Annotated in this window: 109 protein-coding genes, 1 tRNA gene and 2 pseudogenes (1 of these 112 cut by a window edge); 56 read left to right on the top strand and 56 right to left on the bottom strand. The window is 60.9% G+C overall.

Annotation, left to right across the window (positions count from 1 at the left end):
* A protein-coding gene (locus FZZ88_RS03755; protein WP_166016401.1) for an MBL fold metallo-hydrolase crosses the window boundary here: on the top strand, positions 1-241 show its final stretch. 482 nt of this gene lie to the left of the window's left edge; only the last 241 of its 723 coding nucleotides appear in the window; its start codon lies beyond the left edge, outside the window; it ends in the stop codon at positions 239-241.
* Here FZZ88_RS03755 and FZZ88_RS03750 read toward each other — a convergent pair.
* Genes FZZ88_RS03750 through mnmE form a run of 5 tightly spaced genes read right to left on the bottom strand, consistent with a single transcriptional unit; the run spans position 225 to position 6,351 of the window.
* Positions 225-1,208: an asparaginase gene (locus FZZ88_RS03750; protein WP_166016399.1), complete on the bottom strand. Its 984-nt coding sequence runs from the start codon at positions 1,206-1,208 to the stop codon at positions 225-227. The two genes, FZZ88_RS03755 and FZZ88_RS03750, sit on opposite strands and share 17 nt — an antisense overlap.
* Entirely contained in the window at positions 1,205-2,323 is a 1,119-nt protein-coding gene (locus FZZ88_RS03745) for a histidinol-phosphate transaminase (RefSeq protein WP_166016397.1), read from the bottom strand. Before FZZ88_RS03745 ends, FZZ88_RS03750 begins: the two co-directional genes overlap by 4 nt.
* Positions 2,320-4,092, bottom strand: coding sequence for an arginine--tRNA ligase (argS, locus tag FZZ88_RS03740; RefSeq protein ID WP_166016395.1), 1,773 nt, complete (start codon positions 4,090-4,092; stop codon positions 2,320-2,322). Before argS ends, FZZ88_RS03745 begins: the two co-directional genes overlap by 4 nt.
* A gap of 43 nt (positions 4,093-4,135) precedes the next feature.
* Positions 4,136-4,975 (bottom strand): carboxylating nicotinate-nucleotide diphosphorylase, encoded by an 840-nt coding sequence (nadC, locus tag FZZ88_RS03735; RefSeq protein WP_166016393.1) that lies wholly within the window; start codon positions 4,973-4,975, stop codon positions 4,136-4,138.
* 23 nt (positions 4,976-4,998) lie between these two features.
* Complete coding sequence (mnmE, locus tag FZZ88_RS03730; RefSeq protein ID WP_166016391.1) at positions 4,999-6,351, bottom strand: tRNA uridine-5-carboxymethylaminomethyl(34) synthesis GTPase MnmE; 1,353 nt, start codon at positions 6,349-6,351, stop codon at positions 4,999-5,001.
* A 54-nt stretch (positions 6,352-6,405) separates the two neighbouring features.
* Here mnmE and FZZ88_RS03725 point away from each other — a divergent pair, with 54 nt between their 5' ends.
* Entirely contained in the window at positions 6,406-6,879 is a 474-nt protein-coding gene (locus tag FZZ88_RS03725) for a DUF2062 domain-containing protein (protein ID WP_166016390.1), read from the top strand.
* Here the strand turns inward: FZZ88_RS03725 and FZZ88_RS03720 are convergent.
* Positions 6,876-9,209 carry a bifunctional (p)ppGpp synthetase/guanosine-3',5'-bis(diphosphate) 3'-pyrophosphohydrolase gene (locus FZZ88_RS03720; RefSeq protein WP_166016388.1) on the bottom strand — a complete coding sequence of 778 codons (2,334 nt, stop codon included), beginning with the start codon at positions 9,207-9,209 and terminating at the stop codon, positions 6,876-6,878. The two genes, FZZ88_RS03725 and FZZ88_RS03720, sit on opposite strands and share 4 nt — an antisense overlap.
* Before the next feature lie 66 nt (positions 9,210-9,275).
* Here FZZ88_RS03720 and FZZ88_RS03715 point away from each other — a divergent pair, with 66 nt between their 5' ends.
* Positions 9,276-10,871, top strand: coding sequence for an ABC transporter ATP-binding protein (locus FZZ88_RS03715; RefSeq protein WP_166016386.1), 1,596 nt, complete (start codon positions 9,276-9,278; stop codon positions 10,869-10,871).
* 209 nt (positions 10,872-11,080) lie between these two features.
* On the opposite strand, the gene FZZ88_RS03710 is transcribed toward FZZ88_RS03715, so the two are convergent.
* Both FZZ88_RS03710 and ylqF read right to left on the bottom strand, forming a co-directional pair.
* A complete protein-coding gene (locus FZZ88_RS03710; protein ID WP_166016384.1) occupies positions 11,081-12,082 on the bottom strand; it encodes an RluA family pseudouridine synthase in 1,002 nt (333 codons plus the stop codon).
* The gene (gene ylqF, locus FZZ88_RS03705; RefSeq protein WP_166016382.1) at positions 12,079-12,945 is read right to left on the bottom strand and encodes a ribosome biogenesis GTPase YlqF; all 867 of its coding nucleotides are present in this window, start codon (positions 12,943-12,945) and stop codon (positions 12,079-12,081) included. Before ylqF ends, FZZ88_RS03710 begins: the two co-directional genes overlap by 4 nt.
* 118 nt (positions 12,946-13,063) lie before the next feature.
* Here ylqF and pgk point away from each other — a divergent pair, with 118 nt between their 5' ends.
* The gene (gene pgk / locus FZZ88_RS03700; RefSeq protein ID WP_166016380.1) at positions 13,064-14,269 is read left to right on the top strand and encodes a phosphoglycerate kinase; all 1,206 of its coding nucleotides are present in this window, start codon (positions 13,064-13,066) and stop codon (positions 14,267-14,269) included.
* An 8-nt stretch (positions 14,270-14,277) separates the two neighbouring features.
* Here pgk and FZZ88_RS03695 read toward each other — a convergent pair whose 3' ends face one another.
* The gene (locus FZZ88_RS03695; RefSeq protein ID WP_166016379.1) at positions 14,278-14,646 is read right to left on the bottom strand and encodes a hypothetical protein; all 369 of its coding nucleotides are present in this window, start codon (positions 14,644-14,646) and stop codon (positions 14,278-14,280) included.
* 72 nt (positions 14,647-14,718) lie between these two features.
* Here FZZ88_RS03695 and FZZ88_RS03690 point away from each other — a divergent pair, with 72 nt between their 5' ends.
* Positions 14,719-15,606 (top strand): NAD(P)-dependent oxidoreductase, encoded by an 888-nt coding sequence (locus FZZ88_RS03690; RefSeq protein ID WP_166016377.1) that lies wholly within the window; start codon positions 14,719-14,721, stop codon positions 15,604-15,606.
* On the opposite strand, the gene FZZ88_RS03685 is transcribed toward FZZ88_RS03690, so the two are convergent.
* Positions 15,603-16,355, bottom strand: a complete 753-nt coding sequence (locus FZZ88_RS03685; RefSeq protein WP_226423605.1) for a hypothetical protein — start codon at positions 16,353-16,355, stop codon at positions 15,603-15,605. The two genes, FZZ88_RS03690 and FZZ88_RS03685, sit on opposite strands and share 4 nt — an antisense overlap.
* A 58-nt stretch (positions 16,356-16,413) precedes the next feature.
* Here FZZ88_RS03685 and murG point away from each other — a divergent pair, with 58 nt between their 5' ends.
* Positions 16,414-17,490: an undecaprenyldiphospho-muramoylpentapeptide beta-N-acetylglucosaminyltransferase gene (gene murG, locus FZZ88_RS03680; protein WP_166016376.1), complete on the top strand. Its 1,077-nt coding sequence runs from the start codon at positions 16,414-16,416 to the stop codon at positions 17,488-17,490.
* 1 nt (position 17,491) lies between these two features.
* On the opposite strand, the gene FZZ88_RS03675 is transcribed toward murG, so the two are convergent.
* Complete coding sequence (locus FZZ88_RS03675; protein ID WP_166016374.1) at positions 17,492-18,568, bottom strand: aminotransferase class I/II-fold pyridoxal phosphate-dependent enzyme; 1,077 nt, start codon at positions 18,566-18,568, stop codon at positions 17,492-17,494.
* Positions 18,569-18,617: 49 nt separating this feature from the next.
* On the opposite strand from FZZ88_RS03675, the gene FZZ88_RS03670 reads away from it, so the two are divergent.
* Complete coding sequence (locus FZZ88_RS03670; protein WP_166016372.1) at positions 18,618-19,403, top strand: pentapeptide repeat-containing protein; 786 nt, start codon at positions 18,618-18,620, stop codon at positions 19,401-19,403.
* A 1-nt stretch (position 19,404) separates the two neighbouring features.
* Here the strand turns inward: FZZ88_RS03670 and FZZ88_RS03665 are convergent, their stop codons facing one another.
* From FZZ88_RS03665 to rnhA, 6 genes are all read right to left on the bottom strand, one after another.
* Complete coding sequence (locus tag FZZ88_RS03665; RefSeq protein WP_226423604.1) at positions 19,405-21,579, bottom strand: type II secretion system protein GspD; 2,175 nt, start codon at positions 21,577-21,579, stop codon at positions 19,405-19,407.
* A gap of 187 nt (positions 21,580-21,766) precedes the next feature.
* The gene (locus FZZ88_RS03660) at positions 21,767-22,489 is read right to left on the bottom strand and encodes a hypothetical protein (RefSeq protein WP_166016368.1); all 723 of its coding nucleotides are present in this window, start codon (positions 22,487-22,489) and stop codon (positions 21,767-21,769) included.
* A complete protein-coding gene (locus tag FZZ88_RS03655) occupies positions 22,486-23,166 on the bottom strand; it encodes a PilN domain-containing protein (RefSeq protein ID WP_166016367.1) in 681 nt (226 codons plus the stop codon). Before FZZ88_RS03655 ends, FZZ88_RS03660 begins: the two co-directional genes overlap by 4 nt.
* Complete coding sequence (locus tag FZZ88_RS03650) at positions 23,163-24,089, bottom strand: hypothetical protein (RefSeq protein ID WP_166016365.1); 927 nt, start codon at positions 24,087-24,089, stop codon at positions 23,163-23,165. The genes FZZ88_RS03655 and FZZ88_RS03650 overlap by 4 nt, the downstream gene beginning before the upstream one ends.
* Positions 24,090-24,203: 114 nt before the next feature.
* The gene (locus FZZ88_RS03645; RefSeq protein ID WP_166016363.1) at positions 24,204-25,385 is read right to left on the bottom strand and encodes a quinone-dependent dihydroorotate dehydrogenase; all 1,182 of its coding nucleotides are present in this window, start codon (positions 25,383-25,385) and stop codon (positions 24,204-24,206) included.
* Between the two features lie 8 nt (positions 25,386-25,393).
* Positions 25,394-26,152 carry a ribonuclease HI gene (gene rnhA / locus FZZ88_RS03640; RefSeq protein ID WP_166016361.1) on the bottom strand — a complete coding sequence of 253 codons (759 nt, stop codon included), beginning with the start codon at positions 26,150-26,152 and terminating at the stop codon, positions 25,394-25,396.
* A gap of 51 nt (positions 26,153-26,203) precedes the next feature.
* On the opposite strand from rnhA, the gene FZZ88_RS03635 reads away from it, so the two are divergent.
* A complete protein-coding gene (locus FZZ88_RS03635; RefSeq protein ID WP_166016359.1) occupies positions 26,204-26,944 on the top strand; it encodes a DUF3747 domain-containing protein in 741 nt (246 codons plus the stop codon).
* 274 nt (positions 26,945-27,218) lie between these two features.
* On the opposite strand, the gene rplL is transcribed toward FZZ88_RS03635, so the two are convergent.
* The 8 genes from rplL to gloA form a co-directional block, all read right to left on the bottom strand.
* Entirely contained in the window at positions 27,219-27,611 is a 393-nt protein-coding gene (gene rplL, locus FZZ88_RS03630) for a 50S ribosomal protein L7/L12 (protein WP_115024546.1), read from the bottom strand.
* 54 nt (positions 27,612-27,665) lie between these two features.
* The gene (gene rplJ, locus FZZ88_RS03625) at positions 27,666-28,193 is read right to left on the bottom strand and encodes a 50S ribosomal protein L10 (RefSeq protein WP_006851480.1); all 528 of its coding nucleotides are present in this window, start codon (positions 28,191-28,193) and stop codon (positions 27,666-27,668) included.
* Between the two features lie 238 nt (positions 28,194-28,431).
* On the bottom strand, positions 28,432-29,139 hold the full coding sequence (gene rplA, locus FZZ88_RS03620) for a 50S ribosomal protein L1 (protein ID WP_166016357.1): 708 nt from the start codon (positions 29,137-29,139) through the stop codon (positions 28,432-28,434).
* Between the two features lie 71 nt (positions 29,140-29,210).
* A complete protein-coding gene (gene rplK, locus FZZ88_RS03615) occupies positions 29,211-29,636 on the bottom strand; it encodes a 50S ribosomal protein L11 (RefSeq protein ID WP_011365398.1) in 426 nt (141 codons plus the stop codon).
* A gap of 110 nt (positions 29,637-29,746) precedes the next feature.
* Positions 29,747-30,415: a transcription termination/antitermination protein NusG gene (gene nusG / locus FZZ88_RS03610; protein WP_226426210.1), complete on the bottom strand. Its 669-nt coding sequence runs from the start codon at positions 30,413-30,415 to the stop codon at positions 29,747-29,749.
* 21 nt (positions 30,416-30,436) lie between these two features.
* Positions 30,437-30,679, bottom strand: coding sequence for a preprotein translocase subunit SecE (gene secE, locus FZZ88_RS03605; RefSeq protein WP_115024552.1), 243 nt, complete (start codon positions 30,677-30,679; stop codon positions 30,437-30,439).
* A 70-nt stretch (positions 30,680-30,749) separates the two neighbouring features.
* Positions 30,750-33,530, bottom strand: coding sequence for an ATP-dependent Clp protease ATP-binding subunit (locus tag FZZ88_RS03600; protein WP_166016353.1), 2,781 nt, complete (start codon positions 33,528-33,530; stop codon positions 30,750-30,752).
* 5 nt (positions 33,531-33,535) lie between these two features.
* Complete coding sequence (gene gloA, locus FZZ88_RS03595; protein ID WP_166016350.1) at positions 33,536-33,934, bottom strand: lactoylglutathione lyase; 399 nt, start codon at positions 33,932-33,934, stop codon at positions 33,536-33,538.
* A 112-nt stretch (positions 33,935-34,046) separates the two neighbouring features.
* Between gloA and eno the strand changes: the two genes are divergently transcribed.
* Positions 34,047-35,339, top strand: coding sequence for a phosphopyruvate hydratase (eno, locus tag FZZ88_RS03590; RefSeq protein WP_166016477.1), 1,293 nt, complete (start codon positions 34,047-34,049; stop codon positions 35,337-35,339).
* A gap of 18 nt (positions 35,340-35,357) precedes the next feature.
* Here the strand turns inward: eno and FZZ88_RS03585 are convergent, their stop codons facing one another.
* Genes FZZ88_RS03585 through argJ form a run of 4 tightly spaced genes read right to left on the bottom strand, consistent with a single transcriptional unit; the run spans position 35,358 to position 39,262 of the window.
* Positions 35,358-37,010: an AarF/ABC1/UbiB kinase family protein gene (locus tag FZZ88_RS03585; RefSeq protein ID WP_166016348.1), complete on the bottom strand. Its 1,653-nt coding sequence runs from the start codon at positions 37,008-37,010 to the stop codon at positions 35,358-35,360.
* The gene (locus FZZ88_RS03580; RefSeq protein WP_166016346.1) at positions 37,010-37,321 is read right to left on the bottom strand and encodes a DUF6825 family protein; all 312 of its coding nucleotides are present in this window, start codon (positions 37,319-37,321) and stop codon (positions 37,010-37,012) included. The genes FZZ88_RS03585 and FZZ88_RS03580 overlap by 1 nt, the downstream gene beginning before the upstream one ends.
* A gap of 45 nt (positions 37,322-37,366) precedes the next feature.
* Positions 37,367-38,008, bottom strand: a complete 642-nt coding sequence (locus tag FZZ88_RS03575; protein ID WP_166016344.1) for a hypothetical protein — start codon at positions 38,006-38,008, stop codon at positions 37,367-37,369.
* A gap of 51 nt (positions 38,009-38,059) precedes the next feature.
* Entirely contained in the window at positions 38,060-39,262 is a 1,203-nt protein-coding gene (argJ, locus tag FZZ88_RS03570) for a bifunctional glutamate N-acetyltransferase/amino-acid acetyltransferase ArgJ (protein ID WP_166016342.1), read from the bottom strand.
* A gap of 50 nt (positions 39,263-39,312) precedes the next feature.
* Between argJ and coaE the strand changes: the two genes are divergently transcribed.
* Positions 39,313-39,942 (top strand): dephospho-CoA kinase, encoded by a 630-nt coding sequence (coaE, locus tag FZZ88_RS03565; protein ID WP_166016340.1) that lies wholly within the window; start codon positions 39,313-39,315, stop codon positions 39,940-39,942.
* Here the strand turns inward: coaE and FZZ88_RS03560 are convergent.
* Both FZZ88_RS03560 and gatB read right to left on the bottom strand, forming a co-directional pair.
* Complete coding sequence (locus FZZ88_RS03560; protein WP_166016338.1) at positions 39,939-40,730, bottom strand: 2OG-Fe(II) oxygenase; 792 nt, start codon at positions 40,728-40,730, stop codon at positions 39,939-39,941. The genes coaE and FZZ88_RS03560 overlap by 4 nt on opposite strands.
* Positions 40,730-42,211 (bottom strand): Asp-tRNA(Asn)/Glu-tRNA(Gln) amidotransferase subunit GatB, encoded by a 1,482-nt coding sequence (gene gatB, locus FZZ88_RS03555; RefSeq protein WP_166016336.1) that lies wholly within the window; start codon positions 42,209-42,211, stop codon positions 40,730-40,732. Before gatB ends, FZZ88_RS03560 begins: the two co-directional genes overlap by 1 nt.
* Positions 42,212-42,302: 91 nt before the next feature.
* Here gatB and FZZ88_RS03550 point away from each other — a divergent pair, with 91 nt between their 5' ends.
* Entirely contained in the window at positions 42,303-43,415 is a 1,113-nt protein-coding gene (locus FZZ88_RS03550; protein ID WP_166016334.1) for an FAD-binding oxidoreductase, read from the top strand.
* A gap of 4 nt (positions 43,416-43,419) precedes the next feature.
* Here FZZ88_RS03550 and ndk read toward each other — a convergent pair whose 3' ends face one another.
* Complete coding sequence (gene ndk / locus FZZ88_RS03545) at positions 43,420-43,875, bottom strand: nucleoside-diphosphate kinase (protein WP_166016332.1); 456 nt, start codon at positions 43,873-43,875, stop codon at positions 43,420-43,422.
* Positions 43,876-43,956: 81 nt separating this feature from the next.
* Here ndk and speA point away from each other — a divergent pair, with 81 nt between their 5' ends.
* Positions 43,957-45,924: a biosynthetic arginine decarboxylase gene (speA, locus tag FZZ88_RS03540; RefSeq protein WP_166016330.1), complete on the top strand. Its 1,968-nt coding sequence runs from the start codon at positions 43,957-43,959 to the stop codon at positions 45,922-45,924.
* Between the two features lie 121 nt (positions 45,925-46,045).
* Positions 46,046-46,939 (top strand): methylglyoxal synthase, encoded by an 894-nt coding sequence (locus tag FZZ88_RS03535; protein ID WP_166016328.1) that lies wholly within the window; start codon positions 46,046-46,048, stop codon positions 46,937-46,939.
* Positions 46,940-46,958: 19 nt separating this feature from the next.
* Here FZZ88_RS03535 and FZZ88_RS03530 read toward each other — a convergent pair whose 3' ends face one another.
* Together FZZ88_RS03530 and FZZ88_RS03525 are read right to left on the bottom strand one after the other, a co-directional pair.
* Complete coding sequence (locus tag FZZ88_RS03530; protein ID WP_370629765.1) at positions 46,959-48,674, bottom strand: CHASE2 domain-containing protein; 1,716 nt, start codon at positions 48,672-48,674, stop codon at positions 46,959-46,961.
* 53 nt (positions 48,675-48,727) lie between these two features.
* On the bottom strand, positions 48,728-49,537 hold the full coding sequence (locus tag FZZ88_RS03525; protein ID WP_166016327.1) for a FecR family protein: 810 nt from the start codon (positions 49,535-49,537) through the stop codon (positions 48,728-48,730).
* Between the two features lie 140 nt (positions 49,538-49,677).
* Between FZZ88_RS03525 and FZZ88_RS03520 the strand changes: the two genes are divergently transcribed.
* Both FZZ88_RS03520 and FZZ88_RS03515 read left to right on the top strand, forming a co-directional pair.
* Positions 49,678-50,997 (top strand): ATP-dependent 6-phosphofructokinase, encoded by a 1,320-nt coding sequence (locus tag FZZ88_RS03520; RefSeq protein WP_166016325.1) that lies wholly within the window; start codon positions 49,678-49,680, stop codon positions 50,995-50,997.
* 131 nt (positions 50,998-51,128) lie between these two features.
* Positions 51,129-52,607: a mechanosensitive ion channel family protein gene (locus tag FZZ88_RS03515; protein ID WP_166016323.1), complete on the top strand. Its 1,479-nt coding sequence runs from the start codon at positions 51,129-51,131 to the stop codon at positions 52,605-52,607.
* 15 nt (positions 52,608-52,622) lie between these two features.
* Here the strand turns inward: FZZ88_RS03515 and alaS are convergent, their stop codons facing one another.
* On the bottom strand, positions 52,623-55,292 hold the full coding sequence (gene alaS / locus FZZ88_RS03510; protein WP_166016475.1) for an alanine--tRNA ligase: 2,670 nt from the start codon (positions 55,290-55,292) through the stop codon (positions 52,623-52,625).
* Between the two features lie 25 nt (positions 55,293-55,317).
* On the opposite strand from alaS, the gene FZZ88_RS03505 reads away from it, so the two are divergent.
* The 5 genes from FZZ88_RS03505 to FZZ88_RS03485 all read left to right on the top strand — a co-directional run bounded on the left by FZZ88_RS03505 (position 55,318) and on the right by FZZ88_RS03485 (position 60,871).
* Entirely contained in the window at positions 55,318-55,734 is a 417-nt protein-coding gene (locus FZZ88_RS03505; RefSeq protein ID WP_166016321.1) for a hypothetical protein, read from the top strand.
* On the top strand, positions 55,731-58,928 hold the full coding sequence (locus FZZ88_RS03500) for a DEAD/DEAH box helicase (protein ID WP_166016319.1): 3,198 nt from the start codon (positions 55,731-55,733) through the stop codon (positions 58,926-58,928). The genes FZZ88_RS03505 and FZZ88_RS03500 overlap by 4 nt, the downstream gene beginning before the upstream one ends.
* A gap of 2 nt (positions 58,929-58,930) precedes the next feature.
* A complete protein-coding gene (locus FZZ88_RS03495; protein ID WP_166016317.1) occupies positions 58,931-59,818 on the top strand; it encodes an SWIM zinc finger family protein in 888 nt (295 codons plus the stop codon).
* A gap of 14 nt (positions 59,819-59,832) precedes the next feature.
* A complete protein-coding gene (locus FZZ88_RS03490; protein WP_166016315.1) occupies positions 59,833-60,312 on the top strand; it encodes an MEKHLA domain-containing protein in 480 nt (159 codons plus the stop codon).
* Between the two features lie 166 nt (positions 60,313-60,478).
* Positions 60,479-60,871 (top strand): Hsp20/alpha crystallin family protein, encoded by a 393-nt coding sequence (locus FZZ88_RS03485; RefSeq protein WP_166016313.1) that lies wholly within the window; start codon positions 60,479-60,481, stop codon positions 60,869-60,871.
* A 116-nt stretch (positions 60,872-60,987) separates the two neighbouring features.
* Here FZZ88_RS03485 and FZZ88_RS03480 read toward each other — a convergent pair.
* A pseudogene (locus FZZ88_RS03480) lies at positions 60,988-62,285 on the bottom strand (NRAMP family divalent metal transporter).
* Between the two features lie 82 nt (positions 62,286-62,367).
* Here FZZ88_RS03480 and FZZ88_RS03475 point away from each other — a divergent pair.
* Entirely contained in the window at positions 62,368-64,116 is a 1,749-nt protein-coding gene (locus FZZ88_RS03475; protein WP_166016311.1) for a diflavin flavoprotein, read from the top strand.
* On the opposite strand, the gene FZZ88_RS03470 is transcribed toward FZZ88_RS03475, so the two are convergent.
* Positions 64,110-65,246: a hypothetical protein gene (locus FZZ88_RS03470; protein ID WP_166016308.1), complete on the bottom strand. Its 1,137-nt coding sequence runs from the start codon at positions 65,244-65,246 to the stop codon at positions 64,110-64,112. The genes FZZ88_RS03475 and FZZ88_RS03470 overlap by 7 nt on opposite strands.
* Before the next feature lie 50 nt (positions 65,247-65,296).
* Here FZZ88_RS03470 and FZZ88_RS03465 point away from each other — a divergent pair, with 50 nt between their 5' ends.
* From FZZ88_RS03465 to FZZ88_RS03445, 5 genes and pseudogenes are all read left to right on the top strand, one after another.
* A complete protein-coding gene (locus FZZ88_RS03465) occupies positions 65,297-67,099 on the top strand; it encodes a diflavin flavoprotein (RefSeq protein ID WP_166016306.1) in 1,803 nt (600 codons plus the stop codon).
* A gap of 78 nt (positions 67,100-67,177) precedes the next feature.
* The gene (locus FZZ88_RS03460; RefSeq protein WP_166016304.1) at positions 67,178-67,891 is read left to right on the top strand and encodes a rubrerythrin family protein; all 714 of its coding nucleotides are present in this window, start codon (positions 67,178-67,180) and stop codon (positions 67,889-67,891) included.
* A 100-nt stretch (positions 67,892-67,991) separates the two neighbouring features.
* A complete protein-coding gene (locus FZZ88_RS03455) occupies positions 67,992-68,507 on the top strand; it encodes an NADPH-dependent FMN reductase (protein WP_166016303.1) in 516 nt (171 codons plus the stop codon).
* Between the two features lie 64 nt (positions 68,508-68,571).
* Positions 68,572-68,739: pseudogene (locus tag FZZ88_RS03450) on the top strand (pirin family protein); the annotation flags it as partial.
* Between the two features lie 156 nt (positions 68,740-68,895).
* The gene (locus FZZ88_RS03445) at positions 68,896-69,102 is read left to right on the top strand and encodes a hypothetical protein (RefSeq protein ID WP_166016301.1); all 207 of its coding nucleotides are present in this window, start codon (positions 68,896-68,898) and stop codon (positions 69,100-69,102) included.
* Between the two features lie 2 nt (positions 69,103-69,104).
* On the opposite strand, the gene FZZ88_RS03440 is transcribed toward FZZ88_RS03445, so the two are convergent.
* From FZZ88_RS03440 to FZZ88_RS03425, 4 genes are all read right to left on the bottom strand, one after another.
* On the bottom strand, positions 69,105-69,359 hold the full coding sequence (locus FZZ88_RS03440; protein ID WP_115024581.1) for a hypothetical protein: 255 nt from the start codon (positions 69,357-69,359) through the stop codon (positions 69,105-69,107).
* Positions 69,360-69,488: 129 nt separating this feature from the next.
* A complete protein-coding gene (gene gcvP, locus FZZ88_RS03435; RefSeq protein ID WP_230332815.1) occupies positions 69,489-72,302 on the bottom strand; it encodes an aminomethyl-transferring glycine dehydrogenase in 2,814 nt (937 codons plus the stop codon).
* 112 nt (positions 72,303-72,414) lie between these two features.
* The gene (gene gcvH / locus FZZ88_RS03430) at positions 72,415-72,804 is read right to left on the bottom strand and encodes a glycine cleavage system protein GcvH (protein WP_115024583.1); all 390 of its coding nucleotides are present in this window, start codon (positions 72,802-72,804) and stop codon (positions 72,415-72,417) included.
* 10 nt (positions 72,805-72,814) lie between these two features.
* Positions 72,815-74,086, bottom strand: a complete 1,272-nt coding sequence (locus tag FZZ88_RS03425; RefSeq protein WP_166016297.1) for a methionine gamma-lyase family protein — start codon at positions 74,084-74,086, stop codon at positions 72,815-72,817.
* Positions 74,087-74,253: 167 nt separating this feature from the next.
* Between FZZ88_RS03425 and FZZ88_RS03420 the strand changes: the two genes are divergently transcribed.
* The 9 genes from FZZ88_RS03420 (at position 74,254) to FZZ88_RS03380 (ending at position 86,319) form a co-directional block, all read left to right on the top strand.
* Entirely contained in the window at positions 74,254-75,165 is a 912-nt protein-coding gene (locus FZZ88_RS03420; RefSeq protein WP_166016295.1) for a fatty acid desaturase, read from the top strand.
* Between the two features lie 77 nt (positions 75,166-75,242).
* Positions 75,243-75,701 (top strand): 50S ribosomal protein L9, encoded by a 459-nt coding sequence (rplI, locus tag FZZ88_RS03415; RefSeq protein WP_115024586.1) that lies wholly within the window; start codon positions 75,243-75,245, stop codon positions 75,699-75,701.
* Positions 75,702-75,771: 70 nt separating this feature from the next.
* Positions 75,772-77,178, top strand: a complete 1,407-nt coding sequence (dnaB, locus tag FZZ88_RS03410; RefSeq protein WP_166016292.1) for a replicative DNA helicase — start codon at positions 75,772-75,774, stop codon at positions 77,176-77,178.
* Between the two features lie 85 nt (positions 77,179-77,263).
* Positions 77,264-78,229, top strand: a complete 966-nt coding sequence (locus FZZ88_RS03405) for a helix-turn-helix domain-containing protein (protein WP_230332814.1) — start codon at positions 77,264-77,266, stop codon at positions 78,227-78,229.
* Positions 78,230-78,322: 93 nt separating this feature from the next.
* Positions 78,323-82,531: an Ig-like domain-containing protein gene (locus FZZ88_RS03400; RefSeq protein WP_166016288.1), complete on the top strand. Its 4,209-nt coding sequence runs from the start codon at positions 78,323-78,325 to the stop codon at positions 82,529-82,531.
* Between the two features lie 39 nt (positions 82,532-82,570).
* Positions 82,571-84,502 carry a tRNA uridine-5-carboxymethylaminomethyl(34) synthesis enzyme MnmG gene (mnmG, locus tag FZZ88_RS03395; protein WP_166016286.1) on the top strand — a complete coding sequence of 644 codons (1,932 nt, stop codon included), beginning with the start codon at positions 82,571-82,573 and terminating at the stop codon, positions 84,500-84,502.
* 24 nt (positions 84,503-84,526) lie between these two features.
* Complete coding sequence (locus tag FZZ88_RS03390) at positions 84,527-85,195, top strand: pilus assembly protein PilZ (protein WP_226423602.1); 669 nt, start codon at positions 84,527-84,529, stop codon at positions 85,193-85,195.
* Complete coding sequence (locus tag FZZ88_RS03385) at positions 85,192-85,791, top strand: chorismate lyase (protein WP_206339067.1); 600 nt, start codon at positions 85,192-85,194, stop codon at positions 85,789-85,791. Before FZZ88_RS03390 ends, FZZ88_RS03385 begins: the two co-directional genes overlap by 4 nt.
* 90 nt (positions 85,792-85,881) lie before the next feature.
* Positions 85,882-86,319, top strand: coding sequence for a hypothetical protein (locus FZZ88_RS03380; RefSeq protein WP_166016282.1), 438 nt, complete (start codon positions 85,882-85,884; stop codon positions 86,317-86,319).
* Here the strand turns inward: FZZ88_RS03380 and FZZ88_RS03375 are convergent.
* Both FZZ88_RS03375 and FZZ88_RS03370 read right to left on the bottom strand, forming a co-directional pair.
* Positions 86,316-86,843 carry a hypothetical protein gene (locus FZZ88_RS03375; protein ID WP_166016280.1) on the bottom strand — a complete coding sequence of 176 codons (528 nt, stop codon included), beginning with the start codon at positions 86,841-86,843 and terminating at the stop codon, positions 86,316-86,318. The genes FZZ88_RS03380 and FZZ88_RS03375 overlap by 4 nt on opposite strands.
* A 105-nt stretch (positions 86,844-86,948) precedes the next feature.
* Positions 86,949-87,524 (bottom strand): SprT family zinc-dependent metalloprotease, encoded by a 576-nt coding sequence (locus tag FZZ88_RS03370; RefSeq protein ID WP_166016278.1) that lies wholly within the window; start codon positions 87,522-87,524, stop codon positions 86,949-86,951.
* Between the two features lie 43 nt (positions 87,525-87,567).
* On the opposite strand from FZZ88_RS03370, the gene FZZ88_RS03365 reads away from it, so the two are divergent.
* From FZZ88_RS03365 to FZZ88_RS03355, 3 genes are read left to right on the top strand one after another with little or no spacing between them, the layout of a single operon-like run.
* Positions 87,568-87,987: a hypothetical protein gene (locus FZZ88_RS03365; protein ID WP_230332813.1), complete on the top strand. Its 420-nt coding sequence runs from the start codon at positions 87,568-87,570 to the stop codon at positions 87,985-87,987.
* Positions 87,980-90,022 carry an NAD-dependent DNA ligase LigA gene (ligA, locus tag FZZ88_RS03360; protein WP_230332812.1) on the top strand — a complete coding sequence of 681 codons (2,043 nt, stop codon included), beginning with the start codon at positions 87,980-87,982 and terminating at the stop codon, positions 90,020-90,022. Before FZZ88_RS03365 ends, ligA begins: the two co-directional genes overlap by 8 nt.
* Entirely contained in the window at positions 90,019-90,204 is a 186-nt protein-coding gene (locus FZZ88_RS03355) for a hypothetical protein (protein WP_166016274.1), read from the top strand. The genes ligA and FZZ88_RS03355 overlap by 4 nt, the downstream gene beginning before the upstream one ends.
* Here the strand turns inward: FZZ88_RS03355 and FZZ88_RS03350 are convergent.
* From FZZ88_RS03350 to FZZ88_RS03330, 5 genes are read right to left on the bottom strand one after another with little or no spacing between them, the layout of a single operon-like run.
* Positions 90,180-90,803 carry a TVP38/TMEM64 family protein gene (locus FZZ88_RS03350; RefSeq protein ID WP_115024596.1) on the bottom strand — a complete coding sequence of 208 codons (624 nt, stop codon included), beginning with the start codon at positions 90,801-90,803 and terminating at the stop codon, positions 90,180-90,182. The genes FZZ88_RS03355 and FZZ88_RS03350 overlap by 25 nt on opposite strands.
* Before the next feature lie 35 nt (positions 90,804-90,838).
* Positions 90,839-91,627: an ABC transporter permease gene (locus FZZ88_RS03345; RefSeq protein ID WP_166016272.1), complete on the bottom strand. Its 789-nt coding sequence runs from the start codon at positions 91,625-91,627 to the stop codon at positions 90,839-90,841.
* Positions 91,627-92,424, bottom strand: coding sequence for an ABC-2 family transporter protein (locus tag FZZ88_RS03340; protein WP_166016270.1), 798 nt, complete (start codon positions 92,422-92,424; stop codon positions 91,627-91,629). Before FZZ88_RS03340 ends, FZZ88_RS03345 begins: the two co-directional genes overlap by 1 nt.
* Positions 92,424-93,398 carry an ATP-binding cassette domain-containing protein gene (locus FZZ88_RS03335; protein ID WP_166016268.1) on the bottom strand — a complete coding sequence of 325 codons (975 nt, stop codon included), beginning with the start codon at positions 93,396-93,398 and terminating at the stop codon, positions 92,424-92,426. Before FZZ88_RS03335 ends, FZZ88_RS03340 begins: the two co-directional genes overlap by 1 nt.
* A 4-nt stretch (positions 93,399-93,402) precedes the next feature.
* Complete coding sequence (locus tag FZZ88_RS03330) at positions 93,403-96,147, bottom strand: valine--tRNA ligase (RefSeq protein WP_230332811.1); 2,745 nt, start codon at positions 96,145-96,147, stop codon at positions 93,403-93,405.
* A gap of 88 nt (positions 96,148-96,235) precedes the next feature.
* Between FZZ88_RS03330 and FZZ88_RS03325 the strand changes: the two genes are divergently transcribed.
* Both FZZ88_RS03325 and FZZ88_RS03320 read left to right on the top strand, forming a co-directional pair.
* Positions 96,236-97,486 (top strand): extracellular solute-binding protein, encoded by a 1,251-nt coding sequence (locus tag FZZ88_RS03325; RefSeq protein ID WP_166016264.1) that lies wholly within the window; start codon positions 96,236-96,238, stop codon positions 97,484-97,486.
* Complete coding sequence (locus tag FZZ88_RS03320; RefSeq protein WP_166016262.1) at positions 97,483-98,808, top strand: mechanosensitive ion channel family protein; 1,326 nt, start codon at positions 97,483-97,485, stop codon at positions 98,806-98,808. Before FZZ88_RS03325 ends, FZZ88_RS03320 begins: the two co-directional genes overlap by 4 nt.
* Here FZZ88_RS03320 and FZZ88_RS03315 read toward each other — a convergent pair.
* Positions 98,788-99,411 (bottom strand): 2OG-Fe(II) oxygenase, encoded by a 624-nt coding sequence (locus tag FZZ88_RS03315; RefSeq protein ID WP_166016260.1) that lies wholly within the window; start codon positions 99,409-99,411, stop codon positions 98,788-98,790. The two genes, FZZ88_RS03320 and FZZ88_RS03315, sit on opposite strands and share 21 nt — an antisense overlap.
* Entirely contained in the window at positions 99,408-99,860 is a 453-nt protein-coding gene (locus FZZ88_RS03310; RefSeq protein ID WP_166016258.1) for a protein phosphatase, read from the bottom strand. Before FZZ88_RS03310 ends, FZZ88_RS03315 begins: the two co-directional genes overlap by 4 nt.
* A 54-nt stretch (positions 99,861-99,914) precedes the next feature.
* On the opposite strand from FZZ88_RS03310, the gene FZZ88_RS03305 reads away from it, so the two are divergent.
* From FZZ88_RS03305 to FZZ88_RS03265, 9 genes are all read left to right on the top strand, one after another.
* Positions 99,915-100,172, top strand: a complete 258-nt coding sequence (locus tag FZZ88_RS03305) for a hypothetical protein (protein ID WP_115094798.1) — start codon at positions 99,915-99,917, stop codon at positions 100,170-100,172.
* A 41-nt stretch (positions 100,173-100,213) separates the two neighbouring features.
* Complete coding sequence (locus FZZ88_RS03300) at positions 100,214-101,005, top strand: methyltransferase domain-containing protein (RefSeq protein WP_226423601.1); 792 nt, start codon at positions 100,214-100,216, stop codon at positions 101,003-101,005.
* A gap of 39 nt (positions 101,006-101,044) precedes the next feature.
* On the top strand, positions 101,045-101,953 hold the full coding sequence (locus tag FZZ88_RS03295; protein WP_166016256.1) for an oxidoreductase: 909 nt from the start codon (positions 101,045-101,047) through the stop codon (positions 101,951-101,953).
* The gene (locus tag FZZ88_RS03290; protein ID WP_166016255.1) at positions 101,946-103,919 is read left to right on the top strand and encodes a 4Fe-4S binding protein; all 1,974 of its coding nucleotides are present in this window, start codon (positions 101,946-101,948) and stop codon (positions 103,917-103,919) included. Before FZZ88_RS03295 ends, FZZ88_RS03290 begins: the two co-directional genes overlap by 8 nt.
* A 4-nt stretch (positions 103,920-103,923) precedes the next feature.
* On the top strand, positions 103,924-104,334 hold the full coding sequence (locus tag FZZ88_RS03285) for a transcriptional repressor (RefSeq protein ID WP_166016253.1): 411 nt from the start codon (positions 103,924-103,926) through the stop codon (positions 104,332-104,334).
* The gene (locus FZZ88_RS03280) at positions 104,331-105,068 is read left to right on the top strand and encodes an MBL fold metallo-hydrolase (protein WP_166016252.1); all 738 of its coding nucleotides are present in this window, start codon (positions 104,331-104,333) and stop codon (positions 105,066-105,068) included. The genes FZZ88_RS03285 and FZZ88_RS03280 overlap by 4 nt, the downstream gene beginning before the upstream one ends.
* A 38-nt stretch (positions 105,069-105,106) precedes the next feature.
* Positions 105,107-105,343, top strand: a complete 237-nt coding sequence (locus FZZ88_RS03275; protein ID WP_166016250.1) for a chlorophyll a/b-binding protein — start codon at positions 105,107-105,109, stop codon at positions 105,341-105,343.
* 95 nt (positions 105,344-105,438) lie between these two features.
* The gene (locus FZZ88_RS03270; RefSeq protein ID WP_166016248.1) at positions 105,439-105,741 is read left to right on the top strand and encodes a TIGR03894 family protein; all 303 of its coding nucleotides are present in this window, start codon (positions 105,439-105,441) and stop codon (positions 105,739-105,741) included.
* A gap of 103 nt (positions 105,742-105,844) precedes the next feature.
* Positions 105,845-106,162, top strand: coding sequence for a hypothetical protein (locus FZZ88_RS03265; RefSeq protein ID WP_166016246.1), 318 nt, complete (start codon positions 105,845-105,847; stop codon positions 106,160-106,162).
* A gap of 39 nt (positions 106,163-106,201) precedes the next feature.
* Here FZZ88_RS03265 and FZZ88_RS03260 read toward each other — a convergent pair whose 3' ends face one another.
* Together FZZ88_RS03260 and FZZ88_RS03255 are read right to left on the bottom strand one after the other, a co-directional pair.
* Positions 106,202-106,444 (bottom strand): hypothetical protein, encoded by a 243-nt coding sequence (locus FZZ88_RS03260; protein WP_226426211.1) that lies wholly within the window; start codon positions 106,442-106,444, stop codon positions 106,202-106,204.
* Positions 106,445-106,451: 7 nt separating this feature from the next.
* Positions 106,452-106,637: a hypothetical protein gene (locus FZZ88_RS03255; RefSeq protein ID WP_166016243.1), complete on the bottom strand. Its 186-nt coding sequence runs from the start codon at positions 106,635-106,637 to the stop codon at positions 106,452-106,454.
* Positions 106,638-107,119: 482 nt separating this feature from the next.
* Here FZZ88_RS03255 and FZZ88_RS03250 point away from each other — a divergent pair, with 482 nt between their 5' ends.
* Both FZZ88_RS03250 and FZZ88_RS03245 read left to right on the top strand, forming a co-directional pair.
* Positions 107,120-107,509 carry a putative quinol monooxygenase gene (locus FZZ88_RS03250; RefSeq protein ID WP_166016241.1) on the top strand — a complete coding sequence of 130 codons (390 nt, stop codon included), beginning with the start codon at positions 107,120-107,122 and terminating at the stop codon, positions 107,507-107,509.
* Between the two features lie 585 nt (positions 107,510-108,094).
* Positions 108,095-108,316, top strand: coding sequence for a hypothetical protein (locus FZZ88_RS03245; RefSeq protein ID WP_166016239.1), 222 nt, complete (start codon positions 108,095-108,097; stop codon positions 108,314-108,316).
* A 414-nt stretch (positions 108,317-108,730) separates the two neighbouring features.
* On the opposite strand, the gene FZZ88_RS03240 is transcribed toward FZZ88_RS03245, so the two are convergent.
* Positions 108,731-108,802 (bottom strand) — tRNA-Val (locus FZZ88_RS03240).
* A 58-nt stretch (positions 108,803-108,860) separates the two neighbouring features.
* Between FZZ88_RS03240 and FZZ88_RS03235 the strand changes: the two genes are divergently transcribed.
* Both FZZ88_RS03235 and mazG read left to right on the top strand, forming a co-directional pair.
* The gene (locus FZZ88_RS03235) at positions 108,861-109,343 is read left to right on the top strand and encodes a metal-binding protein (RefSeq protein ID WP_166016237.1); all 483 of its coding nucleotides are present in this window, start codon (positions 108,861-108,863) and stop codon (positions 109,341-109,343) included.
* 33 nt (positions 109,344-109,376) lie between these two features.
* Positions 109,377-110,201 carry a nucleoside triphosphate pyrophosphohydrolase gene (gene mazG, locus FZZ88_RS03230; RefSeq protein WP_166016234.1) on the top strand — a complete coding sequence of 275 codons (825 nt, stop codon included), beginning with the start codon at positions 109,377-109,379 and terminating at the stop codon, positions 110,199-110,201.
* A 5-nt stretch (positions 110,202-110,206) separates the two neighbouring features.
* On the opposite strand, the gene arfB is transcribed toward mazG, so the two are convergent.
* Entirely contained in the window at positions 110,207-110,641 is a 435-nt protein-coding gene (gene arfB, locus FZZ88_RS03225; protein WP_166016232.1) for an alternative ribosome rescue aminoacyl-tRNA hydrolase ArfB, read from the bottom strand.
* Between the two features lie 302 nt (positions 110,642-110,943).
* Here arfB and speE point away from each other — a divergent pair, with 302 nt between their 5' ends.
* Together speE and speB are read left to right on the top strand one after the other, a co-directional pair.
* Positions 110,944-111,786: a polyamine aminopropyltransferase gene (gene speE, locus FZZ88_RS03220; RefSeq protein ID WP_166016230.1), complete on the top strand. Its 843-nt coding sequence runs from the start codon at positions 110,944-110,946 to the stop codon at positions 111,784-111,786.
* A complete protein-coding gene (gene speB / locus FZZ88_RS03215; protein ID WP_166016228.1) occupies positions 111,783-112,673 on the top strand; it encodes an agmatinase in 891 nt (296 codons plus the stop codon). Before speE ends, speB begins: the two co-directional genes overlap by 4 nt.
* On the opposite strand, the gene FZZ88_RS03210 is transcribed toward speB, so the two are convergent.
* On the bottom strand, positions 112,667-113,062 hold the full coding sequence (locus FZZ88_RS03210) for a cyclic nucleotide-binding domain-containing protein (protein WP_166016226.1): 396 nt from the start codon (positions 113,060-113,062) through the stop codon (positions 112,667-112,669). The two genes, speB and FZZ88_RS03210, sit on opposite strands and share 7 nt — an antisense overlap.
* Before the next feature lie 86 nt (positions 113,063-113,148).
* Positions 113,149-113,361: a hypothetical protein gene (locus FZZ88_RS03205; RefSeq protein WP_166016224.1), complete on the bottom strand. Its 213-nt coding sequence runs from the start codon at positions 113,359-113,361 to the stop codon at positions 113,149-113,151.
* Between the two features lie 128 nt (positions 113,362-113,489).
* On the opposite strand from FZZ88_RS03205, the gene gcvT reads away from it, so the two are divergent.
* On the top strand, positions 113,490-114,334 hold an 845-nt coding region (gene gcvT / locus FZZ88_RS03200; RefSeq protein WP_230332810.1), incomplete at its 3' end, for a glycine cleavage system aminomethyltransferase GcvT.

The raw sequence follows: 114,334 nt of genomic DNA, 5'->3' as shown, positions 1-114,334 counted from the left end.
CGTAGGCGGCGGCAGCAAGGTCTTCAACGCCGAGGAAGCCGCGGCAGTGGTGAAACAGTTGAACCCCAAGCGCGTCATCCCGGTGCAGTACGTCAACGGCGACGCGCCGGAAGGATGTGATCAAGAGGGTGTGCAGCCCTTCCTCGAGGCCATGGGCGGAACCGCCGTGCGCCGATTGGGTCGCTCGCAAACCCTGCCGGGCAGCCTCGAGGACACCACCGTGATCACGGTGATGCAGTAATCAGCGCAGCCAGCTGAAGACGGTTCCAGCCGGCCAGCAAAGCCAACAACACCAACACCCGAGCTTTCTGGGGATTAAGGCTTCCTGCTGGCAGCAACCCAAGCTGTTCGTCTTCAGGATGGCGGTGCACGGGTCCAGACCCGCAGCGGTTGGCCCGCAGCATCAACGGCCGCTTCCCTGGCCAAGCCTGAAGAGCTGAACGCTCAGCCTCCGACAATTGACCCGCTCCAGTGCCAGTGAAAACGAGACCCTCAACACCGGCGTTGAGGCATGCGGTGAGCATGAGGGGCTCGGGCTCCACACACCCGTAAACGATCGGCACCTGAGGCCATCGCTCGGGTAATGCGAGTCCAGCGAAGGGCACCTGCCGAGGTCCACGCGCTGTTGGCAGATGAATGCCAACGTCGTCCACCCAACCCAAGGGCCCGCTAAGGGGGCTGGCAAAGGCCCCCACCCCCTGGGTGGCCAGCTTGGTGACCCGCTCGGCGGCATGGATCTGTCCATCCATCACCACCAAAACGCCGTGACCGCGTGCTTCGGGGCTTAAGGCCACCTGGACAGCCTGCCAAAGATTCAACGGTCCATCGGCACTGAGGGCCGTGGCCGGCCGCATCGCACCCACCAGCACCACCGGACGGGGATCGTCGATCAACAGCTGCAGCAACCAGGCGGTTTCCTCCAGCGTGTTGGTGCCATGGGTGATCACCACCCCGGCCAGCCCTGGGTCCGCCGCGAAGGCATCACGGATGCGCCCCACCAGCGCTCTCCAATGCGCAAACAACAGATCGGCACTGTCGACATTGGCCACCTGCTCAACGCTGATCGTTGCCAGGTTTTGCAGCTGCGGCACCGCCGCCAGCAGGGCATCACCCCCCAGCACGCCCGCGGTGTAGTCGTTCAGCGTTGCACTGTCGTCCGCACAGCCGGCAATGGTGCCGCCGGTGGCCAGCAGCAGCAGGCGCTTCATTGCTCCAGGGGGAGGAACGCCTCCATGAAGCGCTGCATCTGACTGGTGGTGCCGATGCTCACCCGGAAGCAGCCATCGATCAGGGGCTTGCCCGCCATCGAACGCACCAGGATTCCCGCCTCGCGCAACGTTGTATCCACCTCCGCCACCGGGCGCTGGGGCCAGATCAGCAGATAGTTGCCGCCATCGCAGTGATGCCGCACCCCCGCATCCCGCAACGCCTGCAGGGTCCAGTCGCGAGCCCGCAGCACCTCGGCCACATACGCATCCACATACGACTGATCCGCCAAAGCGGCGAACGCCGCGGCCACGGCCACACTGTTCACGTCGTAAGGCCCCGTGACGCGGCTGACCCGATCGACCACATCGGCGTGGCCAATGGCAAAGCCAATCCGCAAACCCGCCAGACCGGCCGTTTTGGCGAGGGAACGGAACACCAGCAGATTTGGTGTGGCCTTGAAATCTGCGCTCGGCAGCACGCTGTCTCCGGTGAAGGCCTCATAAAGCTCATCCACCACCACTAAGGCGCCCGGGGCTGAGGCCGCCAAAGCGATCACCTGATCCGCTGGCAAGCGCGTGCCGGTGGGGTTGTTGGGGTTGCAGATCAACAGCAACCGCGGCGCGCGAGCCGCCAACGCCTCCTGAATAGCCGCCAGGGGGAAGTCAAACCTCTCGCCTTGGTAGGGGATCGCCTCGATCGTCATACCCTGCATCCCGGCGCAGGGGCTGTAGTAGCCAAAGGTGGGCGCTGTGGTCAGCAACGTCTCACCCGCATCGCCATAGGCCTGAAACACCGCATGGATGGCGGCATCCACGCCGTTGAACAGGCCCACCTGATCAGGCGTCAAGCCCGGCCGGCAGCCGGTTTCCATTAGGTTTTGGAGCAGTGCTTCCCGCAGGCCGTCGTACTCCGGATAAACGGCAATTTCTTCGGTGCTGAAGTTGCGCAGCGCCTGGGCCACCAGGGGGCTGGGGCCAATCGTGTTCTCGTTGAAATCCAGCCGCAGCATCTGGCGGCGGCCCTCCAGCGGTGCGCTGTAGGCCTTGAGTTGCTCGACAGCGGCGCGAGCCGCCGGAGCACCACCAGCTGTGAACGGTTGGATGTTGTCGCTCACATGCGGTCCAGGGTGGCAATACCCAGCAGTCCGAGCCCCAGTCTGAGGGTGTCGGCCGTCAAACGACAGAGGGCGAGGCGAGATGCCAGCGCTTCAGGATCGGCCTTGAGCACCGGTACCTGGTCGTAAAAACGGTTGAACACCTGGCTGAGCTCGAACAGGTAGCTGCACAACCGGTTGGGCAGCAGCTCTTCCTCCACCTCAGCGATCACCGCATCGAACTTGAGCAGCTCCCGCACCAGGGCCCACTCCTGGGGCTCGCTGAAATGCAGTTGGGCATCAGTGGCCGCAAGATCGCCCCCCTTACGGGCGATGCCGGCGATGCGCACCACGGCATAGAGCAGATAGGGCGCCGTGTTGCCCTGCAACGCCAGCATTCGGTCAAAGGAGAACTGGTAGTTGGTGATCCGGTTCTGGCTGAGGTCGGCATATTTCACCGCCGCCAAACCCACGGTGCCCGCCACATGCTGGATGAACTGCTCCGACTCGCTGCGCTCCTCCTCCTTCAGGCGTGAACGCAGATCGGTTTCGGCGCGCTCGACGGCTTCATCGAGCAAATCCCGCAGACGCACGGTGTCACCCGCGCGGGTCTTGAGTTTCTTGCCGTCCTCCCCCTGCACCAGGCCAAAGGGCACGTGCTCGAGGCGCGCACCGTCCGGGATCCAGCCGGCCCGTTCGGCCACCTGGAACACCCCGGCGAAATGGTTCGCTTGGCCGGCATCGGTGACGTAAACAACGCGACGGGCACCGTCCCCCTCCGGAGCTGCCCCAAAGCGGTAGCGGATCGCAGCCAGATCGGTAGTGGCATAGTTGAAGCCACCATCACTCTTCTGCACGATCACCGGCAGGGGCTTGCCGTCCTTGCCCTGCACACCCTCGAGGAACACGCACTGGGCACCGTCATCGGTGACCAGCAGTTCAGCGGCCTTCAAGCCATCAATCACCGCCGGCAGGAAGGGGTTGTAAAACGACTCGCCGCGTTCGCTCAGGCGGATGTCGAGCCGGTCGTAGATCTTCTGAAACTCCCGCCGCGACTGATCGCAGAGCAGGCCCCAGGCCTTGAGCGATACCGGATCGCCCCCCTGCAGCTTCACCACCTCATCGCGGGAGGTGGATTGGAAGGCTTCATCGTCATCGAAGCGCTTCTTGGCCTCGCGGTAGAAGGCCACCAGGTCTCCGAGATCCACCGCATCGGCGGTCTCCAGTGCTTCCGGCGCCACCTGCTTGAGATGGGTAATCAACATGCCGAACTGGGTGCCCCAGTCGCCCACATGATTGAGGCGCAGCACGGGATGGCCTCGGAACTCCAGCACCCGTGCCAATGAATCGCCAATGATCGTGGAGCGCAGATGCCCCACATGCATCTCCTTGGCGATGTTGGGGCTCGAGAAGTCGACCACCACCGGCGCCATGTTCGTCACCGCAGGCACGCCGAGGCGCTGGTCTCCAAGCCGAGCCGACACCTCGGCCGCCAACCGCTCCGGGCGAATCGTGAGGTTGATGAAACCAGGCCCGGCGATCTGGGGTTCCAGGCACAGTTCCGTGAAGGCCGTATCAGCCTGCAGCTGCTCCACAATCGCCGTGGCGATCTGCCGTGGAGCCTGCTTCAGCGGCTTGGCTAGGGGCAGAGCACCGTTGGCTTGAAAGTCGCCAAATTCCGGCTTGCTCGCCGGTGCCAGGTGGGGATCCAGCACCGCTTCCGCCTCAGGGAAGGCCCGTTGCATCGCCGCCCGCAGCTGGGCATGCAGGGTCTGGGACAGGCTGAGCATGGGCAGTGCGTGGCCGGAGGAATCCGGCTCTGATCATCCCTCTTCAGGTGAAACGCATGCTCAGATCAAGCCAGCGGCTGCGGGTGACCGGCGCACTGGTGGAGATCAAATCAATACCGGTAGCGGCGTAGGCCTGCAGCTGTTCGGGCTGGATGCCGGAGGCCTCCAGCACCACCCCGCGGGTACTGCACTCCCGCAGGCGCGGCACCAGGGCACTGAGCTGCTGGGGGGTGAACTCATCCAGCAGCACCCCATTGGCGCCCGCCTGAACTGCTTCCAGCGCCTGGGCGTCGGTCTCTGCTTCCACAATCACCGACGTGGGCCAGGGCGCCTGCTCGCGCACGGCCGCAATCGCCGCCGTGATGCCCCCCGCCCAGGCGATGTGGTTCTCCTTGAGCATGGCCGCGTCATCGAGCCCCATGCGGTGGTTGATGCCACCACCGCAGCGCACGGCGTATTTCTCAAGCAGGCGAAGCCCAGGCGTGGTCTTGCGGGTGTCGGCAAGACGCACACCCGTGCCCTGGAGTTGGGCCACCAGCTCGGCGGTGGCTGTGGCAATGCCGGACAGCCGCATGGCCAGATTCAAGGCAGTGCGTTCTCCTGCCACCAAAGCCGTTGCAGGCCCCTGCAACTCCAACAAACATTCGCCCTCCTCGATCGGGGCGCCGTCCTCCCGCAGCAAACTCACGCTCACCCCAGGATCAAGGCGCTGGAACAAGCGCTGCACCAACGGGCCACCACAGAACCTCCCCGGCTGTTTGGCAACCCAATGGGCCTGCCCCTGCTGGCCCTTCAACGCAGCAGCCGTCAGATCACCGCGCCCGATGTCTTCCTCCAGCCAGGTCTCCAACGCAGCGGTGAGTGCCGGGGATTGCCAGTCCAAACGGTTCCTGAAGTCCGATGCATTTATTTTCCGATGCAGAAGCGCGAAAACACCCGATCCAGCACCGCTTCGGTGAGCTCTTCCCCGGTGATCTCTCCCAGGGAGCGGATCGCCTCCCGCAGATCGATGGTCCAAAAGTCCCAGGGCAGCTGCTGCGCTGCCACCTCTTGGCTGCGGGCCAGGGCCTCAGCCGCCTGGGCGGCGAGATCACGCTGACGTTGGTTCAGCGCCACCAACATGCCGTCGGTTCCTGCAGCACCACAACGCTCCAACAGGGCCTGCACCAGGGCCGCTTCTCCCGTGCCCTCCAACGCAGACAGCTGAACATCCACCGGCTGGGGGAACGACCCCGCAGGGAGATCCGCCTTGTTGGCGACAAGGATCCTGGGGATCTGCTCCGGGATGCGCGCCAGCAAGGCAGCGTCTTCTGCAGTCCAGCCCGCATGACCGTCGAGCACCAACAGCACCACATCAGCTGTGGCGAGGGCTTCCTCGCTGCGGGCAATCCCAAGCTGCTCCACCGCATCGTCGGTGCTGCGAATGCCGGCGGTGTCGAGCAGGGTGATCGGCACCCCCTCCAGAACGATCTCACTCTCCAGCAGATCCCTGGTGGTACCCGGCAGATCGGTCACGATCGCCCGCTCGCGGCGGCTCAGACGGTTGAGGAGGGAACTCTTGCCGACATTGGGGCGACCCACCAGCGCCACGCGGAGGCCCTGGCGCAGGGCATCTCCCCGCTCTCCATCCCGCACCAGCTGCTCAAGCTCGACGCGCACAGCTTGCAGCTGCTGCAGCAATGCATCGCCATCCAATGGTGGTAGATCCTCCTCGAAATCCACCCGAGCCTCTAGCTCGGTGAGCTGGTCCAACAGCCGTTCCCGTAGATCTGTGATCTGGGCCTGGATCCCGCCATCAAGGCCAGCCATCGCCAACTCGGCCGCCCGGCGGCTGCGAGCCGCCACCAGTTCACTCACCGCCTCAGCACGGGTGAGGTCGAGCCGACCGTTGAGCACCGCCCGCTGGCTGAACTCGCCAGGCAGGGCCCGACGGACTCCCGGCTGCCCCAGCACCTGTTCGAGCACCCGCTGAACAGCGATCACCCCGCCGTGGCAATGGATCTCCACCACGTCTTCGCCGGTGAAACTGCGGGGCCCGCGCATCAGCAACAGCAGCACTTCATCGAGACGCCGGCCCTCTCCATCGATCACGTGGCCATACACCACCCGGTGCGATCCCCACTCCTGACGGCCCGGGCAGTACACAACAGTGCGCCCCGCCGCTTCCGCATCAGGCCCAGAAAGACGAATCACAGCGATCCCGCCCTGACCTGGAGCCACTGCAGTGGCCACCGCCGCAATCGTGTCGGTGCTCGGCACAGCAGTCGCCGCTGGTGATCCATACCTAGGATCCTGCCGATTTCCGCACGGTTCATGCGCCGGTTGCTGCGCCTCAGTCGCCTCCGGATGCGCCGCGGGGCCCTCTGGTTATGGAGACAGGAAGGGACACCTGGGCAGCGTGCCCGCGGCCTTGCCGCAGGCGTGTTCTGCGGCTGCTACCCCTTCTTTGGGCTGCAGATCTTTCTCAGCGTGGGCGTCGCCACCGTGGTGCGTGGCAACCACCTGCTCGCCGCCGCCGGCACCCTGGTGAGCAACCCCCTCACCTATCTGCCCCTCTACTGGTTCAACTACCTGTTGGGCTGTCAGCTGCTGGGCCCCGGCCGAGGCGGGATCAACCTGGCGGAGCTCAATCGCAGCACCCTTTGGACCCAGGGATGGGACTTCACCCAACGCATCCTGCTGGGCTCCACCGTTGTGGGGATGGTGCTGGCCATCGCCAGCGGCTGGATGGCCTATCGCCTGTTTCTGCTGCGAGGGACCCATCCTGTTGTGAACCGGAGTCGCTAGCCCGTTCCCACCCGGGCAATCCCGATCACATCCGCCATCGAGCGGATCTGGTGCATGGTGCGGCTGAGCTGATCCGCCCCATCCAACTCAACCCGCAGATCAATGCGGGCCGGCCGGCCCGCTGCGGTGGTCACCCGGGCATCACTGACGTTGATGGCGCCATCGGAGAGACGCAGCAGGATGTCCTTAAGGATGCCAACGCGATCGATCACTTCGATCCGCAACTGCACTGGGAAGCGTTGCTTCTCCCGTTCGGCATGGGTGGTGTTCCAGCGCACGGGCAGACGCCGTTCCCGCGGAATCGTCTCCACGTTGGAGCAGTCCTGCCGGTGAATGGTGATGCCGTGATTGCCAAGGGCAACAGTGCCCACAATCAACTCGCCCGGCAGCGGGCTGCAGCAGCCACCGAGGCGGTAGTCCAATCCCTCCAGCCCCAGGATCGCCCCTTCGCCTCCAGAACGATCCGGCGCCACATCCCGCGATGGCACCAGAGCCATCGCCACCTCTTCGTTGCTGGGCGGGGCCTGCTGCTGTTCCGCCAGCAGACGCATCTCCTCCCGCAGACGATTGAGCGCCTGTTGCAGCGTGACATCACCAAAGCCAAGTGACGCCAGCAGGTCTTCGGTGGTGGGCACATTGCAGCGTTGCGCCACCCGCTGCATCGCCTCACTGTTCAGCAGGGCATCGAAGCCATCACGCCCAAGCTCCCGCTCCAGCAGATCCTTGCCCCGTTCGATCGTTTCATCGCGGTGGCTGCGCTTGTACCACTGGCGAATGCGGTTACGCGCCGTCGGCGTGGCCACAAAGTTCAACCAATCCAGACTGGGGTGAGCCGTCTTGCTGGTGAGCACCTGAACGAAATCGCCGTTTTGCAGCGGTGTGGCCAGGGGGCAGAGCCGATCATTGATGCGGACGCCATGGCAGTGGTCGCCGACCTCGGAGTGGATGCGATAGGCGAAGTCGACAGCGGTTGCCCCCTTGCGCAAACCGAGCAGATCACCCTTCGGTGTGAACACAAACACCTCTTCGTCAAACAGGTCTTCCTTGATCGACGAGAGGTAGTCGTTGTGATCGTCATTTCCTCCTTCCTGTTGCCAATCCACCAGCTGACGCAGCCAGTTGAACCGCTCCGCATCACTGCTGCTGCTGGCCGGCGAGCCACCTTCCTTGTATTTCCAGTGGGCCGCAATCCCGAATTCGGCCACATGGTGCATCTCAATGGTGCGGATCTGCACTTCGATCGGGCGATGCCGACCGATTACCGCCGTATGGAGGGATTGATACCCATTGGGTTTCGGCAACCCGATGTAGTCCTTAAACCGACCAGGAATCGGACGAAAGGTGTCGTGAACCACCGCCAGCGCGCGGTAACAGCTTTCGACATTGGTGGTGAGAATCCGCAACGCCGCCACGTCGTAGATCTCGTTGAACTCCTTCTGCTGACGCTGCATCTTGCTCCAAATGCCATAGAGATGCTTGGGACGACCCGTCACCTCGCAGTGCTCTAAGCCAGCTCGTTCCAGCCGCTCATTCAGCAGCCCCACCGTGACACCGAGCCGTTCCTCCCGCTCGCTGCGCTTGGTCGCCACCTCCTCTTGAATCTCACGGAAGGCCTCCGGTTCCAACAATTTGAACGCCAGATCCTCCAGCTCCCACTTGAAGCGGCCGATGCCGAGCCGGTTGGCGAGGGGTGCATAGATCTCGCGCGTTTCGCGGGCGATCCGCTGGCGCTTCTCCTCCTTCAGAGCACCAAGGGTGCGCATGTTGTGCAACCGGTCCGCCAGCTTCACCAACACCACGCGGATGTCGCTGGCCATCGCCAGGAACATCCGCCGCAGGTTCTCCGCCTGAGCTTCCGTGCGGTCGTTGAAGTGAATTCCGCCGAGCTTGGTGACACCCTCCACCAGTTCACGCACCTCTGAACCGAAGTACTGCTCGATCTGATCGGGGGTGACGTCGGTGTCCTCGACCACGTCATGGAGGAACCCAGCAGCAATCACGGGGGCACTGGCGCCGATATCCCGCAACAGATCCGCCACCGCCACCGGATGGACGATGTAGGGGTCTCCACTGGCCCGGAACTGTCCCTCGTGGAGCTGAAAACCGAAATCGAAGGCCGACACCAGCAGCGCCTCGGAATCCGTAGGGCAGCTCTGGCCGATACCGGGCGGCACATTGGCGATGCACTCCCTCAACCAGTCCGGCAGAGAGACGTCGTAGTCATCCGGATGGCGGATGGGATGGCGCCGTACTTCTGGCAACACACACGCCACCGCAGCCGAACCAGTGTTGGTTCGGGGCTCGTTGGGTGTTGAGGCGGCGTTGAGCATCCGACCCAGCGGATCAATCCATGGTATTCAGTGCAGGACCCCCCCGTCTTTCCTGCCGCACTGTTCATGGGCCGGCCTGTCCTGGAACTCGAACAGCTGCGACTGCGCTACCCCAGCAGTGAGTGCTGGACGCTGGATGGGCTGAATTTGAGCCTCGAGCCCGGGGAGACCCTGGCCTTGGTGGGATCTTCCGGATGCGGCAAAAGCACCGTGGCCCGCGCTGTGATGCAGCTGCTGCCACGGGGAACAGCCTGTGAAGGACGGCTGGACTTAACCGGCCAAGATCCACGCCAGCTGAGGCGACCGCAGTTGCGACAGCTGCGCGGTGAGGCCGTGGGCCTGGTGTTCCAGGACCCGATGACGCGGATGAATCCGCTGATGAGCGTGGGGGGACATCTGATCGACACCCTCAAGGCCCACCGCCCTGACACCAGCAACACGGCCCACCAAGAACGGGCCCGAGAGCTGCTGGAACGGGTGGGCATCGGTGCCAACCGCTTCCGCGCCTACCCCCATGAGCTCAGCGGTGGCATGCGACAACGCCTGGCCATTGCCCTGGCGATTGCCCTGGAACCACCGCTGCTGATCGCCGATGAACCCACCACCAGCCTGGATGTGGCTGTAGCAGGGCAGGTGATGGCCGAGCTCAGCGGTCTCTGCAAAGAACTGGGCAGTGCCTTGCTGCTGATCAGCCATGACCTGGCCATGGCCGCCCGCTGGTGCGACCGCATGGCGATGCTCGATAACGGACGCAAGGTGGAGGACGGCCCCAGCCATCAGCTGCTCACCAGGCCGAAGTCGTCCGTGGGGCAACGCCTGGTCGCCGCAGCACAGGCCCGGGAAGGTGGGAGGTCGCCGGCCCGTCCCGACAACAGCAACGTGCTGAAGGTGGAGGAACTGCGCTGCTGGCATGCCGTGGGTGGCACGCCTTGGTCTCCTGTCTGGCTTAAGGCAGTGGATGGGGTGAGTTTCGAGCTCAGGGCCGGGGAAAGTCTGGGAGTTGTCGGAGCATCCGGCTGTGGCAAAAGCACCCTCTGCAGAGCATTGATGGGGCTCAATCCCATCCGCGGCGGACGGGTCGACCTGCTCGGCCAGGCTCTGCTGAGCCTGCGCGGAGAAGCGCTGCGGACAGCCCGTCGGGCCCTTCAGATGGTGTTTCAGGACCCTCTGGCCTGCCTGAACCCCGCCCTGCAGGTGGCTGATGCCATCGCCGATCCATTGCTGATCCATGGGATCTGCTCCAAAGCAGCAGCCCGGGAGGAAGCGCGACGCCTGCTGGAACGGGTCGGACTCAGCCCGGCAGAGCAGTTTCAGGAGCGCCTGCCCAAGCAGCTCTCCGGCGGCCAGCAGCAGCGGGTGGCGATCGCCCGAGCCCTGGCCCTGAAACCCAAGGTGCTGATCTGCGACGAGAGCGTCAGCATGCTTGATGCCGAAGTGCAGGCGGATGTTCTGGGCCTACTGAGGGAGCTGCAGCAGGAGCTGGGCCTCGCGATCGTGTTCATCACCCACGACCTCTCGGTGGCCAGTGGCTTCTGTCACCGGGTGATGGTGCTGGACAAGGGGAAGGTGATTGAGGAGGGCCCAGGGGACCGGATCTTCAGTGCACCTCAGGCGCCGATCAGCCGGACCCTCGTTGAGGCTTGCCCAAGGCTGCCGCGCTGAACTCAGGCAGTCTTTGAAAGGTCAACCACGATCAGGTGCCGGCGCAAGGAAGCAGGAAGCACCTCACGGCGCACGGAACGGATCAAAGCCGAGAACCAAGTTCTGTTGCAACGAACCCGTATGACCATCGATCGGCCTGTGGATTATTCACCATCAAAAAGCGGATTCAGCACTTGTCCAGTGCGCCCCTGAACCTGCAACTCTCACCATCAAGCCGACGCGGCGCGCCGCCGCAACACCCCCAATAACTTCTCCATCACAGGCGGGAGGGGTGCCTCAAACACCATCCGTTCACCATTGATTGGATGGTCCAGCCCCAACTGCACGGCATGCAGGGCTTGGCCGGGCAGCTCGATCGGCAACTTTCGGCAGCGGCTGTAGGTGGGATCCCCCACCACAGGGTGATTGATGTGGGCGCAGTGGACGCGAATCTGATGGGTCCGTCCGGTGTCGAGCTTGAACCGCAGGAGGGAGTAGTCCCCGAGACGCTCCACCAGGGTCCAGTGGGTGCAAGCGTAACGACCGTTTTCAGTGCTCACCACCGCATACTTCTTGCGATCCACCGGATGACGACCGATGGCGCCGACGATCGAGCCGGACTCGCCGTCGGGCACACCGTGGACAACGGCAAAGTACTCACGGGAAGCGATCCGTTTCTGGATCTGAACCTGCAGCCGCACCAGGGCCTCCTGGCTCTTGGCGATCACGATGCAGCCGGTGGTGTCTTTGTCGAGACGGTGGACAATCCCCGGGCGCAGCTTGCCGCTGATCCCAGGCAGATCCGGGCAGTGATGCAGCAGACCGTTGACCAAGGTGCCGTCCTTGTTGCCCGGTGCCGGGTGCACCGTCAGACCTGCGGGCTTGTTGAGCACGATCAGATGGTCGTCTTCAAACAGCACATCCAGATCCATCGGCTCCGGCTTGAGGTAGGGCAACGGTTCCGGGGGCGGCATCCACAGCTGCACTTCGTCGCCCTGACGCAACGGTGTTTTGGCCTTGCCGGTCTTGCCGTTGACACGCACATAGCCCGCGTCGATGAACTTCTGAATCCGGGCTCTGCTCTGCTCCGTGCGCTGACTGACCAGCCAACGGTCCAGCCGCATCGGCAGCGGTTTGGGATACGTCAACGTGAGCAGCTCTCCCTCACCCTCCCCAAAGCGATCGGTGAAGGTCTCTTCCGGCAGCGGAGGACGCTTCCACTGCGGACTCATGCCGGCAACTCCAAGGAGATGCTGCCGAGGGCGGACTTACGGAAATCATCCAGCAGCCGCTGGGCCATGCGCGCTGTTTCCCCAGAGGTGTGGCGGGACGCTGCGGCCTCCAGCCAAAGGGCGGGGTCAGCCGTTTCACCGCTCAGGGGAATGCCATAACGCTCCTGCAGGAGCGGGAGCGTCACTCCGGCTGCGTGCTGCGATTCGGCATCAATCAACAGCTGCAGGAAGGCCTGAGCTACCAGTTCACCGTCGTAGGCGGCCTGGCCGATGTCGTCACATAGGGCGAGCCGCAGGGCCGCCTGCTGGTCATCGAGGCGAGGGGGCAAGACCCCTGGTGCATCAAGGAGATCCAGGTCTTGCCCCAGACGCACCCAACGCAGGGTTCGCGTCACCCCAGCCCGACGAGCACTGGCCACCACCTTCTGCCTCACCAAGCGGTTGATCAGGGCGGACTTACCCACGTTGGGAAATCCGAGCGTGAGGGCCCGCACCGGCCTGGGCCGCATGCCCCGGTTGCGACGGCGTTCGTTGAGCTGATCTCCGGCACGGATCGCGGCCTGCTGAACCTGCTTCACCCCAGTACCGGCCTTGGCATCACACCAAACGGTGCGCTGACCTTGGGACTTAAACCAGGCCTCCCAGGCCTCCTTGGCGGCCGCTGTGACCATGTCACGCCGATTGATCACCAAGAGGTGCTGCTTGCCCTTCAGCCAGCGATTGAGATGGGGGTGACCTGTGGCGAGAGGAATGCGGGCATCTCGGACCTCGATCACCAGATCCACCTTGTCGAGATGGCGTTTGAGCTGCTGCTCCGCCTTCGCGATGTGGCCGGGATACCACTGAATCGTTGGGGTGCTCACAAACGCAAACGCACAGAACAGGTGGCCCGCTGAAACACATTCACATTGAACTCGCCGGCGCTATCGCCGTTCACACGGGTTAATCTCACCCCGTTTTCTTACCGCACGAGACAACCCTATGGCGAAGCGTTCCCTGGCCAGCCTCCAAGCCGGCGACCTGAGCGGCAAACGCGTTCTCGTGCGGGTTGACTTCAACGTGCCCCTGAACGATGCCGGTGCGATCACCGACGACACCCGCATCCGTGCCGCCCTGCCCACGATCAACGACCTGATCAGCAAGGGCTCCAAGGTGATCCTTTCTGCTCATTTCGGACGTCCCAAGGGCCAGGTCAACGACGCCATGCGCCTGACCCCCGTGGCGGCTCGCCTGAGCGAACTGCTGGGCAAGCCCGTGACCAAGACCGACAGCTGCATCGGTCCTGATGCCGAAGCAAAGGTGGGCGCCATGGCCAACGGTGATGTGGTGCTGCTGGAAAACGTTCGCTTCTTCGCTGAGGAAGAGAAGAACGAAGCAGGCTTCGCCGAGAAACTGGCTGGCCTGGCTGATGTGTATGTGAACGACGCCTTCGGTGCCGCCCACCGTGCCCATGCCTCCACCGAAGGCGTGACCAAGTTCCTCAAGCCCTCCGTCGCCGGCTTCCTGATGGAGAAGGAGCTTCAGTACCTGCAGGGTGCTGTCGACGAGCCGAAGCGCCCCCTGGCCGCCATCGTCGGTGGCTCCAAGGTGAGCTCCAAGATTGGCGTGCTCGAGGCCCTGATCGACAAGTGCGACAAGGTGCTGATCGGCGGCGGCATGATCTTCACCTTCTACAAGGCCCGCGGCCTCGCAGTGGGCAAGAGCCTGGTGGAAGAGGACAAGCTGGAACTGGCCAAAGAGCTGGAAGCCAAGGCCAAGGCGAAGGGCGTGCAGCTGCTGCTCCCCACCGATGTGATGCTGGCCGACAACTTCGCCCCCGACGCCAACAGTCAGATCTCTGACATCAACGCCATTCCTGATGGCTGGATGGGACTCGACATCGGCCCCGACTCAATCAAGGTGTTCCAGGACGCCCTGGCCGACTGTCAAACCGTGATCTGGAACGGCCCCATGGGCGTGTTCGAGTTCGACAAGTTCGCCGCCGGCACCAACGCGATCGCCACCACCCTGGCGGACCTGAGCGGCAAAGGCTGCTGCACGATCATCGGCGGCGGTGATTCCGTTGCAGCCGTTGAGAAAGCTGGCCTGGCCGAGAAGATGTCCCACATCTCCACCGGTGGCGGCGCCAGCCTTGAACTGCTGGAAGGCAAGGTGCTGCCCGGTGTGGCTGCCCTCGACGCCGCCTGATTGGACGTTCAGGCCTGGAGCTTCCGGCCTTTGGCATCGCGCTTCTTGCCGGTGCGCGCCGGAAGCCCCAGCTGATTCCGAACCTTGTTCACGTACGCCCGGTAGTCCTGCTTGAGGGACTTCTGGGCTTTTTTCTTCTGCTGGCGACACGTCTTCAGCTCTTCCGCGGATGCTGCCGCATCAATACAGAGCTGGTGGCTCTGCAGCAAATCCAGTCGACGCTGGTAGTTGTCTTTGAACCAAGTCTTACGGGCCTGGAACAGAACCTTGTTCTGCTCGGGTGACTGGTCACGCCCAGCCACTGCCGCTGGGACCAGCGTGATTACCGGTGCTGCCATCAGTGCAGCCAGAGCCAGGGAGGCGGTGGAGATGCGCATGGATGAAGCCGTCGCAATGCATCCATTCTGGTGACACACGTCAATCGGGCACTAAATGGCCCGCCATGAGTCATGACCAGATGTGACTTAAGCCTGGGCTTCGTGGGGCTAGGAGCTCTCGGCTTGCCGATGGCGATCAACCTGCACCGCGCCGGCTTGCGGCTGCAGGTGCACACCCGTAGCCGCAGGGCCGAAAGCAGGCCGGAGCTCGAGGGTGCAACTCGATGTTCCAGCCCAGCCGAGGCCAGCGCCGGCGTTGACGTTCTGCTGCTGTGCGTCAGCGACGATGCAGCCGTTGAAGAGGTTCTGTTCGGAGGCCACGGCGCCGCATCACAACTGAGCTCCGGCAGCGTGGTGCTGGATTGCTCCACCATTGCTCCCGCCACAGCCCAACGTTGTGCCGAGCGCCTGGCACGCCAGAACGTCCATTACCTGGATGCCCCGGTCACCGGCGGCACGGAGGGCGCCAAACGCAGCAGCCTCACCGTGTTGGTTGGAGGAGCCACCGAACCGCTCGAGCGCGTTCGACCAATTCTCGAGGTGATCGGCTCCTCCATCCACCACTTCGGCGGCGTGGGGCGAGGGCAGCAGGTGAAGGCGGTGAACCAGGTGCTGGTGGCCGGCAGCTATGCCGCCGTGGCGGAGGCAGTGGCTCTGGGCCAGCACCTGGATCTACCCATGCCAATGGTGATCAACGCCCTCAAAAACGGAGCAGCCGGGTCCTGGGCTCTGGAGCATCGCAGCACCGCCATGCTTGAAGGCAGGTATCCCCTCGGCTTCCGGCTCAGCCTGCATCGCAAGGATCTCGGTATTGCCCTCGACACAGCCAGAGCAGTCGAACTGGATCTACCCGTGACGACGCTGGTGGAACAGCTGGAACTCGATCTGATCAACGGCGGCCATGGCGATGAAGACGTGTCAGCCCTTCATCGCTGGAACCCTGCGATGGGAGAGAGCTAATTGCTGCTGACCACCCGCACCCGCTTGGTGGCCGTCACCACGCCATCGGGATGCACCAGCATCACAGCCCAGGTCTGCGAACCGGGTTGTTGGGGTGCCTGGACGCTCTTGAACAATCCACCACCACCCTGGGGTGCCAGCGGCAGGTTGGGGCGCATCTGAGCCGACAGCTGCTCATCGGTGAGGTCGATCAAACCTCCAGCCACCAGTGCTTGGCCCAGAGGCTCTTCAACAATTAAATCGATGTCGTAACGACTGCCGGTGAGCACCACATCGGGGATAGCAACGTTGACCGCCAAGGGGCGTTCACCGCTGCGCAGCAACGACTGCTGGGCCAACAGTTCCTGCTCCACAAGCTGGCCGTCTTCAAGCCGAATCGCGATCTGTTCCGAGGCTTCCAAGGCGTAGTTCAGCCCCTCGGATTCGGCGGCACCACGCACCCGCAGGCTGAGGGTCTGACGGCCATCCGGTGTGGGCGCTGCGGGCTCCACCTGCCAGGTGACCTCAGGGAAATCCTGACGGAATCGCTGATAGCGCTGTGCCAACACTGGCTGCAGCTCAACGCTGGCCACCGTGTCGAACGCCGTAGCTCCGCCACTCGAAGAACCACCGCTGTTCAACACCGTTTGCAGGCGGGAACTGAAGCTCTCCACCGCACTGGCCTCACGACCGGGCTGCTCGAGGGCATGGACCGGAGATAACACCAGCGCTATGGCCGACACCAGCGTGGCTCCCAGGAAACGACGCACGGGCCGGAACGCAACAACCCAATTAAGTTAGGCATGGTGAGCGGAGACGGCCGACGCGATGACCCGGCTTCTGATCGCTGCCAGCGGCACCGGCGGCCATCTCTTCCCAGCTCTGGCTGTTGCAGAAGCCGTTGAGGAGCAGTGGCCCGTGCGCTGGCTGGGGGTACCCGACCGACTCGAAACGCGTCTTGTGCCCGAACGCTTTCGCTTGGTGTGCGTGAACGCCGGCGGCCTGCAGGGGCGTGGGCTGACCAAGTTGCTGCAGCTACTGCGTCTATTGCTGGCCAGCGTCAGCGTGAGGCGGGTGCTCCGCCAGAACGCGATCGATGTGGTGTTCACCACCGGCGGCTACATCGCCGCCCCGGCAATCCTCGCGGCGCGCTGGTGCGGCATTCCCGTGGTGCTGCATGAATCCAATGCCATCCCGGGGCGCGTCACCCGCTTACTGGGAAGCTTCTGCAACGCCGTGGCCATTGGCCTCCCCGCTGCCGCCAAGCGCATCCCCGGCTGCAAGCCAGTGCTGACCGGCACGCCAGTGCGTTCCAGCTTTCTGGCCCCACAACCCCTACCGGCATGGGTCCCCTCCGGCGAGGGCCCGCTGTTGGTGGTGATGGGCGGGAGTCAAGGCGCGGTAGGGCTGAACCGCATGGTGCGTGCTGCGGTGCCAGCCCTATTGGAGCAGGGCTGCCGCGTGGTGCACCTGACAGGCGACAACGATCCCGACATCGAGCAGCTACGACACCCACAGCTGATGGAACGCCGCTTCAGCGATGAGATTCCAGGGCTGCTGCAACACGCCGACCTGGCCATCAGCCGCGCAGGGGCCGGCAGCCTGAGTGAACTAGCGGTCTGCGGGACTCCCAGCGTGCTGGTGCCGTTCCCGCAGGCGGCAGACCAGCATCAGGAGGCCAATGCCGCCTGCGCCGCATCTCTGGGTGCTGCCGTGATCGTGCATCAACAAGAGCCCGATCAGCCGGTGTTGCTGAACACTGTTCAACGCCTCCTGGCAGCACGGCTGGGGCAGCCCACGGCCGCACCCGATCCCCTCGCACATATGCGTGAAGGCATGCAGGCCTTGGCGGAACGAGATGCCGAGCGGCAACTGGCTGCCTTGCTTCAGACGCTGGTGGACTGAGTCAAGACAGAGGGGTGCGCTTCAACTCCTCACGCAACGCCCACACGATGCGGCGGTTGTTGCGGCGAGATTGCAACCCGATCCGTAGCCAGGTTTCTCCCAAGCCCTCGAAGGAGCGACAATCGCGCAGAAGGATGCGATGCCGCTGCTCCATCGCTTCCCGCAATGGCACCAGGGAGCTATTCGCCCGAATCAGCAGGTAATTCACCGCCGACGGCATGGGGGTAATCCCCGGCAAAGCAGCAAGCTGCTGCTGCATCCAGGCGCCTTCTATGGCCACCCAACGCTGAACGCGCTCACACCAGCGGCGGTAACGCCGAGGCGATGCCAACAGCCGTTCGCCAACAGCCAAAGCGATGCCATTCACAGGCCAGGGATCACGCCACTCCGCCCAGCGATGCAGCCGCTTCGGCTGCGAAATGGCGTATCCCAAGCGAAGCCCAGCGATTCCGTACAGCTTGGTGAGGCTGCGGATCACCACCAGGTTGGAATGCTCTGCCACCAACGGAATCAATGACTGCTGTTCGCCATTAGGCACCAAGGGCAGGAAGGCTTCATCGCAGATCACCAGTGCATACCGCTCCAACAGCGGCTGCAACGAGGCAAGGCTCCAGAGCTGACCGGTGGGGTTGTGGGGATTGCAAATCCACAACACAGCCCCAGGGCCCGGCTCGGGGAACGGTTGCGGGAACGGCTCACCCCAAACGCAAGGCAGCCGCTGCTGACGGGAGCAGGCTGACCAACAGCGGAGGGCACGCCCGTAATCAGCAAAACCGGGTGCGAGCAGCACACTTTCACCCGGGCCCGAGGCATCGCGCGCCGCCCAGGTGAACAGCTCGGCAGCTCCATTCCCTGGCAGTACAAAGGAAGATTCAACGCCATGAAGAGCGGCCAGGTGCTGGCGAAGCAACGCCTGACTCCGGTCGGGGTAATCGCGACAAACACTTCGGCCCAGACGCTGCCACCGAGGAGTCCATGGCACCAGGGAAGCACTGGCATCCAGCAACTGCGATGGCCTGCAGTTCAATCTTGAGGCGGCTGCTTCGCGGTTGCCGCCATGGCGCAGGTCGACGCCCATCCCGACTCCCGATAAAACGCAGAGACATCACCAGAGTGGCCCACTGCCGATGCCAGCACGAGTGCTGCTGTTCACACTGCTGTTCGCCGCGCCACTGGTGGCACGAGCGGACGATCTGATCGTGTTGCTGCAGCAACGGAATTGCCCGGACTGTCGCCTGGCAGATGTGGATCTGGTGCATGCCGACCTGCGGGATGCAGATCTTCAGGGAGCACAACTGCAACGCGCAAACCTCGGACAGGCACTCCTCGATGGGGCAGATCTACGGCAGAGCAACCTGCAGTTCACCAACCTGCGGGGGGCGTCCCTGCGGGGAGCAGATCTGCGCGGCAGCACGCTCTACGGCACGGATCTACGCCAAGCCGACCTCAGTGGAGCCCAGCTCGATCAGGGGGCACTCGAACAGGCTTACTGGCAAGGGGCCCAGGGCATTAGCGCTGGCGTGCGAAGCCATGCCGCACTTCACAACGCTGGAGTAACGGCTGCAGAGAACGGCCAATGGAAACGGGCCGAAACCTTGTTCAGCGCCGCAATCACGGTTGAACCTGAAGAGCCACTGAGCTGGGTAGCGCGGGGGTTATCCCGCGGCGAACTGGGGAACACCAAGGGCGCCTCCAGAGATCTGGCCTATGCCGGTGAACTGTTCGGCGAACAAGGCGACCAAAAGAAAGCCCAACAACTACTGGAAGCCAGCCAAAAAGCCACAGCAGCCATGGCCGACCCGTCGTCGAAACGGGGCAATGGCATTGGCTCGCAGCTACTTGGTGGAGCACTCTCCACCGCTCAGGCCTTGGCACCCATCGTCCTCCGGGCTTTGTCCCCAATGCTGCCCTGACTTAAAAAGCGTTCTGCATTAACTCAGTGGCTTGTTGAGTGGCCGGTCGGTAGCCGTAACCGAAAACACCCCCCTGGTCATCATCGAGAACACGTGGGGTCACCAGAATCACGAGTTCGTCCTTAAATCGTGTTGACTGCCTCTTGCGGAACAAGCTGCCAAGCAAAGGGAGATCACCCAAAAAAGGCCACTTGCGAACTACCTCGAGCTGTGATTCAGACACCACACCGGTGAGAATTAATGTCTGGCCATCCCTCAGACGAATGGATCCAGACTCCAATTCACGTCTATTAAAATTGTAGATCTGCACACCACCCGTATCTGATAAAGAAGATTGAACTGCAGGAATAGGAATAGAAATCGAGGGATTCAAGTTCATGGTGATAAATCCATTGTCATCAATCTTGTCAACATTCACCTCAAACGTGAGCCCAGCATTTTCCTTTTCATAGGTGTATGAAGTTGTACCCGTGTCACCATTTTCATCCCGATCGACATTCACAACGTAATCTTGACCTGTTTCCACAGTCGCCTTCTGCCCTTCCTGGACCAACAATGTCGGCTGAGCGAGTATTTTTGTATTTCGCGCTAAAATCTGGGCTTCCAGGTAGGCATAGAAAGAATTATCTGGCTGCCGATACTGATTCGAATCGGGCACGTATATCCTGCGTCCCTTTTTATCATAAACAGGCTTCAAAACCTGTGGAGATGTGGGGTTCGTATCAGGAGCATAACGAGGCCTGCCGTCTGAATCAAAAGCTTCAATCGGTTCACCTTCCGCATCAGTAACCGGAACATAAACGTCCTCTCCCGACACACCACCATATGGAGCAACCAGCTGTTGCTCCACAACCGGATTCACAACACTCTGCCGAGGAACCTGCCCATTATTTTCATACGTACCAGGAACGCCAGAAACGCCCTCGCCATAAGTTCCTGAGCCAGCGGTACCACCCGGCTTGGCCTGGCCAAAGTTGAGATGTCCCGTGCCGCTGTCGCTGACAATAAAAGTGTCCCCCATACGGGCAGAGAAACTGGAATCAAGAAGCTCATCATTATTGAGGTTCACGTTCAAAATCTGTACCTTCACTGCCACTTGGCGACGGCGCAAATCAAGCTGCTTAAGATAATTCTCAGCAGAAGTAATTAATTGAGGGTCACCAACCAGCGTGACCGTACCAAGTCGTGTATCTGTTGTCCCCGTCAAACCAAGCAATGGTCCAACAGAAGCGCCATAGGTTTCAACTTTGGTCGTTGTCTGATTGATGCGACTGGCCTGATTGCTCAGCTGACTGGTTCCGGCAGATGAGGGTTCACCGGTTGTCGTGGTGATCGTATTAATAACATTCATTGATGCCCCAAGGCTGGCCAAATAATCTGCAGCCTTATCAACCTTGACCTGATTGAGTCGAAAAACTTTCGACATCTGTGGGCCAAATGTCTTTGATGAAACGGAGGTGCCAACCATCAAGGTTCGACCGTCCAACTTGGCCTGGAGACCAGAAGCCAACAGCACACTGTTCAAGGCCCGGTCAAATCGCTCTTCCCGGAATGCCATCGTCACGCCAACAGGCTTCGCCTTGTCGGGATCTGGGTCAGACTCGCCTACATAAACGAAGCCATACCCACCCAAACGGGCTAACGACATCAAGGCATCCTTTGCTGGCGCATTGTTCAAGGTCAGGGAGACAGAAGGGCCCGGTGCCTGCACGTAGCTGCGGTTATTGAGCAGCATGGAGCCGACGGCGATGTCTCCCAGAGGAGGTGCCGAGGCACGGGCTCGCATCGGCGGAACCACCACAGGCTGCTGAACCCGTCCAGGCCGGCTCAGATCCAGTCGCCCGCTTTGCAGCGCTGTCGATGAAATCGGCAACTGACGAAACGACACGATCAAGCTGGAACCATCCACACGGATCAAGGGTTCAGGCAAAGCCATTCCTTCCATGGCTCTGACCGACAATTCGAAGTCCGCATCCGCTCCAGCTTTGAGTCCGATAGTTGCCAAGCCAACGGATGGCATCTCAACGTCCTGAGGAGCGGCTAATTCAGAGGACGAGCTGCCGCGCAAACGGCCAAACCAGCGCGATGACGAACTGCGCTGGTTGATCAAGCGTGGATTACTACCAAGACCCGAAACGACAAGATCGACGCGATCCCCGAAACGACGCAACTTCATGGCGACCATCGTTTGAGCCACGGCGGGTGCAGGAGCCAACACAGCGGCCATCTCTGCAATCGAACCACTGAAACCAATCAGAATGGCGAGGGGAAGCGAACGTCGAAACAATGAGCTCCCCACTTCCGTTGTCGCTCTCAGAAGACGTCAGGCCGATCGTATCGATCAGAACCCGCGATCACCAGACTTAACTGGGCGGCATTTCCTGGGAGTTTCCTGAATCGAGATCGATCTCCTGCCGTGGGTCATAAAAGCTCAGTTGGATGGTCAACTCAGTTCGTGACTCAACGGGAGCTGTTGCCCCCTGATCGTCGTTGCTCATCGCTGCTGCCTTGATCTCAAGGTCACTGCTTTCCACCAACAGTTCAAGCGACTCCATTTGTTGGAGGAACGCCTGCAAACCGGAATAGGGACCACGAACCGCCAAAGCAACCGAGGACTTCTGGTAGCCCAATGACAACAAGGGATCCCCTGAGTCGACCGGATCATCCCCCGTCCTCGACTCCGACCTTGATGGTTGGGATTCCGATAATGACGTCGACGCCTTGATCGGCTCGTAGCGCTGTATCTCCACGCCAGAGAGGAGAGCTTGTTGATTCAGAAGTGCCAGAAAGGTCTGCACCTTGTCTCTTCCGGCGAGCAGGTCGATCAATAACGCCTGCTGCTGTTCAGCCTCTTCGAGGGCAACGCTCGCCTTCTCAAGATTCTTCACCAAAGCTGGGAGGTTGCGCTGCGACAGCAGCAAGGAATCGCGGCGTCGCTCCAGCTCCTGCGTGTCCTGCCAGGCAGAAGGCAGGAATACAAGAAGCAAGGGCATGCTCAGCAGGAGAGCAAAGGCAATGGGCAGACCCACCAACACCCGACCACGGGTGATCCATGGGCGACGCTTGGAGGGGATGAGATTGGTCACGGCGAAATCCCCTGGGCTCGCAACAACTCATAACGACGAGCCAAACCTTCAGAACCCAGTTCCCGAAGGCGTTTAGGCGTAGCGCGGACTGAAGAGTCAATCACTGCTTCCAAGCTGAAATCAATCAGGCCGTTGTTGTTCGCCGTTGCTTTCAAAATCGATGTTCCATCCACGAGCTGCTCCTCCTGCGACTCGAGATTGAGAGCCAAGGCATTGATGCGCTCGAAGGCATCCGAACCTTCTGCTTCTCCCTTGATCACCAGCTTTGACGGAAGCGCTGCAACCGAGAGCAAGCGAACTCCCTGCGGTGTGACTCGTCGCATCTGTTCCAACAACGCTGATCCGGAGCGCAAGGCCACCAGTTGAGCAGCGATCCGATTGGTTTGTTGATTCAGAGCAGCACGCTCCGTCGCCATTGTCTTCAGCCTGGCCTGAGCATCCCCCACCCGCTTCTCCACTGGAGAAAGCTTGAGGATCTCAGCCTCAAGGCGACCCTTCTGATTCTCTGAGAAGAGCAACAAAGCAAAGGGAGTAAAGAGCAAAACAACTCCCAAAACTGCGCCTTTAAGCAGTAGTTGGGGTAAAGCTTCGTGAGAAACGGGCTCTGGCGGAAAGCCAAGCTCAACCCGGCGTTGCTGCAATAAATCCGGCTTGGGCCAATCCCGACGCGCCGTCATCGCTCCTCCTCTTGCAGAGCCAACAGCGCCAAATGCTGAAAGGGTGAAAGCGCATCAACAGCATCGGCTTCATCCCACGATTCGGCCAAAGCGGGCAAGGGCTGGTTCAAGCAGCACTCTCCTTCCGCACCGTCAACCAGAGGCAACCATTCATCGACCTGTTCCGGCTTCACCGAAAACCACCATCCAAGTGGTGGTGGCGTGCCCACATGGGCCTGCCAAGCAGCAACACAGGCCCGAATCTCGCGTTGACAGGCAACAGGCTCATCCGCTTCAAGGAGATGGTCAACCTCAGGAACCCTCTGGCGGAGCAACACCAAACGAATGCTCTGCTCCTCCACCACGAGCCAAGCCAGATCGCCCTGCCACGACTGCGTGAGTTGCTGTAAGGACCGCTGGGCTGTCGTCAGTGACCAATCAACGCGGCGCAGGGGCAAATCAGCGAGTTCAGCAACCTCACTCCAGCCTTGAATCAACGAACGGGGCACACCCACCACTGCCAAAGCGTCCTGCATCGGCGAGGACGTGACGTAACTCTCAGCAAGATCAAACGGCAGGTCGACAGACTGCAAGGACGAGAGCAACACGCCAGGCGCCCCATCCAATCCGTAGCCGTCGACCACGCACCAGGCAGCAGCGCGCAGGGGGAGACAAAGAACAAGTTCTGCCCCGGGAAGATCGCAGTCAAAGATCAAATCAGCGATGAACTCACCAACTGCTTCCCGTTGCAGCGGCACACCATCACGACAAACACCATCGGGCCAGTCGACAACGCGTTGCCACCAACGCCCCCCTTTGTCCCAACAACACACCAAGCGCGTGTTGTTCACCGTGATCAACACCGGCTTGATCTCGACAAGCCGCCGCCAAGCCAAGCTCAATGCTGTGAGTTGAGGCAGCTCAGCGAGAGCAGGCAGTGGCACACAACTCTTTCCACTGTCTACATGCTATCGACGATCAACCGCTTGAATCACTCTCCCAAAGAGACATTCCAAGGCGCAACATCAAGCAGGTGAGGTGACTTAGATACATCAAATTCAGTCCTGCCAGGGCAAACCGCTGCCGGATGCCTCCGCAATGTTGCGGAGGCCATGACGATCCAACTGCAACAGCAGACCCTCCAGAATCCGCGGCACCAGATCCGGCCCCTGAAAGATCCAACCGGTGTAGAGCTGCACCAGGGAGGCACCTGCGGTGATGCGCTCCCAGGCGGCTTGCGCGGAGTCAATCCCACCCACGCCGATCAACGGCAACGCAGGGCCGGCACTGGCCCGTAACCGGCGAACCACCTCCTGAGCCCGGTGACGCAGGGGGGCACCGCTGAGGCCACCGGCCTCCTCCGCCAGGGTGCGTCCCGTCTGAGGCAGACGCCGTTGCTCCAGGCCAAGCCGATTGAGACTGGTGTTGACAGCGATCACACCAGCCAGGCCTTCCTCAAAGGCCAGGCGAGCAATGGCATCAATCGACTCATCGTCCAAATCCGGCGCGATTTTCACCAGCAGCGGAGGGCAGGCCGCCAGGCGTCGCAGCCGCTCCACAAGCCGTCGCAGCTGGGTGGTGTCTTGCAGATCCCGTAGCCCGGGGGTGTTTGGAGAGCTGACGTTGATCACTGCGTAGTCCGCCAAAGGAGACAACAACTCCAGGGAGGCCGCGTAGTCATCCGGAGCCTGCTCCAGGTCGGTGATCTTGGATTTGCCGACATTGATCCCCAGAACAGATGGACGACGACCCGGCGGGTCCAACCGTTGTCGCTCCAGGGTTTTCAACAGCGCCTTGGCACCATCGTTGTTGAATCCCATCCGGTTCAACGCTGCCTGTTCTTCCGCCAAACGAAACAGGCGTGGTTTGGGGTTGCCCGGCTGGCCATGCCAGGTCACCGTGCCCACTTCGGCGCAACCAAAGCCGAAGCGATCCCAGATGCCAGCCGCTACACCGTTTTTGTCGAATCCCGCTGCCAATCCCACCGGGTTGGGGAAACGGCAGCCAAACAACATCTGCTCCAAACGCAGATCACGCCGTTGCAGATCAGCCGCCACGCCATCGAGCACCGTGGACACCCCTGGCCAACGACGCCGCAGGCTGGCCTGAGCCAGCGCCGTGAGCGCTGTACGCGATAGCTGTTCAGCATCCAGACCATCGTCTCGCGCCAAGACCGGGCCAAGCCAACGTTGATAGAAGGCACCGCTGCTGAGCGGTCCGGCCGAAGAGGACGGCGACATGCTCTGCCTCAGGACTGTCCTGATCCTGCCTCGCGGCGTTGCAGGGTCCAGCGGCCATCCTCCTGGGGATGCACAGTCCAGTCCCTCCAGATCCAGCTCTCCCGCTTGGTTTCCAGCTGTTTGAACGGCTGTTCCACCAGCTGCGCCAGCTCCAGCAACGACAGGCTGTATCCGCCCTGCGCCAAGCGATCCGCCAACTCCAATCGTGACAACAACTGCAGCAGAGGCTTGGAAGCGGCCTCTGGGGCAGCCTCTAGAGCAGCCTCCGCAGACGGCGGCTCGGATGATCCCTGCTGCAGGGCTAAATCCGGCTGGACGGCATGGGAGAACGCCACAGCGATGCGATCCACCCGTTCATTGTCTGGATCGCCGCTATGTCCTTTGACGTACCGCAGCGGGACGTCATCCAAGCGAGCGGCATCCAGGGCCTTCCAGAGATCCTGATTGAGCACTGGCTTGCCGGCAGCCGTCTTCCAGCCTTTGCGCTTCCAGCCTTTGATCCAGGAGCCCAGCCCATCAATCAGGTATTTGCTGTCGGTGCGCAGGGTGAGGTCCGGATGACGGGGCAGCTGCTCAAGACGTTGCAACACCTCCAAAGCCGCCTGCAATTCCATGCGGTTGTTGGTGGTGTCGGGCGCATGGCCTCCGAATTCCTCAACACTGCCGTCTTCGAAACGCAACAACGCGCCCCAACCTCCAGGACCTGGGTTGCCGCTGCAGGCGCCGTCCGTCGCTGCAGCCACGACACGTCCCCGTCCTTCGGCCATTGATCTGTCCCAACACTGTTCGGTACAACACGGTTTCTGGCGTCACCGTGCATGAGCCGAACCTACCTGCGGGCTGCCGGCCTGACTGCCGTAGGGCTGATGAGCGCTGGCCTACCGCAGGAGGGCGCGGCGCGGCCCCTATTTGAGAGCACAGCAGTTCCACAGGAGCGCTTCGCTGTACTCGCACAACCCGTCGGAACAACCCAGTGGAAATTGCTGGTTCTGGAACAAATGAAGCCCCAACCACGCTGCTGGACGCCACGCCAAGACGGACTGGTGGAGCCCAGCCTGAATCGCTTCGACTTCACCAGAATCTGCAAGCGCTACCTGGACAGCAATGGCTACTCGCTACGCAGTGGTGACAAGGATCTCGGAATCCGCTTCCGCTTCCGTCTCAAACAATCCGGCGCATCCCTGAAACTCGAGGCCCTCGACCCCCAGCAACGGGCACCACTCCTGATCGGGCAGGCCCCTGTCCACCGTCGTGATCCCAACGGATTCGTCCCCCTGCAACTGGAACCTGGCTGGGCACTGGAACGGCGCGTTTACCAAGGGCGCAAGCTGAACCATCTGTACTTTGCCCACAAGGCACCGGTGAACCTGCTGCTCGCGCGGGCCAGCAGCCATGGCCAACGTTCCGAATTCAGGCGATTGGGAACGCCGATGCCACCGGTAGCACCACCTCCCCTCCCCACCGCACGACCAACGCGCAGAAGAGCAAGTCGGTCAACAGCCAGCCGCATCGCTAGCCGTGGCCCGATTCGATTGCAGGTGATTCCCTACGGCCGTTGACGGCCAACCGTCACAGTGCCAGTCGAGAGAGCGACCAGAAGGGGGCTGACAATGAAATCCTCGCTCTTAGTTTGCATTTGTGTGAGGAGTGCCGAACACCTCTTCAGGGTCGAAACAAGGACAGACTCCTGAATGTGTTCCTCTCGACAAAAGCTCCGCCTTTGGCGGGGCTTTTTTGTTGGCAAGAGAAAAACATAAAAAAAACCGGCCCAAGCTGGGCCGGCAACTGAACGACAACAAGCAGGGGAGAGGGGCATCCCCTCTCCCAAGGGGATCACTTGAGGGTGACCTTGCCGCCTGCTTCTTCGATCTCTTTCTTGAGAGCTTCGGCGTCGGCCTTGGAGATGCCTTCCTTGACGGGCTTGGGGGCAGCTTCAACAAGAGCCTTGGCATCGCCGAGGCCGAGGCCGGTGGCGTTGCGGACGGCCTTGAGGACCTTGATCTTGGCTGCAGCGTCGAAGCTTTCGAGGATGACGTCGAATTCAGACTTCTCCTCAGCGGCTTCGCCACCGCCACCACCAGCAGCGCCGGGGGCAGCCATCACAACACCAGCAGATGCTGCGGCAGACACACCGAAGGCCTCTTCGATCTGCTTGACGAGCTCGGAAGCTTCAAGCAGGGAGAGGGATTTCAGCGATTCGAGAATTTCGTCGGTTTTTGCAGACATGGTTTTGAAAGGGGAAGCAACAGATCAATGAACAGTGGTCTCGGCAGAGCCGAATCAGCCTTCGCCGCCTTCGGCGTGCTGCTTGAGCGCCCTGGCCATACCAGAGGGAACCTCGTTGATGCCCACAGCGACCTTCGTGGCCACGGCGTTGATGGCACCGGCGATCTGAGCCATGAGCTGCTCCTTGGAGGGGAGATCGGCAATGGCTTTGATCTCGTCCTGCGACAGAAGCTTGCCTTCGAAAAGGCCGCCCTTGGTCTCGGACTTTTTGAGTTCCTTCTGGAAGGTCTGAACGGCCTTCACACCAGCACCAACATCGCCCTTCACCAGGACGAAGGCGTTGGTACCAGTCAGCAGGGAGTCGAGGCTGGCCCAGTTGCTGTCGCCATCAATGGCACGGCGCATCAAGGTGTTTTTGGTCACCTTGCAAACGCTGTCGCTGGCCCGCAGACGATCCCGCAGGTCAGACATCTCCTTGATGGACAGGCCCTTGAAATCAAGGACAAGTGCCAGTTCGGCGTCGGCGAGGAGCTCCTTGAGCTCTCCGACGATCTGCTGCTTGTTCTCCAGCGTGCGGCCCATAGGGATTGGATCGGATCAAAGGAACAAGCTGGGCACACGGCCGATCGAGTCTTCTGAACGAAGACGAGGCCGCGTGCCGATCCAACCCCGAATGGGACAAAACCGTGTCGCGTCTGCCTCGGCAGGGATTACATCAATGGGAATGACTGACGTCATGCCCAGGGACATCCTGCTGTCTCTGGCCGGGCGCGTGCCCGATTTGGCTTTCGCCAAAGGTTGAGTGTAGAGGAGAGCCTGATCAGCTCCCCTGTTCAATGTCCTGCAGGGCAGAGAAATCGACCTCAACGGAGGGGCCCATGGTGGAGGTCACATAGAGGGACTTCCAGTAACGGCCTTTGGCACCACTGGGCTTGTTGCGGTCAATGGTCTCTTGCAACGTCTTGAGGTTCTCAAGCAGGGCCTCAGCACTGAAACTGGCCTTACCGAAACGAACGTGGACGATGCCGGTGCGGTCGGCACGGAATTCCAGTTTGCCGGCCTTGAATTCCTTAATCGCAGCCGCAAGATCCGTGGTGACCGTGCCCGCCTTGGGGTTAGGCATCAAGCCGCGGGGGCCGAGGACCCGGCCCAACTTGGCCACCTTGGGCATCATGTCTGGGGTGGCGATCAGCAGGTCGAAATCCATGTCGCCCTTGCTGATGGTTTCCACCAGTTCTTCTTCACCAGCGAGTTCAGCACCCGCAGCCTTGGCTTCAGCCACCTTCTCACCACGGGTCACCACAGCGATGCGCACGCTCTGGCCGGTGCCATTGGGCAGGGCCACGGTGGTGCGCAGCTGCTGGTCCGTGTACTTGGGATCGATGCCGAGGCGCACATGGGCCTCCATCGTTTCGTCGAATTTCGCGTTGGCGTTGTCCTTCACCAGGGCAATCGCCTCGAGGGGGGCGTAGGTACGGTCCTCGATCTTGCCGGCCAAGCTGGCCAGGCGCTTAGAGATTTTGGGCATGTTCAGAGGTGGGGTTCAGGCGACATCAGCGATGTCTCCCCCGAATGGGTTGGAGAAGAGATGCAGCGACGTCAGTCGCTGATGGAAACGCCCATGTTGCGGGCGGTGCCTTCGATAATCCGCATGGCGGACTCAATGCTGGTGCAATTGAGGTCAGGGAGCTTGGTCTTCGCGATTTCCTCGAGCTGAGCCCGACTGATCGATCCAACACTGCCCTTGGCAGACTCACCGGATCCCTTTTGGATCTTCGCGGCCTTGGTGATCAACACCGACGCCGGAGGCGTCTTGGTGATGAAGGTGAAGCTGCGGTCTTCAAAGACCGAGATCTCCACCGGAATCACATAACCGGCCTTGTCCTGCGTCCGAGCGTTGTACTCCTTGCAGAACATCATGATGTTCACACCGTGCTGACCGAGGGCAGGGCCCACCGGCGGCGCGGGGTTTGCTTTGCCGGCATCTAGGGCCAGCTTGATCACAGCTACGACTTTCTTGGCCATCGGCTGGGTGGTTTGGACAGCTGCGGATCACCAGACCCTCGGGTCTGGTGCGGCGGAATGGTTGCCCACTCCTGAGGCCGCCCTCCGCAGGGAGACGGCCGCCGCATGGATCAGTTCTGTTTGCTGATCTGAGAAAACTCCAGTTCCACCGGGGTCTCGCGACCGAAGATGGAGAGCAGGGCCTTGAGCTTGTTGCGCTCGCCGGACACCTCGATCACCTCGCCCTGGAAATCCTTGAACGGACCCGCCGTCACAAGAATCTGATCGCCTTCGGTCAGATCGACCTTGACGACAGTCTTCTTCTCGGCAGCCCGCTTGAAAATGCGATCAACCTCAGACCGACTGAGGGGACGTGGCTTGATGTGACCACGGGCCTTACCAGTGGCACGGCGGTCCTCAGCACCCACGAAATTGATCACGTTCGGGGTGCTTCTCACCGCCATCATCGTGTCCTCATCCAGCACCATGCGGACGAGCACATAGCCGGGGAAGACCTTTTCCTCAGTGGACTGACGGGTGCCGTCCTTCTTCAACTTGACGGCAGGTGTCTGGGGAATCTCAATTTCCAGAATCCGATTGCTCACCCCCAGGGTGACGGCACGCTGCTCCAAGGTCGCCTTGACCTTTTTCTCGCAGCTGGAGGCCACCTGAACGGCATACCAGCGGGCAATGGCCGTGTTGGCGACAGCTTCCAAAGGCAAGGTGCCATCGTCCCCCTCATTCGGGGCTGGCAGATCAAGCACCTCAGGGGCGTCCGGTGTGGTCAGGTCGTCGGGCACGGCGAGAAAGGTGATATCGAGTCAGCGGAACACCTGGGACGAAGCCCACCCAAAGAAGCGACTGACAGCCGCAATGGTGGCCGCCGAAAGGCTGACCATCAGGATCACAGCGATGGATTCGCTGAACAATTGCTGGCGGCTGGGCCAAACCACGAGTTTCAGCTCATCAACCGTGTCCGCCAGAAATCCACCGGATTTGGTGGGATCGGCGGCGGCTTTTGAGCCGTCAGATGTGGTGGTGTCCTCAGAGATGGGGCTGGTCACGGGGATGGGACCGGAAGTTGACAACGGTGCCGGCTAGCACTTTGCCAAACAACCAGCTTACTGGATGCCCTCAAACTCCCACTGGATCAAACACCAGAGCATCTGAGCCGGCCTCGCCCAACCGCACCGTCACACCACTGGCTCCGGAAAAGCGTTCCTCAAGCAGCAACGTGGAAAGCGGATTTTCCAACTGGCGACGCAACACCCGACGCAGTGGCCTCGCCCCATACTCGGGTTCATAGCCCTGACGGGCCATGGCCTCGGCGACAGCATCATCCACACGAAGAGCCAGACCCTGCTCCGCCAACAGGGCAGCGAGATCCTTCAGTTGCAGCTGAACAATGCGCACCAAATCGGCCACCTCCAAGGGGCGGAAACGAATCACCTCATCGATACGGTTCAGAAATTCAGGCCGGAACTGACTCGACAGCGCTGCATCCACCTGCTGTTGAAGGGCTGACTCGTCAGTGGATCCCGAGCGGGCATGTTCCAGGATCGCCGGGCTGGCCAAGTTGCTCGTCATAACGACCACGGTGTGGCGGAAATCGACGGTGCGGCCCTGGGAATCGGTGAGTCGGCCGTCATCCAGCACCTGCAGCAACAGGTTGAACACATCGGGATGCGCCTTCTCCACTTCATCGAGGAGCAGCACCGCATAGGGACGACGACGCACGGCTTCGGTGAGCTGCCCACCTTCCTCGTAGCCGACATAGCCCGGAGGAGCACCAATCAGCCGAGCCACGGCGTTGCGCTCCATGAACTCACTCATATCGAGGCGAACCAGCGCCTCCTCTTCATCGAACAACGACGCTGCAAGCGCCTTCGCCAGCTCGGTTTTGCCCACGCCGGTCGGCCCGAGGAACAGGAACGATCCCACCGGGCGACGCGAATCCTTCATGCCAGCACGGGCACGGCGAATGGCAGCGGCAACGGCGATCACCGCCTCGCCCTGGCCAATCACCCGTTCGGCGAGATGGGCGTCCAGTTGCAGCAGCTTGCGACGCTCACCCGCCAGAAGCCGCTGCACGGGGATACCGGTCCAGCGGGCCACAAGATCAGCGATGTCACCGGCCTCCACCTGCTCGCGCAGCAGAGCAGTTCCGGAGGACTGCGCCTCCGCCTGGGACGCCTCCAGTTCATCCCGACGCTGCTGCACCCGATGCAACTGGTCGTACTGCAACCGGGCCGCTTCCTCGAGATCTCCATCCCGCTCGGCTTCAGCGATGGCATGGCGCAGGTCTTCATCCTGCTGCAGAAGCTGACCGAGTTCCTCCAGCTGAGCGCGCTCCTCTTGCCAGCGTCGCCGCAGATCGTCTAATCGCGTCGACACTTCAAGCCGGTTGCGCTGCAACTGAATCCGCTCCGATTCAGGCGCCTGCTCAGCAGCGAGCAATGCCAATTCAACGCGGCGCAGATCCGCCTCGGCTTCCTCCACCACCTGCGGCTTGGAGGTGACCTCCATCTTCAGTTGCGCCGCCGCTTCATCGATCAGATCAATGGCTTTGTCTGGCAGACAGCGATCGCTGACATAGCGATCAGCGAGACGGTTGGCGGCCTGAATGGCTTCATCGGTGATCGTGACGCCGTGATGAAGCTCGTAGCGCTCCTTCAGACCCCGCAGAATCTCGAGGCTCAACTCCAGATCTGGCTCCCGGATCACCACCTGCTGAAAGCGGCGGTTGAGGGCCGGATCCTTCTCCACCGTGAGCCTGTAATCCTCCGGCGTGGTGGCGCCGATGCAGCGCAGATCACCACGGGCGAGGGCTGGCTTCAACAGGCTGCCGGCATCGGTGCTGCTGCGATCGCTGCCAACAACGGTATGGAGCTCATCGATGAACAACACCACGCCGGAATCGGAGCCGCTCACCTCCTCAAGCACCGACCGGAGACGTTCCTCGAATTGACCACGAAACTTGGCTCCGGCGATCAAGGCCCCGAGATCCAGAGCCACAAGGCGCAGACCCTGCAGAGATTCCGGCACTTCACCCGCCACGATCCGCTGGGCCAACAGCTCCGCGATCGCTGTTTTGCCAACGCCGGGTTCACCGATAAGGACCGGATTGTTTTTGCTCCGGCGTGAGAGCACCTTGATCAAGTTGCGAATTTCGGAATCACGACCGATCACCGGATCGAGGCTGCCCGCCTCTGCCTCTTCGGTGAGATCCCGCCCGTAGGACTCCAATGCCGTGGGCTCATGGGGAGCGGTATCGGAGGCAACTGAGAGCTCAAGCGGGTCTGGCTGACGAGGCATGGCAGACGGCTGAGTGGCGGCTGGCTCGCGCACCCCACGGGAAGAAGACGGGATACGGGCCACCCTTTGACGGCGTGGAGCCTCTTGCGGAGACGGCGGCATGGGACGCTCCTGGGGCGGAGATGGAACCTGACCACCCCCTTCAAAGCCCCGTTGGATCAGCGGCTCAAGCTCATCGGCTGAAAAACCAAAGCCAGCAAATAATTCGGCACCGATCCGTGGATCAGCACCGATGGCCATTAGCAATTCCGGCAAATCGATGACGTCGCCATTCCAGCGCCGACGAATGGCATCAGCCGCATCGAGCAGCTGCTCTAGGTCATCACCAATGAACAACTCATCGCCGCGCCCAGAGGGCTGATCGGCCAGCACATCCTCCAATCGATCCAAGAGCGCATCGGTTGGCAGGGGCAATCCCTCCACCATGCGGCGGCAGGAGGGGTCGGTGAACAGCACCTGAATCAGATGCTCCACATCCAACTGCTCATGGCGCCAGCGACGGGCGACGTCCTGACCACTCAGCAAAAGATCCCAGGCCGCATCGCTAAAGCGATCCGGCTCGTGGGTGAGGCTGCCGTTCAACGCTGGGGATGGGGTCATCCGTTTCAGGCGGGGGCTTTGGAAGACAACTCGATCAATTCCACCTTGTAGCCATCCGGATCCTCCACAAAGGCGATGACGGTGGTGCCGTGCTTCATCGGGCCAGGTTCCCGCACCACGCGGCCTCCCTTATCGGCAATCCCGGCACAGGTGCTGCGGATGTCGTCCACCCCCAGAGCGATGTGGCCATAGGCGTCACCCAAGGTGTAGCTCTCGGTGTCCCAGTTGTGGGTGAGTTCCAGGACCGTGTGATCTTTCTCCGACCCATAGCCAACGAAGGCCAAAGTGAAGCGGCCACTGGGGTAATCCTTTCGACGCAGAAGCTGCATGCCCAAAACTTCGGTGTAGAAGCCCAAAGACCGCTCCAGATCAGCAACCCGAAGCATGGTGTGAAGCATCCGCATGGGTGAGAGACATTCAGCGTTTACCTCCCATCATTCTGACCAGGTATGGCCCGTCACAACAGGGGAGAGAGGGGCGACTCATAGGATCCACGGGTTAAGCGTGCGTCCCAACGTGATCGATTCCCTCGACCTCGTCATCGACACCATCGTGGCCCGAGAGGTGCTCGATTCCCGCGGCAACCCAACGGTTGAAGCCGAAGTGCTGCTCGAAGGAGGTGCCATGGGACGGGCCATCGTTCCCAGTGGTGCCAGCACCGGCGCCCACGAAGCCCACGAACTGCGTGATGGCGGCGACCGCTACATGGGCAAAGGTGTGGGCCAAGCCGTGAATCACATCGAAGAGCGGATCGCACCAGCCCTCTGCGGCCTTTCGGCCCTGGATCAGGCAGCTGTGGACGCAGCGATGCTGGAGCTGGACGGAAGCGACAACAAATCCAACTTGGGTGCCAACGCGATCCTGGCGGTGAGCATGGCCACCGCTCGCGCTGCCGCCAACGGCCTGGGAATTCCCCTCTACCGCTACCTCGGCGGCCCCATGGCAAACCTGCTGCCGGTGCCGTTGATGAACGTGATCAACGGTGGCGCCCATGCCGCCAACAGCCTGGATTTTCAGGAATTCATGCTGGTCCCGCATGGGGCTCCGAGCTTCCGCGAAGCGCTGCGCATGGGCACCGAGGTGTTCCACACACTGAAGAAATTGCTCAGCGACAAGGGCATGAGCACCGCCGTTGGCGATGAAGGCGGTTTCGCCCCCAATCTGGGCAACGTGGAAGCCGGTGAAATCCTGGTGGAAGCGATCACCAAGGCGGGCTACAAGCCCGGCGAGCAGATCTCCCTTGCCCTGGACGTCGCCAGCACCGAATTCTTCGAGAACGGTCGCTATGCCTTCGATGGTGGCAGCTACACCAGCGCAGAGATGGTCGGCCAGCTCGAACAACTGGTGGACAAATTCCCGATCGTTTCGATCGAAGACGGCCTGGCCGAAGACGACTGGGATGGCTGGAAGCTGCTAACCGAACGCCTTGGCGGCAAGGTTCAGCTCGTGGGTGATGACCTGTTCGTGACCAACACCAAGCGCCTTCAGCAAGGCATTGACAGCGCCACGGCCAACTCGATCCTGATCAAGGTGAACCAGATCGGCTCACTCACGGAAACCCTTCAGGCCATCGATCTGGCAGGGCGCTCCGGTTACACCAGCGTGATCAGCCACCGCAGTGGCGAAACCGAAGACACCACGATTGCCGATCTCGCCGTCGCCACACGCGCCGGGCAGATAAAGACCGGTTCCCTCAGCCGCAGTGAGCGGGTCGCGAAGTACAACCAGCTGCTGCGCATCGAAGACGAACTGGGAAGCCAGGCCGTTTACGCCGGTGCTGTCGCCCAGGGCCCCCGGGGCAAGGCCTGATCTCAGACCCCAGACGGCTCAACGGTTGGAACCGGGCAACTGCTCCAACCGTTGATCGCGACGGATCTTGACCTGCATTTGGAACCAGCCCAATCCAACAGGCAAAGCAGCAGCAGCCGGAAGAATTGACCAGAGCGGGCGTGCACTCGCACCAACAATGGCTGTGGCCAACGCCAGGCATCCGAGCAACACCGACTGGCCGATGGACTGCTGGGCAAGGGCCATTCGACGGAACTGACGATCAGATTCCCCGAGACGCACCTGGAGCTGAATATCCCCCTGCTCAAGTCGTTCAAGACTTTCATCAAGACGTCGTGGGAAGGCAGCAGCACGGCTGCTTAGAGCCCCGACCTGACGGCCGAGTTCATTGAACAGATCATTGCTACCTGAGCCGCTTGAAGTCATGAGTGGAAGGAGGTAGGGCTTGGCAATTGCAACCAAGCTAAAAGCGGGATCGAGACTGCGGCCAACACCCTCGAAAGTGGATAGCGCTCGCATCACGAAGATCAGTTCGACCGGCAGACGGAAGGGCTGCCCGTAGACCAGGTCGTAGAGATCTCCGGAGAGTTTGTCGATCGCATTGGCCGTGAATGGTGGGGTCAAGGCCTCCTGCAGCATCAGCCGCACAAGACGACGGACCGGACCAACTTCAATGCCTCTGGAGATCACTCCGGCAGCCTGCATTTCCTCCACCAACGCCGCTGAATCCCTGGCGGCAGCAGCGCGAACCATGGCCCCGAGCCGTCGACGCAAGCCGTCCGACAAAAGGCCCATCATTCCGAAGTCGTAGTAAATGAGAGCGCCATCGCTAGCGACGGCAAGGTTGCCGGGATGGGGGTCGGCATGAAAGAAACCAAACCGCACCAACTGCTTGAGATAGCTGGCCGCGCCCACTTCAGCCACTTTGATTGGATCAATACCGGCCTCGATTAACGCCTCACGGTCATTGACCTTGATGCCTGGCAGATAGTCGAGACAAAGCACACGGCGGTTGCTCAACTCCCAGATCACACCTGGGATCCTGATCCGTTCGTCATCCAGAAATTGTTGACGAAAACGAGCCGCATACTGGGCCTCAACCCGGAAATCCAGCTCACGCAGCAGGACACGTCGACATTCACGTGCCATAGCCGGCCAATCTCGACCACGGCCCCAACTGGGATGGCGCTGCAGCACAGCCGCCACCTGCTGCATCACCTCAAGATCAAGGCGAAACAAACGATCCAGTCCAGGCCGTTGCACCTTGAGCACCACCTGCCGGCCACTGCGCAGGCTGGCGCGGTGCACCTGGGCCAAAGAGGCAGCACCAAGGGGCTCCGGGTCAAGGTCGATGACCTCTGCACAGCGCTGACCAAGCTCTCGTTCGAGAACGGTCTGCACCTGATCAAAACTGAAAGCCGGAACGCTGTCCTGCAGCGCCTCCAGTTCAGCCACCCAGCCCGCCGGGAGAATATCTGGCCTTGCGGACAGCAGCTGCCCCAGCTTGATGAAAGCTGAACCCAGAGACAGCAGCTCGGACGTCAACCAGCGAGCTCGGCCTTGCTGACGACGAGCACGACGCTCCGCGGTCACGCCACCGCGATAAGTCCAGGACTGACCATCCCACCAAAGCAGCAGCAGCAGGGTCAGGACAGAGCGCCAGATCCGAAGCGCTCGCAGCAGTCCGAGCATCAGGGGCGTGCCTCGACCGCTTGACTGAGATCAGCCACCGTGGCCCGGAGGCGATCAATGACCGCTTGAGGGGTCTCCGGTTGTTCCGCGGAAGACTCCCCATCCGTGCTCACCATGGCTTGATCACCCCGTTCAATCCGTTCCGCCTCAGCAAGCACCTCGTCCTGAAATAGATCCCATTCCTGACGCAACCGTTGAGGGGCGTCTTGCGCCAACACCGCCAGCTCCGCTGCAGCGTCCGCAAAGCCGTGGCCCAGGCGCGCGCTGATGCGATTCACGGTGGCGCGAATCAAGGCCTCCGAGGAACCCATGAACCGAAAGCAGACAGGCTCAACTGTGGCAGATCCAACAGGAGATCAGGGCTGAGGAGGGATCACGGGCTCAATGGTTTCAAAAAAAGCTTCTGCGCCCGGGGGCACTACAGCTGAATCCGGCTCGGCCAGCAGCACCGGAGAATCATCTGCTGGGACAACAACAGCAGGGACGACCTCAGAGGGCTCAGGGGTCACCAGGGGTTCAGTGCTGCCGTCGTCCAGTTCTTGATCCTGGGCCGTAGATGGCGCGGATCCGTCGGCTTCGGGGACTCCGGGCTCGAGCTCGGACTCGAGATCTGGGGCGATGGTTTGGGGGTCAGACCAGTCGGGGGCCGTCCACACCGGGGGTTGCGGAGTCTGCAGAGCGAGATCGGGTTTGATCGTTGTCTTGACCTCTGGCTTGTCTGATCGGGTCGAGGCCTCGGCGGCCTCTAGGGCTGTGACATCCACTTGCAGATCTGCATCGCCGTCGCTGAACCGGGCTCGGATCTTCTGCAAGGAATCCCCTGGAAACGCAAGCGGTGCGAAGGCCTGAGGGGCGGGATCTTCAGCATTGGTCTGCAGCGTCAGCACCCGACCGGTGATGCCATAACCAAGAGCGAAACAACAACCAGCCACAAGGGGGCCCACCCAGAAACGGGGCTGGGTCACATCGGGAGCGTCAGGAGTGCTGGTCTTGTCCACAGGTGGATCTGACGAAGACTCGGATTGTGACAGGGATTCAGGACAGAGACCTCAAGTCGTGTAGTCGGCGTTAATGCGCACGTATTGATCCGAGAGGTCACATCCCCAGGCCTGACCACAGCCGGAGCCATGACCCAGACAGAGGCGAATCGTGACGTGCTCCTGCCGCAAGACTTCGCTGGCTGCATCACGATCAAAGGCCACGGGTTGGCCGGCCAACATCAATTGATGCGGACCAATCCAGAGGGCGACCGCATCAGGATCGAAGGCCACACCTGAGCGACCTGCAGCAGCCACGATCCGCCCCCAATTCGGGTCCCGACCATGGACAGCGGTCTTCACCAAGGACGAACCACAGACCGTGCGGGCCACCTGCAACGCCGCGGCTTCGTCAACTGCTCCCTCGACCTGCACGGCGATCAAACAAGTTGCCCCTTCGCCATCCCGAGCAATGGCCTGCGCCAGATGCTGCATCGCATCGGTGAGGCCCTGTTCCAAAACGCCATGGTGCTCTTTCGCCAGCGGTGGACCTGCTGCGAAGGCCAGCACGGTGTCGTTGGTACTGGTGTCGCCATCCACCGTGATGGCATTGAAGGAACGCTGCACCGCCCGCTGCACCATCTCCTGCCAGACGCCGGCATCCACACCGGCATCGCAACTGAAGAAGCCGAGCATCGTGGCCATATCGGGATGGATCATTCCCGAGCCTTTGGCCATCCCTCCGATGCGCACCCGGCGACCCTCAAGATCCAGTTCAAGCGCCACCTGCTTGTCCACCAGATCGGTGGTGAGGATCGCGTTCGCAGCGGCATCACCGCCGGTGGCATCAAGGGTCTCCACCAAAGGAGCCAATCCGGCCAACAAGGTCGTCATCGGAATCGGAACACCAATCACGCCTGTGGAGCAGATCAACACCGCCTCCGCATCCACGCCGAGGTGATCAGCAAGCACTTGGGTGGCGCGCTGGCTGTCGACCAGGCCTCGATCACCGGTACAAGCGTTGGCCTGACCGGAGTTGATCAACACAGCACGGGCCTGGCCACCATTGCTGGAGAGGCGACCACGGCAGAGATCAACACAGGCCGCTCGCACCACTGAGGTGGTGAAAGTGCCAGCACAAACGGCCGCCTCCGGTGCCAATACCAGTGCCAGATCGGGCTTGCCCGAAGGCTTCAGACCAGCAACGATGCCGGCCGCCTGGAACCCATTCGGTGCCGTCACACCACCCTGGATCGGTTGCCAAGAAGAAGCCATCGCCACCGCTGATCTGCCGCGAGACACTGGGTGCATCCTGCTCCGACACCATGGCGCCTGGCGAGCTTTTCTCGCAACGACGCATCGGACTCACGGGCGGAATTGCAAGCGGCAAGAGCAGCGTGGGCCGTTGGTTGGCGCAGCAAGGTCTTCCGGTGTTGGATGCGGATCAATTCGCCCGAGAGGCTCTCGCGCCTGGGCGCCAGGCCACCCACAGCGTGCTGCAGCGGTATGGCTCCAAGGTCCAGGGCGAGGGAGCCGCGACCATCGACCGGGCTGTACTGGGTCGCATCGTGTTCCAAGACCCCGCTGAGCGGCTCTGGCTCGAGCAACTGATTCACCCGATCGTGCGAGACCGCTTCGATCAAGCACTCACACGCCATGCCGAGACGCCAGCGATCGTTTTGATGATTCCGCTGTTGTTCGAAGCGGGTTTGGAGTCGCTCTGCAGCGAAATCTGGCTTGTCGACTGCGATGAATCCCAGCAACTCCAGCGATTGATTGCGCGCGACGGGCTGAGCCCTGCAGCCGCCCAAGCCCGCATCGCCGCCCAATGGCCCCTGAGTCGCAAACGTGCTCTGGCGGATCACGTCATTTCCAATCAAGGCCAGCCCGGCGCATGGCATGCCCAAGCCGTGACGCTGCTCAACGCAACTGCGGAAACAGATCTCGGTTGTTAGCCGTTACGGCCAAAGTCTGCGCGGAACCACTTGGTGATCACCCATTTGTGCCCAGCCTCCACCGGTAGGGCCTCATGCAGCGTGAAGGGGTTGGGGGTGCCATCGGCCTGGAGGTTGTTCCAGGCCAACGCCATCCCAGGCACAGGCGTGAATGAACGCTCCAGGCGGCGAAACAGCGTCTCTCCCCCCCGCTCAACAGCATTGAGATAAACCATCACCGTCCAGGTGCGTTGCCCGCCGCTGTCGGTGTGGGTGGCGTATTCCTCCGTGCCCGGCGAAAACCAATCCGTGTGTTCCTTGAAGTACTCGCCCGGGTCATAGCGCTGCCCCTGGATGGGTTCGGACAGCCGCGGATCCACACCAAAAAGCGCCGCAAAGCGTCGATCAAGTCTCGCAGCGAGCTCAGGATGGTTGTGGCGCAGATGACAGGTTCGGCTTGTGCGGTAATCACTGGTGCCACGGGTCACCGTCGATGGCTGAAGTGATGCATTGATGGCGTCGATCACTTGCCCGCATTCCTCGTGGCTGAGCAGGGCCGGCAGCTCATACAACTGGGCGAGTGAGGTATCGAGCCGCCAGGCGCGGGGCCGGTGCTCCTTTCGGGTGAGGGGTGACTCAAACCAAGCGAGCCAATCCGGCGAGGACGACTGGAGAACGGCCGCAATCGCCTCTCGCGAAAACCCCTGATCGAGGACCCGCTGAATCAGCCCCTCAGAATCACAGCCTCGATCCCGGTTCTGCAGCAGCCACTCCTTCCAGGCGTCGGGAATGGCTGCCGCTCCGCTCATCAACCCTTGAGTTTCTTGCTCAAAATCTGATTGGCCAGCTTGGGGTCCGCCTTACCACCGGTCTTCTTCATCAACTGTCCGACGAAGAAGCCCTGCAGTTTGGTCTTACCGCCGCGGAAGGCCTCCACCTCATCGGGATGAGCACCCAGCAACTCGTCCACGATGGCCTCAATCGCAGCCGGATCACTGATCATCCCGAGGCCTCGCTCGTCGACGATCGCTTTGGGTGAGCCGCCTTTCTCGAGCAGCTCGGGAAGAATCTCTTTGGCGATCTTGCCACTGATCTTGCCCCCATCGATCAGTTGCACCATCTCGGCCAACTGCTCAGGCCGAAAGGCCAATTCGGCATAGCTGAGCCGGTTGCTGTTCACATGGGCGGCGATATCACCTGTGATCCAGTTCGCTGCAAGCTTGGCGTCAGCACCAGCGCCCACAACGGCCTCGAAGTAGTCGGCCATCGGACGCTCATCGGTGAGCACCCGCGCGTCGTACTGGGAGAGGCCCAGATCATCGGCGTAGCGATGGCGTTTGACTGCCGGCAGCTCGGGCAGCTCAGCGCGCCAGGACTCCCGCTGACCGGCGCTCACCTCGATGGGCCCCAGGTCGGGGTCAGGGAAGTAGCGGTAATCGCTGGCCCCTTCCTTGCTGCGCATGCTCTTGGTGAGCTGCTTTCCCTCGTCCCACAGCCTGGTCTCCTGAACGATCGGCTCACCGGTTTCGTAGGCCTTGATCTGACGCTTGATCTCGTAGTCGCAGGCCTTTTGGATGGCAGAGAAGGAGTTCATGTTCTTGATCTCCACCTTCGTACCGAAGGGCGCATCAGGCCCACGGCGCACAGAGATGTTGACGTCGCAGCGCAGGGATCCCTCCTGCATGTTGCCGTCACTCACACCCAGATAACGCATGATTCGGCGGATCTCCGAGGCGTATTCCGCCGCTTCACGGCCCGTGCGCAGATCAGGCTTGCTGACGATCTCGGCCAAGGCCACACCGGCACGGTTGTAGTCCACGAGGGAATGGGTGGATCCCGCCAGGCGGTCGCTGCCGGCATGCACCAACTTGCCGGCGTCCTCCTCCATGTGCAGACGCTCGATCCCGATCGTTTTCAGGTAGGTGTCTTTTCCCTTTTCAGCGACCTCCACCTCAATCCAACCCTCCTCAGCGATCGGCTGGTCGTACTGGGAAATCTGATAGTTCTTCGGCAGATCGGGATAGAAGTACTGCTTACGGTCGAACTTGCTGTGCTCGGCGATGTTGAGGTTCAACGCCATCGCAGCTTTCACCGCGTACTCGAGAACCTTCTGATTCAGAACCGGCAACGTGCCGGGCAGACCGCACACCACTGGATCAATGTGGGTGTTGGGGTCATCGCCAAAGGTGGTCGATGCCGCAGTAAAAATTTTGCTGTCCGTTCCCAGCTGCACGTGGGTCTCGAGACCGATCACGGCCTCCCAGGCCGGTTGGGTTGCTGCGTCGGCCATGCGCCCGTGATGTGAAGCAGTTTCCGGGATCCTATGGAATCAGGATGAAGCCCCCTCCTGACAGCATGACCAGCAAGGGCTCTTCTCGCGCATGACTGCCGCCTCTCCCTCAGCCGTCTGCGTCCTGGGCGGGGGACTGATGGGCTTAGCCGTTGCCCATCAACTGGCCCGTCTGAACCAAAAGGTTCTGGTGATCAGCCGACGCCGCAGTGAAGCCGCTGGCTTCGTCGCCGCTGGCATGTTGGCGCCCCATGCCGAAGGCCTCAACGGCGAATTGCTGCGTCTGGGGCAAAGCAGCCAGGCACTTGTTCCCCGCTGGGTGGCCCAAATCGAAGGTGACAGCGGCTTGAGCTGCGGACTTCGCACCAGCGGCATCGTGGTTCCATTCCGCACACCAGCCGAACGGGACGCCTACCCAACGGCCCAGCTCGGACAAACGCTCGACCGCGCCAGCCTGGATCGAGAAGTTCCTGGATTGGGTTCGGATTGGACGACGGGGTTGCTCTTCGAACAAGACGGCCAAATTGACAACCGCCGTCGACTGATGCGCGCTCTGGAGCGCGCCTGCGTCTCCTTGGGCGTGCACTTCATGGAAGGTGCCGAAGTGATTGATCTAAAGCGTGATTCCGCGGGACACCTGTCCGGAATCAATTTGCGCAGTGCCGAAGGAAGCGAGCAACACCTGAACTGCCAGCAAGCGGTGCTTTGCAGCGGCGCCTGGAGTCAGCACTTGGTGCCCGAGCTCAAGGTGTTCCCGGTCAAAGGCCAAATGCTCTCCCTACAAGGGCCGCGAGAAGCGCTCAAGCGCGTGATCTTTGGCCCCGGGACCTATCTCGTTCCACGTGAGGACGGACTGATCGTCGTGGGGGCCACCAGCGAACGGGACGCCGGATTCGCTGAAGGCCTCACACCCGATGGTCAAAAACAACTCCAAACGGGCATCATCAGCCTGCTTCCTATGGCAGCAAACTGGCCGTCCATGGAGCGTTGGTGGGGGTTCCGACCCTGCACGCCAGATGAAGGCCCCTTGCTCGGCTCAGGCCCATTTCCAGGACTCTGGCTGGCCTGCGGTCATCACCGCAATGGTGTTCTCCTCGCTGCGATCACCGCCGAACTCACTGCGGGCGCAGTCATTCAAAAAGCCCCCAACGCGGCCGCACAGGCGTTGTTGGAGGCTTTCCGCTGGAACCGATTCGAAAACTGAGCAATCAGCCTTCGACCCGCCACTCCTGATCTGATGGGGACCAGTCGTTCAGCTCAGAGGCTTCGAACCAGAGGCCAATTTCAAATGCAGCCGTTTCTGGGGCATCGGAACCGTGGATCACATTGCGACCGATGTTGACGGCCAGGTCGCCTCGGATGGTGCCGGGCTCGGCCTCGAGGGGCTTGGTGGCGCCGATCAGTTTGCGGGCGCTGGTGATCACACCATCGCCTTCCCAAACCATGGCCACCACTGGGCCGGAGGTGATGAAGTCGACAAGACCGGCAAAGAAGGGACGCTCCTTGTGGACGCCGTAGTGCTGCTCCGCAAGGGCGCGGCTGGGGGTGATCTGCTTCAGACCCACAAGCTTGAACCCCTTGCGCTCGAAGCGACCGAGGATCTCGCCAACCAGGCCGCGCTGGACGCCGTCGGGCTTGATGGCGATGAACGTGCGTTCGGCCATGGTGTGTGTCGATAAAAAGCGCCGCCATCGTCAGTGCTGGCCACCCCGCTTGGCAAGCACAGGCCTTGGGCCGCGCAGGGAATGTCCCTAGATTCCGGCCATTCCCCACAACAGAGGCCAGTGACTGACAGCGAACGCTGGTCGATCGAAGACAGTGCTGCGCTGTACGGGCTCGACCGCTGGGGTGATCCGTATTTCTCCATCAATGGGCGCGGACACATCAGCGTTCAACCTCGAGGTGATCGCGGCGGAAGCCTCGATCTCGTGGATCTGGTGTCGGAGCTGAAAGGCCGCAACCTTGCTCTGCCACTGCTGATTCGCTTCGACGACATCCTCGAAGACCGCTTGGAACGGCTCCACGCAGCCTTTGAACGCGCCATCGCGCAATACAGCTACCAAGGGCGATACCAAGGCGTCTTCCCGGTGAAATGCAACCAACAACGCCACGTGGTGGAGGAGTTGGTCAGCTGCGGCAAGCGCTGGAACTTCGGGCTAGAAGCTGGCAGCAAAGCGGAGCTGCTGATCGCGCTATCGCTGCTGGACGACCCCGAAGCCTTGTTGATCTGCAACGGCTACAAGGATCGGCTGTACATCGAAACCGCAATCCTGGCGCGACGCCTGGGACGGCAACCGGTGGTGGTGATTGAACAGCCCGACGAAGTTGATCGGATCATTGAAGCCAACAAAAACCTGGGTGCTGCGCCCTACATCGGCGTGCGAGCCAAGCTCTCAAGCCGCAGCACAGGGCGTTGGGGCAGTTCCGTTGGCGACAAGGCCAAATTTGGCCTCTCCATTCCCGAGTTGCTGGCAACGGTGGAACGACTTCGTGAGCACGACCTCCTCCAGGATCTCCGCCTGCTGCACTTCCACATCGGCAGCCAGATCAACGACATTGCCGTTCTCAAGGACGCTCTCCAAGAAGCGGGGCAGATCTATGTGGAGCTCACCCGACTCGGAGCCCCGATGGGGTTCCTGGATGTCGGCGGTGGACTCGGCATCGACTACGACGGCAGCCGCACAGCATCGGCAGCCTCCACGAACTACTCGCTGCAGAACTACGCCAACGATGTCGTGGCCACGGTGCGGGAATGCTGCGAACCCAACGGTGTTGCCGTGCCCACATTGGTGAGCGAAAGCGGCCGCGCCATTGCCAGCCATTTCTCGCTACTGGTGTTCGACATCCTGGGCAGTAGCGCACTCCCGGCATCCATTCCCAACGCCACAGGAGACGAACCACTCACCGTTCGCAACCTCCGCGACACTCTCGCCACTATTCAAGAGCTATCGGTGACTGCGGATGCACAGCTGGTGCGGCTTCAGGAGGCCTGGAACGACGCCTTGAAGTTCAAGCAGGATGCCCTCGCCGCATTCCGGCTTGGATACATGGGTCTGCCCGACCGAGCCACAGCCGAACAGCTGACGTGGGCCTGCGCCGATGCCATTGCACAACGGCTCCCAAAAGATCAAGCCATCCCTGAAGAGCTCTCAGCCCTCAGCAAAGCCTTGGCAGGAACGTATTACGCCAACTTGTCGATCTTCCGCTCAGCTCCCGACACCTGGGCCATCGATCAGCTGTTTCCGGTGGTCCCCATCCAGCAGCTGGATCAACGGCCGACACGACTAGCCAACCTCGCCGACCTCACCTGCGATTCGGATGGGCGCCTGGATCGCTTTATCGGGGATGGACAACCCAAACATCTGCTGGAGCTCCACGAACTCGATGACAACAGCCCGTATCTGATCGGGCTGTTTCTCAGCGGCGCCTACCAAGAAGTGATGGGCAATCTGCACAATCTGTTTGGCACCACCAACGCTGTGCACATCCGCCTCAGCCCAGGCGGTAGCTATCGCATTGACCACGTCGTGCGGGGTGACACCAATGCCGATGTACTGGAAGCGATGGAACACGACCCCCGCGCCTTACTTGAGCGCTTGCGGGTGGCGGCGGAGGGAGCCATCAACAACGGTCAACTGCGCATCGACGAATCACGTCGTCTTCTCGACCACCTCGAAAGCAGCCTGCGCCAAACCACATACCTTCAGGACTAAGGAGAACTTCATGGAAGTGCTTCGAGCCAGCTCTCTCCATCGCAGATCACAGAGCCGCCAAAGCCCTGAAAAAGCTGATTGGCAAAAACGCTCTTAAGGTCCGATCAGCTATTCATCGCTCATGGATCGCAACGCCCTGATCGAGGCCCTGCAAGACGAGGGCAACCTGAAGCATTCCTTCAGCACCAAAGAGATTGCGAGCCTGGCGGAACATTTGACGATCGAGGAGATCCCCAAAGAAACCATCTTGATGAAAAAGGGCGAGCCCTCAGACAGCATGGTGTTCATTCTTGATGGACTGGTACAGATTCTTGACGGCAAACGACAAATTGCAATCGAGAAAAAAGGAGCATTTATTGGCGAAAGCCTTTTCTCGGACGAGGCGACACGCGGAGCAGATGTTGAAACGATAGAACCAACAACAGTTGGGCGATTTTCATTCTTCAACTTCAACGCTTTTCTCGATAAAAACCAACCTCTCGCCCTGAAATACCGTGAATACTTCAGGGCGATAGGACGCGCACGTGATGAACAGCTTTTAGCAGAAAGCTACAACGATAAACGCAAATACCTTGCCCTGATAGCGCACAACAACATGAAGGCAAGTTTGATGGAATTCTGCAGCATTCACACCAAAAAGCTTGAGAAATTTCCCTTGATTGCAACCGGCACCACCGGCAGCTTGCTCTACGCCAAAACAGGCCTCTCTCTAAGCAAAAAGGTAGCGTCTGGCCCTCTGGGTGGAGATCAGGCGGTTGGCACGCTGATCTCAACAAAGAATATTTGCGGGGTGATCTTTTTCAGGGATCCACTGTCTGCTCACCCCCACCATGCCGACATCGAAGCCCTGGGACGCCTCTGCGATGTGTATCAGATCCCCTTTGCCACCAATCCCCAAAGTGGAGAAGCCATTCTCGACTACCTCCTCTCAGGCAAATCCGAACATGAATTGATCCCCAATCATGTTCTTGAAGCCTATGTTCAGGGGCAGAGAAAGGTTGTTGAAGCGGGTTAAAACCAAAACCACTCTTCTCTTAACCAGAATCTGAATCAGACCGAAGCGCAAGCAAGCCAAAGACAGGGATGGGCTCAGGCCAACCTTTCACAGAATGAGACCCCAGATCCTCCACCACGACATCCTCCGCGATGAGATTCCTGACGTCTCCACTCATCAGGATTGGATAGTCAGGGAATCGCCGTGTGAGGGATTCAAGCCGGCTGGCCAGATTCACCGGCGCTCCAATCACGGTGTACTCCAACCGGTGGCTCGACCCAAGATTGCCAGCGATCACTTCACCGCAGTGAATGCCGATTCCCTGGCGTAGCGGTGCCAAACCCTCCTGATCGAGTTCTCGATTCAGAACCTCAAGGTTGGCCTGCATGGCCAGAGCGGCCCGCACAGCCGCGAGAGCCTCAGCCCGATCACCCCGATGCACGGGAACCCCAAATTCCGCCATCAGGGCATCTCCGATGAATTTGTCCAACAACCCCTGCTCCTGCAAAACCGGAGCCGCAATCGCCTCGAAGTAGCGATTCAACAAACCAAACAGGGCCTCCGCATCCATCACGTTGCTGCGGGCCGTAAATCCCACCAGATCGGTGAACAACACAACGCAGCGCTCGCGACGACCGCCAAGACGGGTCCAACTCTCCTGCCCCGAACGCAGCATGTCGCGCATGAGATTCGGTGACACCCGGCGCGACAGCACCGAGTGCAGAAATCTCCGTTGGGCGCTTTCCCGCTGAAACAGATCTCCAGCCCGGAGACTTCCCGCGATCAACGGCATCAGCATCAAAGCTGCGCCAGGCAACCAAAGGCCGTTGAACCAAGCCAAAACAACGCCCCCGGTTACCAGAGCCTCCAGAGCAGCGGTTGTGATCGCTGTCCCAAGGGCGGTCGATGGAGCTGCGATACGCCATTGACATAACAGCAACCAGAGGGCCATCAATGCCACCAAATGGGAGACATCAGGCGAGCGAAAGCCTCGTCCGCTTTGAAAGCCTGCAATGGCCGATAGCAGAACCTCAGAGCCGCTCTGCTGACCAAAGGGCGTCTCCAGCTGATCACCCAGCGAAGGGGCGGTGGAACCGATGATGACGACCTTGTTCCGCCAGGTGTCTTGCGGAAGCGTGCCCACGGCCCAGGCTGGAATCACCGGAATGTGTCCGCTGGGTCCGAGGAAATCAATGCCGTTATCGCCTTGTGATGAAGCAACCTCCGCAGCGAGGGGCGCTAAAGGGCGAGGGTGGGGCTCAGAAAATTCATTGAGCATCCCCTGCAGACGCTGCCGTCCCGGAACAGCCTGCACAACGCCGAAGGCGTTCATCGAAAACGCCGACAGTCCCACGGGATAGCCCGTGTACCAGGGACGTCTCAGTTGAACCTGCTCGTGACTCTCCAGCTGTTGACGCACCAGAGAGGCGCTCAACACCACCCGGTCTTGCCATGGTTGCAGCGCGTCTTGGAAAGCACGGTCGTCGCTTGGGCCAAAACCGCTAGGCCCGACATGAACGATGTTGAAGACGACACGACGGGCACCCTGACGGAGAACCGCACGGGCCAGGTCTGCCTGCAGCGCACGCGGCCATGGCCAGGAGCCGAAATCAGACAGCTGTGGATCCAGTGACGCCTCATCGATGCCCAACAACACCACGTCATCGGGGGGCTCAATCGGGCCACGCCATTGAAAAAGGAGCTGCCGGCCCGTGGCATCCAAACGCGACAGCAACGGGAGCATGGCCAGGGGCAACAGCAGCGATGCCCGCCACAGACACGGAACAAGATGCCGGCGGATCAAACGTCTCAAAGAACTGGCGCCGAAACCCCCAGTTCCCGCTCAATATCCGGCAAGGTCTCCAAGGGGGTTGAGAAACCGTTAATTAGAAGGCTCTTCTGAAGGCGACGTTCAGCATCCTGAGCAGTCACCGGCTGGGGGGGCTCCCAGTCGTACTCCTGCTCGTCCTGTTGACGCGACCGAGGACTGCGGGAGCCATCTCGCCCAGGAGTCGTTGGCGTCACGATGCCGCCGCCCAGCTCACCCAAAGCGGATTCCAAACCATCCAAGCGACCACTGACTTCATCCATCTGGCGCTTGAGATCCAAAAGCAGCTGCTGACCACTGTTCAAGGTGAAGCGTTGGCCATTGCTCGTCTCAACTTGCACCCTGCCTTCCCAGCTGAACACCTTGAACTGCTTGTCGGTGAACTCCAAAAAAACGGTGGTGCCCTGAATCGAAGCCGTGGCCAACCGGGTTTTGATCGAGAAGGGACTGCGATGCCGAGTCCCTGGCTTGATCCAACCGATGATGGAACCCTTCAACAGTTCGACGTCTGACGCACCCAAGCGCAACTGCGCATCACCACCCATGCGGAACTGACGCCCGTTGCCCAACATCACCTGCATGCGACCTGGCTTGGTCGTGCGCAACAAAGTATTCGTCTTCAGAGACTGACCCGAGCGTGCAGTGATCTCAGTAGCGCCGGGCAGCTTGACGAAGGCAGGCCCCGCCGGCACCTCAACAACACGAGGCTGAGCGGCACGACTGGGCATGGCCCAGAGTGCATTCCCGAGCAGCAGCACCACACCTGCCTGAACGAAAACTGCCTGTTTCAACATCTGTCATGCAGCAGTTTTTCAAGACTGGCAGCCGGACATGGATTACGCCACCAGCGAACCAAGACAACAACGACTTGACGTTGGTTGCAAAGTAAAAAATCCGTCGGCAGATTACGAGCATTGAGCGTCTTACACGCATGGCATACGAGAACGTTCTGAAAAATCCCGATAACTTCAATTTCGAGATTCAACAGCTTGGGGAAGCAACCTATGCCAACCCCTGCAGCCAAGAGATTTTTGTTGACGACTCAGAGAAAATTATTTTTTCCAGTCAGATCAAGAACCTGAATCATCAACTCGAAACATGCAAACAATTGCCGGCATTTGAGAAGGCCGGCGCCCGGGAAAGAATCTTTCACAATCTAGATACAACCCGCGCAGCAATCATCACCTGCGGCGGGCTATGTCCGGGGCTGAACAATGTGATCAAGGGACTGGTCAACGTCTTGGAACAGGACTATGGCGTCAAAGAGATTGTTGGCATTCGCTATGGCTACAAAGGCTTGACGCAACAATCAAATCAAGAACCGATCCAGCTGAATTCATCTGTTGTTGAACAGATTCATAAACAGGGCGGGACGATTCTTGGATCGTCGAGAGGCAATCAGGATCCAGAGATCATGGTGGACGAGCTCCAGCGTAGAAAAATCAATCTCCTGTTCTGCATCGGCGGCGATGGCACATTGAAGGGGGCTCAAGCAATCGCGGAAGCAGCCAACAAACGTCAAGCCAACATCAGCGTTGTCGGCGTGCCGAAAACCATCGACAACGATCTCGGTTTTGTTGAAAAAACCTTCGGCTTCGAAACCTCTGTGCAGGTAGCCTCAGAAATCATCACATCCGCCCACCACGAAGCAGAAGGTGCCGAAAACGGTATTGGAATCGTGAAGCTGATGGGTCGAGACTCTGGCTTTATTAGCGCCACAGCATCACTAGCCAATTCCATTGTGGATATCTGTCTTATTCCCGAGACCCCGTTTCAAATCAATGGGCCTGAAGGCATCTGTGCAGCGATTCAACGCAGACTGCAACGGAACAACCATGCTGTGATTGTTGTCGCAGAAGGGGCTGGGCAAGACCTTTTCAACAACAGTGAAAGCAAAGTAGACGCTTCCGGGAACATCCTCAAGGATGATATTGGAGAACTTCTTAAAAAGGAGATAACGGCATACTTCAAACAAAATAATCTCGCAATCAGCATCAAGTATCTGGATCCCAGCTATCACATCAGAAGCGTTTCAGCAAACGCAGCAGATGCAGTGTTTTGCCACCTACTTGCGGAACATGCCGTGCATGCAGGCATGAGCGGAAAAACTAATCTTGTGATCGGCTACTGGAACAATTTCTTCACCCATGTCCCCATTCATCTGGCCACAAAGGAACGGCGGATGGTTGACCTTGACAGCGCCCTCTGGCGTGGCGTCATCAGCGCAACCCAGCAGGACAAACATCCATAATCAGCACGAATTTGTACTGAAAAAACGAATAGGTGATGAATTGACTCGTCACCCAACTGGAACAAGATCAAAAAAGTTCCGGCCCTTACCCTGGAATCTCCCCACAATGAGCTTCGACGGGTCAGTGGGTCATGGTCCTGACATTGCAATGGTTACTCACAGTTGTTGGCCTGTTTGCCGGATTGATCACCAAGCGCATCTGTCAACGCTTCAGCATGCCACCGTTCCCTTGGCGCACTCCTTGGATTGCTCTACTGGCGCACACCACGGAACAGACGATCGAAAGCTTCCGCATTCCGATCTCAGCGGGGCTTGATCTCGGCCTCATCACAGGCATCCTCACTTCGATTGCCATTAGCCGGTGCCTAGTTTGGGTCGCTCTCGAAATCCTGCCAACTCTCCGGATTTTGCCGTCCAGTCCAAAAATCCTGCGAGATCTGATTTTCATTGTCGGCAGCTTGTTCCTAATCGCTCTGAACCTGAAGGAGCAAGCCAGCATCGACCTGGTGGGCCTGGTGACAACCTCAGCAGTTCTCACGGCTGTTGTTGGTTTAGCCGCCCAGGATCCACTGAAAGATCTGATCGGTGGGTTGAGCCTTCAACTCGAACAAGTAATCCGTGAAGGCGATTGGGTTGAAATTGATGGACACATTGGCCAAGTGCAATCAATCAGCTGGAGAGATACAGAAATTAACAGCCTTTATGGGTCAAGACTGATCTTTCCACATACGAATTCCAACTCCAGCACAATCGAAAATTTCACAAGCAATGGAGCCCATGGCAACAAGCTGATTATTGGACTGGATTACAGCATGCCGCCAGATATAGCCAAGAAAATAATGCAGAAGATCTCTGATAATCACCCGCTAGTTCTTCGATCACCAGCCAGCATCATTCGAATCCGCTCATACGAAGAGAGCTGCATCAACTACGAATGGATCAATTGGCAAAACGACTTCGGCCAAAGCCGTGCACTCCGTGGTGACCTGCAGGAACAGCTTTGGTATGCGCTACAACGCGAAGGCTTCAGCTTCCCATTCAGCGTTCGTGATGTACGAATTACAAAAAATACGCAGCAACCAAAACCACTCTCTCCTAGCAAAAATAATTCACTCCAAAGCATTCACCAACTCCTGAGAGACAACCAACTCTTTTCCATCCTTTCCGACAATCAGATTCAAAAAATGATTAAAATGGGCTCGTTCTACTCATACGGACCCGGAGAAATCATCGTCAAAGAAAACGAAGACGGAGACTCACTCTTTATGCTAATTAGTGGCAATATTTCTATCCAGAAATCATCAATTCCTCATGGCAATGCCGAAATAGCTCAACTCCAACGCGGAGACATCTTTGGGGAAATGACTGTTTTTACCGGAACTGCTCGGAGTGCAACAATTCAAAGCATCAGCAAAGTCGACCTGCTCGAGGTGAGTCGACAGGCGATCGCCGAACTCATCGATCAAGAGCCAGGCCTGATCGAGCGCTTTGGCCAATTGATCAGCGATCGGCAAGCTCAACTGGCTAAACTCACCATTCAATCGGTCCCACCCAACAGTCGAGACGTGGTGGGGCGCATGAAAGAACTCTTCCAAAGCCTGCTCTCGTAGCAGCGACCTCTGTTGTCACACGGCACCAAGTGCCGCAGCCAGTTCAGCTTGAGCTGCCTCAAGAGCACCAGGCAAGGCAGCACCATCGCGACCACCGGCCTGGGCCAGGTTCTGGCGACCACCACCGCCGCCGCCGCAGCGCTTGGCGATGCCACCGATGAACTTGCCGGCCTGGAGCTTGGCGCCGATCACCTGCTTGCCGAAGGCCGCCACCAGGATCACCTTGCCCAGATCGGCGGGATCCGGCAGACCACCGATCACCACAGCCGCGCCATCCCCCAGCTGATCCACCAGGCTCTGGGCCGCTCCCTGCAAACCGGCGCCATCGACCCCATCGAGGCGTTCCACCAGCAGCTGGAAGTCGCCCAAGGCCTCGGCCTTGGCGGCCAAAGCACCGGCCTTGGCCACCGCCAGTTCCGCCTGTACCGCCGCCAGCGCCTTACCGGTGGCCTTGAGCTCATCCTGAAGAGCCGCAACACGATCAACGATCTCGGCAGGCTGCGCCTTGAAGCGATCCCCCAGCTGCTTCACCACCGCATCGCGCTCGTTGAGATACGCGAGCACAGCGGGGCCAGCGACGGCTTCGATCCGGCGAATGCCTGCGGCGACGCCGCTTTCCGCCACGATCTTGAACAGACCGATCTCTGCGGTGTTGGCCACGTGGGTGCCGCCGCAGAGCTCCATCGACACACCGGGAACGTCGACAACCCGCACCACATCGGCGTACTTCTCCCCAAACATCGCCACAGCGCCGGCGGCTTTGGCCTGATCAATCGCCATCTCCTGCACGTCAAGCCCATGGGCTTCAGCAATCCAAGCGTTGATTAATGCTTCGATCTGCACCAGCTGCTCCGCCGTCACCGCATTGGGGGAGTGGAAGTCGAAGCGCAGTCGATCGAAATCCACCAAGGAACCGGCCTGGCCGATCCCCGGATCCACCACCTGCTTGAGCGCAGCCTGGAGAAGGTGGGTGGCGGTGTGATTCGCCTGGGCCCGGCGCCTGCAGGCACGATCCACCTGCGCCTTAACGGTCTCACCCAAGGCGAGCTCACCGCGTTCCACATGACCGGCATGCACGAACACATCACGGCTACGGCTCACGGAATCAATCCGCACGATCAGGTCCGTGCCAGCCAACAGCCCGCGATCGCCCACCTGGCCACCGCCTTCTCCATAGAAGGGTGTGGTGTCGAGCACCACCTGAACCGCATCACCAGCCTTCGCGGTGGTGGCCGGTTCGCCATTCACCACAAGAGCCTGTACGCAGGAGGCGTGGTCGAGAGCCACATACCCCTGGAAACAGGTCGCCGCCTGATCGGCTACCACCTGATCGATCGCATCCTGAAGCGTGAGATCGATGCTCACCGCAGCGGCCTTGGCCCGCTGACGCTGCTCCTCCATCGCCGCCTCGAAGCCATCGAGATCGACGGCTAAGCCCTGCTCCTCAGCAATTTCCTGGGTGAGCTCCAGGGGGAAGCCATAGGTGTCGTAAAGCTCAAAGGCCTGGGCGCCGTTGATCTGCGTTGGCTTGGACGCCAGCACCTCCGCGAGCAGCTTCTCACCGCGCTCCAAGGTCTCGAGAAAACGAGCCTCCTCCCGGTGGAGTTCGGCCAGAATCACCTCCTGCCGCTCAATCACGCTGGGGTGGGCCCCCTTCAGCAAAGCAATCGCCGCTTCCCCCATGGTGACCAAGAAGGGCTTGTCGATGCCCAGGAGGCGGCCATGACGCACCACCCGGCGCAACAGCCGCCGCAAGATGTAGCCGCGGCCCAGGTTGCTGGCGGTGACGCCATCACAGATCAGCTGCGTCACAGCACGGCTGTGATCGCCGATCACTTTCAACGACGTCTTGCCCTTGTCGTCGAGCTGGTGATAGTCGACCCCTGCCAGCTCCGCGGCCGCCTGGATTAACGGAAAGATCAGGTCGGTTTCGTAGTTGTTGGGGACCTTCTGCAGGATCTGAGCCATCCGCTCCAGACCCATGCCGGTGTCGATGTTGCGGTTCGCCAGCGGCGTGAGCGTGCCCTCAGCGTCGCGGTTGTACTGCATGAACACCAAGTTGTAGAACTCGATAAAGCGGTCGTCGTCCTCCAGATCGATGCCCTCATCACCCCGCTCAGGCGTGAAGTCGTAATAGATCTCCGAGCAGGGACCACAGGGCCCAGTCGGCCCCGAGGCCCAGAAGTTATCGGCCTCATCCATACGGATGATCCGCTTGGGATTCACCCCCACCACATCGCGCCAGATCTGCTCGGCTTCATCGTCTTCACGAAAGACACTCACCACCAGATTTTTGGGGTCGATGCCATAGACAACGGTGCTGAGCTCCCAGGCCCACTCAATCGCCTGCTGCTTGAAGTAGTCCCCAAAGGAGAAGTTGCCAAGCATCTCGAAAAAGGTGTGATGCCGGGCGGTGCGCCCCACGTTCTCAATGTCATTGGTGCGAATGCACTTCTGAGAACTGGTGGCCCGGGGCGCCGGTCTCTCCTGCTGGCCAAGAAAAACGGGCTTGAAGGGCAGCATTCCCGCAATGGTGAGCAACACCGTTGGGTCGTCGGGAATCAACGAGGCGCTGGCCATCCGCTTGTGGCCGCGCTCGGCGTAGAAATTCAGGAAAGCCTCACGGATCTCCTCACCGCTGCGCGGTGCAGACGCTGCAGAAGACGACGATGCGGCGGCGACCATGACAGGAAAGGGGGATCCTCCCGTCATGATCGCCTTTGAACCGCCGGCGCCCGTGGCCGTTCCTCCCAGTGATCCTGAGATTCGCCAGCGATTGAGACTGCAGTCGATCGGCTGGGCTCTGATTGCCGGCATCAGCGCGGGGCTGATCAGCCTGCCCTGGGGTTTGGAAGCAGCCGTGCGTTCTGGCGGTTGCGGTCTGTTTTACGGCCTACTGGCCTTCCACTTGCAGCGGGTGGACCCCGATGACGGGCATCTGCAAGCGGGTCTGGTGGGAGCGGTTTGCGGGCTGCGCAGCCTCGGCATGCCGCTACCCCTTGACAACTGGCAGGTCGATGGCCTGGCATCATTAGTACTGGAGCTTTTTCTGGCCTGGCTGCCGTTGATCGGCAGTGCTCTCCTGCTCCAAGGCACCCTCCGCTTCCTGCCCGCGTCGCGGCCATGAGCCTGCTGCACGCCACCTGGCTTCCCGCCATCCGTACCTCCAGCAGTTCCGGCCAACCGGCACTGCTCGTTTGGGCTGATACCTGGCGGGTGGCCACACCTGAAGGCCCAGGCCTCACCCCGGCGCTGCATCCCTTCACCCTGAGCCACGACGACCTCAAGGCCTGGCTCAGCGAACGCGACCTTCTGCCGGGCGGCAGCATCGATGCCACGGCTTGTCTCACCCTGCCGAGCCGCACGGTGAAGCCGCGCAAAAGCCGAAGCAAAGCAGCAGATCCAGCGCCAGAACCACCGGGCTGGACCGGGCTGCCGATGCAAGCCGGCGAACCGATCCCCAAACAAACGGAATGGTGGCCTTGGCAGGTGCAGGGGCTTGCGGTGGAACCCTCAGCAGCCACAGAGTGGCTGTCCCTCTTACCGCTGTCGGGGAGCAACCCTGACCTGGCCGATGAATTGCGCTGGTGGAGCCATCTGCAGCGCTGGGCACTGAGTCTGGTGGCCCGGGGCCGCTGGATGCCCCAGATGGAACTGAGCAAAGGAGAGGGATATCCCCATCGGGCTCGTTGGGTGCCGCTGCTTAACCGGGAAGAAGATCGACGCCGCCTGGAGGACCTGGCAGCCAGCCTTCCCCTGGTGGCCACCTGTGCCTTGCCCTGGCGCGAACCACTGGGGCGCCGCAGCAACCGCACGACCCGGTTGCGGCCAGAGGCGATGCGGGCCGCCAATCCCGTCGCCAGCTGCAGGCCCCGCAGCGGTCGCCTGCGGGTGGCGACCCTGCTGGAAGACCTTGTGGACGCCCAGCTACGCAAGGACTTCGAGCCCTCAAGTGATGGCCTTGATCCCCTGCTGACGCTCTGGCAGGAGGCCCTGGGATCAGAGACAGGGGTGATCGAGATCGGTGATGAGGAGGCCGAACGACTGGCCAGCGCAAGCCATCACTGGCGGGAAGGCATCGCCGGCGGATTCGCCGCGGCCCGGACCTGCCTGGAACTGCACACCCCACCAGATGGGGAGGATCTCTGGGAACTGCGCTTCGGGCTACAGGCGGAAGCCGACCCAAGCCTGAAGCTCCCGGCCGCAGCAGCCTGGGCCTCCGGCGCCGAAATGCTCCAACTGGGTGAGATCCAGGTGGACCAGCCCGGCGAAGTTCTGCTGGAGGGGCTCGGGCGGGCCCTGACGGTGTTCCCACCGATTGAACGGGGGCTGGAAAGCGCCACGCCAGACACGATGCAACTCACACCGGCTGAGGCCTTCGTGCTGGTGCGCACCGCAGCTCGGCAACTGCGGGACGCCGGTGTGGGTGTGGAACTGCCCCCGAGCCTCTCCGGTGGACTAGCCAGCCGACTGGGACTGGCGATCAAGGCTGAATTACCGGAGCGGTCGCGGGGCTTCACCCTCGGAGAGTGTCTGGATTGGGAATGGGATCTGATGATCGGTGGGGTGACGCTCACCCTGCGGGAACTGGAGCGACTCAGCGGCAAGCGCAGCCCCCTGGTGCGCCACAAAGGGGCCTGGATCGAACTGCGTCCGAACGACCTCAAGAACGCCGAACGCTTCTGTGGCGCCAAAGCAGAACTGAGCCTCGACGATGCACTGCGGTTGACGGGAACGGAAGGGGAGCTGCTGATGCGGATGCCGGTGCACCGCTTCGATGCCGGCCCACGGCTGCAGTCGGTGCTGGAGCAGTATCACCAGCAAAAAGCCCCCGACCCACTGCCGGCCCCAGAGGGATTCTGCGGCCAGTTGCGGCCTTATCAGGAGCGCGGCCTGGGCTGGCTCGCCTTCCTGCATCGGTTTGACCAAGGGGCCTGCCTGGCCGATGACATGGGCTTGGGCAAAACAATCCAGTTGCTGGCGTTTCTGCAGCACCTCAAGGCGGAGCAAGAATTGAAGCGCCCGGTGCTGTTGGTGGCGCCCACCTCAGTGCTCACCAATTGGCGAAGGGAAGCGGAAGCCTTCACCCCCGAGTTGGCGGTCACCGAGCACTACGGCCCGCGTCGTCCCTCCACACCGGCCGACCTGAAGAAAGCCTTGAAGGAGGTGGACTTGTTACTCACCAGCTACGGTCTGCTGCAACGCGACAGCGAACTGCTGGAAACCCAGGACTGGCAGGGGGTGGTCATTGATGAAGCCCAGGCGATCAAGAACCCCGGCGCCAAGCAGAGCCAAGCAGCCCGGGATCTGGCCCGCCCCGGACGAAGCAAAAGCAACCGCTTCCGCATCGCCCTCACCGGCACTCCAGTGGAAAACCGCGTTAGCGAACTGTGGGCGTTGATGGACTTCCTCAACCCCAAGGTGCTGGGGGAGGAGGACTTCTTCCGCCAGCGCTACAGGATGCCGATCGAGCGTTATGGCGACATGTCGTCTCTGCGCGACCTCAAGGGGCGAGTCGGACCATTCATCCTGCGCCGGCTCAAGACCGACAAAACGATCATCTCGGACCTTCCCGAAAAGGTGGAGCTGAGCGAATGGGTGGGACTGAGCAAAGAGCAGAAATCGCTTTACAGCAAAACCGTGGAAGACACGCTTGATGCCATTGCACGTGCTCCGCGCGGGCAGCGCCACGGCCAAGTGCTGGCCCTGCTCACCCGGCTGAAACAGATCTGCAACCATCCCGCCCTTGCCCTGAGCGAAGGAGCTGTGGATGACGGCTTCCTCGGCCGCTCCGCCAAGTTGCAGCGGCTGGAGGAGATCCTTGACGAGGTGATCGAAGCAGGCGACCGGGCCCTGCTGTTCACCCAGTTCGCCGAATGGGGGCATCTGTTGCAGGCGTGGATGCAACAACGCTGGAAGGCGGAGGTGCCCTTCCTGCACGGCGGCACCCGCAAGAGCGAACGTCAGGCGATGGTGGATCGCTTCCAGGAAGATCCCCGCGGTCCGCAGCTGTTCCTGCTCTCGCTAAAGGCCGGTGGTGTGGGCCTGAACCTCACCCGGGCCAGCCACGTGTTCCACATCGATCGCTGGTGGAACCCGGCCGTAGAAAACCAAGCCACCGACCGGGCCTACCGAATCGGCCAGACCAATCGGGTGATGGTGCATAAATTCATCACCAGCGGCTCGGTGGAAGAAAAAATCGATCGCATGATCCGAGAGAAATCACGCCTGGCGGAGGATGTAATCGGCTCCGGGGAGGATTGGCTCGGAAGCCTCGGTGGCGATCAATTGCGTGATCTCGTTTCCTTGGAGGACACCTGACCATGACCCTCAGCAACAACAGCACCAACGGCAGCACCGCCATCGGCGACGACGGCCTGGGCCAACAGCCCTGGTGGGTGGAGCAATGGATGGAGCTGATCAACGGTTACCGGTTCAAGAAACGGTTGGAGAGGGCCTGGGGCTACGCACGTGAAGGCCATGTGACGTCAATCCGCTTCGAAGGCCGCCGGGTCCACGCCCGGGTCCAAGGCACCGATGAAGCGCCTTACAAAGTGAAGCTCTGGCTGGACGTGCTGAGCGATGAAGACTGGGGCTACGTGTTGGAAGCCCTGACCCAGAAAGCACGCTGGTCGGCACAGCTGCTGGCGGGGATCATGCCCTCAGACATCGAACGGGCCTTTGCCGCCAGCGGAAAACGTCTGTTCCCGTTCAAGCTGCAGGAGGTGCGCAGCGAGTGCAGCTGCCCGGATAAAGCCAACCCCTGTAAACACATCAGCGCGGTGTATTTCCTGATGGGGGACCGCTTCAGTGAAGACCCCTTTGTGTTGTTCCAACTGCGAGGACGCACCCGGGCCCGGCTGTTGGAAGACCTGGCGGAACACCGGCGCAAGGCCCTGGCTGAGCGAGCTGCGGAGGCCAAGGAAGCGGGCATAACCAGCATCCCTGAAGAGGCCACCCCCCTGCCGCCCCATGCAGCTGTGCAGGACCCCGCCCTGTGGTGGCGCTACAACCGCAGCCTCGATGGCGACCTGGTGGTGATCACCCCGGCGATGGATGGAGACACTGGCCTGGATGCCGCCGGAGAGCTGCCACTGGCGGAAGACCCGCGCTTCGCCGATGCCCGAAGCACCTTCCTAAGCAACCTCAAGGCCCACGGCCAGGCCAGTGCCCAGAAGGCGATGCTGCAGGCCATGGCGGCCGGCAGCTGAAGCGGAGGCGAGCCATGGCCTGCGAAGCCGCCTGGCTCACCATGGACAAACAAGGACTGGCCGGACTGCTGCTGCAATCCCATCAACGGGCCTTCGACCGGCCACTGATCGCCTCAGCACAACCCAACCGCTCGAAGCGACTGATTTGCCAGGAACTGTTTGCGTGCGGTTTTCCAGTGCTGGCCCACGGCACCGAAAGTGATCCAAGGCTCAGTTACGCCAATGCGGCTGCGCTGCAGCTCTGGGAGACCAGCTGGCATGAGCTGATCGGCCTGCCCTCACGGCTCACCGCACCGGAAACCGAACGGGCAGAACGCAGCAACGCCCTGGGCCAGGCCAAACGTCTGGACGCAGTTCAGAACTATCAAGGCATTCGAATCAGCCGAAAAGGGCAGCAATTCATGCTCAACAACGCCCGTATCTGGACGCTCTGGGATGCAGAAGAGCGGGTGTGCGGCCAGGCGGCCTGCTTCAGCGACTGGTGGTGGCTTTAAAGAGATTCGGTTTCAACACCATCCCTGTGGTGCCAGCCGAACCTGGTGATGCAGACCGAATCAAAACGGTCGGTTCTCACCCTTCTGGTTCTCATCCAAGCGGCGCAGATTGTGATGGCGGGCGATCAATCCAGTCCGCAGATGTTCATTCTTCGGAGCAACCATCATGCTGACCCTCCGCCAATCCCCCTTCGATCTGTTCGAGCGTCTCGAGCAGCAAATGGCTACCGCAGAGCGCGTCCCCAACGCCGAAATCCGTGAAACCGAAACCAAGTACACCGTGCGACTGGAACTGCCGGGCGTGGACCGCGACTCCATCGACGTCAAGGCCACCGATCGCAATCTGGTGATCAGCGCCGAGCGCCCCGCAGACAACAGCGACGACACCAAGGCACCTCTGTTGAGCGAATTCCGCAGCGGCACCTGGAGCCGCAGCTTCCGTTTCCCCCACAGCCTCGATCGCGACCAGCTCAAGGCCAGCTATCGGGACGGCATTCTTGAAATCAACGCCGGCAAAGCTGTGGAGCACACCAGCGTTTCAGTGAAGATCGACAGCTGATCAGGACCCGGACACTGAACAGCCTTGGGGTGGACAAGCCCAACAGACCAAGACGAGAAGAACGGAAGCCCAACCCCTGCCCATGGCAGGGGTTTTTTGCTGGAACCAAGGCTGAATCAGCCGCCAAGGCCCAGGAAGAAGCGGCCAATGAACAGCAGGCTGAAGCCGCTGAAGAACACCAGGCCAAACCAGCAGAAGGCCTGGGTGAGCCGCCCGTAACGGTGCTCCACAGGAACCAAGGGGCTGTTGATCGTGTCCATCGCCATCCAGGCGAACAGAGGAGCGGTGAGGAAACTGCCGGTCATCGCCCCGAAGACGAAATCCTTCACCCCGATCCCGCCGGTCTTGGCCACCACCAGCGCCAACACAGCCGCCAAAAAATGCACGATCACCCAAATGTCAAAGCGACGCTGCATGGGCCCAGGCGCTGAATCCCCACTGTCGTGATGACGCAGCAAGCCCTGGATCGCCGCAATGCTGCGGGGGTAGGCATCAAGGCAGGTGAGGGTGGTGCTGAACATGGCGAAAAAGGCCGCCGGAATGATCACCCAGGCCGCCCAACCGCCCATGGCGGCGGTATAGAGCTTGTGATCAGCTTCTGAGCGAAGGACACACCACTGCCAGCGAGCATTCCCTCACCGCTGCCGTACATCGTGAAGGCGCCAAGGATCACGAAGAACATCGCCGTCACCACGGTGACGCCATAGCCGAGGTTGAAATCAAATTCCGCTTCCTTCGGCGTTGCGGTGTGGTCGGTATCCCGGGCACGGGAGAACATCCACAAGGATGGCCACACGCACATCTCCACCGGACCGGGCATCCAGCCCATCAGGGGAATCAAAAAGGCCAGGTTGGCGAGGGTCCAGGGACTGGGATCCGTGCTGACCCAACTCGCTGCCACATCACCGACGGGGCCGCGAATCAACAACGATGCGGCCGCGATCCCTGTGAGAAAGGTGAGCAGCACCACCAAAAGCTTGGAGAGACGGTCCAAAGCGCGGTAGTGCCCCAACAGCAGCACAAGGCCACTTACCACAAGCACGGCGATCGACAGTCCATAGGGATCCAATCCCGCCAGCAGGGGGATGTTGGTGAGCAGCAGCCCCGCAACAAAACTCACTGCAGCGATGGTGAAGGTGCCTGTCACCAGGCTCACCACCAAATACAGCGGGAGGTAGAGCGGATTGCGTTGCTGGAAGCCCTCCAGCAACGACAGTCCGGTGGCCGCCGTGAAGCGGGTACCCACCCGCAGGAACGGGTATTTGATCAGATTGGTGAGCAGGATCAGTCCCACCAGCGCAAAGCCGAAGCGGGCTCCCGCCGTGGTGGAAGACATCAGGTGCGATCCACCAATGCAGGCACCGGCCAACAGGATCCCAGGACCAATGCTGCGTCGCAGCGTCGATGACGCCATCACAAGGTTGCAGTTGCTACCAGTCTCCGCCGCCTTCCCCCGCTCAATCTCCGTAGAGTCGACTTCCGTCACGGTCGGTTTCATGGTCGTCGCTCCTGCTGCTCCGAAGCTGTCGCTTCAGTGCGAGGCCATTGCAGACGACACCAGCACGATTCGTTCCCTGGACTGGGATCGCAGCCGCTTCGATATCGAATTTGGCCTGCGCAACGGCACCACCTACAACGCCTTCCTGGTGCGGGGAGAACGCACCGCCCTGATCGACACCAGCCACGCCAAGTTCCGCGATACCTGGATTCCCCTGCTCAAGGAGCAAATCGATCCAATCGCGATTGATGTGTTGATCGTGAGCCACACGGAGCCGGACCATTCCGGACTAATTGGGGATCTGATCGACCTCAACCCAAACATTGAAATCGTCGGATCGAAGGTGGCGCTGCAGTTCCTGCAGGACCAGGTGCACCGGCCCTTCAAATCCCGTGCCGTGAAATCCGGGGAAGAATTGGATCTCGGCACGAACCCAGACAGCGGCATTCAGCACCGCTTCGAATTCCTGAGCGCTCCGAACCTGCACTGGCCAGACACGATCTTTTCCTTCGATCACGGCACGGGCATCCTCTACACCTGCGACGCCTTCGGCCTGCATTACTGCTCCGATGATGTCTTCGACGCCGACCCCGGCGCCATCGCTCCCGATTTCCGCTTCTACTACGACTGCTTGATGGGCCCAAATGCCCGCAGCGTTCTGCAGGCCCTCAAGCGCATGGATGGCCTGCCGGAGATCAACACGATCGCCGTGGGCCATGGCCCCCTGCTACGCCATCACCTCAGCCACTGGATCAGTGACTACCGCGACTGGAGTGGTCAACGCAGCAAGGGAGAGAGTTATGCAGCCGTCTGTTATCTGAGCCAGTACGGCTTCTCCGATCGGATCAGCCAGGCCATTGCCCACGGCATCGGCAAGGCGGATGCCCAGGTGCAACTGGTGGACTTGCGGGCCACCGATCTGCAGGAACTCACCGCACTTATTGGCGACGCCAAGGCTGTTGTGGTGCCGACCTGGCCATCGGAACCGGAACCTGATCTCCAGGCCTCGATCGGCACCCTGCTGGCGGCCCTTCATCCCAAGCAACTGGTGGGGGTCTACGACGCCTTCGGCGGCAACGATGAGCCGATCGACGCCGTCGCCGATCAACTGCGCAGCCAGGGGCAGAAACCAGCATTCAGACCATTGCGGATCAAACAACTGCCACAGGGCAGCGACTATCAACGTTGCGAAGAGGCGGGCACCGACCTTGGTCAGCTGCTCACCAAGGAGAAGACAATCGCGGCGATGAAAAGCCTCGATGGCGACCTCGACAAGGCTCTTGGTCGCATCAGTGGTGGCCTCTATGTGGTCACCGCAAGCCAGGGGGATGGCGAGTCGCAGCGCCGCAGCGCCATGGTGGCCAGCTGGGTGAGCCAAGCCAGCTTCACACCACCGGGGCTCACGATTGCTGTAGCCAAAGACCGTGCGATCGAAGCACTGATGCAGGTCGGCGACAGGTTCGTGCTGAATGTTCTCCGGCAGGACAACCACCAGGAGCTGATGCGTCATTTCCTCAAACGCTTCCCCCCTGGTGCCGATCGTTTCGCCGGGGTGAATGTGCTGGAAGGAACAGCCGATGGAGGCCCGGTGCTGGCCGATGCACTGGCTTTTCTTGGCTGCCGGGTGGAGCAGCGGATGGAAGGCCCCGATCACTGGATCATCTATGCCGTCGTGGAGCAAGGCAACGTGGCCGATGCCGAAGCCAGCACCGCGGTGCATCACCGCAAGGTGGGCAACCACTACTGAGATTGCAGCCGATCAAGTGCGTCCAGCAGGTTGGCCAGAACGGTGCGCACGTGCTGGCTTCTTTGCCACTCACGACGGTTGAACAGCTGATCGACCAGCCGCCACCAGCCCTCGCCAGCTGGCTGGCAAAGGCCAATACCTTGGTGGTGAGGCGCCAGAAACACCGCCGCAGCCAAGAGGTTGGTGCCGAAACCCAGTACACACCAAGGTGAACTCCCTTCACGAGGCCATCCGCTGGACAGCCGCACCTCCAGGGGGTCTGTCGATGCAAGCACCTGCAGCACAGCGTTGGGGCGCAGCGGACGCAACAGCTGGTCGATCAACCCATGGTGCGCCTCATTCCTGGGATGGGCTTGCACCGCCACCGGCGCAGCCGCGGGAAGGTGGCGCAACGCTGAACCAACGGCACGCCTGAAATACGAACGGTTTTCGATCACTGGCGCCTGGCGCCAACCCAGGGATCGGCCCATCAAGCGCCAGCGAAAGCGCCATGACTGCAGCTTGAGGTAAGGCAAACAAAGCATCACCCCCATGAAGGGACTGCTGTTGGAGGACGTGGTCTCGGCCAATGACGCACGACAGACCGCGCAAAGGTCGAGCAGACAACGCAGCCGTGCCAAATCAACAGGCTGATCCAAGGGAACAAGCGGATCCTGTCGGACCACAGCTCGCCCTTCAGAGCACCGCAATCGCTGCAGCACCCGTCGGCGTTCCCGACGGCCGGCAGGTGAATACAGGCAGGTCTCGACCCCAATCGATTCCCCCAGCTCCACCACCTCAGAAGCCTGATACCCAAGCAGCATTCGCTGCCCTTCGCGGTCGTCCAACCGCGGCAGCAGCAACAGGCTGCACTTGAGCGGCTCGGGCCCAATCAACACGCTGTCCCCAGCGCTGAGCCGGAGCACTCCGAACTGATCTGGGGGGATCTGGATGAACTGACATTGATGCCCATCCTGGGCGGCGAGCTGATGCAAGAGCGGCTGGAAGGCCTTGCTCGAATGACTCAGATCGTCGCGATAGAGCGAAACAACGTGCAGCCGGGTCCCCCGGATTCCCCGCCAACGCAGATAGGCCAGAGCCGAAAGGGTGGTGATCAGCTGGGAGGAGAGAACAACAACGCTCTGCGGCACAGGTCTGCTGGTCTCATCAACAACACGCCTACATTCAACTTGCTTCGAAGATGAGCGTGACCAGCACCGCAACCACGCGTCGCACGATCCAACTGCTGATCGACGATGGGGTCGTTGGTCTCCGCGGTCTGAGCCCCGAACGCCACCGCTTTGAACTGGAGTACGCCCTGGAGCGGGGAAGCACCGCCAACAGCGTGTTGTTTGAGGCCGGTGATGGTGCCCCTGCCGTGTTGGTTCACCCTCCAGGTGTGGCCTACAGCGCAGCCTTTCTTCCGGTGCTTGCCGACGCCCTACCCAGCAACGATGCACCGCTGCTGGTGGTCGTGGGTCACGTCAATCCCAACCGCGTTGCCTTGCTGCGGGATTTAGCGGAGGCCTATGCCGGGCTGGAACTGATCGTCTCCAACCCGGGCGCCAAGTTGATCAAGGAACTGTGGAGCCAACGCAAACCGGCCCCGCCCGGAGAAACGAGCGAACAACCACCCTTGCCCGCCCTGCCGCCCCTGCGGATCATCCGCCAGGAGCAAACGCTTCCCCTAAGCCATCAGCGCAGCCTGATGCTGCTGCCGGCCCCAACCCCCCGTTGGCCTGGAGGGTTGCTGGCGTTTGAGGAAAGCCTCGGCTTGCTGATGAGCGACAAATTCTTCAGTGCCCACCTCTGCACGGACAGCTGGGCCGAAAGCAACCGCAGCAGCACAGAAGAAGAGCGCCGTCACTTCTATGACTGCCTGATGGCTCCCATGGCCAGTCAGGTGGATGCCCTAGTGGAACGGCTCGAAGAGCTCGATATCCGCACCATCGCGCCGGGCCATGGCCCCGCGATCGAAGCCAGTTGGCGCAGCCTGCTCAGTGACTACCGCCGCTGGGGAGAAGGCCAGCAGAACGCCAGCCTGACGGTGGCCCTGCTGTTCGCCAGCGCCTACGGCAACACCGCGGCCATTGCCGACGCCCTGGCCCGCGGGGTCAGCCGCACCGGCATCCGGGTGAGCAGCTTGAACTGCGAATTCACCCCGGCCGATGAACTGGTGAGCACCATCCAGCAGGCCGATGCCGTGTTGATCGGCTCACCGACCCTGGGAGGACATGCCCCCACGCCGATTGTTTCGGCCTTGGGCACCCTGTTGGCGGAAGGAGATCGCAACAAGCCCGTGGGGGTGTTCGGCAGCTTCGGCTGGAGCGGCGAGGCGGTGGATCTGCTGGAAACCAAGCTGCGGGACGGCGGCTTCAGCTTTGGCTTCGAGCCGATCCGGGTGAAGTTCAGTCCAGATGCCGCACGGGTGAAGGAGCTGGAAGAGACCGGCACCCGTTTCGCCCGCCAACTGCTGCAGAGCCAGAAGCGAGCGCAGCGGCGCAGTGCTGGGGGATTGAGTGAAAGCCGCAGCGATCCAGCGGTCCTGGCCCTGGGCCGCGTGATCGGCTCCCTCTGCGTGCTCACCACACGCAAAGCCGATCTAAGCGGCGCCATGGTGGCGAGCTGGGTGAGTCAGGCGAGCTTCAGTCCTCCTGGCATCACCGTGGCAGTCGCCAAAGACCGCGCCGTGGAAGCCTTGCTGCACAAGGGCGATCGCTTCGCCTTGAACGTTTTGGCAGAAGGTCGCGAAACAGCAGCGATGAAGCAATTCCTGCAACCGTTCGAGCCCGGTGCTGATCGCTTTGCAGGCCTTGAGCTCGACACAAGCCCCGCCGAACAGCCGTTGCTGCCGGATGCCCTGGCCTGGCTAGACGGGAAAGTAAGCCAGCGGATGGAATGCGGCGACCACTGGCTGATCTACGCCGAGGTGGATCACGGTGGGGTGCTGGATGCGAAGGGCAGCACTGCGGTGCACCAACGCCGCAGCGGCGCCAACTACTGAGCCGGCAACCCGTACCATCGCCTAACTCATAGTGAGTATGAGTTAGGCGTAGTCTGTTGAAACGATCGCTTCTCCTCGATGGACCTCTCCAAGCCATCCACCCACGCCAATCTCGAAGCCGCTTTCGGCGGCGAGAGCATGGCCAACCGCAAGTACCTGTTCTTTGCGGATGTGGCCAAACAACTGGGTCACAAAGACCTGGCCAAGTTGTTTCGTGAAACCGCGACCCAAGAAACAGAGCATGCCTTTGCACACTTCCGCCTACTGCATCCCGAATTAGTGGTGGGCAACCCCGACCAGCTCAGCGACAACGAGAAGCAAGCGATGCTGACCCGCTGCCTGGAACTGGCGATTGAAGGCGAAACCTACGAGTACACAACGATGTATCCGGAGTTCGCCGCCCAGGCCCGTCAGGACCGGGACAGCGGAGCTGAGGTGGAATTTGCCGAGCAAAGCAGCGAATCCAAGGAGCATGCCGGCAGCTTCCGGACCGCCGCTAAGAACTTCGGCCTGCTAACCCCGATCGAACAGCATCACGCCGAAACCTATGGCGTCGCCCTGGAGGCACTGCAAGGCAAAGGAACGGCAGGCCAGGCCGATCAACCCCTTCCAGGCAAATGGATCTGCAAGGTGTGCTCGATGATCTACGACCCCGCCGAGGGAGATCCGGATTCCGGCATCGCCGCAGGCACACCCTTTGAAGCGATTCCAGACGATTGGGAGTGTCCGATCTGCGGCGCCCGCAAAGCCAACTTTGCCCCCTACCGGGAAGCCGAGTTGAAGGCCGCCTGACCCTTACTCCCAGGTCCGTCAGCGCATCGTCCAAGCGCGGCGGGCCTTGTTGTGAGAACAAGGCAGAACTTGCACGATTCAATCAAGTTCCGAATTCTCCATGCCCTCCGATCTCATCGTTCTGTCAGCAAGCAATGGCGAGAACCTCAAGTTGGCTGAACGCTTCGTGAAGGCCGCAGCGGCTCAGAACGCCACTGCCGAACTGATCGACCTGACGCAGCTCGACCTGCCTCTGTTCACACCGAGAGTCAAGGAAGCGGGTGCCGGCCCCGATCTTGAGACCCTGCACGACAAGCTGCAGCACACTCCGCGCTGGGTCATCTGCGCACCGGAATACAACGGCTCAATTCCGCCATCCCTCACCAATGCCATTGCCTGGCTCTCGGTGACAGGAGATGACTTCCGAGCCCTCTTCAACGGGCGGCCAATTGCCATGGCCACCTTTTCCGGTGGTGGCGGCATGGAACTGCTCCTTTCGCTGCGCATCCAGCTGACGCACCTTGGAGCCCAGGTCGTCGGGCGACAGCTGCTCAGCAACTACGCCAAGCCACCTCAAGACGACAGCATCGCCGACCTGGTGCAACGGCTGCTGCAGATGACTCCCATTCAGCTCTGAACCCAACACCTCGCCACGCATATCCCCTTTCCAAGCGTTACCTGTCAACACTCCATCACTGCGGATGCGCCCGGCTTCCGAGCGCTTTCACACTCAACTGGTCTGACTTGAGTTCTGGCACAGCTTTTCGTTAAGCGGCCATCAGAATCCGAACTGGATGGGCTTCGGCCCCTTGCGGGTGATCAACGACGACACCATCTCTGCTGGAAAGGGTTCCGGCATACACCACCACCTGTGGGGGCACGACTGACAGGCCGTTGCGATCTCGCAAACTGATCTCCGTTTGATCACTTGAACGCAGCAATCCGGAAGAGATTCGGTGCAAGCGCGCAACACCAGATCTTGCGCCCTGAAATGACGGAGTCACTTTCAAACAAACCCTTGAGCGATGGGATTCATGAACGGTCATGAAGCCGCGGTGCGTTACCGCGGATTCCTTCTGATGCCTCAAACAAATCGAAGCTGGTTGGTGCGACCTGAACGCAGTCCCATGCTGCTTCTGCCATTCCGCACACCGACCTGCTCATTGGCCGACGTCAAAGCCCTTTTGGACTGGCGTCTTTCGCAGGAAGCATCAGAAATCGGAGTGGCCTGAATTCAGGCCGCTGCCGGTGGAGGGGTGGGATCGCCCACCGGTTGAAGAGGAATGACGAGGGTGGCCCAGTGATCGGGCCGCTCAGGGCGGCTGCGACGGGAGCGGCGAGTACCGAACGGAACCCGAATCACATTCGTTCCTTCAATCGACAAAGTGTGGCCACGATTGAAGGCCGACTCAAGACCGTCCGGAAGTTGAGGAAGGGCAGGTCCTTCAACGGTCCTGAGGCCAGATTTCTTGATGTTGTCCCGATCCATGGTGTCCCCCGACAGACGAATCAGTTGTCGAACAGTTTGACCGAACCCGCAAGGGCGATGAACGGAATCAAACCAATTTTTCCACTTTCAGTGAAAATTTACACGCTCTGACGCCCTCGCACCAGGGTCTCAAGCCGCTACAGCCACCTCTTCCACAGAGGGACAGGTGCAGATCAAGTTGCGATCACCGAAGGCGTTGTCAATCCGAGCCACAGCTGGCCAGACCTTGTTCTCGTGCTGACCCTCCATCGGGAATGCGGCCTGCTGACGGCTGTAGGGACGATCCCAGTCATCCGCTGTCACTGCAACCAGGGTGTGCGGGGCACGCTTCAACGGGTTGTTCTGAGGGTCGCTGGCGCCGTTTTCAATGGCACGAATCTCCTCACGGATCGCGACCAGGGCATCGGCGAAGCGATCCAACTCCGCCAGGCTTTCGCTCTCTGTGGGTTCAACCATCACCGTTCCAGCCACCGGCCAGCTGACGGTGGGTGCGTGGAAGCCGTAATCCATCAAACGCTTGGCAATGTCATCAACATCGATTCCCGCTTCCCGTTTCAACGGCCGCAGATCAAGGATGCATTCATGGGCCACTCGACCGGTGCTGCCCCGAAACAGCACGGGGTAATAGGGGTCAAGCCGATGGGCCAGATAGTTGGCTGACAACAGCGCCACGGCACTGGCCTGCCGCAGGGCATCCGCCCCCATCATCCGTAGATACATCCAACTGATCGGCAGGATGCTGGCGCTGCCGAGCGCTGCTGCGGAAACGGGTCCGATGGCGGTTGACGTACCGGCTTGCAACGGATGACCCGGGAGGAAGGGCGCCAGATGCGCCGCCACACCAATCGGTCCTACACCTGGGCCACCGCCCCCGTGGGGGATGCAGAAGGTCTTGTGCAGGTTGAGATGGCACACATCGGCACCGAACGCACCAGGACGGCAAAGCCCGACCTGCGCATTGAGGTTGGCCCCATCGAGGTACACCTGCCCACCGTGCTGATGCACAACGGAGCAGATCTCACGGATGCCGGTTTCAAAGACGCCGTGGGTGGAGGGGTAGGTGACCATCAACGCCGCCAGCTGATCGGCATGCTCAGCAGCTTTCTCAGCAAGATCCTGCTGATCGATGTTGCCCTCCTCATCACAGGCGACAGCCACAACCTTGAGGCCGGCCATCACGGCACTGGCGGGATTGGTGCCATGGGCGCTGGTAGGAATCAAACAGATATCGCGATGGGCCTCCCCGCGGGAGCGGTGCCAGGCGCGAATCACCAGCAGCCCCGCATATTCCCCCTGAGAACCGGCATTGGGCTGCAACGACACGGCTGCAAACCCCGTCAGAGCCGCCAACCATCGCTCCAGATCGTCGGCCATGCAGCGATAGCCCTCCGTCTGATCCACTGGAGAAAACGGATGCAATGCCGCAAAGGCAGGCCAACTCACCGGCTGCAGCTCAGCGGCGGCATTGAGCTTCATGGTGCAACTGCCCAAGGGGATCATCCCGTGCACCAGGGAAAGATCACGGCTCACCAACCGCTGGATGTAGCGCAACAGCTCCGTCTCGCTGCGGTACTGATGAAACACCGGCTGGGTCAGCCAGGGTTGGCTGCGCTGCGGCAGGGACAGGGACTCGGGCAGCGCAGCCTCAAGCTCTGGTACCTCCTGACCGCAGGCCTCCGCCAGAAGCCCCAGGAGCACTTGCAGCTCCCGTTCATCCGACAACTCATCCAGGCTGATGCCGAATCCGGTGGCGTCCGCCGGAGCGGCGCCATCTGGCAGCACCCGCAGATTGAAGCCTGCTGCGGCAGCGGCGCTGTGGACGGCAGGCGCCGCCGCACAGTGCACGGTGACGGTGTCGAAACGGTCCGCCAAAGCCAGCGGATACCCGAGAGCCTTCAGGCCCTGCTCCAACTGGCTGCGCAGCCCAACGATGCGCTGGGCGATGGCCTGAAGGCCGTCAGGGCCGTGATGCACCGCATAGAAAGAGGCCATCACGGCGAGCAACACCTGAGCAGTGCAGATATTGCTGGTGGCTTTGTCACGACGGATGTGCTGCTCACGGGTCTGCAGCGCCAGCCGCAGGGCCGAGCGGCCTTCTACATCCTTGGACTGCCCCACCAGACGACCCGGGATCTGGCGCTTGTAGGCCTCAACCGTGGCGAAAAAGGCGGCATGGGGGCCACCGAATCCCATCGGCACCCCCAGGCGTTGGGCACTGCCCACGGCAATGTCGGCCCCCAGGGATCCCACAGGCGCCATCAGGGTCTGCGCCAACGGATCGATGGCCACAGTGGCCAAAGCGCCAGCCGCATGGGCCGCTTCGATCACGGCAGTTGGATCCCAGAGACAACCATCAGCCCCGGGCAATTGGAGCAGAACTCCGAACACGGACGCATCGATCGGCGCCGTTGCCGGGTCGATCCGCTCAAGGGTGATGCCAAGAGGTTCCGCGCGAGTCTGCAGCACGGCCCAGGTCTGCGGCAGCACATTGGCGTCCACCAAGAACCGGGTCGCCTCGGGGCGACGGCAAACCCCGAAGCTGAGGCTCATGGCCTCCGCTGCTGCGGTGGCTTCATCCAGCAGCGACGCGTTAGCGATCGGCAAACCCGTGAGCTCACTGATCAGGGTTTGAAAGTTCAGAAGGGCCTCAAGACGGCCTTGGGCGATTTCCGCCTGATACGGGGTGTATGCGGTGTACCAGGCCGGATTTTCAAAAACGTGGCGCTGAATCAGAGCCGGGGTTGCTGTGCCGTAGTAACCCAACCCAATCAAGGAGCGTCGAAGTGAATTGGACTCGCTCAGCTCCTGCAGCTGCCTGAGGGCTTCCGCCTCTCCACAGCCCTCGGGCAATGCTTCGTAAGGCGGCGTTGGGTCAAGGATGTCGTCGGGCACGACATCAGTGATGAAACCCTTCAGATCGCTGTAGCCGAGGGCGTTCAGCATCCGGCATTGTTCCGCCGCACTCGGGCCGATATGCCGCTGCGAAAAAGGAGAGATCAATGTCTAAAGCAGCAGCGCACGGGGCGATCGTAAGAGCCGCGTCCCGTGGTTGATGTCAGCCGGCGTTGACCTTCGCGCCGTAGGCCTCCGCAGTCATCAGGCTGTCGAGCTCGGAGGGATCCGTTGGACGCAGCACCAAAAGCCAGCCCTCGCCATGGGGATCGTTCTGGAGTTCCTCCGGACTGGCCAGCACCGCTTCATTGCGCTGCACCACCTCCCCGGCAATGGGTGCGTACATGTCTTCCACAGCCTTCACTGATTCCACCGATCCGAAGCTGGTGCCCTTCGCCAAGCTGGAGCCCACGTCCGGCAGGTCGACGAACACGATGTCGCCGAGCTGATCAACGGCGAAGGCGCTGATGCCCACCCGCACCAGATCTCCATCGGCGTTGGCGTACTCGTGGCTGTCGGCGAAGCGAAAAGAGTCGGGGAACGCGAACGCCATCGACGCAGTTTCAGGTGATCCCAGTTTGCGTGAGATTGATCAGTCCTGCCGCATTCAGGTCACACAACGCACGGGACAACGCCAGGCGGATGTGGGCCCGATGGGTGCCGCCCTGCACGTACAGGTTGAAGGGTTCCCGCAGCGGCGCATCGGCCGAAAATTCACTGGTAGAGCCGTCAATGAACGTCCCCCCTGCCATCACGAGATCGGAGGCATACCCCGGCATGGATGCAGGCACCGGATCGAGGTAAGCGCCAATCGGTGATGTCGACTGGAAGGCTCGACACACGACTTTGAGGGCTTCCGGACTTCCCAGCCGAACCGCCTGAATCAAATCGCTACGCACCGCGCCCGGCATGGGATTCACAGGGAAACCAAGTCGCGCGAACACCCCCGCCACGAGATCCGCGCCGATCAATGCCTCCGACACCATCTGCGGTGCCAGGAACAGGCCCTGCAGCACCAGCCGCTGCAGGTCAAATCCCGTGCCGCCCTCACGACCGATCCCCGGCGCCGTGAGCCGGCAGCAGGCCTGCTCGACAAGATCAGCCCGTCCGGCGATGTAACCGCCAGTGGGGGCAATGGTGCCGCCGAGATTCTTGATCAAGGATCCAGCGATGAGATCCGCCCCAACAGCAGTTGGCTCCTGCTCCTGCACCAACTCGCCGTAACAGTTGTCGACAAAGACAACGCAGTCGGGCTGGCGCGCATGGATGCGTTCAGACAGCCTTGCGATCTGATCGACCGTGACCGAGGGCCGCCAGCTGTAACCACAACTGCGCTGGATCAGCACCATCCGACAGGACTGCTCCAAGGCCTGACTCAACGCCACCTCATCCACTGCCCCGTCGGGCTGCAGATCGATTTCGTCGTAAGAGATCCCGAAGTCTGCAAGGGAGCCCTGACCCTGACCGCGGAGACCGATGACCTCTTCCAAGGTGTCGTAGGGGCGCCCAGTAATGGACAGCAAACGATCACCGGGCCTCAATACCCCAAACAACGCTGCCGCAATGGCATGGGTGCCGCTCACGAATTGCAGGCGCACTGCTGCGGCTTCGGCCCCCAGCACCCGGGCAAAGACCCGATCCACCACCTCACGCCCTTGGTCACCATGGCCGTAGCCGGTCAGCGAAGTGAAGTGCTGTGTACCCACACGCTCAGCCGACAGCGCATCCAGGACCCGTTGCAAACGCAGCTGCACGGACGCCGTCCTCGCTGCGGCAAGTTCAGCCTGATCCCTTGCCACCACTTCGATCAGATGATTTGCGATTGCACTAATCATCCGTTTCCTTGCTGAGTTCTTGCCTTCATAGGTCCTGACCGACGCGACTCTTACGAAGGTGCCAAACCTCTGCACTTCGTGAACTCCTTTAGATTTCTGTCACTAACGGCACCATCCGCTCCACGGTTTCCCTGTCTGAGCGGCTTGTCAATTTCAGGAGAATCCGATTGGTTTCCTCGCAAACAGCTGACACCCGTGAGCTACGCCAGCGGGCAGCGGTGGTGGCACGGCGTGAGCCCCTGCCAGCTCGTCAGCGGAAGCTGAAGATGGGTACCACCAGCTTCATGCTGGTGATGCACGTGCTAGCCACCGTGGCCCTGCTCCCAAGGTTCTGGAGCTGGCAGGGCGTTGTGGCTTTCGGAGTTTTGTACTGGATGACTGTGCTGGGCGTCACGCTTGGCCTACACCGTCTGGTCGCACACCGCAGCTTGGTGGTTCCGGTATGGGTGGAGCGCATCCTGGTGCTCATGGGCACCCTCGCATGTCAGAGCGGCCCGATCGAGTGGGTGGGATTGCATCGCCATCACCATCGCTTCTCCGATCAACCCAATGATCACCACGACGCTGGGCGTGGGCTGTGGTGGAGCCACAGCGAATGGATGCTCCACGACATCCCTGCTTTAAGAGAGCTCGACCGTTACGCCGGCGACCTTCAATGCGATCCCTTTTATCGCTGGCTCGACCGCTGGTTCCTGCTCCTTCAAATCCCCCTGGGACTTGGGCTGTACTGGTTCGGGGAAGCTGCACAGGTTCATGGTGGAGGCCTTGGCTTGGTTCTGTGGGCCATCCCGCTCCGCCTCGTGGTCGTCTACCACGTGACCTGGCTGGTGAATTCAGCCACCCACGCCTTCGGGTACCGCAACTTCGATTGCCCTGACCTCTCGCGCAACTGCTGGTGGGTGGCCTTGCTCTCGTTCGGTGAGGGTTGGCACAACAACCACCACGCTCACCCCGCAAGCGCTCGCCACGGTCTGCGCTGGTTTGAATTCGACTTCACCTGGCAACACGTGCGGCTGCTCAAGCGTCTTGGTCTGGCAAGCCGGGTCCGCACGGCTCGTTACGTCAACGAAGCCTCCTGAGGCTCTGAGACTTCTTACCAACAGGCCACGTCGTAACGTGGTCGATCGCACCCGCCTTCATCCATCGTTCCGGTCCCATGCCTAAGCGTGTAAAAGTCGTTCTGAATGAGGACCTCCTCAGCCTGGGCAAGGACGGAGACCTGGTGGAAGTTGCTCCGGGTTATGCCCGTAACTTCCTGCTCCCCTTCGGCAAAGCTGTGCCCCTCACCCCAGCGGTGATGAAGCAGGTGGAGCACCGCCGGGCCAAGGAAGCTGAACGTCAGGCAGCTCTGAAGCAGGAAGCCCTCGACTTCAAGACCGCCCTTTCCACCATCGGGCGTTTCACCGTCAAGAAGCAGACCGGGGAAGACAACGTTCTGTTCGGCACCGTGACCAACGGTGATGTGGCCGAAGCCATCGAAGCAGCCACCAAGAAGGAGATCGACCGCCGCGACATCGTGGTGCCTGAAATCCACCGCACCGGCAAGTTCACCGTCACGGTGAAGCTTCACAGCGAAGTCACCGCCGAGATCAACCTGGAAGTGGTCAGCTACTGATCCCTGTCAAACAACACTCAAACGGCTCATCCGAGCCAGAGTGTGATTCCTTTCGTAACGCCCTGCCGCCATGGTGAGCGTCCCCCTGCCAGAGAAGAATGATGGGGGACGCCGTGGTTATGGCCAGGGCCGTCGCGACGACGAGCCGAACTTCGAGGCCCTGCCCGATTCCGTCCCGCCCCAGAACCTGGAGGCGGAAGAGGCAGTGTTGGGCGGCATCCTGCTGGATCCTGATGCAATCGGCCGTGTGGCTGACGTGCTGCAGCCGGAAGCCTTCTATCTGAACGCCCACCGGGAGATCTTCCGCACCGCCCTGATGCTGCACGGCCAGGGCAAGCCGACCGATCTCACCGCCATGAGCGCCTGGCTGGCCGACACCGGCGCCCTCGAGAAGGTAGGCGGCAACAACCGACTGGTGGAGCTGGTGGAGCGGGTTCCCTCCACCGCCTCGATCGAGCAGGTGGCCCGGCTGGTGATGGACAAGTTCCTACGCCGCCAGCTGATCCGCTCCGGCAACGAAGTGATTCAGCTGGGATTTGATCAGAGCCTGCCGATGGAGCAGGTGCTGGACCAAGCGGAGCAGAAAATCTTCGCCATCAGCCAAGAGAAACCCTCCAAGGGTCTGACCCCCACAGCCGAAATCCTCACCCAGACCTTTGAGGAGATCGAGAGCCGCTCGCTGGGAACCTCAGTGGCCGGCATCCCGGTGAACTTCTACGACCTGGATGCGATGACCCAGGGACTGCAACGCAGCGACCTGATCATCGTTGCCGGCCGGCCAGCCATGGGAAAAACCTCGATCGTTCTGAACCTGGCCAAGAACGTGGCCCAGCTGCACGACCTGCCGGTGTGCCTGTTCTCCCTGGAGATGAGCAAGGAGCAGCTCACCTATCGCCTGCTCTCGATGGAGGTGGGAATTGAAGCGGGCCGGCTGCGCACCGGCCGACTGCAGCAGGAGGAGTGGCCGCTGCTGGGCCAGGGCATCAACAGCCTGGGACAACTGCCGATCTTCATCGACGACAAGCCCAACTCCGGGGTGCTGGAGATGCGCTCGCTCTGCCGTCGACTGATGGCCGAACAGGGCAAGGAGCTGGGGCTGGTGATGATCGACTACCTGCAACTCATGGAAGGCTCGGGCTCCGACAACCGGGTGCAGGAGCTGTCGCGCATCACCCGGGGCCTGAAGCAGATGGCCCGGGAACTGAACGTTCCCGTGATTGCCCTGTCCCAGCTCAGCCGTGGCGTGGAATCGCGCACCAACAAACGACCGATGCTCAGCGACCTGCGGGAATCGGGCTCGATCGAGCAGGACGCCGACTTGGTGCTGATGATCTATCGCGACGAGTATTACAACCCGGAAACCCCAGACCGGGGCATCACCGAAGTGATCGTGACCAAGCACCGCAACGGACCGGTGGGCACAGTGAAGCTGCTGTTCGAGCCCCAGTTCACCCGCTTCCGCAACTTGGCGGCCTGATCCTTCAGGGACACTTGAAACAGCCGGCCATGGAACACAACATCAGAGCCGAAAACGCGCGACAGACATCAGCCCAACAGCCCCGGTGAAGCTCCTCGATGCAATATTCGAGAGTTGCGGAGACCTGCAGGAGCTGTTTCAGCCGCTCTCTCCAGATCTTGTCGCCCTGCAACTGAGCTGCGGCCGGCTCAAGGGACGGCTGCAGGCCTGGGGGTTTGACGGATTTCGATTGAATCTGCTGAACACCAATCAAACCCTGTTCCTCAGCGGCTCGCGGCGCCATGAACCCTGCACCCTGGCCCTTCCTTTGAATCCATCAGAGGGCGAGGTTGACTACAAGGCCCAGGGCATCACCGTGCCGTGGCCGGGCCTGATGGGATACAACCGCGGCTTGATCGATTTCGATCTCAAACTTCCCGCCGGGGCCCAGTTGGCAACGGTGGTGATCAGCAAGGCGGCCTGGCTCGATCGCCATGCTCAGCAGGCTGGGCCACTGATGTTGAAACGCTGGGACGAGAGCAATCAGCTGGAAGTTCGAACACCCCTGCGTGATGAGCTTCAACGCCAACTGATGGCACTGATCCATAGCCAAGAAGATCCAGAACAGACAGAGGATTCTGATCAGCTGATTCATGCCCTGATCCAGTGCTTTGAAGATCCAGCGGCACAGACGCTGCCCATTGCCAAAAGGGAAGCGCGGCACCAGGCGGCAATCGACCTGCTGCACTGGTGTGCCCAGCATCCCAAAACACCACTGAAGATTGAGGAAATCAGCCGCGAGATTTTTCAATCACGAACATCGCTGTTCCAAGGATCCAAAGAACACTTCAAGCGCACACCGCTCGAACTTCAACGCTCCGTCCGATTGGATCGTGTGCGGCAGTTGCTGCTTAACCGCAAACAGCGCCACAACCAAGGCCTCATGGGCGTGAGCGACATTTTGGAGGCGATGGGCTTCAGCAGCCGCAGCCATTTCGCCCATCGCTACGAGCAACACTTTCATGAACTGCCACACGAGACACTCAACCGAAGCCACACCAAAGCACCCTGAAGCTCTAAAAGCCGCAACCACGTACTTTTCGGCCCCTCAGGTGCTGCGAGGAATCCCATAATTCAGCGAAAGGGATGAGAGTTCGCTGAGAGGGTGACGCTGAACGAGCAGCTTTATCAGAATTGGCTGCTCCAGCTGCAGACCTGGGCAGCAGATGGTCGTCTCCTCGCTGCAGGCCTTGATGCACTGCAGCTGAAGCCTGCCCAAGCGACGGACCAGCTGAAACGCGTCGTTGAACGACTGGCGAAGGGCGACACGCGGGATCTTCCACCCATTGAGCTGTTGCCGGGCAGCGCCATGCCAGGCGCCGCTGGAGCGTATGCGAAAGCGACAAAAACGATCTATGTCAACCAGGAATGGATCAAAACAGCAAGTAAAACTGATGCAATCAGACTCCTTACTGAAGAATTTGGGCATCACTTAGACAACCAACTTAAGGGGGAAGATAGCCCTGGCGATGAAGGCGCTATCTTCGCCAAACGCTTACTCAACTCTTATTCTAGAGGTGCAATATCGAGCGCCCAAATAGACTTAATTAATGAAAATGACCATGGCTGGATTAGTATCAACGGACAGCTTATAGAAGCAGAGTTTCAGCTGTTTGAAGGGACATCAGGGGATGACAATTTTAACGGCACTGGCTCCACTGACACCATGTATGGCTATGGGGGCAACGATTTTCTAAAGGGCGGAGGGGGGTCCGATTACATCTACGGCGGCGGTGGCGCAGACACCATCTACGACAAATGGACAGGAGATAGAGACACCGTCTCAAATTACTTGTTTGGGGGCGAAGGAAACGACACAATCATCGGCGGCAACAAAAAAGACATCCTGCGCGGCGATGGCAATCAAAGCGGGAACGAATACTCTAATAACGAAGGGAATGACTTACTAAAGGGGCACGGAGGGAATGATTTACTAACAGGCGGCAAGGGTGAAGATCGCCTTAACGGCGGAGCCGGCAAAGACAGATTCGATGGAGGACCAGGCGCAGACATTATCTGGGGAGGAGGAATTAGCTCTGGACAACAGGAGACTGTTTATCAACATGATGGCGACTCAGTAATCTGGACAGATGCAGGAAATCTTGCAAGCAATGCAACTCTAATCAATAACGAGACAATCACATTTGGAAACGGCACAGACGTAATATACGACTTCAATCATGCTCAATACCATCTCTACTTACCCAACAATTCATTCAACCTCTTAAGCAGCGGAGATGCCTTAACAGGCCTCACCGTTGGTCAAAACTATTTTATTCAGGGAAGCTGGTCTCACACTACATTTCAGAACCACAGCTCAAACTATGACTCTAATAATTACTCTGGCACATTTACAACAGGAGAAAGCACAAACTGGAACGAGGATTACAGCTTTCTTGTACTCTACAATGCTCAAGCAACGGACTTTTTCAGCACAAGTAATACCAACTTTCTCGTCCTTGAATTTGATTACAACGCATCAAATACACGCCCAAGCAAGCAGCCAGCAGACATGGTTGCAGGCATTAATGGCACTGGGAATGCTACGGACCTGAATCCACTGCGAGGGCAAAAAATACTGATCAATGGACCCAGCGGGAATGCAGGAGATGGCAGCGCTTCCTTCTCCTTGGCTGAAAACACTTCGGCCGTCCATACATTCTCGAGTACCGGTAGTTTTAGCGGCTCAAAATCAATTTTTTGGTCACTATCAGGAGGTTCCGATAGATCACTCTTTTCAATCAATGAATCCACTGGCGCGCTTTTATTTAATACCGCCCCGTCATATGGGAACAACACCGATGACAACTCTGACGGGACTTACGAGGTTGACGTTATGGCAACCCTCGGAAACACCGGTTCTACGGCAAGTGAACGTTCGATTGATTGGGGCAGCCTCAATACCTGGCAGTCCGTTTCCATCACGATTACGGATGCTACGGCTCCTACCATCGCTATCACAGAAGACGATGCCGATGACACTTTAGGTGCTGGAGACACATCGACCCTCACCTTCACCCTCTCAGAAGCCTCCACCGATTTCATCGAATCAGACGTCTCCGTATCCGGTGGATCTCTCTCCAACTGGACCGCAGGCTCCTCGACCTCCTACACCGCCACCTTCACTCCCACCACCAACAGCACCACAAACGGAGTGATCTCCGTTGCCTCTTCCAAATTTTCCGATGCCGCAGGCAACCTCAACGCCGACGGCTCCGATACCAATAATTCCATCACCTTTACGGTCGATACCATCAGACCAACAATCGCCATCACTGAAGATGATGCCGATGATTCCTTAAGTGCTGGTGATACTTCAACACTCACCTTCACCCTCTCCGAGGCTGCCACCGATTTCGTTGAGTCCGATGTCAGTGTTTCCGGTGGGTCCCTTTCCAACTGGACTGCTGTCTCCAGCACCGTTTATACGGCCACCTTCACTCCAACAGCCGACAGCACCACCGACGGTGTGATCTCGGTTGCCTCATCCAAATTTTCCGGCTCCTCGGGCAACACCAACAACGACGGTTCTGATGCCAACAATTCCATCACCTTTACCGTCGATACCGTCCGACCAACAATCGCCGTCACTGAAGACGATGCCGATGACTCCCTAGGTGTTGGTGAGACATCCACCATCACCTTCACGCTTTCAGAAGCATCCACCAACTTCGTTCAATCCGACGTCACTATCTCTGGCGGCAGCCTCTCCAACTGGAACGCTGCTTCTGCAACCTCCTATTCAGCCACCTTCACACCAACAACTGACAGCACTACAGCCGGAGTGATCTCCGTTGCCAGTGGCACCTTCACCGATGCGGCCAATAACGCCAACACCGATGGTTCCGATGCCAATAACTCGGTCACGTTCACGGTCGATACCACCACCACTCCTTCTCCCTCTCCTTCTCCAACTCCAGACACCATTCGGCCCAAGATCGCGATCACGGATGACGATGCCGATAACACTCTGAGTGCTGGTGAGTCATCCACACTCACCTTCACCCTCTCAGAAGCCTCCTCCAACTTCATCGTGTCCGATGTCAGCATTTCCGGTGGATCCCTCTCCAACTGGACCGCTGTCTCCAGCACCGTTTACACCGCCACTTTCACTCCCACCACCAACAGCACCAGCAACGGCGTCATCCACGTCGCCAATGACAAATTCTCTGATAGTGCTGGCAACAACAACCAAGACGCATCAGACGCCAATAACACCGTCACCTTCTCGGTCAATACAACTACACCCGTTCCGACCCCAACTCCAGAGACCACTTCAGACAAAGGCGATATCTATCTCCTCCTCGATACCTCCACATCCATGCTCCACAGCGAGGGGAAAGACCACAGCAAATTCCAATGCCTGATAGCACTAGAAGCCTTCGCACAAGACGCTGAACGCGCTGGCTATCAGTTACAACACCGCAGCACCAACAGCACAGTTACATCAACACAGTTACTCCAAACACTCGCCAATCAAACCAGCACGCAAGCCATAAAAGAGCTCGAAAACTACACCATCATTGACAACCTAAATGATGCAAAACATGCCGATGATCTCGACATTCATTTGATCACTTACAACTACCACGTCGATCACAGCACCTTCACCCTCTCTCGCTCAAATCCAAGCAGCGGCATTGACACCATGCAAGCCATCCTGTCGCTCAAAATGGCAGGAGAAGATTTCGGAAATTCAATAAAAAACAACTCAAAATGGAAAGAACTTGGCCTCCCCAAGCCCAATCGTTACGACCTCCACCAGGGCCGTTCAGGCAGACCTTCCAACCTCTATGCCGGCACCGAATTGCTCGGTGCCTTGGAAGGGCTCGACTATCTCCTCACCAACAAAGCCAACGACCCCAACCGGCGCGATCAATCCACATCCATCTCCCTCGTTCTCGATGGCAGGCCAGAACGCCGCAGCTGGTGGGACACCAGAACCAACGCCGCTTCTGACTCCATCACCGGCCAGGCCATTCCGCTTCCCGAAACCCTCGGCAAAGAAGACATCACCACCTCTGGCCTCCTCTACGACACCAAGGGCAATCCATATTTCTTCCAAAACAACCAAGGCCAATGGCAGTGGAAACAAATGCAAAACGACCTCAATGCAGCCCTCGATCAGCTCGCTGATCTCTCCACAGATCCGAACAAGATTCAGGTCAACACCTACGGCCTGAACAGCACCGGCAGCACCTCCCTCAACGCCACCTATCAAGACATCTTCTTCAACCAAAGCTTCGATAACACCTCTGGCAGCTGGACCTATTCCCACCAAATCATCCAATCCCTCCAAGACCTCAACCTCTGAGCCAAGACAGGCACTTCTGCAGAACCGGATAATGAAGCCATGAGCTTCACCGCCGCCCCCACGGAATCCTTCGACGTGATCGTGGTTGGTGGCGGCCATGCCGGTTGTGAAGCGGCGATCACAGCCGCCCGGCTGGGCCTAAACACCGCTCTCTTCAGCCTCAATCTCGACCGGATCGCCTGGCAGCCCTGCAACCCGGCCGTCGGCGGCCCCGCCAAAAGCCAGCTCGTCCATGAAGTGGATGCCCTCGGTGGGGTGATCGGCCGCCTGGCCGATGCCACCGCCATCCAAAAGCGCATTCTCAACGCCAGCCGGGGCCCGGCGGTGTGGGCCCTGCGCGCCCAGACCGACAAGCGCCTCTATTCCCGCCAGATGCTGCAACTGCTGCAGCACACCCCCAACCTCGCCCTGCGCGAAGCGATGGTGACCGGCCTGGAAACCAGCGGGGAAGGCGATCAGCAACGCATCAGCGGCATCCGCACCTATTTCGGCAGCGTGTATGGCGCTGAAGCAGTGATCCTCACCGCCGGCACCTTTCTGGGGGGCCGCATCTGGGTGGGGCATCAATCGATGGCCGCCGGCCGCGCCGGCGAACAGGCCGCCGAAGGCCTCACCGAAGCGCTGCAGCAACTCGGCTTCCACACCGACCGGCTCAAAACCGGCACCCCCGCCCGTGTCGACCGGCGCAGCATCGCCCTCGATCAGCTGGAAGAACAGCCCAGCGATGCAGCCGATCGCTTCTTCTCCTTTGACCCAGCCGCCTGGGTGAGCGGTGAGCAGATGAGCTGCCACATCACGCGCACCACAGCTCAAACCCATCAGCTGATTCGCGACAACCTGCACCTCACCGCCATCTACGGCGGCGTGATCGACAGCAAAGGCCCGCGCTACTGCCCCTCAATCGAAGACAAGATCGTTCGCTTCGCGGACAAGGACAGCCACCAGATCTTCCTCGAGCCAGAGGGTCGCGACACCCCGGAGATCTATGTGCAGGGCTTCTCAACCGGCCTGCCGGAGCCGATCCAGCTGCAACTGCTGCGCAGCCTGCCGGGCTTGGAACAAGCCGTGATGCTGCGGCCGGCCTATTCGGTCGATTACGACTACCTGCCCGCCACCCAGCTCAAGCCATCCCTGGAAACCAAGCGGGTGCATGGCCTGTTCAGCGCCGGCCAGCTCAACGGCACCACGGGCTATGAGGAAGCCGCGGCCCAGGGTCTGGTGGCCGGCGTCAACGCGGCCCGGCTGATCGGCGGCCAGGAGCCGGTGCACTTCCCCCGTGAAGGCAGCTACATCGGCACAATGATCGATGATCTGGTGAGCAAAGACCTGCGCGAGCCCTACCGGGTGCTCACCAGCCGCAGCGAATACCGCCTGATCCTGCGGGGTGACAACGCCGACCGCCGGCTGACGTCACTGGGCCGTGAGCTCGGCCTGATCGACGACCGCCGCTGGCAACTGTTCAAGAACAAACTCGAAGCGATGGAGGCCGAAAAACAGCGACTGGAAACCGTACGCCTCAAGGTGAGCGATCCTGTGGCCCCGGCGGTGGAGCAAGAAACAGGCGCAGCGATCAAAGGCTCGATCACCCTGGCCGACCTGCTGCGCCGTCCCGGCATGCACGCCGCTGATCTGGTGCGCCATGGTCTGGCCGACGCCGACCTGCCCCTGCCAGTGCGGGAGGGGGCTGAGATCGACATCAAATACAGCGGCTACCTGCAACGGCAACAACAACAGATCGATCAGGTGAAACGCCAGAGCCAGCGCAAGCTGCCTGCCGATCTGAACTACGCCGGCATTGGCACCCTCTCCAACGAAGCCCGCGAAAAGCTCGCTGCGATTCAACCGAGCACCCTTGGTCAGGCCAGCCGAATCCCCGGCGTCAGCAAGGCCGACATCACAGCCCTGCTGATGTGGCTGGAACTGCAGAAAAGGGAACACCAACCCCTCGCCCCCACCGCAGAAGCTCGATAGCGTTGGCGTCCTGAAACGTCTGCGGTGTCAGCACGGGTTCCCACCTCACGCGCCTACTGGAACCTGCGAGCCGAGCAGGTGATGGACCAGGTATTTGACCGTGAGACGGTCGCGGCCCCAACCCAGCCGTACCTGGTGCCGGTGGATGTGGATGTGCACGAACCAACGGCAGCAGCACCCGACCGCCGCTCCCCTACCCCCTGGCTTCTGCCTCTGGTGAGTGGCGTCGCCGTTGCCGGGGTGATCTGCAGCGCCTGGCTGGTGAACAGCCTGCAGCGCTCCCGCCTGGACCTAGAACGGCAACAAAGCATCGCCCTGATCGAGCGGCTGCGCGATCAACTCGCTGCGCAGGAGACCCGTCCAGAAATAACGGTCACGCCCGAGAAGGCTTCAGAAGCGGTCTTGAGCCTGGAACCGCTGACCCTGCCGATCAAACAGCCGTTGAAGGCCGTTCCCCACAGCAGCGATCAAGCCCCGGCTCCAATCGAGCCCACCCCTCAACTCACTGGCGTGGTGCAGGGCCCCGGTGGAACCAGTTCCGCCATTTTCAAGCTGGGACAGGGATCGGTGTCCGCCGGCATCGGTGATGCCATCGGCAGCAGCGGCTGGGTTCTCGACAACGTTACTGAGAGCGGTGCTGTGATCAGCCGCAACGGCCAGAGCCAAACCCTTTCGGTGGGAGGACTCTTCTGAACCCCACCCAGCGTCTTCACCCATCACCGCACCAGCTCTGGCAAGCCCCCACCGACGCCGTGCTCTCGGCGGAGGGACCGCGACAACTACCAGGACCCTGGCGGCTGATGCTGCTGGGTGATGGCAGCCCAACCCGCCACCTGCGACTCCTGACCGGTTCACCGGTCGCCGTGGATCTGATCGCCATGGAGGCCGACCAGAGCGACCACCCCGGGGCACCGGAGGAAGTGAAGGAACTGATGGCACCCTTGCTGCGCCGCCAGGTCTGGCTGACCTGCGGCGGCACACCCCTGGCCTGGGCGGAAAGCTGGTGGAACCAAGCTGAAGCGGATTGGCACCTACGGGACCGCAACCAACCGATCTGGAAAAGCCTGACCGAAGGACGCTCTGAACTGTTCCGCGAGGTGGACGGCTTGGCCCTAGTGGAGGGAGATTGGCTCGACCAGACCTTTGGCTATCGCGGCCCGTACTGGAGCCGCCACTACCGCTTCTTCCGCCAAGGCAAGGCCCTCACCGTGATTCGCGAAGTGTTCAGCCCGCAGCTCGAAACCTGGCTCGGGCCCACGCTGCGCCAGGAGTATCAACAAAATTCATGAACAAACCTTCGGGTTTGTTGGGATTTGCTCTTGACAACTTGCCAACAGTTGTGTGCTCAGGAAGATGTAGGCACTTCGGTTCACCGTGTCATGGCTGCCACCACCTCTTGGCTCAGCCTCACCGACCTCGGTCGGATCTACGGCATTTCAGCCATTCACTGCGGCAAGACACTCGAGCATCAAGGCTGGCGTGACCGTCGAGGTCGGCCCACCCAGAGCGCACTCGACGCCAATGCCGCCATGCAGACAGGCCCCCATGGCCAAGGGCGAAGCGTGCTCTGGAACCGCGAAGTCTGCAGCCATCTGCTGGAACAAAAGGGGTACGAGCCCATGAGCCGCAGCCTCCAAATCGAACAGTGGACCCAACTGCTGGAGGCCCTTCAGGTCGGATCGCCGTCGATCACCGCCACAGCCGACCAAATGGCGGAAGAAATGCCCGGGGAACTGCTCGACGACGTAAACCACCAGCTCGCCGAACGAGGCTGCCGCTATCGGGTCAACCCACGTTCGCTTCACGCCAGCCGTTAATCGGCACGGCGGCGGCTGGAACGCGGCAGTGGCCTTCTTGCGGAAGTCGGATTCGGAGCCGCTTCTGGCTCCGGAAGCGGGGGCGTTTGCGCCGACCGTGACCAACGCTGAACTCGAAAGCTGTCATCCTCCGGCCAATCCTGCTGATCTGATTTGAACTCCTGAGCCACAGGCGGCGTTGACGTTGGCACTGGTGCCGGCACAGAACGGCGGCCCCGGCGTGAAATCGCATCGAGGGGGCGACGGGCTGAACGCATGGAACGCGCGGCCTCCGGGCGGCCCCGCCCGGACTCTTGCCAGGGCTCCTGCCAGTCGTCGTCCTCTTCCAGCAGCCACTCGACTTTTTCACCGACCCAGCGGCCCACTGAATCGAGATCCAAACCGGAACGCCGCTGGCCAGGTCGTTGTCCAGGCCGCCGACCAGACACACCATCGACGAGCTGACGTCCGGTTTCCAAAAATTGGTCGAGACGGCGATCCCGCTGATCACGGAACCGGTCCAACCGATCGAATCGCTCCTCCATCCCCTGACGTTACCGACGACGGCGGCGCAACCAGTGTTCCCGCCGCAATCCCAACAACACAATCACCACACCACCGCACTCCAGGGACAGCCAAAACACCTCCATCTAGCCCTCCGCCTCCACATAACTGAGCACACAGCTGGCATCCCAGCGGCCGTGAAAGTGCTCGATGCAACAGGCACGGCAAGCGGCATTGCGCGTGCGTCTCCGGCAAGGAGTGCGACGCCCGCAGCGGGGACAGACCGCTAGCCAGCGGGGCAGCCGGGGCGGTACCGGATAGCTGTGGCGGATGCTCACCTGAAAGCGACTCTGGGCCGCATTGATCGCTGCCATCCGAGACCGGAACAGCGGTCCATGACTTTCCCGGCGGCGCTGCACCAGATCGACCCAGGCGTGGATCATCTCGTGACAAAGCGTGCTTTCCGTGGCGGTCTGCGGCAGCGGTTCTAAGACGGGTCGCGATAAAACGATCTCGCTGCCGCGCCCCGCGCCCACCCCTGGACCACGCCGATAAAACCCCGCGGTGCGGCTCATCCGCCCATCACTCCAACGCACAGCCGTCAGCGGCTGCCCACCATCCACCAGAACACCTCCGAAATGCTCCCGGTTGAGGCGGTGAAACAACGGCAGCAGGGGCTGCAAAGGCACAGAGCGAGGGGAGGAGATCCGAATCAGCGCCATCTTGCCGTGGTCAGTCAGACTCGGCCTGCTTTGACAGCAGGTGATGGAACTAGGACTGGTGCGTGACATCGGCAGCAAAGCTTTGCTGGCGGGAGGAGTCACCCTGCTGGGGTACTGGATCTACAACGCCGTGAAGCTGGTGCTCGACGCCCGCGGCATCAACCCCCTGATCAAGCAGTTCTTCACCCAGGTGGCTGCCGGCCGCATTGATGGTGCCTACCTGCTCACCACCAAGGCCTATCGGCAACACGTGAGCCGCCAGCAATTCATCCGCTTCTTGGCCGACCTCAAGCTGAACAAGTTCCGCAATCTGAAGTCCGGAAGGCCCCGCGTGCAGGAAGGCAACTTGCTCCTCACCGTGAAATTGAAGTCCGAGGGTGACGAGGAGCTGCCCCTCGACTTCACCTTCACCAAGGTGGAGGACAACTGGCGCATTGCCCGCATCAACCGGGTCAATGCCTGATCCGCACGAGCGGGCCGCGGAACTGCGGCAACTGCTCAACCGTGCCGGCCACGCCTACTACGTTCTCGATGCTCCGGTGATGGAGGACGCGGTCTACGACCGCCTCTATCGCGAGCTGCTCGAGCTGGAAAAAAGCCATCCTGATCTGCAACGTCCCGACAGCCCGACCCAGCGGGTGGGTGGGGCACCAGCGGAAGGGTTCAGCAGCGTTGAGCACCGTGTGGGGCTGCTCAGCCTCGATAACGCCTTCAACCGCGACGACCTGCAGGCCTGGCATGAGCGGCTGCTCAAGGTGCTGGACCGCCCCAACGACACCCAGCTGCCCCTCGTGGGGGAACTGAAAATTGATGGTAATGCCCTCGCCCTGAGCTACCGCCATGGGGTGCTGGAGCGGGCCGCCACCCGTGGCGATGGCAGTCGCGGTGAAGAGATCACCGCCAACGTGCGCACGATCAGCTCGATTCCCCTTCGCCTTCAGATCGACAATCCACCGGAATGGGTGGAGGTGAGAGGGGAGGCCTTCATCCCCGATGCCACCTTCGCGGCGATCAATGCCGAACGCGAACAACGGGGCGAAGCCCTGTTCGCCAATCCCCGCAACGCCTGCGCCGGAACCCTGCGCCAACTGGACCCAAAGGTGGTGGCCGCACGCCGGCTCGACTTCTTCGCCTACACCCTGCACCTGCCGGGTGACGACCAACCCCCCAGCCAATGGGCGGCTCTGGAGTGGCTCAACACGGCTGGTTTCCGCGTGAACCCGAACCGGGAGCTCTGTGCCGATCTGGCCGCCATCCAACGCTTCTGCGACCACTGGGAGCAGGGTCGCCATGACCTCCCCTATGCCACCGACGGCGTGGTGGTGAAGCTGAACGACCTACAGCTGCAGGACGAAGCTGGCTTCACCCAGAAGGCACCGCGCTGGGCCATTGCCCTCAAATACCCCGCCGAAGAAGCCCCCACCCGTCTGCTGCGCGTTGGCGCGCAAGTGGGCCGCACCGGTGCCATCACCCCCGTCGCGGAATTCGAAGCGGTGGCCTTGGCCGGCACCAGCGTCAGCCGCGCCACCCTCCACAACGCCGATCGGATCGCTGAACTGGATCTGCATCTGGGCGACACCATCGTGGTGCGCAAAGCCGGGGAGATCATTCCCGAAGTGGTGCGGGTGCTGCCGGAGCTCAGGCCCAGCGACGCCACACCGGTGCAACTGCCGGACAAGTGCCCCGAATGTGGCTCCAACCTGGTGCGGGAGGGCGATGAAGCCGCCACCCGCTGCGTGAACAGCAGCTGCCCGGCGATCTTGCGGGGTGGCCTGCGGCACTGGGTGAGCAAAGGCGCCCTGGATGTGGATGGCCTTGGCAGCAAGTTGATCGAACAACTGGTAGACCGCGGCCTGGTGCGCTCGCTCGCCGATCTCTACCGGCTGGATGCGGCTCTTCTCGCCAGCCTGGATCGAATGGGAGACAAGTCGGCCACCAACCTGGTGGCCGCCCTGGTGGCCTCCAAACAGCAGCCCTGGCACCGGCAGCTCTATGGCCTTGGAATCCGCAACATCGGCGAAGTCAACGCCAAAGCTCTCGCCGCTGACTTCTTCAGCATCGACAACCTCGCAGCAGCGGCTCTTGAGGCACCAGAGCGGGTCGCCGCGTTGCACGGCATCGGCCCGGAAATCAGCGCCAGCCTTGGCCAATGGCTGCGCACACCCGCCAACCAACAGCTGCTGCAGGACTTGCGCAGCGTCGGCCTCTCCCTGGAAGCAAGTGCCTCCGAGCAGGAGGCCGCGAGCCAAGCTGGAGCTGATGCCGACGGCGTGCTGCAGGGCAAGACCCTGGTGCTCACAGGAACACTCCCCAGCCTGAGCCGCAGTGAAGCCAAAACGCTGATCGAAGCGGCCGGCGGCAAGGTGAACGGCAGCGTCAGCAAGAAGACCGACTACCTGGTAGCGGGCGAGGCCGCCGGCAGCAAACTGACCAAAGCCGAGAGCCTCGGGGTGGCGGTGCTCAGCGAAGACGACCTCACCGCCATGCTGCAGCCATGAGCCAATCCCCCCCTGCTCTGCACCGCTGGATCAAGACCGACTGCGGACGGGCCAAGTTGGCTGAGCTGCAGCAGCGCCGCGGCCCGATCGCCCGCGCGCGCCTGGCCTGGTTCATCCTGATCGCTGTTCTGCGGGACTGGCGTCTTCCCGATCCCGATCAGAGCGACGTCTCCACATCCTGAAGGGCCCGCCGGGCTGCCCGGCTCACCAACCAGACCACCGCCAGCGTGGCGAGCACCCCCACCACCCGCAGCGCCCAGGTACCGGCATCGGCCTCACCCCCCAGCACTTCACCGAAACGGGCCACATCTCCAGCCAGCGCCCCCAAACCGCAAAACAACACGGTGCCGGGAAGAATCCCAATCAAGCCGATGCTGTAGTCCCGCAGGCTCACCTCACTAAGGCCGTAGGCGAGGTTGAGCAGGGAAAAGGGAAAAGCGGGCGAGAGGCGCGTCAGTAAAACGAGCTTCAGCCCCTCCTTGCTGACGGCCCGCTCCACCGCCTGCAGCTTGGGGAGCTGCTCCAAGCGGCGCTGGGCCCAGTCGCGCAGCACCGAACGCCCCAGCAAAAACACCACCACCGCCCCCAGGCAGGCCCCAACGAACACCAGGCCACTGCCAAGCCAGGTGCCATAGAGCACCCCGGCCAGCATCGAAGCCCAAACCCCAGGCAGCAGGAGCGTCACCCAGAGGGCATAAAGCGGAATGAAAAGCAGCGCCCCAGCTGGGGAGCGCAGCAGCTCCAACACATCCGGCAGCCAGTGCTGAACCAAGGAGATCAAGCGAACTCACCCACGCATGGCGTGGAGCATTGCACTCAACTGGAGGCTGAGGTGTAAAAACGCAGGGCAAACAACCAGAAGGCCCGAGCCGCCGCAAAGAACAGCACCGCCAGCCCCAAGCCCGCTAGCAGCATCGGTGCGGCAGCTTCACCGAGCAGCACCTGGGCGGGAACAGTGGTGAGAAACGCCACGGGCAACACCAGGGTGAACAGCAGGCGCAGAGCAGGCGGGTAGGCGTTGAGGGGATAACGGCCAGAGGCCAGCAGGGCCCGCAACACCTCGGTGGCATTCCAGGTTTTGACGAACCAGATGCTGGTGGCGGCGATCAGAAACCAGAGCGAGTACAGGATCAAGCCACCCGCCAGCAGCATCACCAGCACGGTGAACAGGGAAGAAAGGCTGAGCACCACGCCGGCCTGATGGCTGCCCCAGGCCAAGAGCCCAAGCCCCAGGCCGATCTCCGGCAGCCCCGCCGGCGAGAGCGTGCGGAGCGACAACCAGAACTGACTGTCGATCGGCTTAAGCAGCACGAAATCCAGGGTGCCCTCGCGCACATGGGTGACGATCGCCCCAAGATTCGGGCGCAGCCAGGTGGTAGCCATGCCATCGAACACGGTGTAAAGCCCCTGCACCATCAGGGCCTGGGCCCAGCTCCAACCCCCCAACGTCTGATTGGGGCCATAGAACAGCGAAAGCAAAAACAAGCTGCCGCTGAGGCTCATCGCCACCGCCAGCAACTCGATCAACACGTTGGCCTGGTACTCCAACTGCACCGCCACGGCGGTGCTCCAGAAGCGACGCAACGTCCGCCAGTACCGCCCCATCAGGCCCCCATGGCGCTGTAGCGCCGCACGCCGGCACGCCAGAGCAGCAGCACCAACGGCAGCAACAGAGCAACCCAGACCAGTTGCGCGCCAAAGCCCGCCATCAGATCCACCGGCTGGCCCGCCAGCACCCGAGCTGGAAAGTCGATCAGGTAAGGGAAGGGCGTCCACTGGGCGACAGCCCGCACCGCCGGCGGGAACGCCGTGAGGGGTGCCAACAAACCAGAAAGAAACACGAAGGGAATGAACTGAAGCCGCTCCAGGGCGCTGGCCTTCTCACTCCAGAAGCACAGGGCCGCGATCAAGCTCTGGAACAGGAAGGCGATGGCAAAGGCCATCCAGGTGGCCAGCCAGGCCAGCAGAAAGCCGCCCAAGGAGGGCAGCCAGAAGGCCTGGGGTTGCGCCACAAAGAACACCGCTGCGATCAAGGCCGCGAAGGGCAGGCGGGTGAGCTGCTCACCGAGGTGAGCCGCCACATACCGCCAGAGCGGATGCAGCGGCTGCAACAGATAGGGCGACAGCCGACCCAGCAGGGCGTCCTCCTCGAAGGCGTAGACGACCCAAACCACCGAGAACTGGCGCACCAAATAGGCGCTGAGAAAATAACGATCCAGGGCCACACCATCCAGCCCTAGCCCCGAGCGCGCGTCGCTGCCGCTCCAGACGCTGAGCATGATGAACGGCAACACCCCGGAGAGGGCCCAGAGGGCGATCTCGGCGCGGTACTCGAGCATGTGGGCGTACTGGGATCCCAGCAGCACCCGGATGATCCGACGGTTCAACCCGAAAATCCGCATCAGACGCGCCCCTGCCGGAACAACCCACCGATCAACTCCTCTATGGGCGGATCGGTCACGTCCAAATCGCGTACGGGGAAGCGGTCCAGCAGCTGCGCCACCACAGCAGTGAGCTGGTCGCGGGGCACCAGCAGCCGCACATCACAGCCCTCCAGCTGCTCGAGCCGTCCCAGCCCGGCCAGTGCTGCCGGCTCAATCGGCGACTCCAATTTCAGCCGCACCTCCCGCTCCGGCGCCAATTGATCGGCAAGAGCCTCAAGGGGGCCGTCGTGGAACAACCGCCCCTGGTGGATCAGCAGCACCCGTGGACAGAGCGCCGTGATGTCGGCCATGTAGTGGCTGGTGAGCAACACGGTTGACCCCGTGCGGCGGTTGTAGTCCGCCAGGAACTGACGCACCCGGGCCTGGGCATTCACATCCAGCCCAAGAGTTGGTTCATCGAGGAACAGCACCTCCGGCTCGTGCAGCAAGGCCGCCAGCAGTTCAGCCTTCATCCGCTGGCCCAGGGAGAGCTTGCGCACCGGGCGAGTGAGCTCCTCCCCCAGCTCCAGCAGATCGGCCAGCGCGCTGATCCGCCGCTTGGCCACAGCATCGGGGATGCCGTAGACCGCTGCATTCACCCGCAAGGAATCCATCGGCGGCAGGTCCCAGAGCAGCTGCTGCTTCTGCCCCATCACCAAGGTGATCCGGCGCAAAAACTCTGCCTGGCGTCGCTGCGGCCTGTGCCCTGCCACCTGCACCTCCCCAGCGCTGGGGTGGATCAACCCGCAGAGCATCTTCAAGGTGGTGGTTTTGCCGGCGCCATTGGCGCCGAGAAAGCCCACCATCTCGCCGGGCTCAATCGCAAAGGACACGTCGTGCACCGCCGTCACATCCCGCGTGCGGCGCCGGATGAAATGGCGCATGGTGCCGGCCAAACCGGGCTGCTTCTCGGCAACCCGGTAGGTCTTGCTCAGCCCCTGAACCTGAATCACCGGATCAGCTCAGGTCGGCCAAGCGCTTACGGGCCAAATCCGCCTGGGCCTGCTTCTCATCCAAGTTGGCCTGACACTCAGCCACCACCTCCGGCGGTGCCTTATCAGCGAAGTTGGGATTCCCCAAACGGCCGGCCAGGCCCTTGATCTCCTTCTCCGCCTTGGCGATGTCTTTCTCCAGGCGGCCCTTGAGCGCATCCAGATCGACGAGGCCTTCGATCGGCAACAGCACCTGCAGCTCACCGCTCACCCCAGCCAAGGCCTTGGCCACCGGAGCGGCATCGGCCTCTGTTGGTGTCATCACCGCGACCGACTCCGCCCGGGTCAGCGCCGTGATGTCGGCCGTGCCTTGGCTGAGCACAGCCGCCAGCTCGCCGCGGCCGGTGACGAAGCGTACCGGCACCGACTGGGAGGGCTTGAGACCCGCCACAGCGCGAAGGTTGCGCACCACACGAATGGCACCGATCAGCTCGGCGAAGGAGGCTTCTAACCCATCATCCAGAGCGCTTTGATCCAACACCGGCCAGGGTTGCAGGGCCAGGAAGCTGGTCTCCGGCTCACCCGTGACGCTGTGCCAGAGCTCCTCGGTGAGGTGGGGCATCAGCGGATGCAGCATCAGGTGCATCTGGCTGATCACCTTGGCCAGCACCTGCTTGGCCACCCGCTGATCGGCGAGGGCCTCGGCTGAGGGGTTCTCACCGGGGTTGAGCCGGCGCTTGCTTAGCTCCAGATACCAATCGCAAACGTCGTTCCAAGCGAACTCGTAGAGCCCCTTGGCCGCTTCACCGAGGCCATAGTTGCTGTAGCGCTCGGCTGTCTCCCGATTCACCCGGGCCAGGCGGGAAAGAATCCAGAGGTCCGCCAGCTGCAGAGCCGCGGGGTCGGGGTCCCCCAATTGGGCCGGCGTTTCGCCACCCAGGTTCATCAGGGCGAAGCGGGTGGCATTCCAGAGCTTGTTGGCGAAATTGCGGGAGGCCTCCACCGTGGCGGAGGTGTCTTTCTTGCGGTCGTAGTCCAGGCGGATGTCCTGACCAGCGCCAGCCACTTCCCGCACCAGGGCGAAGCGCAGGGCATCAGTGCCGTAGCGGTCGATCAGCAGCAGCGGATCGATGCCGTTGCCGGCGCTCTTGCTCATCTTGCGGTTCTGCTCGTCCCGCACCAGGCCGTGGATGTAGACGTCCTGGAAGGGCATCTCGCCGGTGAAGGCGCCGGCCATCATCGTCATCCGGGCCACCCAGAAAAAGATGATGTCGAAGCCCGTCACCAGGGTGCTGGTGGGATACCAACGCTGCAGATCGGCGCTGCTCGCATCGGGCCAGCCCAAGGTGGAAAAGGGCCACAGGCCACTGGAGAACCAGGTGTCGAGCACGTCTTCGTCCTGCTCGATCTCCGCCGCCGCACCGAACTCCGCCTTGGCTTTCTCCAGGGCTTCGGCTTCGTTGAGGGCCACCACGTAGGGCGTGGTGTCGGTGTACTTGCCGCCGCTCTCACTGATTACGAACCAGGCGGGGATGCGATGCCCCCACCAAAGCTGACGGCTGATGCACCAGTCGCGGATGTCGGTGAGCCAGTCGCGGTAGACCTTCTCCCAGCGCTCAGGAATGAAGCGGGGATCTTGCTGTTCCAGCGCCTCACGGCAGCGGGCAGCTAGGGGCTCGGTTTTCACAAACCACTGGGTGGACAGCAACGGCTCCACCGGCACCTTGCCGCGGTCGGAATAGGGAACGCTGTGGCGGTAGTCCTCCACCTTCACCAGCAGCCCCAGCTCCTCCAAGCCAGCCACCACGGCCTTGCGGGCCTCGAAGCGATCGAGCCCCTCGAACTGGCCAGCCTCTTTGTTCATCGTGCCGTTCTTGCGCATCACCGTGATCTGAGGCAGACCGTGGCGCTGGCCGATGGCGAAATCGTTGGGGTCGTGGGCCGGCGTCACCTTCACGCAGCCGGTGCCGAAGTCTTTCTCCACGTGGTCGTCGGCCACGATTGGAATCTCGCGCCCCACAAACGGCAGCGTGAGGGTCTGGCCCACCAGATGGGCATAGCGCTCGTCGGTGGGATTCCCCGCCACCGCCGTGTCGCCCAACATCGTTTCAGGCCGGGTGGTGGCCACCTCCAGATGACCTTCACCGCAGCTGAGGGGATAACGGAAATGCCAGAGGTGACCGTCCACCTCCTTCATTTCCACCTCCAGATCGCTCACCGCCGAGCCGGAGGCGGGACACCAGTTCACCAGGTATTCACCGCGGTAGATCAGCCCCTGCTCATGCAGCCGCACGAAGGCCTCCTTCACCGCCTCACTAAGGCCCTCATCGAGGGTGAAGCGCTGGCGCTTCCAATCAACGGAATAGCCCAGACGGCGCAGCTGGCCCACGATCCGTCCACCGCTTTCGGCCTTCCACAGCCAGGCCCGCTCCAGGAAGGCGTCACGGCCGAGATCGTGGCGGGTCTTGCCCTCCTCCTTCAGCTGCTTCTCCAGGATCGTCTGCACCGCGATCGAGGCGTGGTCGGTGCCGGGCAGACACAACACGTTCTTTCCAGCCAAACGCTGGTAGCGAACGATCGTGTCGATCAAGGCCGTGTTGAAGGCATGGCCCATGTGCAGGCTGCCAGTCACGTTCGGTGGCGGGATCACCACCGAGAACGGTTCACCGGGCGCCTTCGGGTCGGGATGGAAGGCTCCCTGGTCGTCCCAGGCCTGTTGCCATCGGGCCTCCGTGCCAACCGGGTCGTAGGTCTTGGCCAGTTCGGGCACGGAATGCTCAGCGTTTCAGCAGGACATGCTCGCAAAGCCCTGCCCACTCCGGCCAACGTCCCTAGCATCGACTCACCGAAGCGATGGCATGGGGCTAATCCGGATCCAGCATCTGGCCCTGGGCATTGCACTAACGGCCCTTACAACAGGTTGCAGCAGTTGGCGCCCACCGGTTGTGATCAAGGTGGTTCGCACGATCAATAACTCAGAAACGATCTCAAGCAAGGACTACGAACGGCTGCGGGAGGTCACTGAAGACGCCATTGATCACATCAGAAGTGTGGATCCCACCATCCGCCCTCAACTAACCCTGTCCACCCAGAAAAATTTTGTTGATGAGATTGAAGATCAGACCCGTAGCGGCTTTGGCCCGGATCTGCTGATCACCGATAGCGACACAGCCCTCGAGTTGTACAAGCGCAACTTGGTCGATCCGATTGACATCTCTCGTGAAGATCGTGCTGACACACCGAGCTATCTGTTCGACCTCGTCACAGCCAAGGACGGGAAACTGGTGGGCCGTCCGGTGAATCAGTTTGTGCAGTTGGCCTGCTTCAACAAGGAGCGATTGCCCTCTCCTCCCCAGACCCTTGAACAGATGGAACAAGCCAGCGAAGAAAACAACTTCGGCATGGCACTTCAGCTGAAGGATCTGTTCTGGAGTGCTGAATCATTTGACGCTGGCGAAGCCATGGAAGCCGCACTCGCGAAGCTCCCTCCAGATGCTGAACGCCAGGCCAACGTGACCCATTGGTTGCAGTGGCTGGAAAACGCGAGCTATCAGCAAAACATTCGTTTTCTGAACGATCAGCGCACCCTCCGCGACGCCTTGGTGGCTGGAGAGCTGGATTGGATCACCTGCTGGAGCAGCAGCCTGCGGGAATTGAGAGAGCAAATGAAAGACAAACTTGCGCTCGCTCCTCTCCCCAAAGGACCTTCAACAAAGCTCAAAGCCGCCACCAAACTTCAGGTGTGGTCGCTAGGGCGAAATTCAAGCGGAACACAGCGGGAGAAGGCCCTGGTGATGATCGACTTCATCACCAAACCCTGGGCGCAGAAGACCTACGCCCTGGCCGGACGAAATTCGCTGCCGGTGAATCGCAAAGCCGCGAAGATCGTTGCCGCCAAAATCCCCGGCGGCACAGAAGCCTTGGTGATGTATGCACAGCAGTCGCTGAAAGTAAATGCCGCAAAAGGACAATCCAAAGCGCGCGTGTTTCGCGATCCAGAGCGTTATGAAACCATCTCAGATGCTCTGCTCGACACCATCTACGACGTCAGTTCCCCAGAGGAATCCAGTCAAAAAATCCTGAAAAGTTTGCGGGAGAGCGATTCATGATCACCGAAATCACCTCTGAAACCACGACCTGGCTGGGCTATCTGCAGCGGGGTTCCGTGCTTCTCCAGGTGGGATTGTTCGTCGCCGCCATCACCAGCGAATCACGGGTGAAGCGAAAACTCAGGAGTCCCCTGATCGCCAGCCTGATCCATCTCCTGGTGCCGGCGGCACTGTTTCTCATCGCCACCACGTTGACCCTCGTTGGAGTCACAGCGGGCTACCTGCAGTATCTGGCGCTGCTCTGGCTGATCTGGCGCTGCGTGGAACCCACCAAGCAACTCATTCTCAGCCGCTTTCCAAAAGTACCGGTCGAAGAAATCGATAAATCATTCTTCCGGCCCATTCTGTTGGTCATTTCAATCCTCACCTTCTTCCAGATGCTTGGAAGCCGGGAATCGCTGTCGCTGATTTCCCTGGGAGATGTGTTCGGGGTGACGCTCACCATCGGCAAATTGTGCACAGCTCTGGTAATCGTTTATCTGGTTATCACCCTGGCCAGCCGTCCGGCAGCCTTCGCCGCCTGGCTTGGGGGTGGATTCTTCGGCATTAAGCCCCAGGGCCGCAAAGCGCTCGAAGTGATTCTTCGCTACTCGGTGATCGGCATTGGCGTCATGGGGGTGGCGTATTACATCGGAATCAATGGCACCGCCTTAGTAGCTGTAGCCGGAGGCCTTTCCGTGGGCATCGGCTTTGGCATTAAAGAGATCATTTCCAATTTCATCAGCAGCCTCTGGCTGCTGTTTGAAGGCTCCGTGCGCCCCGGAGAAATCCTGATGATCAACGGCGACCCCTGCACCGTGAGAAAGCTGGGGCTGCGCGCCACCCAATTGCGCCGCGGCCGCGATGGCGCCGAACTGCTGATTCCAAATCAAAATTTCTTCACCCAAGAGGCTGAGTCGTACACCGCCGAAGAAACCTCCCGCCGCGACGGGGTGATGGTGGGAGCGGCTTATCACCACGAACCCAGTCAAGTGATTGCGGTCTTGGAGGAGGTCGCCCGCAAGCACGAGAAGGTGCTGCAGTACCCACCCCCGGCAGCCTTCACCGTCGATTTCGCGGATTCATCGATCAACTACAAGCTGCTGTTCTGGGTACGCAACCCACTCGAAGCGTTTGCTGTTGGGAGTGATTTACGCCAAGCCATCTGGACGGCTTTTGAAGAGAACGGCATCGGCATCCCCTTCCCACAACGCCAGGTTTACCCGATGGAGTGGCCACCATCAAAAGATCAGACCCTGCGCATAGGTGCTGCCGCCAATCAGTTGCAAGTGGAAGACGCCATCCCAGAGGACCAGCCCAGCTCAACGGGCGAGGCGACTTAAGTAGTCCTCCTGGCGTCCGGCATTGATCCAACCGGTGGCGATCAGCTTGCTTGCGCTCTCACTCACCCGTCCCCGATGAATGTGGGATGGAGCAGCAGGGAAGATCACCAGCTTGCCCCGCTCCGCCGGTTCGTGATGGTCCTGCCAATGAAACTCGGTGCCCGCCTCATCCACGTCGTTGCAATAAAGAATCCAGGCCAGCACTCGGTGCACCGGTTCGGTGACCTCATCGCTAATGGTCCAATCACAGTGCCAACGCTTGAACCCTTCCCCAGGGGCGTAGTGCTGAAGATTGAAGATGGGATTGACGAACAGGCTCTGCTGCGGGCAGCACTGACGGAACATCGGTCGCTCCTGCAGATAGCGATCCAACCCTGCCGTCACCCCACGAAAGATCAGTTGTGAAAGGGCGAAGGATTCAGGTTCCGAGCGATCAATCGCCACCAGGCTGATGTCGGTGCTCTGTTTCGCCGGTTCGCCCGTACCATCCGGCCCAAAGGTCACGCCAGGACGGTGCAAATCCAAGCGGCGCGGGAAGAACTCACTCACGGCATCGGCCACCGACTCGAAGCCGGCATTGCGGTAACGGCCGATCAGGTTCATGCCGTTGCCACCATGCGGGGAATCGCCACCACAGCATCCAGGGCCTGCCAGCGACCACGATCCGCTACCACCTGATCCTGAAGCTTCACCTGTTCAATCACCGCCGCGGCCCGTTCGAGATCCAGAGGGACACCAGGACCCATCGGCAACACCAGCACCTGCTGCTCGGCCGGATCCGCCATCACCTGAAGATCAAGAGCCTCCAGTTCCCGCTCAAAGAAAACCCGCCGCATCCTGGTGGTGAGGCTCGGACCGAGCGCCTCGACGAAATGGGCCATGCCGGCTTCATCCCCGGAGCTGCCGCAATTCAACGACAACCAGATCAACAACTTCACCCAACTTTCCGCAGTCCAGAGGGGCTGGAAGCTCTCCCGGTGTTGCCGCACAAGCTCAGCAATGGCGAAATCAAAGAGCGTGGCCTGGAGGCCAGTGGCATCAGCGGAATCCATGCTGTTCATCCTCTCCTGTGAAAGGTCAGACTGGGGCGACTGGCTATTCGCACCATGGCCCTGGACCTGAACGATCCCGAACTCGAGTTCTCCGATCTGGTCTACGCCTACCAGAGCTGGGTGATGGCGGTGATCAATGACGAAAAACTGGACAGCGAGGACAAGCTGCTCACCGATGACATCGCCGAGGACGCCCTGAACTCGATGCGCTTCCTGCCCGGCGAGGTGACCAGCGCCATCGAAACCAGCCTGGCCCGCGTCTACGACGTCGACGCCGACGAACTGGCCGAATTGCTGTTCCCGGAAGACTGAAGCTGGGTTCGGACGCCTCACCACCAAGGGACCCCTACCTATTGGGAACCCACACCGAGGAGCTGGAACGCCTGCGTTTCCAGCACTGTCTTTGGCGACCGACGGCCCAAGCCGCCTGGCAGCGCGCCGGCCTCCATTTGGGGCAGAGCGTGCTCGACCTGGGTGCGGGGCCAGGGTTCGCTGCAGCAGATCTGGCGAATGCTGTGGGTGCCCAAGGTCGCGTCCTGGGGTTGGAACGCAGTGGGGTTTACGTCGCATCGGGTCGCCGCATGGCGGAACAAGCGGGCTTGCATCAACTGGAACTCCGCCAACAGGATCTGCTCAAAGATCCCTGGCCAAGGGAATTCTTCGATCTGGTGTGGTGCCGCTGGGTGGCCATGTTTTTGCCCCAGCTGGAGCCCCTCTTGGCTGGGGTGGATCAGTGCATCCAACCTGGCGGACGCTGGTTAATCCATGAATACGTTCATTGGGACACCTTCGGGCTGCATCCCCACGGACGAGCGATTCAGCGCTTTGGCCGGGCCTGTCAGAGCAGTTTTCGTGAAGACGGCGGCGATCCCGACGTCAACCGGAAACTCCCCGGTTTGCTCCATCAGCGCGGATGGCAGATCGAGCACCTGAAGCCAATCCCCGTATTGGGCGATGCAGCATCCATGGCAGGGCAATGGATGGAGAGGTTTGTCCTGGTGTTCGGCAGGCGACTTCAACAATTGGGGCACTGGAGTGCCGACGACGCACTGGAGGCTCAGGACGAAATCGCCCGTGCACAGGCTGAACCGGGTTGCTACTGGGTTGGACCAACCTTGTTGGAGGTTCTGGCGCGACGACTCTGAAAGCGAACTCGGCACAATGCATTCACTCTTCCTCGAGACATGGGTTGGTCCGCTGCTGACATCCCGAACCAGCAGGGACGCATTGCCTTGATCACCGGAGCCAACAGCGGTCTGGGCCTCGAAACCGCGCGAGCCTTGAAACGCTGCGGGGCAACCGTGGTGCTGGCGTGCCGCAGCCCCCGCAAAGCGGAGACGGCCAAACAAGATTTGCTGCAGGAGCGGGATGGAGGTGCGGTGGATCTGGTGGATTTGGATCTGGCGGACCTGGCCAGCGTCCAACGGGCGGCGAACAGCATCGGCGAGCGCTACGGCTGCCTCGACCTACTGATCAACAACGCTGGAGTGATGGCGCCGCCGCGCCGGAGCACCGCCCAGGGGCATGAACTGCAGTTCGGTGTGAATCACCTGGGGCACATGGCCCTGACCCAGGCGCTGCTGACGCTGATGCAGAACCGGCCCGACCCGCGGGTAGTGACGGTGACCTCCGGGGCGCAGTACTTCGGCAAGATCCGTTGGGACGACCCCAGTTGGAGCAAGGGCTACGACCGCTATGGGGCCTATGGCCAAAGCAAACTCGCCAATGTGATGTTTGCCCTCGAGCTGGATGCACGCCTGCGCAAGCAGGGCAGCCCCATCCGCTCACTGGCCGCCCATCCGGGCATCGCACGCACCGAACTGCAACCCACGGCGATCGCCAGCGTTGGCAATCGCTTCGAGGCTGTGGCCTACCGGCTGATGGATCCCTTGTTTCAAAGCGCCAGCATGGGTGCCCTGCCGCAACTGCATGCCGCCACCGCAGCGACAGCGCAGGGTGGCGAGCACTACGGCCCTGAGCAGTTCGGTGGATTGCGGGGTGCACCGGCGCTCTGCCGTGTTGCCCCAGCAGCGAATCAACCTGCCGAACGGCAGCGGCTCTGGAGCTTGAGCGAGCAGCTGATCGGTGGCTGAATCCAGCGCTGGGTTGCAGCGGTTGGCCCCCTTCGTTCTGGGCCGGGCCCGACGTGGCGTCGTGGGATCCAGTCGCTATGCCCAACGGCTGCGCAGTGCTGTGCTCGAGGCCGCCAGAGACCCGCAACGCCAGCCAGTGCTGATCAGCGGTGAGCCCGGCCTGGAAAAAGACAATCTCGCCGCCCTGGTGCACTACGGATCAGCGGAACGACGCCGTCTGCTGGTGCGACTGGATGCCAGTGATCTGCAGGGCAGCACGCTCAACCTGCTGAATGAGCTCGGATCCAGCACCCTGTTGGTGAGCGGCATGGACCGCATCGACAACGAGCTCCAGCAGCGCTTGATCGCGATGGCCCGTGGAGAGGCGCCAGGTTTCCAAGGTCGTGTGCTGTTCACCAGCGAAGCCGCCATACCGGCCCTAGATGGCCTGGTGCGAACCATCCGCGTTCCTCCCTTGCGGGTGCGCCGAACCGACCTGGGGGACTGGCTGCGATACCGGCTGAGGCTGCAGAGCCCTGGACTCGGCTGGAGCCAACCACCCGCCCTGCCGGACAGCGTGGTGCGACGGCTTCAGAACCACGATTTCGCCAACAACCTGCGCGAACTCGAAGCGATGGTGGATCGCGCCCTGCGTCAGGCGCGTCAGCAAAGCCAAGGCGAGCTTCCACCATTGCTCCCCGAAGAGGTCTTCTGGACCGAAGAAAAATCACGGCGCACCCGTTTTGACATCTGGCGCTGGAAACCGCAGTTGCGGGAGTGGATGCGCGCACCGGCGCTCTGGAACACACTGCTGTTCGGCCTGGTGAGCTGGCTGTTCGTGGCTGTGAACCTGGCGCTCTGGCTTGGCCCCCAGGAGCGCGCAGTCAATCCGATGCTGACCCTGTTCTGGGCTTGGTGGTGGCCTTTGATCCTGCTGAGCTACCCACTGGTGGGTCGACTCTGGTGCTCGATCTGTCCGTTCATGGTGTGGGGGCAGATCGCCCAACGGCTCACCCCATGGCGAAAAAGGAGTTGGCCCCATGGAGACCTGGACCGCTGGGGAGCTCCTGCTCTAGCCGCCGGGTTTGCCGCGATTCTCCTGTGGGAAGAGGTCTGGAACCTTGAAGACACCGCCTGGCTGAGCAGCTGCCTGCTTTTACTGATCACGGCAGGGGCCGTGATCAGCTCAACGGTGTTCGAAAAACGCTTCTGGTGCCGATACCTCTGTCCCATCGGAGGCATGAACGGACTGTTCGCCAAACTCTCGATCCTTGAATTGCGGGCTGAAGTCGGCACCTGCAGCGGCAGCTGCAGCAGCTACTCCTGTTTCAAGGGAGGACCCGCCGACGGCGAGGGTCTGGCAACCGAAGGCTGTCCCCTGGGCACCCATCCCGCCCACTTGAGCGACAACCGCAACTGCGTGCTCTGCATGACCTGCACCCAGGCCTGTCCCAACCGCTCTGTGCAGTTGCGACTGCGCCCGCCTGCCGCCGATCTGCAACGCAACATGCAAGCCCCCGATGGAGAGCGCGGACTGCTCCTGGTGCTGGCTGGCGGACTCTGCCTACACCACTGGCAGCGCCTGCTCGGCTGGCTGCCGCTTGCACCGTCTTCCTTGCATGAAGGCCCCCTGCTGGCTCGGCTCAGCTTTGGGGCGCTGGCCCTCGCTCTTCCGGCAGCAGCGGGTTTGTGGCTCAAACGCCGTTGGCTGTATGCCGGATTGCCATTGCTCTGGGCCCTGCTCCTGGCCCGCCATCTGCCCATCGGCATGGCCGAAGCAGGCACGGTTCTGCCGGTTGGTTGGCCGCAATGGTCCGCCGACCCCCATGTGATCGGCTTCTGCCAGACCGTGGTGGTGGTGATCGGGTGGGTTGGTGCTGTGATTTTGAGCCGCCGCTTGCTGGATCTCAACCGTCGGGCCTGGATCAGAGGCAGCATGGTGCTGTTCCTGGTCAGCCTCAGCGGCCGCTGGTTGGTCGCTCTCTAAAACCATGGCCACTCGCCGCCCCTCAACGGAAATCAATGCCCGCCAGAAGGTATTGCTGGCGAGCCTCCAGGCCTGTGGCGATGAGATGAGCGGTCAGCAACTGCACCGCAGCCTCGCTCCCGAGCAAACCATGGGCCTGGCCACGGTGTATCGAAATCTGCGTCAGCTGCAGCAACGGGGCCTGGTGCGCTGTCGTCACCTGCCCAACGGCGAAGCGCTCTATGCACCACTGGAGCGGGATCGCCACCACCTCACCTGCGTCGATTGCGGCAAGACACAAGCGCTCGATCACTGTCCAATTCACGACCTGGAGGTACCGGAAGACGGCCGCAAGGGCTTCGATCTCCTTTTCCACACGCTTGAATTCTTTGGTCTCTGCAGCGACTGCCGCGAGCGGCAGCAAAATCCGTCATGACCCTGGCCGCCACCTACTACGGAGCCAATGGTTGGTTGCTCGAATTCGATGATCTTCGGGTTCTGGTGGATCCCTGGCTGCGCGGCAGCCTGAGTTTTCCCCCGGGGGAGTGGCTGCTGAAAGGGGAGCTGCCCTGCGAACGGGACATCCCGGAGAACCTGAATCTGCTACTGCTCACCCAGGGGCTTGCGGATCATGCCCACCCTGAAACCCTGGCGTTGCTGCCGAAAACCCTTCCTGTGATTGGATCCATAGCCGCAACGCGCGTGGTTGAACGCCTGGGCTTCACCAACGTCAAAGCACTGTCCCCCGGAGAAAGCACCACCCACCAGGGCCTGCAGGTACGCGCCAGTGCCGGTGCACCGGTGCCCACGGTGGAAAACGGTTATCTGCTCGACCATCCAGCCGGCGCGCTCTACTTGGAACCCCACGGTTTTCTGGATCCAGCCCTGGAACCGCAACCGCTGGATGCCGTCATCACGCCGATGGTGGATCTTGGGCTTCCCGCTCTGGGCGCGTTTGTCAAAGGATGCTCCGTGGTGCCGCAACTGGTGGAACGCTTCCAACCCACGACGGTGCTCGCCAGCACATCCGGTGGCGATGTGCGCTTCGACGGCGCCCTGAGCCGCGCCCTGCAGATGAAAGGATCCGTGGCCGCAACCGGAGCCCAGCTGCCAACAAGCAGCCGCTGGACCGATCCCACACCGGGGGAACGACTGCTGCTGAAAAACTGATTTCGTGGATTAAGCTTTGTAACAACAGCTTGAGCCTGATGAAGCCCACGCAAGCAAACGACTCTTGGTTCCAAGGCGTCGCCACGCGCGAGATCCATATGGAACAACTCAAAAAAGCGGAACGCTTCAACGGGCGGGCCGCCATGCTCGGCATCGTGATCGGAATCATTACCGAAGGCCTCACCGGTGCCGGCATCATTCATCAAATCGGTCTTGGCCCCCTTGTGGATGGCTACGCCGCCTGCCGCACCCAATTCCTGCCCTTCTGCTTTTGATCCAAAGGGGGGCTGTTACAGCCCCTCCATCTCCACGATCTGGGAAGGCAAATGCCCCCCGATGACGAGAATGGTGCGATTCACGTTCGACTCGAATGGCTGCTGACAAGGAACTGCTGCAGGAAGTGGCTCTAGAGCTGTGGAACACCACCAAGAAGTTGCGCCCCGGCCTGCCCAAAGCGCCACGCGCCCAACTGGTCTTGAAAGCACTGCTGACGATCGGCGACATGAGCGATCAATTGGAAGCCGCCATGGTTCTTGGAGTCATCGAAGCGCAGGAACCCGACGACGAACCGGTCCAGGAAGACACAGCTGGAGAAGATAAGACCGTCTCTGATACCAAGACCGAACGGGGGGAAACCCCCAGGGTTGTTCGCAAGCGGACCAGCAGCCGCTGATCAAAACCGCCGGCTGACGCGGACGAGACGAAAAGGACGTCGCTGGCTGACAGGGAGCCAACCCAGCGCCAGCCTGAAGGAGTGGTGATGCCCCGCTCCTTCATTGAAACTTTCCTCCCTTGCTGTTCTCGCTACTAGCTTTCTTGCTCTTGGCCTTGGCGCATGTGCTGAGAAAGAAGCAGCAAAAGTCACCGACCTGAACAATCTCCAAGGTGACGTGATCGGCAAGGTGAATTGCAGCTCACAGACGTTTGTTCTGGATGCCGACCAAGCCAAAGGCTTCGCAGAATTCGCGGGGCAGTGGATGACCGCGGAAGCCTTCGCAGAGAAGTGGGTGGAGGAAACCGGTGACACCTACGGCAGTCAACTGGCAATGCAAGTTGCGGAAGCCGCGATGGGCGAAGCCTGCGCCCCCCAATAACTGAAACGGCACCCTCCTAGGGGGGGCATACAGATCGCATTAGTAGCGACGAAGCCGACGCTGGGGACAGTCGCCAACCCCCAGTCGGCCTGATCGGCAGGCCTCACCAATGACCTGCAGGCGCTGTTCAGGCGTCGTCGCGCCATGACGCTGCAACAGTTCAAAAACAGCGGGGCTGATCAGCCGGTCGCGAAGGAGAGCCTCATTGGTTTGCGCTGCAGTGGGCCAAGTCAGCAGAACGCTGGCACTGGAAGCAACAACAACGCAGAAAAGCTGCCACATCATCAGCTCAACGCTGCATGGCCACCACCACCGCAGCGGCCGCAAGGGCCACAATTCCAGCCATCCAAATGGTGTTCTGGCGTGCCAGCAGCCATGCAGCATTCCGAGACAAGGCCAGCCGGCCCGTCGCCAGCAGCCCCGTGAGCCCCACGAGCAGAACAACGGGAACCACCAACGCCAGGAACAGTTGCATCACCGAATGCCGAGGGGACCTGCCTTCCCAGGATGGTGCAGTCAAACGCTGAGTAGCTTTTAAGCTCCGACTCACAGATTGAACCTTGTCTCTGCTGATCGTCGCGGCTGGCTTCATCGGACTGCTCTGGTTGACGCAAAGCCTGATTCGACGCCTCATGGACGACGGCAGCAACGGCTGATGACACACGGAGGTCTCATGACTTCCGCTGGATGGTCATGGCATCTGCGTAAACGAGCGTCATCACACCAACGATCGCAGCGGTGATCGTCGCAACGATCAGCAGGGCGTACAGGTCAAAAAGCATGAGACCTCCTGCATCTGATCCAGGTCTACCTATGACGTCTTGATTGGAACAGGGGAGAAGCCGCACCCCTGCATTCGGCAGTAGCCACTCGGGGATTATTTGGGGTGCAGGCTGCAGGCTGGCCTGATGGTGGCCAACCTGTTGTCCAAGCCCCAACCCACGCGCCAAAACGCCAATGGCAACGTTCGATCAGAGCACACCCTTCATGCTCCTGGCTCGTATTCACGTCAAACAAGGATGCGTGGACGCCTATTTAGAGCTGGCAAGAGCCACCGACACAGCCGTTCAGGCCTCTGAACCCGGGATGATCCACCACACCTTTGATCAGGATCCCGATGATCCACAGGCATTTGTTTGGTCAGAGGTTTATGCCAACGATGAAGCCTTCAGCGCCCATGTCTCCAATCCTCCAGTCCAGGAGTACCTGAAAAGGCATGCTGAACTCGGTGATGGCTTCAGCATTGAGGTGTATGGCACGGTCGGCCATGCATGCCGCACGCTGATGGAGTCCTTCGGATTACCACTCAAAATTTTCGAAACGAAGCTGGGGTACAGCAGGGTCTAGAGGCTGAAATCGTCGGGTGGGCGCCAATACACCATGTGCAGGGCGATTCACTCAACCTCTGAGCCCTCTGTGTGGCTGGTGATGTACAGGCCCAAGCTGAAGACTCTCTACCGAAGCCCAGCTCCTTCTGCGCTTTGAGAGAGAGCGTCAGTGAGCAATTGGCTGACTTGGAGCGTGATCAGCTTCCGCTTTTAGAAAACGGCGATGTTGGGCGGATGCGTAGCCACTGAGGTCAATTCGGTTGGCATTGCTGCCAGCCTTACGCCACTCCCTGGGGGGAGCGATGGATCTTCGGTTCATGGAATCGAGTTATCGGTTCTCGCGCTGTGGGCCCTTACAAGGCTCTTTGGCGTATGACCACCATTGCACACGTCTGTGAAATTCACGCCAAAGCTTTGCTGAAGTCATCGTGAATTCGGGGCAATGCCGATGGTCTCAGCGGCGCAGATGAGCCAAGAACCCTCTGAAGAACTGGATTTTTCAAATAAGTGATTCGAGATCGAAACAGCGACAATCTTCTGCCGAAAGTTCATCTGTAGGCAGGGGCTTGGCTCGAGGATGGGCGTCGACGCCGCTTCACCAGCCATGAGGGTCCTGATCCCGCTCGCAGCCCTCGCGCTCTCCTCGGGTCTCCCTGCATTAGCCCAAAGCCCGTTGCCGAAGGTCGGCGGCTGCCCCTACTCCTACCGGGCATCTGGTGACTACTGCATGCCCAGTAAGAACTCCAAGGACACCTTCATCCGAACTGGCAACTCCTGCCCCAATGGATATCGGAAGTCAGGCAAGTACTGCATCTCCAATCAGTAAGCAGTGTTTGCCACGAATGCAATGCAGCTCCATTCGTTTTGCATCAGCCTCTGTTGACCCAGCCAAGCAAGTTCATTTCATTGCCCCCTATGTCCACACCTTGGTTGATCGCTTTGGGAATCCTGTTCGCTTGCACTCCGGTTGCTCGTTCTGATGAGTGGGTGAGTTGCAAACGTGACGCATCAACAGGCCAGCTCCTTTGGATGCGCGGCAAGTCAACTGAGCCTCTTGAAAACGCTGAATTTCGACCTGGCGCAACCAATCCTGATGTAGGCACATGCTTGGTCAGCAATGACCAACTCCGTAAGGCGCACGGCCTGAGGTTCTGATCATCCAGCCGATCAAACCCTCCTGTGGCACCCCGACATGAACGGGTTGCCAGCTCGACATTCCCGTACACGACTGTTTTTTTAATGGGCGATACTGGGATCGAACCAGTGACAATCTCCTTGTAAGGGAGGTGCTCTACCGCTGAGCTAATCGCCCCACCCGGCAGATTCTGCCCTAACGCGTCAGCCTGGGGACGCACAAGAGCTCTTCAGGCTTGGCAACGGGTCGCCGCCATGACCAAAGCATCTGGATCCTGAGCCTCCCTCTCGGGTTTGCTGTTGGCTTGGTGCTGGGACTCCAGGCAGCACTGATCTCCACAGCGAGCTGTCTGGCCGGTGGGCTCTGGCTTTCCCCCGATCTTGATACCCGCTCGAACGCGCTGCGGCGCTGGGGAGCCCTCGGCTTCCTCTGGTGGCCGTACCGACGTCTGATCCCCCATCGCTCGCTCTGGTCCCATGGACCGGTGCTTGGAACCAGCGTGCGACTGGGCGTGCTGCTGACGTGGTGCCTTGTCGTCACCGTTGCTATTCCGACACTCTCGCCATCGATGCTCCTGGCGGACCTTCAGGAGCTAATACGCCAACACCCGCATGAGTTCACCGGAATGGTGGTGGGGTTGGAAGGCAGCGCATGGATCCATCTAATCCTCGACGGCGACCCCTGGCCCCAGGAATGGTCCAAAAAACGACAGCAGTGAGAGGGTGGGCCTCACCCAAGTTGTTGACCCTGCATGGCCAACGCTCCATCTGATGCGCTGCAGCGACTGATCGAGGTCGTGGCACAACTCAGAGATCCAACAACGGGCTGTCCCTGGGACCTGGAACAAACCCATACGTCCTTGGTGCCCTACGTGTTGGAGGAGGCCCACGAGGTGGCCGATGCCATCCGTCATGGGGATGACAACCACCTCAAGGACGAACTTGGCGACCTTCTGCTGCAAGTGGTGCTGCATGCGCAGATCGCTGAAGAGGAGCAACGGTTCGATCTCGATACGATTGCCGATGGCATCAGCGACAAGATGATCCGCCGTCATCCCCATGTGTTCGGCGATGCCGAGGCCACCAGCAGTGACGACGTTCGACGCAGCTGGGACGCCATCAAGAGGCAGGAGCGAGCCGAAGCCCTGGCTGGCTCAACCAGCCCCCTCAGCGACCAGCTCAGAGGCAAGGTGCGTGGGCAGCCGGCTCTGGCTGGAGCGATGACCATCTCCAAAAAAGCTGCTAAGGCGGGCTTCGAATGGGATGACATGGACGGCGTCTGGGAGAAGGTCCATGAGGAGCTGGATGAACTGAAGGAGGCAGTGGCCAGCCGCAACAGAAGCCATGCCCAGGAGGAACTGGGCGATCTGCTCTTCACCCTGGTGAACGTGGCGCGTTGGTGCGGCATCGAGCCAGAAGAAGGTCTCGCTGGGACCAATCAGCGCTTCCTGGATCGCTTCTCCCGCGTTGAAACCGCCCTGGGTGGAGAGCTGCAGGGACGCAGCATCCACGAACTCGAGGCCCTTTGGAAGCAAGCCAAAGCAGCCATCAGGGCAGAACAGTCTTCAACGTCCTGATCCGATTAATCGTCTATGAATGGCCGACTTCGCCGTTGCCGCTTGAGGTCACCACGCTTTTTCTTCGTATCCAAACGCCGCTTCACCGCACCCCGGCCAGGCCGGGTTGATTTGCGCGCGCGAGGCGGCGGCTGCAAGCCTTCCCTCAGAAGTTCCGCCATGCGATGCAGTGCCTTCTGACGGTTCTGCCATTGGGAACGTTCTTCAGCGACCACAACTCGAAGACAGCCCTCCACCAACCTTGTCTCGAAATGCTCCACCAGTCGGGCTCGGCGAAATGGACCAAGGCCAGAGCACTTCTCGACATCCAGCACCAACTCCACACGGGAATCAGTGGTGTTGACCCCCTGCCCGCCTGGACCAGATGAGCGGCTGAACCGCCAGCGCAGATCCCTGGCCGGAATGGTCAAACGCTTATTCACCACCAGGTCTTGCACCACGCATCTCCTGGATCAAGAACGACGGGATGCTTTTTACAGCGTGGTCGTTCCAAAGGGACAGCTGGAGGTTGAAATCAGACTTTGAGCTCTACAGATAACCCATTAATCCGTAAGAACGGATTGGAGACACTTGAGAGAACAGGCAACGCAAAAAGGCGGAGGGAGAACCGTGAGGAGGCGATACTCCCTGCCATTTGTGTATCGAACACCACATCTAGTGCTCTGTCAATCATCAGGCGCTACTGAAGGTGTTCAAAACCGCACGGGCCGGAGGCTTAGCTGGAGAGACGCCTCGCCACCCCATGAGCAACTGGATTGACGAAGAGCACCGCGGCGTCCGCTACGGATTAAAGGGAAAGGTGCTGGTCGAGGAGACCAGTCCGTTCCAGCGGATCAGCGTGATTCGCAGTGAGCGCTACGGGCGGGGACTGTTGCTCGATGGCTGCTGGATGACAGCGGAACAGCAGGAACGCCACTATCACGAGGCCTTGGTGCACCCAGCGCTGTGCAGTGCCAACTCCATCGAACGGATCCTGGTGATTGGCGGTGGAGACGGTGGCACCGCCCGGGAGTGCCTGCGCCATCCAGGGGTCCAGCGACTGGACATGGTGGAAATTGACGGGCGAGTGGTGGAACTCAGCCGGGAGCACCTCCCAGGAATCGGCGGGTCCGCCTGGGCCGATCCGCGTTTTCAGCTCACGGTGGGGGATGGAATCGCCTGGGCCGCTGAGGCGGAAGACCAGAGCTATGACGTTGTCTTGGTGGATGGCTCTGACCCGGCTGGACCAGCAGAAGGCCTATTCAACCGAGCCTTCTTCGAAAACTGCCGACGCCTGCTCAAGCCCGGCGGGGTGTTCGGCACGCAGAGCGAGTCTCCAGAAGCCTTCCGCGATGTCCACATCGCCATGATCCGGCTGTTGCGCGAGGTGTTTGACCACGCCGACCCGCTCTATGGCTGGGTGCCGATGTATCCCAGCGGCTGGTGGAGCTGGACCTTCGCCGCGATGGGAACGCCCCGATATCGCACTCCAGATCCCGAACGCACCATGGCCATTGCCGCGGGGTGTGAAATCTGGTCACCGCGCTGGCAGCGGGGGGCCATGGACGCCATCCCCGCCTTCATCGAACGGGAGCTGGAGTCATGACTGAACATCCGCCGAATGGGCTGTTTGACGGTTTGTTTGATAGCGACGGAACCATTTTCATGGGCTCCCGACGCGACCCTACCGACTGCCGCGTCGGCCTATTTGGGGTCCCGTACGACGGCACCACCTCCTTTCGCCCTGGCACCCGCTTCGGACCCGCCGCCATCCGAGAGGTCAGCACTGGCCTGGAGACCTATTGCCCACAGCTCAAGCGCGATCTTGAGGATCTCCCCTTTGCGGATCTCGGTGCCGTTGACATTCCCTTTGGGAACCCTGAGCCCGTTCTGCTGAAGGTGAAGCAGGCAACCGAAGCCGTGCTTGCTCTGAACCTCAAGCCCCTGATGCTGGGAGGGGAGCATTCGATCAGCTCCGGTGCAGTGGAGGCCGTTGCCCAGCGCCACCCCGACCTGGTGCTGGTACAGCTGGATGCCCATGCCGATCTGAGGGACACCTGGCTGGGGGCGCGCCACAGCCATGCCTGCGCCATGCGCCGCTGTTTGGACATCCTTCCAAGCCAGACGCTGTTTCAACTCTCGATCCGAAGTGGAACGCGGGAGGAATTCAAAGAACTGCATGGGAGCGGTCGGCTGATACCAAACATCGATGCCCTTCAACAGGCGCTCTCTCCCTTAAGGGGAAGGCCCCTGTACCTCACCGTCGACCTGGACTGGTTCGATCCCTCCGTTCTTCCCGGAACTGGTACACCCGAACCCGGTGGTTACCACTGGTCTGATTTCGCCAGCCTTGTGAAGGTCCTCCGAGAGCATCATCTGGTGGCTGCCGATGTTGTGGAACTGGCCCCACAACTCGACACCAGTGGCATCAGCTCCGTACTAGCCGCCAAGGTGACCCGCAGCCTTCTGCTCCTCCTAGGAGCCGATCAATAGAAGTGCCGCGCATCAACCCGCTGCTGCCGCAAACGGCTGTGTTGCTTGCTGAGAAGTTGCAGCACCAGTGTTGGGTGCCGGTGGATGAGCGTCAGAAAGTTGGAACGACTGAGGCGGAACAGCGAAACAGGTGTCACAGCCGTGGCATCACGGCTGTGACACTCGGTGGGATCCACAAGATCCTCATAGAAAAACAATTCACCGCGACCAAACCGAATGCGGTTCAACCGACCACTGCTCAGTTCCATCCATCCACGTTCAATCACATGAATGAACTGCACAGGCTCCCCTGCTCGGAAGACGGTTGTGCCGGTCGGCAACATCATGCGATCTACCTCAGGCTGTTCCTGGATGAGTTCCAAAGGAGTCAGCGGAGCTGAGGCAGACAACGTCAAAAACCTTGAATGAACGGAGTATCCCGTGACCGCTGAATTCTGACCGTCACAGAGGACACGGCGAATTTGTCGATCCAAGCTCAAGTCAAGCTGCGATCAAGTTCAAGCTGACACTCACCAACGCCAATGCTCTGCAGAACCGGAAGGTTGGGGGTACGGGGGGTCCAGTGGTGACAGACCACGAGATCCGCAAGTTCAGCATGCACCTCCAGCCGGCGCAAACGGCACCAGCCTTTCGACCCTGCAGCAAGGCTGCAGTGCTGACAACTGCGACAGCAAGGGCTGTTGGCCAAGGAGGAAATCTGAGTCCGCCAACATTAGTGACGGTTTGGGAAACGGACCGCAACAAAGGGCGGATTTCCGGGTTCCCTTCCGGATGGTGAAGCCCTCCATAAGAATGCGCTTCGCAACGGCCGCCCCCATGTCTCTGCAGCGCACTCCCCTATTCGAGCTCTGCCGCAGTGTTGGTGGCCGCATGGTGCCGTTTGCCGGCTGGGAGATGCCGGTTCAATTCAGCGGCCTCATCCAAGAACACAAGGCCGTTCGCGAACGGGTCGGCATGTTCGACATCTCCCACATGGGAGTGCTGCGCCTGGAAGGTGCCAATCCCAAGGATGCGCTGCAACGGCTCATCCCCAGCGATCTGCACCGCATCGGTCCCGGCGAAGCCTGCTATTCCGTTCTGCTGAACGAGCAAGGCGGCATTCGCGACGACCTCATCGTTTACGACTGCGGCGCCATCGATGCAGAACGGGGTGCGTTGGTGCTGGTGATCAATGCCGCCTGCGCCGACAGCGATACCGCCTGGATCCGTGACCAGATGGAACCCGCTGGCCTGAGGGTGACTGACATCAAAAACGGAGGGGTGCTGCTCGCGCTTCAGGGACCTGAGGCCATGCAATTGCTGCAGGAGCTGAGCGGCGAAGACCTCAGCGGCCTGCCCCGCTTTGGCCACCGGATGCTCAACCTCAACGGCCTAAGCCAATCGGTGTTCAGTGCTCGCACGGGTTACACCGGCGAAGACGGTGCAGAGCTGCTGCTCAACGCCGAGGACGGACAAAAGCTCTGGCAGCTTTTGTTGGATCGCGGCGTTACCCCCTGCGGCCTGGGGGCGCGGGATACCTTGCGCCTGGAGGCCGCCATGCACCTTTACGGCCAGGACATGACCGACGAAACCAACCCCTTCGAGGCAGGGTTGGGTTGGCTCGTGCACCTCGAAATGCCCATCGATTTTGTGGGCCGACAGGCTCTGGAGCAGGCGGCGGC

It is taken from the genome of Synechococcus sp. PH41509 (assembly GCF_020514285.1).
Classification (GTDB): Bacteria; Cyanobacteriota; Cyanobacteriia; order PCC-6307; family Cyanobiaceae; genus Parasynechococcus.
Note: the sequence above shows the minus strand (reverse complement) of the source record. Positions and strands in the feature narration are given on the sequence as shown.

Bases quoted from the DNA above. Each gene is read 5' to 3' on its own strand.
- FZZ88_RS03750 (WP_166016399.1), bottom strand. From the start codon at position 1,208: ATGAAGCGCCTGCTGCTGCTGGCCACCGGCGGCACCATTGCCGGCTGT.
- argS (WP_166016395.1), bottom strand. From the start codon at position 4,092: ATGCTCAGCCTGTCCCAGACCCTGCATGCCCAGCTGCGGGCGGCGATG.
- FZZ88_RS03725 (WP_166016390.1), top strand. From the start codon at position 6,406: ATGCGCCGGTTGCTGCGCCTCAGTCGCCTCCGGATGCGCCGCGGGGCC.
- FZZ88_RS03720 (WP_166016388.1), bottom strand. From the start codon at position 9,209: ATGCTCAACGCCGCCTCAACACCCAACGAGCCCCGAACCAACACTGGT.
- FZZ88_RS03715 (WP_166016386.1), top strand. From the start codon at position 9,276: ATGGGCCGGCCTGTCCTGGAACTCGAACAGCTGCGACTGCGCTACCCC.
- FZZ88_RS03710 (WP_166016384.1), bottom strand. From the start codon at position 12,082: ATGAGTCCGCAGTGGAAGCGTCCTCCGCTGCCGGAAGAGACCTTCACC.
- pgk (WP_166016380.1), top strand. From the start codon at position 13,064: ATGGCGAAGCGTTCCCTGGCCAGCCTCCAAGCCGGCGACCTGAGCGGC.
- FZZ88_RS03695 (WP_166016379.1), bottom strand. From the start codon at position 14,646: ATGCGCATCTCCACCGCCTCCCTGGCTCTGGCTGCACTGATGGCAGCA.
- FZZ88_RS03690 (WP_166016377.1), top strand. From the start codon at position 14,719: ATGACCAGATGTGACTTAAGCCTGGGCTTCGTGGGGCTAGGAGCTCTC.
- murG (WP_166016376.1), top strand. From the start codon at position 16,414: ATGACCCGGCTTCTGATCGCTGCCAGCGGCACCGGCGGCCATCTCTTC.
- FZZ88_RS03675 (WP_166016374.1), bottom strand. From the start codon at position 18,568: ATGGGCGTCGACCTGCGCCATGGCGGCAACCGCGAAGCAGCCGCCTCA.
- FZZ88_RS03670 (WP_166016372.1), top strand. From the start codon at position 18,618: ATGCCAGCACGAGTGCTGCTGTTCACACTGCTGTTCGCCGCGCCACTG.
- FZZ88_RS03665 (WP_226423604.1), bottom strand. From the start codon at position 21,579: ATGAAGTTGCGTCGTTTCGGGGATCGCGTCGATCTTGTCGTTTCGGGT.
- FZZ88_RS03655 (WP_166016367.1), bottom strand. From the start codon at position 23,166: ATGACGGCGCGTCGGGATTGGCCCAAGCCGGATTTATTGCAGCAACGC.
- FZZ88_RS03645 (WP_166016363.1), bottom strand. From the start codon at position 25,385: ATGTCGCCGTCCTCTTCGGCCGGACCGCTCAGCAGCGGTGCCTTCTAT.
- rnhA (WP_166016361.1), bottom strand. From the start codon at position 26,152: ATGGCCGAAGGACGGGGACGTGTCGTGGCTGCAGCGACGGACGGCGCC.
- FZZ88_RS03635 (WP_166016359.1), top strand. From the start codon at position 26,204: ATGAGCCGAACCTACCTGCGGGCTGCCGGCCTGACTGCCGTAGGGCTG.
- rplL (WP_115024546.1), bottom strand. From the start codon at position 27,611: ATGTCTGCAAAAACCGACGAAATTCTCGAATCGCTGAAATCCCTCTCC.
- rplJ (WP_006851480.1), bottom strand. From the start codon at position 28,193: ATGGGCCGCACGCTGGAGAACAAGCAGCAGATCGTCGGAGAGCTCAAG.
- rplA (WP_166016357.1), bottom strand. From the start codon at position 29,139: ATGCCCAAAATCTCTAAGCGCCTGGCCAGCTTGGCCGGCAAGATCGAG.
- rplK (WP_011365398.1), bottom strand. From the start codon at position 29,636: ATGGCCAAGAAAGTCGTAGCTGTGATCAAGCTGGCCCTAGATGCCGGC.
- FZZ88_RS03600 (WP_166016353.1), bottom strand. From the start codon at position 33,530: ATGACCCCATCCCCAGCGTTGAACGGCAGCCTCACCCACGAGCCGGAT.
- gloA (WP_166016350.1), bottom strand. From the start codon at position 33,934: ATGCGGATGCTTCACACCATGCTTCGGGTTGCTGATCTGGAGCGGTCT.
- FZZ88_RS03585 (WP_166016348.1), bottom strand. From the start codon at position 37,010: ATGCTCGGACTGCTGCGAGCGCTTCGGATCTGGCGCTCTGTCCTGACC.
- FZZ88_RS03580 (WP_166016346.1), bottom strand. From the start codon at position 37,321: ATGGGTTCCTCGGAGGCCTTGATTCGCGCCACCGTGAATCGCATCAGC.
- argJ (WP_166016342.1), bottom strand. From the start codon at position 39,262: ATGGCTTCTTCTTGGCAACCGATCCAGGGTGGTGTGACGGCACCGAAT.
- coaE (WP_166016340.1), top strand. From the start codon at position 39,313: ATGGCGCCTGGCGAGCTTTTCTCGCAACGACGCATCGGACTCACGGGC.
- FZZ88_RS03560 (WP_166016338.1), bottom strand. From the start codon at position 40,730: ATGAGCGGAGCGGCAGCCATTCCCGACGCCTGGAAGGAGTGGCTGCTG.
- gatB (WP_166016336.1), bottom strand. From the start codon at position 42,211: ATGGCCGACGCAGCAACCCAACCGGCCTGGGAGGCCGTGATCGGTCTC.
- FZZ88_RS03550 (WP_166016334.1), top strand. From the start codon at position 42,303: ATGACTGCCGCCTCTCCCTCAGCCGTCTGCGTCCTGGGCGGGGGACTG.
- ndk (WP_166016332.1), bottom strand. From the start codon at position 43,875: ATGGCCGAACGCACGTTCATCGCCATCAAGCCCGACGGCGTCCAGCGC.
- speA (WP_166016330.1), top strand. From the start codon at position 43,957: ATGTCCCTAGATTCCGGCCATTCCCCACAACAGAGGCCAGTGACTGAC.
- FZZ88_RS03535 (WP_166016328.1), top strand. From the start codon at position 46,046: ATGGATCGCAACGCCCTGATCGAGGCCCTGCAAGACGAGGGCAACCTG.
- FZZ88_RS03520 (WP_166016325.1), top strand. From the start codon at position 49,678: ATGGCATACGAGAACGTTCTGAAAAATCCCGATAACTTCAATTTCGAG.
- FZZ88_RS03515 (WP_166016323.1), top strand. From the start codon at position 51,129: ATGGTCCTGACATTGCAATGGTTACTCACAGTTGTTGGCCTGTTTGCC.
- alaS (WP_166016475.1), bottom strand. From the start codon at position 55,292: ATGGTCGCCGCCGCATCGTCGTCTTCTGCAGCGTCTGCACCGCGCAGC.
- FZZ88_RS03505 (WP_166016321.1), top strand. From the start codon at position 55,318: ATGATCGCCTTTGAACCGCCGGCGCCCGTGGCCGTTCCTCCCAGTGAT.
- FZZ88_RS03500 (WP_166016319.1), top strand. From the start codon at position 55,731: ATGAGCCTGCTGCACGCCACCTGGCTTCCCGCCATCCGTACCTCCAGC.
- FZZ88_RS03495 (WP_166016317.1), top strand. From the start codon at position 58,931: ATGACCCTCAGCAACAACAGCACCAACGGCAGCACCGCCATCGGCGAC.
- FZZ88_RS03490 (WP_166016315.1), top strand. From the start codon at position 59,833: ATGGCCTGCGAAGCCGCCTGGCTCACCATGGACAAACAAGGACTGGCC.
- FZZ88_RS03485 (WP_166016313.1), top strand. From the start codon at position 60,479: ATGCTGACCCTCCGCCAATCCCCCTTCGATCTGTTCGAGCGTCTCGAG.
- FZZ88_RS03475 (WP_166016311.1), top strand. From the start codon at position 62,368: ATGGTCGTCGCTCCTGCTGCTCCGAAGCTGTCGCTTCAGTGCGAGGCC.
- FZZ88_RS03465 (WP_166016306.1), top strand. From the start codon at position 65,297: ATGAGCGTGACCAGCACCGCAACCACGCGTCGCACGATCCAACTGCTG.
- FZZ88_RS03460 (WP_166016304.1), top strand. From the start codon at position 67,178: ATGGACCTCTCCAAGCCATCCACCCACGCCAATCTCGAAGCCGCTTTC.
- FZZ88_RS03455 (WP_166016303.1), top strand. From the start codon at position 67,992: ATGCCCTCCGATCTCATCGTTCTGTCAGCAAGCAATGGCGAGAACCTC.
- FZZ88_RS03445 (WP_166016301.1), top strand. From the start codon at position 68,896: ATGGGATTCATGAACGGTCATGAAGCCGCGGTGCGTTACCGCGGATTC.
- FZZ88_RS03440 (WP_115024581.1), bottom strand. From the start codon at position 69,359: ATGGATCGGGACAACATCAAGAAATCTGGCCTCAGGACCGTTGAAGGA.
- gcvP (WP_230332815.1), bottom strand. From the start codon at position 72,302: ATGCTGAACGCCCTCGGCTACAGCGATCTGAAGGGTTTCATCACTGAT.
- gcvH (WP_115024583.1), bottom strand. From the start codon at position 72,804: ATGGCGTTCGCGTTCCCCGACTCTTTTCGCTTCGCCGACAGCCACGAG.
- FZZ88_RS03425 (WP_166016297.1), bottom strand. From the start codon at position 74,086: ATGATTAGTGCAATCGCAAATCATCTGATCGAAGTGGTGGCAAGGGAT.
- rplI (WP_115024586.1), top strand. From the start codon at position 75,243: ATGCCTAAGCGTGTAAAAGTCGTTCTGAATGAGGACCTCCTCAGCCTG.
- dnaB (WP_166016292.1), top strand. From the start codon at position 75,772: ATGGTGAGCGTCCCCCTGCCAGAGAAGAATGATGGGGGACGCCGTGGT.
- mnmG (WP_166016286.1), top strand. From the start codon at position 82,571: ATGAGCTTCACCGCCGCCCCCACGGAATCCTTCGACGTGATCGTGGTT.
- FZZ88_RS03380 (WP_166016282.1), top strand. From the start codon at position 85,882: ATGGCTGCCACCACCTCTTGGCTCAGCCTCACCGACCTCGGTCGGATC.
- FZZ88_RS03375 (WP_166016280.1), bottom strand. From the start codon at position 86,843: ATGGAGGAGCGATTCGATCGGTTGGACCGGTTCCGTGATCAGCGGGAT.
- FZZ88_RS03370 (WP_166016278.1), bottom strand. From the start codon at position 87,524: ATGGCGCTGATTCGGATCTCCTCCCCTCGCTCTGTGCCTTTGCAGCCC.
- FZZ88_RS03365 (WP_230332813.1), top strand. From the start codon at position 87,568: ATGGAACTAGGACTGGTGCGTGACATCGGCAGCAAAGCTTTGCTGGCG.
- ligA (WP_230332812.1), top strand. From the start codon at position 87,980: ATGCCTGATCCGCACGAGCGGGCCGCGGAACTGCGGCAACTGCTCAAC.
- FZZ88_RS03355 (WP_166016274.1), top strand. From the start codon at position 90,019: ATGAGCCAATCCCCCCCTGCTCTGCACCGCTGGATCAAGACCGACTGC.
- FZZ88_RS03345 (WP_166016272.1), bottom strand. From the start codon at position 91,627: ATGGGGCGGTACTGGCGGACGTTGCGTCGCTTCTGGAGCACCGCCGTG.
- FZZ88_RS03340 (WP_166016270.1), bottom strand. From the start codon at position 92,424: ATGCGGATTTTCGGGTTGAACCGTCGGATCATCCGGGTGCTGCTGGGA.
- FZZ88_RS03325 (WP_166016264.1), top strand. From the start codon at position 96,236: ATGGGGCTAATCCGGATCCAGCATCTGGCCCTGGGCATTGCACTAACG.
- FZZ88_RS03320 (WP_166016262.1), top strand. From the start codon at position 97,483: ATGATCACCGAAATCACCTCTGAAACCACGACCTGGCTGGGCTATCTG.
- FZZ88_RS03315 (WP_166016260.1), bottom strand. From the start codon at position 99,411: ATGAACCTGATCGGCCGTTACCGCAATGCCGGCTTCGAGTCGGTGGCC.
- FZZ88_RS03310 (WP_166016258.1), bottom strand. From the start codon at position 99,860: ATGGATTCCGCTGATGCCACTGGCCTCCAGGCCACGCTCTTTGATTTC.
- FZZ88_RS03305 (WP_115094798.1), top strand. From the start codon at position 99,915: ATGGCCCTGGACCTGAACGATCCCGAACTCGAGTTCTCCGATCTGGTC.
- FZZ88_RS03295 (WP_166016256.1), top strand. From the start codon at position 101,045: ATGGGTTGGTCCGCTGCTGACATCCCGAACCAGCAGGGACGCATTGCC.
- FZZ88_RS03285 (WP_166016253.1), top strand. From the start codon at position 103,924: ATGGCCACTCGCCGCCCCTCAACGGAAATCAATGCCCGCCAGAAGGTA.
- FZZ88_RS03280 (WP_166016252.1), top strand. From the start codon at position 104,331: ATGACCCTGGCCGCCACCTACTACGGAGCCAATGGTTGGTTGCTCGAA.
- FZZ88_RS03275 (WP_166016250.1), top strand. From the start codon at position 105,107: ATGAAGCCCACGCAAGCAAACGACTCTTGGTTCCAAGGCGTCGCCACG.
- FZZ88_RS03270 (WP_166016248.1), top strand. From the start codon at position 105,439: ATGGCTGCTGACAAGGAACTGCTGCAGGAAGTGGCTCTAGAGCTGTGG.
- FZZ88_RS03260 (WP_226426211.1), bottom strand. From the start codon at position 106,444: ATGTGGCAGCTTTTCTGCGTTGTTGTTGCTTCCAGTGCCAGCGTTCTG.
- FZZ88_RS03255 (WP_166016243.1), bottom strand. From the start codon at position 106,637: ATGCAACTGTTCCTGGCGTTGGTGGTTCCCGTTGTTCTGCTCGTGGGG.
- FZZ88_RS03250 (WP_166016241.1), top strand. From the start codon at position 107,120: ATGGCAACGTTCGATCAGAGCACACCCTTCATGCTCCTGGCTCGTATT.
- FZZ88_RS03245 (WP_166016239.1), top strand. From the start codon at position 108,095: ATGAGGGTCCTGATCCCGCTCGCAGCCCTCGCGCTCTCCTCGGGTCTC.
- mazG (WP_166016234.1), top strand. From the start codon at position 109,377: ATGGCCAACGCTCCATCTGATGCGCTGCAGCGACTGATCGAGGTCGTG.
- speE (WP_166016230.1), top strand. From the start codon at position 110,944: ATGAGCAACTGGATTGACGAAGAGCACCGCGGCGTCCGCTACGGATTA.
- speB (WP_166016228.1), top strand. From the start codon at position 111,783: ATGACTGAACATCCGCCGAATGGGCTGTTTGACGGTTTGTTTGATAGC.